Raw genomic sequence first — 115,343 nt, 5'->3', positions numbered from 1 at the left:
GGATCGCGAGATCGAGATTGGCCTCGGTAAAGTCGATGGCCGCACCGGCCCCCGCGACGTCGGCCGAGATGAGCACGAACCGCAGTTCGGGATCGGCGCGCGCGATATCCGCGAGGCGGGGCATCAGCCATTTTTCGGTCAGATCGCGGGGCGCAGCAATGGTCAGCGACTTGCTCGTCTGCCCCGCCTGCATCGCGCGGACGGCTTCCTCGAACTGGAGGAAGCCATGCCGGAGCGCAGCGAGGCCCCCCTCGCCCTCCGGGGTCAGTTCGAGACCCTTGGTGGTGCGGCGGAACAGCACGACCCCGAGCGTATCCTCGAGCGCGCGGATCTGCTGCCCGACCGCTGCCGGCGTGACGGCGAGTTCGTCGGCGGCGCGAGTGAAGCTCAGGTGGCGCGCGGCGGCATCGAGCACGCGCAGGCCGTTCAAGGGCAGGTGAGTGCGCTTCATGTCGCCCCCGTCACCCGGCCAAGGCCGCGGCCGCCCTGTCAGGACGGACCAGCCGACCTTGCGCGGCCAACGTGGCGGCCCCGCCCCGCGCCGGGGTGGCGGACGTGGCGTTCATACCCCGACCGCCGGAGCGATCAGCGAGAAGCGCGGGATGTCGACGTCGAACCCGGCGCCATCCTCCCCTAGCATGTGATAGCTGCCGACCATCGCGCCACTGGGCGTCGACAGCGGGCAACCGGAGACATAATCGAAGCTTTCGCCCGGCTCGATCATCGGCTGTTCGCCGATCACGCCTTCGCCCTCGACCGAATGCCGCGCGCCGCGGCCATCGGTGATGATCCAGTGGCGGGTGAGCAGCTGTACAGCCCCGTCCGAGTCGTTTTCGATCCGGATGTGATAGGCCCAGAACCACCGGCCGCGGTCCGGTTCGGACTGTTCGGGCAGGAAGCTGACCGACACGCGCACGATGACGCCGCGCGTTTCGGCGACATGGGGGAAGAGGGCTTTCACGCGGCGACCCCTTGTTGGTCCCGTGCGCCGGCGAGAGCAGGCGTCCAAGACCGCAGCCCGCTCACAACCCCACCGCCGTCAACGCGCGGTCGATGTCCTCGATCACGTCGTCGGCATCCTCGAGCCCGACGTTGAGCCGCAGCAACCCCTCGGTCACGCCCATTTCGAGCCGTTTGTCCTCGGCGACGCTTGCATGCGTGGTCGACGCCGGATGCGTCATCAGCGAGCGCGAGTCGCCGATGTTGTTCGAGATGTCGACCAGCTGGAGCGCATCGAGCAACCCGTGCGCCTGCGTGCGATCCGCGACCTCGAACGCGAAAATCGGTCCGCACGCTTCCATCTGGCGCATCGCGAGATCGTGTTGCGGATGGCTCGGCAGCCCGGGATGGAGGATCCGCGGCACCCGCCCCTCGATCAGGCGCCCGACCTTGAGCGCATTCTCCGACTGGCGGCGGATCCGCAGGTCGAGCGTCTCCAGTCCCTTGAGCACGACCCAGGCGTTGAACGCGCTGAGCGTCGGCCCCGTGTTGCGGGTGAAGGGCAGCAGCGTGTCGTTGATGAACGCCTCGGTCCCGCACACCGCGCCCGCGAGCACGCGCCCCTGCCCGTCCATCATCTTGGTCGCGCTATAGGCGGTGACGTCCGCGCCGAACTCCATCGGGCGCTGGAGCGCGGGCGTGGCGAACGCATTGTCGACCACCGACGTGATCCCGCGCGCGCGCGCGATGTCGCACACCGCCTTCAGGTCGACCACGTCCATCGTCGGGTTGGCGGGCGTCTCGAAGAAGAACACCTTGGTGTTGGGGCGGCACGCATCCTCGAACTGCTGCGGGTCACGCGCGTCGATCGTCGTCGTCTCGATCCCGAACTTCGGCAGCAGCGTATCGACCAGCCAGCGGCACGATCCGAACGCCGCGCGGCCTGCGACGACATGGTCGCCCGCCTGGAGCTGGCACAGCAGCACCGCGGTCATCGCTGCCATGCCGGTCGCCATCGTGCGGCACGCTTCCGCCCCCTCGAGCAACGCGATGCGATGCTCGAGCATCTCGACCGTCGGGTTCTGCAGCCGCGAATAGGTCATGCCGGTCTGTTCGCCGGCAAAGCGCGCGGCGGCGTCGGCCGCGCAATCATAGGCATAGCCCGAGGTGAGGAAGAGTGCTTCCGACGTCTCCCCCCATTCGCTGCGCGCGGTGCCGCCGCGCACGGCTTGGGTCGCGGGGCGCCACTGGCGGGTGATGCTCTGGTCTTGTCCGGTCCGGCGTTTCATGGCGTACGCTTTGCCGGGTGGCGGCGGGGCGCGTCAATGCCTCATGCCCGCAAGGCCGCTTGAAAGCCGCGCGGATCGGCTGGATAGAGGCGAGCGTGAGCGAGGCCCGACCCCATCCGTATCGCGCCGCCGCCGCGCTTGGCGTGCTCGCGCAACTGCTGTTCAGCTATCGCCTGACGATCCCGACCAAGCTGATGTTCGACGAGACGCATTACGTCCCCGCCGCGCGCACGCTGATCGCGCTCACCGGGCCGACCAATATCGAGCATCCCCTGCTCGCCAAGGAGATCATCGCCGGCGGGATCCTGCTGTTCGGGGATAACAGCCTGGGCTGGCGGTTCTTCTCGACGCTGGCGGGAACGGCGACTGTGCTGGGCGTGTTCGCGATCGTCCTGTTGATGGTTGGACGGGTGCGCCCGGCGGTGTTCGGCGCGCTGTTCACGCTCTTCAACTTCACCGTTTTCGTCCAGGCACGGATCGGGATGCTCGACGGGTTCATGGCGGCGTTCGTCGTCACCGGGCTTGCCGCGTTGCTGTGGGCGATGCGCGCGCCAGAGGGTCGGCACGCATGGGCGCGCTGGATCGGCGGTGCCGTGCTGCTCGGGCTCGCGGTTGCGGCGAAGTGGATCGCGGCCCCGCTGATCGCGTTCGCCGCGCTGGGTTTCATCCTGCTCCGTCTGCACGACGCCCGCCTGCGCGGACGATCGGTGTTCGCGGCGCTCAACGCCGGCACGAACCGCCATTGGCCCGGGATGGCGGCCATTCCGGCGGTGCTGGTCCTCGGTGCGGTCAGCATCGCGACGTATCTGGCGACCTTTGCCCCGGCCTTCTTCTACCTGCACGATCCGATGACGCTGGGGACGCTGCTGCCGTTCCAGAAGCACATGTACGACCGCCAGACGATGCCGCTGCCGAAGCATCCGTATCAATCGGGCTGGTGGTCCTGGCCGATCATGGTGCGCCCCATCTGGTACCTCTACGAACGGGTCGACGGCGCGCAGCGCGGGGTGCTGCTGATCGGCAATGTCGCCATTCTGTGGGGCGGGCTGATCGCGGTCGCGGCGTGCCTCGTGGAGGGTGTCCGCGCGCGGTCGCCGCGGCTGCTGGCGGCTGCCGGTCTGTGGCTGGGCAGCTACGCGATCTGGGTGGTGATCCCCAAGAAGATCGGGTTCTTTTATTACTATTATCTCCCCAGCATCGCACTGTGCGTCGCGCTGGCGCTGGCGTTCGACCATTTTCCGGCGGCACGGCGGAGGGATACGGCGTTTCTCGCAGGGGTGATCGCGCTGTTCGCGATATTCTATCCGGTGTTGTCGGCGGCGCCGCTGCCCGGGCCGGGCGCGTTTCGGTACTGGACGTGGTCGTCGACCTGGGTGTGAGACCCTCTTCCCGGTCCCTGCCGTCCGCTCGCAACGAACGGCTGGCGATGTGCCTGGTCCCCCGCCAAAAGAAAAGGGCGCGCGGGTTGCCCCGGGCGCCCTTCCAGTTCGAACCGTGCTTGGGAACGGCCCGATCTGTCGCTTACATGCCGTTCGCGAGGTTGGTGTCGGGATCGTTGGTGCGCATGTCGGTCGCCTGGTTCTGGCCGACGGCGCGAACCGAGTCCGCCTTGTTATCGAGCATGTCCTTGCCCGCGACGGTCGAGGCGTTGTCCGCTGCGTCCTCGAGGTTGTCGGCGACCGCCTCGGTGTTGGCTTCGATATTGTCAGCAGCCTGCTCGCGCGGGGTGGAGTTGCACGCGGCCAGCGAAACGAGGCCGGCTGCGGCTGCAAAAACAATCATCTTCTTCATTATGCGTCACCCTATAGCGATCGGCTCGAGGCCGAAGGGTCCCAATTCCCCGCAGGCGGATTTGTTCCCTTCGGCGCGGCGGCGCACCGGGCCGAGCGGGTCGCCGCTCAGTCCAGCGTCAGCACGATCTTGCCGACATGGTCGCCCGCCTCCATCCGGCGATGCGCCGCGGGTGCCTCGGCCAGCGGGAAGGTGCGATCGAGCACGGGCTTCAGCCGGCCAGCCTCGACATGCGGCCACACGGTGCGGTGGAGTTCGTCCGCGACCAGTGCCTTGAACGCCTCGTCGCGTGCGCGCAAAGTCGACCCGGTCAGCGTGAGCCGGCGGCGCATGATCTCGAAGATCGGGATCGTCGCCATCGCGCCGCCCTGCACCGCGATCGATACGTGCCTGCCGTCCTCGGCCAGGCACTTCAGGTTGCGCGCGACGTAATCGCCGCCGACCATGTCGAGCACCACCGCGCAGCCGGCACCCTCGGTGATGGCCTTGACCCGCTCGACGAAGTCCTCGGTCTTGTAGTTGATGGCATGAGCCGCGCCGAGCGCCTTGGCGGAGGCGCATTTGTCATCCGACCCGGCCGTCACGATCACGGTCAGCCCGAAGATCGCGCCCAGCGCGATCGCCATCGTCCCGATCCCGCTCGTGCCGCCATGCACCAGCACGGTATCGCCCTCGGTGGCATAGCCGCGCTCGAACAGATTGGTCCACACGGTGAACAGCGTCTCGGGCAAGGCCGCTGCCTCGACCATCGACAGCGCGTTCGGCACGGGCAGCACCTGCCCCGCCGCCACCGCGACATATTCGGCATAGCCACCGCCGGCGACCAGTGCGCAGACCGGCTGTCCGATGAAAGTGCCCGACACGTCGTCACCCTGCGCGACCACGGTACCCGCGATCTCGAGCCCGAGGATCGACGGTGCGCCCGGCGGCGGCGGATAGCCGCCCATGCGCTGCAACACGTCGGGCCGGTTGACGCCCGCGGCGACGACCCGGATCAGTAGCTCATGGGGTTGCAGAGTCGGCACGGGCCGTTCGACGACCGTCAGGACCTCCGGCCCTCCGGCAGTATCGGGATCGATCGCACGCATCGTCGCTGGCAAGTTTTGCATCAATCTCAGGCCCTGTCCCTGCCAACGGTCTCGGCCAGTCCCGTTTCGTCGGCGCGCCTTATTGACATCCCCTGCGCGCGGGTCAACGATCCTCGGCATGGACATCGACGAGATTCTCCCGGGCAAGGCGGGCGATCCGCTCGCTGCGGTCATCGCACAGGACCTCGATCCGCTCTCGGTCAAGGAGCTCGACGATCGTATTGCCGCGCTAGAACGCGAGATCGCGCGGACCAGGGGAAAACGGGAGGCCGCGGTCAACCATCGCGCAACGGCAGATATGCTCTTTAAGTCGTAAAGATACGTATCCCGGAACACAGGTACAGCCTGAGTCGTTTTCAAGAGGTTGTTGCAAGCGTCCTGCCTACCAACATAGCGCTCACGGGCAGTGCGTCTTTCGTGGCCCGCATGGAGTAAAGTACAGATGCCATCCTTCGCCTCCGCGCTGGAAACCACGTTGCACAAGGCCCTCGAGGCTGCGTCTTCGCGCCGGCACGAATATGCTACGCTCGAGCACCTGCTGCTCGCGCTGATTGATGACGATCATGCGTCGAAAGTGATGCAGTCGTGCGGTGTCGACACCGCCGAGCTGACCGCGACGGTCAAACATTATCTGGATACCGAGCTCGAGGCGTTGAAGGTCGACGCCGCGACCGACCCCTCGCCCACCTCGGGCTTCCAGCGCGTCGTCCAGCGCGCGATTCTCCACGTCCAGTCCTCGGGCCGCGACGAAGTGACCGGCGCGAACGTGCTCGTCGCCTTGTTCAGCGAGCGCGAGAGCTATGCCGTCTATTTCCTGCAACAGCAGGACATGAGCCGGCTCGATGCGGTGAGCTTTATCAGCCACGGCGTCGGCAAGGGCGGTTCCGCGCCCGAAGCCTCTACCCCCAAGGGTGCCGAGGAAGAGAAGCCGCAGAAGCCCGGCGAGAAGGGCAAGGAAAGCGCGCTCAAGCAGTTCTGCGTCGATCTCAACGAGAAGGCCAAGAAGGGCAAGGTCGATCCGCTGATCGGTCGCGGCCCCGAGGTCGATCGTACCGTCCAGATCCTGTGCCGCCGCTCGAAGAACAACCCGCTCTATGTGGGTGATCCCGGCGTCGGCAAGACCGCGATCGCCGAGGGTCTCGCGCGCAAGATCGTCGAGGGCGACGTGCCGGAAGTGCTGCTTCCTGCCGTCATCTACTCGCTCGACATGGGCGCGTTGCTCGCGGGCACGCGCTATCGCGGCGACTTCGAGGAGCGTTTGAAGGCGGTCGTGACCGAGCTCGAGAAGATGCCCGATGCGATCCTGTTCATCGACGAGATCCACACCGTGATCGGTGCCGGTGCGACCAGCGGCGGCGCGATGGATGCGTCCAACCTGCTCAAGCCGGCGCTGTCGGGCGGCACGATCCGCTGCATCGGCTCGACCACCTACAAGGAGTTCCGCAACCACTTCGAGAAGGACCGCGCCTTGCTGCGGCGCTTCCAGAAGATCGACGTCAACGAGCCGACGATCGAGGATACCGTCAAGATCCTGGCAGGTCTCCGCTCGGCGTTCGAGGAGCACCACAACGTCAAATACACCCCCGACGCGATCAAGTCGGCGGTGGAATTGTCGGCGCGCTACATCAACGACCGCAAGCTGCCGGACAAGGCGATCGACGTGATCGACGAAGTCGGGGCGATGCAGATGCTGGTGCCGCTCGCCAAGCGCAAGAAGACGATCACCAGCCGCGAGATCGAGCAGGTCATCGCGACGATGGCGCGCATCCCGCCGAAGTCGGTTTCGACCGACGACACCAAGGCTTTGGAATCGCTCGAGACCGATCTCAAGCGCGTGGTGTTCGGTCAGAATGCCGCGATCGAGAAGCTCGCCTCGGCGATCAAGCTCAGCCGTGCCGGCCTGCGCGATCCCGAGAAGCCGATCGGCAACTACCTGTTCACCGGCCCCACCGGCGTCGGCAAGACTGAGGTCGCCAAGCAGCTCGCGACGATCATGGGGATTCCGCTCCAGCGGTTCGACATGTCCGAATATATGGAACGCCACTCGGTCTCGCGGCTGATCGGTGCCCCTCCGGGCTATGTCGGGTTCGACCAGGGCGGCCTGCTCACCGACGCGATCGACCAGCAGCCGCACTCGGTGCTGTTGCTCGACGAGATCGAGAAGGCGCATCCCGACCTGTTCAACATCTTGCTGCAAGTGATGGATAACGGGCGACTGACTGACCAGCACGGCAAGACGGTCGACTTCCGCAACGTCATCCTGATCATGACGACCAATGCGGGTGCGAGCGACATGGCGCGCGAGACGTTGGGCTTCGGCAACCTCACCCGCGAGGGCGAGGACGAGCAGGCAGTCCAGAAGATGTTCACGCCCGAGTTCCGCAACCGTCTCGATGCGATCGTGCCGTTCGGCTATCTGCCGACCGAGGTTGTGGCACGCGTGGTGGACAAGTTCATCCTCCAGCTCGAGTTGCAGCTGGCCGACCGCAACGTCCACATCAACCTCGACGACGAGGCGAAGACGTGGCTCACCACCAAGGGCTATGACAAGCTGTACGGTGCCCGCCCGATGGGCCGTTTGATCCAGGAAAAGATCAAGCAGCCGCTCGCCGAGGAACTGCTGTTCGGCAAGCTGGTTCACGGCGGCGAGGTGACGGTGAAGATGAAGGACAACGCGCTGTCGTTCGAAATCACCTCGGCCCCACCGAAGAAGCCACGCCGCAAGGCCGCGGGCAAGGTCGACACGACCGCCAAATAGGCGACACCGTCGAAAGAACGAAAGCGCGGGTCCGGTCATGCCGGGCCCGCGCTTTCGCGTGGACGATCAGCGCGTCGGAACCGGGCCGGCGGACGCCAGAACCGTCGATCGCCGCCCGCGCGCGGCTTCCGCCGCCGCGAGAATTTGCGGCTCGGCATCCTGCCGCGCCTTTACCCGACATTCGCGCTGGTGTTGCACCATCTTCAGATCGGCAAAACCACCGCTGTCGCAGACATTGCTGATCGCAGTCGAAACCCTGCGCGCAAGCGTACGCTGGCCCGCGGCGGACGAGAGGTCGAGATCGGCCACGGCAACACGCGCCGTCCGAACGTCCCGATCCTGCGCATGACCGGAAACCGAAGACAAGCAGACAATAGCGGCAATGATCGGCGAGCACGTCGCCACATAGGTGCGTGACATGAGTAGTCTCCTGCAGACTATTGGAAATATCATAATGAATGTTTGTTTTTATAGCTTGTATGTCGGCGCGTTTGATTGAAGGCCTATTTTCGTCACGGCCCATTGTTATTGCCGACGGGCGGTCGACTAGCAGCAAACGGTGACAGACATGTGTCGTTTCGCCCCAGAATCGTTCCCGATGACTCTGCCCCTTGAAATCGGGCACAAAATTCGATCTTTACTTCCCCTTTCCCATCACTGGCCTAGGGAGCGGCCATGCGTGTCGCGCTTCTGTCCTGCTGTGCCCTGATTCTGGCGGTGATCGGCTCGATCCTGCTGGCGGCGGCCCCGGCGGCGGCGCAGGCCGGGGTGACGGGCCAGCCGATCCAGACCTGCGTCCTGCGCGACCAGCCGGGCGTCACGCCAGCCGCGATGCTCGCTGGCCGGGTCCATTTCGATTGTCCCCAGGATCAGCGGGTGCTGGGCCGCGGCACATATTGGGTGCTGTCGCTCCCGCTGCGCTGGTCGGGTCCGGTCGCGGTCCGCAGTGCCAGTCTCTGGCAGGGCCTGGTCACGCTCCACGCGCTCTATGCCGACGGACACGTGGTCTCGGTCAACATCGACCAACGCGGCGCGTCGCGGCGCATGCAGCTTGGCGCAATCCTGGAAGTGCCGTTGCCCCCGCACGACGCGCCACTGGTGCGGCTGCTCTGGCATGTCGACCAGGCGGCCAATCTGCGCGGGATCGTCCGCGACGCGACACTTGCGCGTCCCCGCGAAAGCATTGCCTCCAACCTGTTGATGGGCGGAATGTACGCCGCGTTCGCCGGCCTGTGCATCGCGCTCCTGTGCTATAACTTCGCCTTGTGGGTCGCGCTGCGGCATCCGTTCCAGCTCGCCTATTGCGCGATGGTTCTCGGCCTGCTCGCCTATGCCGTCTCATCCTCGGGGTGGCTTGCCTGGCTCGTCCCGGATATCGCCAATAACGACCGGATCCGGATCAACTATCTGCTGCTGGGCCTGTCGACGATCGCCGCCTTCGCGTTCGCGCGCACCTTCTTCGAAGCGCGGGTGTTCGCCGGGGGAATCGGACGCCTGGTCATGCTGACCTGTGCCATCACCGCCGCGGCATCGCTGGCTTTCTGCCTGTTCGCGCCGCTCGACATCTGGCTGTTCGATCGGATCTACTCGCTCGCCTTCGCAGCGCAGATGGCGATGGTCATCCCCTTGCTGTGGCGCGCCTGGGTGCGGCGCAGCAATTACCTCTGGGTGTTCACGATCGCCTGGGGCTCGCCGATCATCATGGCGGCGTTTCGCATCGCCAGCTCGCTCGGGATGATCGGCTGGAACTTCTGGCTCGACAATTCGACGATCCTGACGATGACGATCGAGGCGCTGCTGTCGAGCATTGCGATCGCCTATCGCATGCGCCTGCTGAGCATCGAACGCGACGAAGCGCGCGAACGCGAGATTGCGGCACGGCTGCTGGCGGATATCGATCCGCTGACAGGGCTGCTCAACCGCCGCGCCTTCCTCCACCAGGCGATCGGCCGCGAGGGCGCGCAGATCCTGATGATCGCGGACCTGGACCATTTCAAGCAAGTGAACGAGACCATCGGCCATGACGGCGGCGACGAAGTGCTGCGTGTCTTCGCGCGGACGCTGCGGCAATCGGTGCCGGCCGAGGCGCTGGTCGCGCGGATCGGCGGCGAGGAATTCGCAATCGTCATCGGCGCGGAGACGGCCGTCGATCCCGACGACATCCTCGCGCGCCTCCGCGCCGGACGCATGCCATATGACGTCACGGTGACGGCCAGCATCGGCATGTGTGTCGGATCGCTGCAGCGCGAGACCGACTGGAAGGCGCTCTACGCCTGCTCGGATCGCGCGCTGTTCGACGCAAAGTCGGCCGGTCGCGACCGGGCCCGGTCGCGTGCGCTCGATCCCAACTGTGCCGCCCCCGCAACGACTCCGCTTGTCGCTATCCGGAATTAACGGTATATCGGCGGGACAAGGAGACCAGCGGTGCGCGATCGTCGAGTGATGCTGGGGTTTTGCGCGCTGCTCGCAATATCGGCCTTGGCGCACCATCCGACCGCCGACATCCGCGTCCTCACGCATCAGGCTGCCGACCCGATGCCCCATCAGGTCAAGGCTGCTCTTGACCTGGGGGTGCTGGGCATCTCCATCCTCTACACCTGGACCGCCCACCCGGTCAGCTGAGCGACGCGCCGCGCGCGGTGCGCAAGGCGGCAGCGTGCGCATGGCCTTGCGGGTCGGAAGCGGCTTGCTTACACCTGTGTCAATGAACAGACCCGAAGCGCTCTGGCGCGAATCGTATCTTCATCCCACGGCTTGGGAGAGCGCCTTTCCGTCGATGTCGATGGCGGATTTCCTCGACGCGGCCGTCGCCCGCGCGGGGAATGCGCCGCTGATCGATTTCCTCGGCCGCCATTACAGTTTCTCCGAAACGCTCGACGGCGCGAATCGCGTCGCCGCCGGGCTGAAGGCGCTGGGGTACGGGCCCGGCGACCGGATCGGGTTGTTCCTGCCCAACGTGCCGCATTACGTCGCTGCCTATTACGGCATCCTCAAGCTCGGCGCGACGGTGGTCAATTTCTCGCCGCTCTATACCGCGGCCGAGCTGGCGCATCAGGTCGAGGATTCGGGTACGCGCCTGTTGTTCACCCTGTCCGCCAGCCAGTTGCTGCCGACGGCCCTGGCCGTGCTCGAACGGAGCGGGCTGGAGCGACTGGTGGTCGGTTCGATCGCCGGCGCATTGCCGCCCGCCAAATCGCTCCTGTACCGCATGTTCAAGGGCAGCGAGGTGACCAGGCGTCCCGCCGACGCGCGCATCATCGCCTTCTCGCAATTGATCGCCAATGACGGGAAGCATCCGCGGGCGACGATCGATCCCGAAAGCGACGTCGCGCTGATCCAATATACCGGCGGCACCACCGGCACCCCCAAGGGCGCGATGCTGACGCACCAGAACCTCTCCGCCAATGCGCGGCAGGTGATGGCGATCGATCCGCACCCGGAGGCGCCCGACCGGATCCTCGGCGTGCTGCCGATGTTCCACGTCTTCGCCAACACCTGCGTGCTCAACCGCACCGTGCTCAACGGCGGCTGCATCGTGATGCTCCCGCGGTTCGAGGCGGGCGCGGTGCTCGCCGCGATCACGCGGACCAAGGCGACCGCCCTCCCCGGCGTGCCGACCATGTACCAGGCGCTGCTCGACCATCCCAAGATCGGCACGACCGATTTCGCGTCGCTGCGGATCTGCATCTCGGGCGGCGCACCACTCGCGCCCGAACTGAAGGCCAAGTTCGAGGCCACCACGGGCGCGACGGTGGTCGAGGGCTATGGCCTGTCCGAAAGCTCGGGCGTGCTGTCCGCCAACCCGTATGAAGCCGCCGGCAAGACTGGGACGATCGGCCAGCCGATCCCCGCGACGTCCCTCCGCCTCGTCGACAAGGGCGATCCCGCGCTGGAGGCGCCGGAAGGCGAACCGGGCGAGATCGTCGCGCGCGGGCCGCAGATCATGAAGGGCTATTGGAACCGGCCCGATGCCGATGAGGAGGTCTTCCTCACCACCGCCGAGGGCAAATGGTTGCGCACGGGCGACGTGGGGACGATCGACGCGGACGGCTTCGTCAAGATCGTCGACCGGCTCAAGGACATGATTTCCGTCTCGGGGTTCAAGGTGTTCCCGAGCCAGATCGAGGCGGTGCTGTACCATCACCCCGCGATCAAGGAAGCGCTCGTCGTGGGTCTGCCCGATCCGTATCGGGGCGAGCATCCCCGCGCCTATGTCACGCTCAACGAGGATGCGGACGTCACGGGCGAGGCTTTGCGCGACTGGCTCAATCCGCAGGTCGGGCGACACGAGCGCGTCGACGACGTGGTGGTGCGGCTGACCATGCCCAAGACGATGATCGGCAAGCTCAGCCGCAAGGATCTGATCACCGAGGTGATGGCGGAACAGGGATAAGACGGACGCTTCTGGCGGGGACCTGCCCGTGCCCCTGCAGAGGCAGACGCCAGGACCGAGCAAAACAACACTTCTGCTTCGAGCAACGCCTGGACTCCCGCTTTCGCGGGAGAACAGATCGGCTTTCGCCAAGGTTATGCCCTCCCCAGAACGTGCCTCGTGGAGTGACGTTTCGGGAAATTTGGACTAAACTCTCCTCACCATTCTCCGGGGGGAGCACCGCATGTCTGATCTGATCCTGCATGAATATGCCGCGTCCGGCAATTGCTACAAGATTCGCCTGACCGCGGCGCATGTCGGCATCCCGCTCGAACGCCGCGAATATGACATTGTCGCGGGCGATACGCGGACCCCTGCCTTCCTCGAGCGGATCAATGCCAACGGACGGATCCCGGTGCTCCAGGTCGGCGACGACTTCCTGCCCGAAAGCGCGGCCGCCTGCCTCTACCTTGCGGACGGGACACCACTGATCCCGCACGACCGGTTCGATCGCGCCGACATGCTCCACTGGATGTTCTGGGAGCAATATAGCCAAGAGCCCAATATCGCGACGCTCCGCTTCTGGATGACGACGATCGGCGAAGCGGGACTGGACGACCTGCAGCGCGCCCAACTGCCCGGGAAGCGCGCGGCGGGCGCGGCGGCTCTGGCGCTGATGGACGCGCATCTCGCGCGGACCCCGTTCTTCGTGGCGGGACGCTTCACGCTCGCCGATATCGCGCTTTTTGCCTATACCCATGTCGCCGCCGACGGGGGGTTCCGGCTGGAGTCCTATCCGGCAGTATCGGACTGGCTCGCACGCGTTGCGGGACAGCCGCGGCACATTGCCATGTGACAATTGCATGAAGGCCGACACCTGCGATTGTAACAATAGCTTGTCATAGACCGAGGTCATCCAGAGGCTTTTCCGGGACGCCAAACGATGGACGCAGTTACGAAGATCGCCCTCGATGGTCTGGCCGGGCACGGAACGATCGCCGACTTCGCCGATTTCGCCAATTCGCACCCCGCGATTCCCGAACGCCCGATCGACGAGCGCCGCAAGTATCGCACGATCTGGATCTCCGACATTCATCTCGGCACGCGGGGCTGCAACGCCGAGATGCTGATCGACTTCCTCGACCACGTCGACAGCGAGCGGATGTATCTGGTCGGCGACATCATCGACGGGTGGCGCCTCAAAAAGAAATTCTACTGGCCCGCCGCGCACAACGACGTGGTGTGGCGCCTGCTCAAGCGCGCCAAGCGCGGGACCGAGGTGATCTATATCCCCGGCAACCACGACGAGGTGATGCGCCAGTTCACCGGTCTCGACTTCGGCGGCGTGGCGATCCGGCGCAAGGCGATCCACGAAACCGCCGATGGCCGCCGCCTGCTGGTCCTCCACGGCGACGAGTTCGACGCGATCACGCTCGCACACCGCTGGCTGGCGCATGTCGGGGACGTCGCCTACAACGTGCTGATGGCGCTCAACCGCTGGGTCAATGCGTATCGACGCTACTTCAACATGCCCTATTGGTCACTCTCCAAGCATGCGAAGGCGAAAGTGAAAAACGCGGTCGAGTTCATTTCGAATTATGAGGAAGTGATCGCGCAGGCGGCGGGGTCGCGCGGGGTCGATGGGGTCGTCTGCGGTCACATCCACACCGCCGAATTTCGCGATATCAACGGAATCGCTTATTATAACGATGGCGACTGGGTGGAAGGCTGCACCGCCTTGGTCGAACATTTCGACGGCCGCATGGAATTGCTGCATTGGGCGGACGAGATTGCTGCACGGGAGAAGGCCCGCCCCACTGCGAAGATCGCGCAGCTGGCGGCCTGACGCCCGTGCGGATCGCCATCGTCACCGACGCCTGGAGCCCGCAGGTGAACGGCGTGGTCCGCACCCTGCAGGCGGTCCGCGCCGAGCTCGTCAAGCAGGGGCACGAAGTCCTGATCGTCTCGCCCGACCTGTTCTATTCGATGCCTTGCCCGACCTATCCCGAGATCCGCCTTGCCTTCGCGCGCACCGCCGCGGTCGGCAGGATGCTTGCCGAGTTCGCGCCCAATGCGATCCATCTCGCGACCGAGGGGCCCGTCTGCCTCGCCGCGCGGCGTTGGTGCCTGTCGCGCGGGTTTCCGTTCACCACCGCCTATCACACGCAGTTTCCCGATTACGTCTCGGCGCGCACGGGGGTGAATCCCGAATGGGTGTGGCGCTACATCCGCTGGTTCCACTGGCCCGCGCAATCGATCCTCGCGTCCACCCCGTCGATCGCCGCGACGCTCAAGGCGCATGACCTGACGCGCGTGCGGCACTGGGGCCGCGGGGTCGATCTTTCGACCTTCGGCAGCGACATCGTGCCCGATCCCGCGATCCGCGCGCTGGCCGAAGGCGGCCGGGGTCCGGTCCAGCTGTATGTCGGGCGCGTCGCGGTCGAGAAGAACATCGAGGCGTTCCTCACCGCCGCGCATCCGGGCGTGAAGGTGATCGTCGGCGACGGGCCGGCGCGCGGGAGCCTGGCCGCGAAATATCCGGACGCGCATTTCCTCGGCCCGCGCTTCGGGCACGACCTTGCCGCCGCTTATGCTGCCGCCGACGTGTTCGTCTTCCCGAGCAAGACCGACACCTTCGGGCTGGTGATGATCGAGGCGATGGCGTGCGGCGTGCCGATCGCCGCCTATCCGGTGACCGGGCCGATCGACGTGCTCAAGCCCGCGGTCGGTGCAATGGACGGCGACCTCGACGTCGCGATCGCCAGGGCGCTGACCCTGAGCCGGGCCGATTGCGCTGCCTACGGCCAGAGCTTCACCTGGGCGGCGAGCGCGCGGCAGTTCCTCGGCGCGCTGGTCCCGGTCAACCACCCCGAGGCGATCGCGGCTTGAGGCGAAACCCGCGATGGCGTAAATTCTCCCGGCGCTGATACCAGCGGGAAGGAAGACACGTGAACGTATCGATTGGCCCGCGTTGGGAATCGTTCATCGAATCGATCGTCGCGGAAGGGCGCTACGCCTCGCCCGACGCGGTCATGCGCGAGGGGCTTCGGTTGGTCGAGGAGCGGGAGCAGAACGTGAAGGCCTTGCGCGAGACGATCCAGGCTTCGATTGCTCGGGGCGGCTCGTATTCGGACGACGAGATCGGTGACTCGGTGGACGAAGCGTTGGAGGCATGGGAAGCACGGCGGCGCGCTTGATGTGCGACGGCTGATTTATCTGTTGGAGGCGCAGGCCGCCCTGCGAGATATCGCCGTTTACATCGCTCAGGAAACAGGTGACCGCGCCCTGGCGCGACGGTTCATCGACAATATTCGGGATCGATGCCGCAAACTCGCGGCATTGCCGGGACATTTGGGAAGTGCGCGCCCGGAACTCCATGAAGATGTCCGCAGCGTCGTACACCGCGGTTATATCATTTTCTTCCGGTACGAAGCGAACACGTTGCAGATCGTGACAGTTCTCAAAGCTGAACGCCATATCGAAAGCTACTTCACAAACACTCCCCCGCCGCATTGATTCGTACCCCGCAACCGCGCTTGCCACTCCCGCGCAACCGGCGTACATGCAACGTCAGCACAAGTGGCCGCTCCGAAAGGGGCGGCCCTTTCCGTTTCTGAAGGAGTTCGCCGCATGGCCCAGCCGCTCATGCCCCATGCCACCGCATCGTGGCTCGTCGACAATACCGCGCTCAGTTTCGAGCAGATCGCGGATTTCTGCGGTCTCCACATTCTCGAAATCCAGGCAATTGCGGACGATACCGCCGCGACCAAGCTGACCGGCCGCGACCCGATCCGCGCGCACGAACTGACCCAGGCCGAGATCGACAAGGGCCAGGCCAATGCCGATTACCGGCTGCAGATCCTTAAAGGGCCCGAGCAGGTCCGCCGTACGAAGGGCCCGCGCTACACGCCGGTGTCGAAGCGGTCGGACAAGCCCGACGGTATTTCGTGGATCATCCGCAACCATCCGGAGATCACCGACGGTGCGATCAGCGCGCTGATCGGCACGACCCGCACGACGATCGCGGCGATCCGCGACCGCAGCCACTGGAACATCGCCAACATCACCCCGAAGGATCCGGTCACGCTCGGCCTGACGACGCAGCGCGAGCTCGACGCCGCCGTCGGCAAAGCCGCCAAGGCCGCCGGGATCGAGGCGCCGGTCGACACGCGGCTGGAGGGGGATCGCGAAGCGCTCATCTCCGAACTCCGCGCCAACCGCGACCAGCTCGCGCGCGATACGGAGGCCGCCGAGCACGGCGAAGTCCCGACCCGCGCCGAGCCGACCGCCGAGACGCTGTTCAAGCGCTGAACCAGGACTGACGCCCTCCCCTCCCTCCCAAGGGAGGGGCCGGGGGTGGGTTGGTATGGGGCGGGTGCCGCGTTCGACAACGAACCGACCCACCCCCAGCCCCTCCCTTCCAGGGAGGGGAGCAAGACATGACAGACCGACCCCGTTTCGCCTTCACCATCGCCGCGACCGACGGCAAGGCGCGCACCGGCGAAATCGCGATGCGCCGCGGCACGATCCGCACCCCCGCCTTCATGCCAGTCGGCACCGCCGCGACCGTCAAGGCGGTCAAGCCCGCCGACGTCCGTGCGGCGGGCGCGGACATCATCCTCGGCAACACCTATCACCTGATGCTCCGCCCCGGCGCGGAACGCGTCGCGCGGCTCGGGGGCTTGCACGACTTCATGGGCTGGGACCGCCCGATCCTCACCGACAGCGGCGGCTATCAGGTGATGAGCCTCAGCGACCTCACCAAGCGCGACGAGAATGGCGTGACCTTCAAGTCGCACCTCGACGGCACGCGCCACACATTGAGCCCCGAACGCTCGATCGAGATCCAGCGCCTGCTCGGGTCGGACATCGTCATGGCGTTCGACGAGCTCGTCCCCACCACCTCGACCCCCGAAGTCCAGGCCGCCGCGATGGCGCGCTCGATGCGCTGGGCGAAGCGGTCGCGCGATGCGTTCGATGGCGGCGGCGCCCATGCCGAGGGTGCCGCGATCTTCGGCATTCAGCAAGGCGCGCTCGACCAGACGCTCCGCGCCGACAGCGCGGGCGCGCTGATCGACATCGGGTTCGACGGCTATGCGGTCGGCGGGCTCGCGGTCGGCGAAGGACAGGAAGCGATGTTCGGCTGCCTCGATTTCGCGCCCGACCAGTTGCCCGCCGACAAGCCGCGCTACCTGATGGGCGTCGGTAAGCCCGACGACATCGTCGGCGCGGTCGAGCGCGGGATCGACATGTTCGATTGCGTGATGCCGACGCGCTCCGGGCGCACCGGCCAGGCCTTTACGCGGCAGGGCCCGATCAACCTGCGCAACGCCAAGTTCGCCGAGGATCAGGGGCCGCTCGACCCCGTCTGCGGTTGCCCGGTGTGCGGGACGTGGTCGCGAGCGTACATCCATCATCTCGTCCGCTCGCAGGAGATCCTCGGCGCGATGCTGATGACGGAACATAATCTGTGGTTCTATCAGGGGTTGATGGCGGACCTTCGCGCGGCGATAGCGGAGCAGCGTCTTAAACATTTCGCCGATGCGTTCCGACAGGCGTACAAGGCGGGGAACGCGCAGACGTAAAGTCGAGAGGGAATCATGGCTGAAATCAACGAAATCGAAGCAGCAGCCCGCGACCACAAACGAGTCCGCGACGCCGCCGAGGCCGCCAAAGGCGCGGCCCGCGACAATTGGCCGCTCGTGCCGATCGCGATCGGCGTGGGAGTCGGCTCAGCCGCGCTGGCGGCGGTGCTGATGTACACCAACCGGGATCGCAGCAAGCCCTGATACGAGCGGTGGCGTAACGATCGCTTTTCAGTACACCGCTTCCCCGGCGAAGGCCGGGGCCCAGTAGTGAGACACGAGGTGTCAGGCGCTGTGCCCGTTACAAAAACCTCCGCTACTGGGCCCCGGCCTTCGCCGGGGAAGGGGTAGTACGGAGAAGGCGCTTAAGGCGCGGCCGTATCGCTGGATACCCTCCGTACGACTGATGCGCGCCATCCCCAGACAACAACGCGCATTGCCCCTTCCTTATCTTGCTTCCCCGGCGAAGGCCGGGGCCCAGTAGTGAGACATGAGGTGTCAGGCGCTGTGCCCGTTACAAAAACCTCCGCTACTGGGCCCCGGCCTTCGCCGGGGAAGGGGTCGTACGGAGAAGGCGCTAAAGGCGCAGCCGTATCGCTGGATACCCTCCCTACGATCGATGCACGCCATCTCCAGGCAACAACGCCCATTGCCGCTTCCTTATCTTGCTTCCCCGGCGAAGGCCGGGGCCCAGGAGTGAGAAATGAGGTGTCAGGCGCTGTGCCCGTTACAAAAACCTCCGCTACTGGGCCCCGGCCTTCGCCGGGGAAGCGGGAGACGGAGACGCGACGCGCGCCCGCGCGATTGACACACGGCACCCCCCGGCAACACAGTGGCGCATCGATCTGCTCGCCGGAGTTTCCCCGTATGCGTCTGTCCCGTGCCGCCCTCCTGCTGGGCGCCGCCCTGCTGCCCGCGACGCTCGCGCAGGCGCAACCAACCGCCCCCGCCCCCGCGGTCAAGCCGATCGCCTTTACCGAACGCACGCTCGCCAACGGCCTGCGCGTCTATGCGATCCGCGACACCAGCACGCCCAACGTGTCGGTCCAGATGTGGTATGATGTCGGCTCGAAGGACGATCCCGCCGGCCGCTCGGGCTTCGCGCACATGTTCGAACATCTGATGTTCAAGGCGACGCGCAACCTCGTGTCCGAACAGATGGACCGGCTGACCGAGGACGTCGGCGGCAACAACAACGCGTCCACCAACGACGACTACACCGAATATCACGAGACGATCCCCGCCAACCATCTCCGCCGCCTGCTTTTCGCCGAAGCCGACCGCATGGCGAGCCTGGTCGTTGAGCCCAAGAGCTTCGCCTCCGAACGCGACGTGGTGAAGGAGGAACTCCGCCAGAACACCAACGCGCGCCCGTACGGCAAGCTGTTCTCGCTGTATTTCCCGGCGATCAGCTACACGCGCCACCCCTACGCGCGCGGGACGATCGGCAGCATCGACAATCTCGACAGCGCGCAGATCGACGACGTGCGCGCGTTCCATGCGACCTTCTACCGGCCCGACAATGCGGTGCTGGTCGTCTCAGGCAATTTCGACCCAGCGCAACTCAACCAGTGGGTCGACCAGTATTTCGCGAAGATCAAACGCCCAGCCCGCCCGATCCCGCGTGTCACCACGACCGAGCCACCGCGCACCCAAGCCATCAGCCGCACCGTCTATGAAGCCAACACCCCGCTTCCCGCGGTCCTGATCAGCTACCCGATCCCCGCCGATCGCGACTTCGACAGCGCCCCGCTCGCGGTGCTCAACACGATCCTGTCGCAGGGCGAGAGCTCGCGGCTGTACCAGAGCCTGGTCTATCGCGACCAGCTCGCCCAGTCGGCGCAGACCTACCTCGACGTCAAGCAGGGCCCGGGCAACCTGGCCGTCATCGCGATCATGGCGAGCGGCAAGGACGTCGCGACCGGCGAGGCGGCACTCCACCGCGAGATCGCACGGATGCGCGACACCGTGGCCAGCCCGGCCGAGCTCGCCAAGGCGAAGAACCAGATCGTCACCGCCGAACTGCTCGGCCGCGAGACTGCCGAGGGCAAGGGCCGCACGATCGCGCAGGCGACGATCATCGACGGCGACCCGCACGCCGCCGACCGGCAGCTCGCCGAGATCGGCCGAGTCACCGCCGCCGACGTGCAGCGGGTCGCGCGCAAGTATCTGCAGGACGATCGTTCCGCGACGATCCGCTATCTCCCCGCCGAAAGTGCCAACGGCAGCAAGGGCGACACGATCGCGGTTGCGCCGAGCGTGGTCGCGCAACAGCTCGTCACCCCGCCCGACGTCGAGATCGTCACGCCGGCCAGCGCCGCCGAGCGGATCGCGCCGCCCGCCGCCGGTCCGACCATCGCCGCTGCCACCCCCAGGCCGGTCGAATTCGCGCTGTCGAACGGGATGCGCATCGTCGTCGTCGAGAAGCACGACCTGCCGCTGCTGACCGCGCTGCTCGTCGGGCGCGGGGGCGGCGCGAACGATCCCGCGCGGTTGCCCGGCGTCAACAGCCTCGCCGCCGACCTGCTGACCAAGGGCACCGCGACGCGCAGCGCGACCGACATCGCGCAGCAGATCGAGACGCTCGGCGGCGCGATTTCGAGCGATGCGAGCTGGGACGGCTCGACCATCGACATCACGGTCAAGGCGGACCAGGCCGCGCCCGCGCTCGATATCCTCGCCGACGTCGCGCGCAATCCGGCGTTCAAGCCCGATGAGATCGAACGCGCGCGCACGCAGGCGATCGACGGCGTGCAGGTCGCGATCAAGAACCCGAGCCAGCTCGCCGGGCTCGTCGCGTCGCGCACCGTGCTCGGCGACACCGCGTACGGGCATCCGCTGGAGGGGACGCCCGCGTCGCTCAAGGCGATTTCGGCAGGCGATCTGCGTGGCGCCTATACCGCGACCTGGGCGCCCGCGCAGACGACGCTGGTGATGGTCGGCGACGTCACCGTCGCGAAGGCGCGGCAACTCGCCGAGACCGCCTTCGCCAACTGGCGCGCAACCGCGACCGCCCCGGCGGCGGCGCCTGCGCCGGCCTATCCCAAGCCGCGCGTGGTGGTGGTAGACCTGCCGGGCGCCGGGCAAGCCGGGGTCGTCGTCGGGCGGCCGGGGCTGGCGCGCAACGACCCGCGTTTCTATCCGACTGCGGTCGCGAACACGATCCTCGGCGGCGGCTTCTCGTCGCGGCTGAACCAGGAAATCCGCATCAAGCGCGGGCTCGCCTATGGTGCGGGCAGTTCGTTGCAGGCCGGCCGGCAGCCCGGCCTGATCGCGGGGCGGACCTCGACCAAGAACCCGTCGGCACCCGAGACGGTGTCGATCATCCTCGCCGAGATGAAGCGGCTCGGCGCGGAAGCGGTGACGCCCGCCGAGCTCGAGACGCGCAAGGCGGTGCTGGTCGGCAATTTCGGCCGCGCGACCGAGACGACCGGCGGGATCGCCGGGACGGTCGGCGGCTATGTCGTGCAGGGCGTGCCGCTGAGCGAGCTCGGTGCCTATGTGTCGAAGGTCGCGGCGGTCGACCCGGCGGCGGTGCAGGCGGCGGCGGGCGCGCTGCTCGATCCGGCGGCGGCGAGCATCGTCGTGGTGGGCGACGCGAAGGACTTCCTCGCTCCGCTGCGCAAGGCCTATCCGCAGGTCGAGGTGATCCCGGCGGGGTCGCTCAAGCTGGAGACCGCGGCACTGCGCTGAGGTCCGGCACTCGCGCTGCCACCCCGGGCTGGGCCCGGGGGGCACCGGGGGGCGGATCCGGCGGTGGTATGGCGATCGGAGCTCCGGCCACCCGTGCTCCTGCGCAGGCAGGAGCCCAGGAGTCGCGAACGCATCGGCCGGTGCTCTACGGAACCCTGGGTTCCTGCCTGCGCAGGAACGCGGCGGGGCATGTGGCTCCCGCTGCGAAGCAATCCACCCGCCGCGCGCCCCGGGCAGAACAGCCGAACGTCAGCAACCTGGTAACCCAGTTGCGCTACCCGGGTTTCGATGCATTTCGCCTCCCCCCTGCGCCACGCCCGGCCGCGCACGCTCGCGGCCACCGCCTTGCTCCTCGCGCTCCTTCTGTGCGGGTATCCCGCCGTCCGCGCGATCGTCGACCAGGCGCGCAAGGCGGCGTTCTCCGACCCGGCGCCGAGCGGCTTCGACCGCGAGGATCATTTCCCCGGCGCCGCCTATTTTTACGCCGAGGACGGCGCGACACCCGCGAACACGGGCGCGACTGCGCTCCCCCTGCTCGCCCGTCTGCTCGGTCGGGACGCATCGGTCCACCCCGCCGCCCCGTTCTCCACCGCGCACGCCAGCGCGAGCGATCGCGGCCGTGCGGTGCAATGCCTCACCGCCGCGGTCTATTACGAAGCGGGTGGTGAGCCGGTCGCGGGGCAGCGTGCGGTCGCGCAGGTGATCCTCAACCGTGTCCGCCATCCCGCCTTTCCCGCGACCGTCTGCGGCGTCGTCTATCAGGGTTCGGCCGAGGCGCATTGCCAGTTCAGTTTCGCGTGCAACGGCGCGATGGCGCGCGGGATGCCCGACCAGGCGGCCTGGGCGCGCGCGGTGGGCGTGGCGGCGGCGGCGCTCGACGGGTTCGTTTCCCGCGATGTCGGTCTGGCGACGCATTATCATACGTTCGCGGTCACGCCCGAGTGGAACCGCAGCCTGGTGATGACGGCCGTGATCGGGCGGCACTTCTTCCATCGCTGGCAGGGCTATTGGGGAACGCCCGCCGCATTCCACCAGTCGTATCGGGGTGGCGAACCCGTGCCCGGACCGATGCATGCGTCGCTGCCGGTCGTTCCGGTTGCTCCGCCGCAACCGACCGCCGCCCCGACGGTCGTGGTCCACCGCGCGACCGCCGTGACGACGCCGGAGCCGACGCCCGCCCTGCCCGACGCATCCGCAGTCCTGGATAGATGGAAAGATTCGGGCAAACCCCTGCAATAGCCGTTACCCCCGGCACCGGCCGGGGTCGTACGGCAACAGGCGCCCGCCGGACCGACCCGGCGGTCCCGTGCTACGCCGGGAGAGACGGGCAGGCGCTTACTGCCCCGCCTTCAGATACCGGTCGAACCACGCCAGGGACCGCTTGCGCACATCGGCGGCATTGGCCGGTGCGCGGATGCCATGGCCTTCCTCGGGATAGATCACCAGCGACGTCGGCACGCCCTGGTCCTTCAATCCGTGCCAATATTCGATCGACTGGGTCGGCGGCACCTCGATGTCCCGCTCGCCGACGTAGATGAACGTCGGCGTCTTCGCGCGGCCGATGAAATTGACCGCCGAGACGTCCTCATACGCCTTGCGGTCCTGGTACAGCGTCTTGCCGAAGAACGGTAGCATCCACTGGTCGATCCCGTTGGTGCCATAATAGCTGACCCAGTTGGACAGCCCCGCCCCCGCGACGATCGCCTTGAAGCGGTTGGTCTGGGTGTTCGCCCACATCGCCATGAACCCGCCATAGCTCCCCCCGGTCAGGCCGAGCCGCGCGTCGTCGACCGGCGCGACCTTTTCCACCGCGTCGATCCCGGTGAGGATGTCGCGCAGATCACCCCCGCCGAAATCGCGCTTGTTGGCGGCGGTGAACGCCTCGCCCTGGCCGTAGCTGCCGCGCGGATTGGGCAGGAACACGTAATAGCCCGCGGATAGCAGATCGCCATACCCGCCACCGAAGCCGGGCGTGTTCGCGGCGGACGGGCCGCCGTGGACGATCGTGATCATCGGTGCCTTCTTCGCCGGGTCCGCCCCGAGCGGCGCGAGCAGCCAGCCCTGCGCGGTGAAGCCCTCGTTCTTCCAGCTGATCGAGCGCGCGGTCATCGTCGCGGGGACCGCATCGTTATCGTGCGTGATCTGCACCGGCGCCGCCACCGGCCCGGCAAAGATCGCGGGTGCATGCGTAAAATCCTGCGCGACCGTCGCGACGGTCAACCCATTCGTGCTCCACGCGGCCTTGGCGTCCCCCGCGCTGAGGCTGGCGGGGCGCGACCAGCCGAAGCCGTCGCCCTGGCCGCTCGATGCGGTGAACAACCCGGCCTGGTCACCGCGGAGCGCCGTCCCGCGGATCATCCGGTCGGTCCAAACCAGCGACGTGACCGTCAGGCGCGCACGCGGGGTGATGTTCTGCGGCGTGCCGCCCGCGAACGGCACGGTCCAGACATCCCCGCCGACCGAGCCGAAATCGCTCATCAAGCCGCCGATATAGGCGACCGTCTTGCCGTCCGGCGACACGCGCGGGAAATTGAGCTGCGTCGTCGGCTTGGCGATCGTGCGCACCGCACCCGTCGTCGCATCGACCGCATCCAGCGTCGCGACCCACCAATTGTTGTCGCCATTGCCGGGCGCCGAGGTCACCACGAACCCCGCCCCGTCCGGCGTCCAGTCATATTCGTAGATATAGCGATCCGCCGGCGACACCGGCTTGACCGCGTCCGCCGCCACCGGCGCGCCCGCGAGGTCGAACACCGCGAGCCGCTGCTCGTCGCTCTTCTCGCCGATTTCGCCGATCTGGCGGACGCCCGCCTGCGCCGCGCCAGCCTCCTTGGCGGCCCCGATCGTCACCAGCAGCGCGATCCGCTTGCCGTCGGGAGCGAAGCGCGGAGTCTGCGCGATGCCCTTGATCGTCGCGACGGTGCGCGGCTTGCCGGCGTCGTCGACCGCGAGCGTCACCGTCCCCGCGCTCCGGTCGCGCGCGAGCCATGCGAGCGTGCCATCGGGCGCAAAGGTCAGCCCCGACAGCGCGCAGGCGCCGCGACACGGATCGAAGCTGCGCAGCACCTTGCCGCCGCGCACGCTGCGGATCGTGATCATCGGCTTTGCCGCCGGCCCGGTGCTGTCGACCGTCGCGACCCGGTCACCCTGCGCCGAAATCGCCAGGCTGCCATAGCCATGGATCGTCGGCGGTGCGGCGAGTGCGGGCATGGCGGTGGTGGCAAGCAACAAGGCGAAGATCGGGCGCATCGGGCAACTCCAGGCGTGATGGAGTTGGATAGCACACTGAAGTCGCGACGCAATCCGTCACCCCGGCGCGGGCCGGGGTGACGCGGCGGGTTACTTGTCCGTGCCGCGCGCCTTCCCCCAGGATCGCGCCGCCGTATAGCCGAGATACCCCGTCCCGAAGAGCGCGTAGAGCGGCTCGGGAATGCCGGCGAGATAGGCGTTCATCCCGGCCGCGATATCCTTGGCCATCTGCGGCTGCACCGCCGCGATCAGCCCCATCGGGATCGCCCACAGCAACAAGGCGTACATGACGTACAGGAAGCTCGGCCGCGCGCGGCTGGTCCAGGGATCGCTCGATTGCGCTTCGGCGAGGATTGCCGCCATCTGCGTCTTGACCTGATCGAGGTCCTGGCTGCCCTGCAACGCGAGCAGCTTGAGCTTGGCGTCGTCGCGCGCTTTCGGATCGGGAATGATCTTGTCGATGATCGCCGCGATCGGGCCGATGATACCGTCCAGCATAGCCATCTCCTTCTCCGTGTCGTTAACCGATGCGGTTTGCCAACCATCCGTATAGAAACGCCTCGTCGGCCGGACGCCGCTCCGCCAGCGTGACGTAGCGTTCGCCGCGCAACGCCTCGATCGCCTTTGCCAGGACCGTTTCGCCCGCCGGTCCGCGATGGGCGAGATACCCGGCGAGCGCGGCGAGCGTCGCCGGGCCGATCCGTCCGTCGACCGCGCTGTCGGGATAGTCCCGCGCGCCGCGATTGAGCGCGTTGAGCGCGCGCTGGAGGAAGCCGATCGCGACCGCCAACCCCATGTTCACGCCGGTATCGAACAGGATCGCAGCCACGTCCGGCGCGCGCTCCGCGACCGCGTCGAGACGGGGGGCGGACCAATAGACCGTGCGGTAGATCGCCTGCGCGGTGGCCAGTGGCAGGTCGCGCATCGCGCCCCGATACCCCTGCGCCCGTGCCACGGCCGCGGTGATGCCGAAGCGCGTCTCCCCGCCTGCATCCGCGGGATCGTCCGAATAGCCGCCTTCGCGTTCGATCACGTCCTCGATCAGTTTCTCGATCATCAGCGCACCCTCCCGTCGCGACTCGATGTAACCGATATGGTTCGTGTAGGACAGCCCGGGTCATACGCCAATTGGGCCACGACAGCGCGCGGGGGATTTGCTATCAACGCCGCTTTAAACCACACCCTTCATCAAGGGACGATGACAGCTCCGCTTTCGCCAAATGCGCTGGAACAGCCGATGCCGTGGCCGGACAGGCTTGGCTGGGTAGCGGCGCGCTGCGCGATGGCAGTCGCGGTGTTCCTGCTCGCCTGGGTCGGCCTGAACCTGTCGCGCGCGGGCGGGACCGTCGCCGCGCTCTGGTTGCCCAATGCCGTGCTCGCCGCGGCGATCCTTCGCAGTGGATGGCACCGCTCGGCCGGATGGATCGTGGCGGCTCTGATCGGGTTCACCGCTGCCAATCTGGCATCGTTCGATCCGTCACGGTCGACGTTTTACCTGCCGCTGGTCAACGTCGGGGAAGCCATGCTCGGATGCTGGCTGCTGATGTCCCGACGCGGCCGACCGGACATGCACAGTCTCGGCGATGTCGTCTGGTTCGTGATCTACTGCGCGGTCCTCGCCCCGGCGACGTCCGGGCTGGCGGCGGCCGTGCGGTTCGCTCCCACCGGACCGTGGATCGACGGCTGGGCATGGCTCAGCTGGTTCTTCGCCGATGGTCTCGGCATGTTGATCACCGCCCCGGTCGCGATGATCGCGATCGATGCTTGGCCGCGCCGGCACGAGGTCGATCGCGCGCGGATCCCGGAGATCGTCGCCATCCTGCTGGGCTATGCCGCGCTGGCGTTCGTCGTGTTCGGTCAGACGCGCTATCCCCTGGCGTTTCTGAGCGTGCCGATGATGGTGGTGGTGGCCCTTCGCCTCGGCATCGTGGGGACGGCAGCGGCGATCTTGCTGGTTTCGATCATCGCGACGGCGGAGACGCTCCGCGGTTCCGGACCGATGTGGATGATCGAGGCGCCGTTCAGCGCGCGGATCCATGTCCTGCAGTTTCTGCTCGCTGCGGCGTTCGGCTGCGGCCTCCCATTCGCCTCGGTGCTCAGCGCGCGGGACCGCACCCGGGCCGAGCTGAAGCACGCCCGCGACTTTTCGGACACGCTGCTCGCGGCAATGCAGGAAGCGGTGTTCCGCACCGATGCCGACGGGCGCTGGATCTTCCTCAACCGCGCCTGGGAAAAGCTGACCGGCTATTCGGTCGAGGAAAGCCTCGGCTGGAGCACCGCGCGTCTGCTCCATCCGGAGGATCGGGTCCATGCCGTGACCCAATATCCCCGCATCGTGACCGGCGAGATCGAGGAAGCGACGCTGAAGCAACGCTTCTTCACCGCGACCGGCGAATGCCGCCACATCGAGGTGACGCTCCGCCGGCTCGCCGAACCCGACGGCAGCTTCGGGGGAACGATCGGCACGATCCGGGACATCACCGCTGCGGTCGCGACCCAGCGCGCGCTCGAGGACAGCGAGGCGCGTTTCCGGCGCCTTGCCGAAGCGTCGCCGGTCGGCATTTTCCGCGCCGCCCCCACCGGCGCACTGACCTACGTCAACAGCGCCTGGACCGACAAGGTCGGCATGACGGTCGAGGAATCGCTCGGTGATGGCTGGAAGGCGGCGCTGGTCGACCCCGAAGGCTATGTGCGGGAGACCAACGTCGATGCGTTCCATCCTGGCATGGTGCGGGTCCGCGACTTCGCCTTCTACGATCGCGACGGCGGCGAACTGTGGGTGCAGAGCGTCAACAGCGGCGAGTTCGACAGCGAGGGCAAGCTCACCGGTTTCATCGGGGCGATCATCGACATCACCGAACAACGCCGCGCGCGGATCGCGCTGGCGGAGAGCAAGCGGCTGTTCGAAACGCTGGCCGCGCTGTCGCCGGCGGGGATTTTCCGCACCAATGCGCAAGGCGAGATCACCTACGCCAATCGCGCCTGGCTGGACGTCGCGGGGCTTACCGCCGACGAGGCGTTCGGCTTTGGATGGGTTCCGGCGATCCATCCCGACGATCTCGCGCGGATCCGGGAGGAATGGCGCGATACGGTGGTGCACGCGCGTGAGCTGCGCACCGAATTCCGCTTCTGCCGCCCCGATGGATCGATCCGCTGGGTCGAATCGATCACGACCAACGAATTCGACGACGAGGGGCGACAGGTCGGCCTGATCGGCGTCAACCTCGACATTACCGAGCGAAAGGCCACCGAATCGGTCCTGCGCGAACGCACCGAGCAGCTGAAGCTGCTCGCGGAAAATGCCACCGATGCGGTGTTCCGCATGACCATCGATGGCGTGTGCCGGTATGTGTCGCCTTCGGTCGTGGACGTGATCGGTCTCAAGCCCGAACAGCTCGTCGGGCGCAACCTGATGCGCGGCTTTCATCCCGACGACGTCGAAAAGGTGTTTGGGACGCACCGCGACCTCGGCGCCGGGATCACCGAGCAGCGGGTCGTCGCCTATCGCATCGAACGGATCGATCGGCCGGGGACATGGACCTGGCTCGAATCCAACAGCGGACTGGTGCGCGATCCCGTCACCGGGGAACCCAGCGAGATCATCTCGTCGGTCCGCGACATTACCGAGCGCAAGCGGCTCGAGGTCGAGCTCGATTCCGCCCGCCGCCACGCCGAGGTCGCGGCGCAGGCCAAGTCCAGTTTCCTCGCCAACATGAGCCACGAGATCCGCACCCCGATGAACGGCGTGCTCGGCTTCACCGAATTGCTGCTGGCGGACAAGCCGCGCGCGGACCAGCGGCAGAAGCTGCAGATGATCGCCGATTCCGGCAAGGCGATGATGCGGCTGCTCAACGACATTCTGGATCTGTCGAAGATCGAGGCTGGCCATGTGACGCTCGCGCATGACCGCGTCGACTGGCGCCATCTGGCGCGCAGCTGCGCACGGCTGGTCATGCCGCTGACGACCACCGCGGGGCTCGCACTGGACGTCGACGTCGCCGACGACGTGCCCGATGCGGTGCTGGGAGACGGGCTCCGGCTCCGGCAGATCGTCCTCAACCTGCTGGGCAACGCCGCCAAGTTCACCGAGCACGGATCGATCCGGCTGAGCGTCGCACGCGACGATGACATGATCGTCGTCGCGATCGCGGATACCGGCGTGGGCATCGCGGCGGACCGACAGGGCGCGATCTTCCACGAATTCGTCCAGGAGGATGCCAGCACGTCGCGGCGGCATGGCGGCACCGGGCTCGGCCTCGCCATCTCGAACCAGCTTGCGCAATTGATGGACGGGTCGATCTCGCTGACCAGCCAGGTCGGCATCGGGACGACGGTGACGCTGCGCCTGCCCCTGATCGACGCCCCGGCGGCCGTGCCGCCAGTGCTGCAACCCGGCCCCGCGTCGGTCCTCCCCGCGGTGCCCGGCGCGCGCGTGCTGGTCGCCGAGGACCACGACGTCAACCAGACGCTGATTAAGGCTATGCTAACCCGCCTCGGCTATCGTCCGGCGATTGCCCGATCCGGCGTGGAAGCGATCGCGATGGTCGATCGCGCGCGCGCCGCGGGCACGCCCTTCGCGCTGATATTGATGGACATGCAAATGCCGGAACTCGACGGGATCGAAGCAACCAGACGAATCCGCGCCGATGGACTGTCCGCCGAAGCGCTGCCGATCGTCGCGCTGACCGCCAATGCCTATGCCAGCGACGTCGAAGCGTGCCTGGCGGCGGGGATGCAGGGCCATCTCGCCAAGCCCGTGCAGATGGCGGCGCTCGACGAGATCGTGCGGCGGTTTGCGGTCGGCACCCGTGCCCCCGCCATTGCCACGGCCCCCGCGACCAGTGCGGACGCGGACCTGCAGGCGCAATTCGACACGCGCGTGCAGAATCTGTTCACGCTGTACGACCAGACGATCGCGCTCGAAACCTGCGATGCCGGCGCGATCGATGCGCTGCGCCATGCGCTGCATCAGGTCGCGGGCACTGCCGCCTTTTTCGGCCAGGGCGAACTCGGGACGGTAGCCGGCAAGATCGACGACATGCTCGACATGCCCGCCGGGTCGGCGCGCGATGCGGCGCTGCAGTCGGGTCACGCACAGTTGCACCGCATAAAGTTGGCAGGATAGAAACATGGCGCGCATCGTAATCGTCGATGACGACGAACTGGTTTGCGCAATCGTCGCACGCACGCTGACGCCGCTTGGCCATGTCGTGCTGCCGGTCCGGGACGGCGAGGAGGCGCTGGACAGCCTGTGGGATACCGGGCCCGACCTCGTCATTCTCGACTGCGCCCTGCCCGGCAAGACCGGACTCGCCATCCTCGGCGAGATGCGCACGTCGGCGATGTTCCGCGACCTGCCCGTCCTGATCCTGACCGCGCGGCGGAGCGAATGGCACGTGAAGATGGCGCTGGAAGCGGGGGCGAATGCCTATGTTCGCAAACCCTTCGCGCCCGAGGAACTGATCGAGAAGGTCACGGCGCTGCTCTCGCGCCCACACGCCACCGCCGAAGCCACCGTCGCGCCCGATACGTTGCTCGACTGTGCCCGGCTTGCCGACCTGCGCGGCGCGGTCGGGGACGCGGATGCGAACCGCCTGCTCGAAATGATGCTGCGCGACATCGGCGCACGGACCGAGGCGATCGCGGGCGCGCTGGGCGAAGGCAATTTCGTCCGCGCCGAGCGCGAGGCGCATGCGCTGCGCGGCGCCTGCAACGGTGTCGGCGCGCTCGACCTGGCGCTGGCCTGCCTGGCGATCGAGCGCGGCGAGTGCCGGACGAGCGGCACGCTGGAGGGGCTGGCCATCCGCACGATGGCGGCGATCGAGGAGGCGCGTTCGCTCGCCGTTCGGTGACCCGGACGCCGGGTGTCGCCTAGGCCCGAGCGGCGTCTGCGGACGTCCGTCGGACACCGGCCTTCTCGCCGCGACGGCCAAACCCCGCCAACCGGCGCACGTGCTGCCGACGCAAGAGCGCAAGCGGACACGCGAGGACGCCTTGCACCCCCGGGGGAATGCTCCCCGGTCCGGCTCAAACGCTCGGCAGCCCGGTGGTCGACCGGACCAGCGCCGCCCCGGGCGGTGTCAGGCGGCTACGTCGAGCGCCTGCAACGCGAGGATCGCCTGGGTCCGGTTGGTGACCCCGAGCTTGCGGAAGATCTGCGCGAAATGGGTCTTCACGGTCGTTTCCGCGATGCCGAGTTCATAGGCGATCTGCTTGTTCTGGCTCCCATCCGCCGCGGCGCGCAGCACCCGGAACTGGGCGGGGGACAATTCGCCGATCCGCGACGGGGTCATGACGGCATCCGGTTCGGGCGTAGCCATTTCCGGCGGAAATGCGTTCCCGCCGGCCAGCAACGTGCGGATCGACGCGACCATGCCGCTCATCGGCGCGCTGTTGGGAATATAGCCGCTTGCCCCCTCGCGCGCGGCCCGGCGCATCACCGCCGGCTCGTCGGTGCTGCTGACGATGGCGATGGTCGCGCGCGGCTGCAGCCGCCGCAACATCAACAGGCCAGCAAACCCTTGCACATCGGGAAGCATCAGGTCGAGCAGGACAAGATCAAACCGGCGCTGCTCGGCAGCCGCGACAGCTTCCGCAATCGTGCCGACTTGAACCACTTCTGCCCCGGGCGCGACCTGTTCGGTCGCCATGCCGAGCGCCGCGGCACACATCGGATGGTCGTCTGCGATCAATATAGCCTGAGTCAAAACGATACTCCCCCGGGTCTATCCCAATCATAGTCGAACTTCGCGCAGAGAAATGCAATCCATCTCAATTCTTGCGTGACGACCGACGGGGCGGTCATGCTACCGCCAAATGATGCGAAGAGCTACACTTCCGATGCAGGTCGCGGCCCTGCTGATGATCCTCGGCCTAGCCATTGAAATCGCGGCATTCTGGCCCGGAATCATGACCTGGGACGCGATCCGCCAATATGGCCAGGCGGTGACCGGCCGGTATGACGACTGGCATCCGCCGGCGATGAACTGGCTGTGGCGGCAACTGCGGTTTTTCGCCGCCGGCCCAGCGCCGATGCTGATCCTGCAGAGCCTGCTCTATTGGGGCGGCAGCCTGTTGCTGGTCCTCGCCACGATGCGGCGCGGACGGCGCGGCGCGGCCGCCACGATCCTCCTGCTGACGCTGTCCCCGATTGCGATCGTGCTGGTGGCGACGATCCTCAAGGACAGTCTGTTCGCGGGTGCCCTGCTGATGGCCGCCGGGTTGCTGGCGGTGTCGTCGGTCAATTCGGGGGTCGGTTCGGAACGCGGATCGGCGCCACGTGCGGAGCCACGTGCGGAATTGGCCGCGCGATGGCTGCGGGTGGTTGCGGCGATGCTGCTGGTGGCGGCGGCGACCTTGCGGTTCAATGCGGTGCCGGCGTGCCTGCCGCTGCTGGTCGCGCTCGCCCCGGCGGCGTGGCGGCGGACACTGCCGCGGCTTGCCGCAACCTCCGTGCTCGCAGCGGTTCCGCTGGTGCTCGCGCTGCCGCTCGCCAATGCCGCGCTACGGGCGGAGCGCAGCGGCGTCGAACTCTCGCTGGTGATCTACGACCTGGGGGGCATCGGCCGGTTCAGCCATGCCGACGTGTTCCCGCCGACGGGTGCCCCGAATCCGGTGGCGATCAATCGCGACTGTTATTCGCCGATCTCGTGGGATCGCTATGCGTGGTGGGGCGAAGCGCCCTGCGCCATCGGATTCGCGACGTTGCGCGCGCCGCTGATGCAGGGGCATGGGCCCTATGGCTGGTGGGCCGCCGCCCTGGCGCAGCATCCTGTCGCTTATGGCCTGCACCGGCTGACGCACTTCGATCGCAACGTCCGGTTCTGGGTCCGCGATTCGGACCTGCCCGGCCTTTCGCTGGCGTCCGATCCGAATCGGTGGGGCTATATGGTCGAACCCAATGGCGTGCAGGCAACGATCGCGACGCTTGCCACGGCCAGCCTGGCGACGCCGCTGGGTTGGCCGGCGTGCTGGATCGCGCTCGCGTTCGGGCTGGTCGTGCTGCGGCCGTCGCTCGGCACCGGTGGCGACCGTACGACGGGGGCGCCGATGCTGGCCCCTGCCCTCGCCTGGTCTGCCCTGCTATATGCGCTCAGCTATCTGCCGCTCAGCGTGGCGTCGGAAGTGCGCTATCATTTCTGGACGATGGCAGCGACCGGGATCGCGGCAGCACTGTTGCTCGGTCAGCGCGAGACCTGGGCCGTGCCGCGCTGGCGGCGCGCCTTGGCGGTCGGGCCGTTCGCCGCGATCCTGCTGTGCAGCATCGCGGCGCGCATGGTCTAGGACGGCGAGCGTTACTTCTTGGCGGGTGCGGCGCTGCCCGCGGCCTGCTGGCTCTTGGCGATTCCCTGCATCATCTCCGCGGTGGAGATCTGCTTGGATTGCAGCCCGCGTGCGCAATTGGTCATCGTCTGCGCGATTTCCTTGCCGAGCGGCTCTTTGCCGACCGCCAGGATCGCGGTACGGAACTGCGTTGCCGACAGCCTGGCGTCGATCCGGCCGAGATAATAGGCCACCGAGATGATCGCGACCTGCTTCTTCTTGGGCTCGGTTTCCTTCTCGGCGAAGACGTTGCTGACCAGCAGGCAACGCACGTCGGCATCGGCGGTCGCCTGCGCGCGCGCGACGGCGGGCAGGAACGATAGGCCAAGGGCCAACGAAACAAGGGCAGTTTGGCGACGCAAGGGTATTCTCCGAACAAACACATGGAGCAAACGCCATGCGCGCCGGGCTGTAGCGCGGTTTGCGGCCGGGCGGCAATGGATGCTGACCCGTGCGGCACACGTCCTGGCGTTGCGCCGGACGGATCCGATGCAGTGAAGACTGCGCTGGGAGGGGAAATCTCTGGTCGGGGCGACAGGATTCGAACCTGCGACCCCCACACCCCCAGTGTGATGCGCTACCAGGCTGCGCTACGCCCCGACCGAGGGAGGCGCGTCTAGGCCGAGATTGCGGCGGATGCAAGTCACTTGAATTGCCCGAGCGGTAATAGTCGGTTGGCAAGCGCCTGGACCATGCGTGCGTCGCCGGTCTTGAGCGGTCCCAGCAGCTGTGCGGCGCGGCGCTGGAGGATTCGGTCGAGCGCGGTCGGGGTCGATCCGTGCGCCGCGGTTTCGGCGAGGTTGGCGCCGACCGGGTCCTTCGGGTCGAGCGCGAGGCGCAGCAGCGCGGCCAGCCCGGGGAACAGCGCGCGCTGGCCGCCGAGCGCCACCGCGCGATCGAGCGCTTCCAGCCCGGAGGCCTTGCGCGCGCCCAGCGCCCCGCGCGCCACGATCCCGCCGAGCGACTTGACCGCGCTGATATGCCAAGCACCCAGCGCCGCCTGTGCTTCCGCATCGCGGGGATTGTGGAGGGTGATCGCCTCGAACTGCCCCTTTGCCGACAATGCGTCGATCCGGCTGTTGGTCAGCTTGGCACGGTAGCTGGTCGCCATCGCGCGGGTCAGTTGTGCCTCGGTGTCACCGGGCGAATGCGACAGGGTGGCGACGGCTGCCACCTCGACATTGGCGATCTGCCGCAGCGCGGTCGGCTTGTCCTGCGCCACGAAGGCCGTCTGTGTCAGCGTCTCGCGGCTCGTCTCGGCGGGGGACAGCGCCGCGGGAAGCGGCGCCGCCGCGACGCAGGCGGCGATCGTCGACGCCGCCGCCAGACGCGCAACTTTCAGACGGGTAACAGACTGTCTTTTCATAGGCTTGACCATCATCCTTCGGCGACCATCGCTAGCCGATGATGGTGCAACGATCTACTCCCCGCTGAGGGTCCGCCAGAAGCTTCCGTCCCACGCCTTGACGCTCATCTCGCGCACGCCGAGATCGCGGATCGCGCGGCCGAACACCTTGCTGTGCTCTGCCGCGCCGTGCGCCGCGAGCGCTTCGGGCGAGGCCCAGCGTTCCGCAATGCGGATGATGTCGGGGTCCGCCACGTCGAAGGCGAAGCTGTAGAATTCGCAGCCGTCCTCTTCGTTGACCCGCGCGACATGCGCGGCGAGCAGGTCGGTGATGCGGGCAGCATCGCCGGGGGCGGTCTTGATTTGACCGAGGACGAGGATCGTCATGTTCGTGTCTCCAAAAGTCATGATCCGTTGCACCGGCGCGCCTGAGATGATAGCGCGCGCCGCTTGTAGCGGGACGTCTTCGTCTCGCCATCCCGCATGTCCCTTGTGTGCAGGCGGGTCCGCTTTACCAAGGTAGCCCATGTTCGCCACCCCAGCATTTGCCCAGACCACAGGCGCCGCGACCGGCCCTGACGGCTTTCTTTCGCTGCTCGTCAACTTCGGCCCGCTGTTGCTGGTCTTCGTTGCCTTCTACTTCATGATCCTGCGCCCGCAGCAATTGCGCGCACGCAACCAGGCGTCGGCGATCAACGCGGTCAAGAAGGGCGATTCGGTCGTCACCGCAGGCGGCATCGTCGGCAAGGTGACCAAGGTCGAGGATCGCTTCGTCGAGGTCGAGATCGCGCCGACCACGCGCGTCCGCGTCGTCAAGGCGACCCTCGCCGAAGTGACGCCGCTCGGCTCCAAGCCCGCGAACGACTGATCCGATGCTCGATTTCCCCCGCTGGAAGGTCATCTCGATCTTCGCTTTCCTCGCCGCGCTGATGGCGCTGGCGATCCCGAGCTTCCTGCCCGAGTCGGTCACCGACCGCTGGGGCGCGTTCCCGCATCCCCGGGTCAACAAGGGGCTCGATCTGGCGGGGGGCAGCTATCTGCTGCTCGAGGCGAACACCAACGAACTGGTCAAGAACCGGCTCGAGGCGATGCGCGAGCAGATCGTCTCGCAGATGGCGGTCGGCCCCGCGATCCCGATCGGCGACATCGCGACCGACGGTGGCAAGCTGAGCTTCATGCTCCGCAACGTGACCCAGCTCGATGCGGCGCGCGAGCGGCTCAACAAGCTGACCGGCGGCGTCGGCTTCACCGGCCAGCGCGACTGGGACCTGCAGGTGGTCGATTCGTCGCGGATCGTGATGACCCCGACCGAGGCGGGCATCAACGCCGCGATCAAGGAAGCGATGGCGACCGCGACCGACGTCGTGCGCACCCGCATCGACAAGCTCGGCACCAAGGAACCGACGATCGTCGGCCAGGGTACCAGCCGCATCGTCGTCCAGGTCCCGGGTCTGAAGGATCCGCAGGCGCTGCGCGAGCTGATCGGCAAGACCGCCAAGCTCGAGTTCAAGATGGTCGCGGACCAGCCCTATGTTCCGGGCGGAATCATCCCCGCGGGCACGCAGGCGCTGCCCTATCCCGAGGGCGGGCCCGGCGCGAAGATCCTGGTCAAGCGCCAGGCGATCATAACGGGCGACCAGTTGCTCAACGCCAAGCAGGCGTTCAAGCCCGAGGACAACAGCCCGATCGTCGATTTCAGCTTCAATGCCGACGGCGGCCGCAAGTTCGCGGAGATCACGCAGGCCAACACCGGCAAGCGCTTCGCGGTGATCGTCGATGACGCGGTCATCTCGGCCCCCCGGATCAACACCGCGATCCTCGGTGGTGCCGGCTATATCGAGGGGTCGTTCACGGTCGAATCGGCGAACAACCTCGCGATCGCACTCAGCTCGGGCAAGCTCCCGATCTCGCTCAAGATCGTCGAGGAGCGCACCGTCGGTCCCGACCTTGGGCAGGAATCGATCAACGCGGGCATCCGCGCCTCGGTCATCGCGGTGATCCTGGTGATCGTGTTCATGGTGGTCACCTACGGCCGCTTCGGTTTCTATGCCGACTATGCGGTGATCATCAACGTGGTGGTCATCATGGGCGTGCTGGCGGTCATCAACGGGACGCTGACGCTGCCGGGCATCGCCGGCTTCGTGCTGACGATCGGCACCGCGGTCGACGCGAACGTGCTGATCAACGAACGCATCCGCGAGGAACGTCGGCGGGGCCGCAGCGTGATCCAGTCGGTCGAGCTCGGCTACAAGGAAGCCAGCCGCACGATCTTTGAGGCGAACGCGACGCACGCGATTTCGGGCGTCATCATGCTGCTGCTCGGCTCGGGCCCGGTGAAGGGCTTCGCGGTCGTGCTGCTGATCGGTATCGCCACCTCGGTGTTCACCTCGGTGACGTTCACGCGGATGCTCGTGGTGTTGTGGATCCGCCGCAACCGCCCGACCGAAATCAACATTTGATCGGCCAGACACCATGCGCCTGCTGAAAATCGTTCCCGACAACACCAACCTCCCCTTCGTCTCCCTGCGCAAATGGGCGTTCGGGCTGACCCTGCTGCTGTCGATCGCCGCGCTCGCGCTGGTGTTCACGCGCGGGCTCAACCTCGGCGTCGACTTTGTCGGCGGCCTGATGATCGAGGAGAAGTTCGCAACGCCGCCATCGCTCGACAAGCTGCGCGCGACGATCGACCGGCTCGAGCTGGGCGAGGCCCGGCTCCAGACCGTCGGCAATGACAACACCATCTCGATCAAGCTGCCCCCACCCAGGAGCACCGACGAAGGCGCCGCCAACCGCATCGTCCAGCAGGTTCAGGTCGCCGTGACCCGCGCCTTCCCCGACGCACGCTTCTCGCGGCAGGATTCGGTCAGCGGCAAGGTCTCGGGCGAGCTGATCTGGAAGGGTATCCTCGCGGTCGTGCTCGCGGTCGTCGGGATCGGCCTGTTCGCGATATTCCGGTTCGAATGGCAGTTCGGCGTCTCGACCGTCGTCGCGATCGTCCACGACGTGCTGATGACGCTCGGCTTCTTCGCGCTCAGCGGGTTCGAGTTCGACCTCAACATCGTCGCCGCGGTGCTGACGATCATCGGCTATTCGATCAACGACAAGATCGTCATCGACGATCGTATCCGCGAGAACATGCGCCGCTATCGCAAGATGGACATGTCGGGGATCGTCGATCTGTCGGTCAACGAGACACTGCCGCGTACCGTGATGACCTCGGTCACGATCCTGCTCGCGCTGTTCGCGCTGCTGATCTTCGGTGGCCCGGTGCTCCGCGGCTTCACCGCGGCGATGATCCTCGGCATCTTCGTCGGGACCTATTCGTCGATCTACGTGTCGTCGTCGCTGCTGATCTCGCTCGGTCTGCGCCCCGATCCGAGCATCGCCGAGCCGGTCGCGCCTGCAAAGCCGGTCAAGCCGCGCTGATGCAGATCGACCGCGCGAGCGGCAGCGGGCCGGCGATCACCGGCTTCTCGCCCAATGGCTACAAGGTCGAGGCGGGGGCGTTCCGCGGCGTCTATCGCGCGCTGACCATCACGCCCGACAGCGTCGAGGAATGGGATGCGCCGGCGTTCGACACGCTGTCGCCCGAGTCGCTCGCCGACCTGCTCACGGGCGATCCGCGGCCCGAGTTCCTGCTGCTCGGCACCGGCGCGACGATGCGCCGCCCCGCCCCCGCCTTCGTCCGCGCGCTCGAGGCGCGCGGCATCGGCGTCGAGGCGATGGACAGCCGCGCGGCGGCCCGTGCCTGGGCCGTGCTGCGGGGAGAAGGCCGCTGGGTGGTCGGGGCACTCTATCCGCTTTGATCGGCTGACGCGCCGCGCTATTGGTTTGCAGGATACGCGCCTGCGTGCGCCGCGCGGAGCGGCTACGCCTGGGACGGCAGCGCAAACGGGTCGGGGACAAAATCGATGAAATCGCTTGCCGCCATTCTGCTGGCCACCGCCGCGCCGACCGTCGGCGCCGCGCAAGCGCCGGCCACCGCATCCGCCGACGCCAGCCCGAAATACGAAAGCGCCGACGCTTGGCTCTGCCGCCCCGGCCGGGTCGACGCCTGCGCGGCGAACCAGGACGCGACGATCATCCGCGCCGACGGATCGCGCTCGATCGAGCATTTCGCTCGCGACGAGTCGCCGAAGTTCGATTGCTTCTACGTCTATCCCACCGTCTCGCTCGACCCCACGCCCAACAGCGACCTGGTCGCGGGGCGCGAGGAGCAGGTCGTCGCCGCATTCCAGGCCGGGCGCTTCGCCAAGCATTGCCGGGTGTTCGCGCCGCTATATCGTCAGGTCACGCTGGGCGCGCTGCGCGAAGCCATGCTCGGCAAGCCGATGCGCGGCGACCGCGCCCTCGCCTACGCCGATGTGAAGGCGGCGTGGGACGAATATCTCGCCTATGACAACCATGGCCGTGGAGTCGTGCTGGTCGGGCACAGCCAGGGGTCGGGAATCCTCAAGGAGCTGGTCTCCAGGGCAATCGAGGGAACGCCGGTCCAGCGGCAGATCATCTCGGTCATCATCCCCGGCACCAACGTCGCGGTGCCCGCCGACCGCGACGTCGGTGGCGACCTCAAGTCTACGCCGCTGTGCCACAGCAACAAGGATACCGGTTGCTTCGTGAGCTACACCAGCTTCCGCGCCGAGGCCCCGCCGCCGTCCAACAGCCGCTTCGGGATCGTGCCGCAACCCGACATGGTCGCCGCCTGCGTCGACCCCGCCGCGCTCGACGGCAAGCCCAAGCCGACCGACGCCTATCTCGGCGCGCGCGGTGCCGGCCTCGCAAGCGCAGCCCAAGGTCCGTGGAGCAATGACGGCGCGGCGGTGACGACCACGTTCGTCAAGGTGCCGGGGCTCCTCAGCACGCGCTGCGCGAGCAGCGGGCGGTTCCGCTATCTGGCGGTGACGACCAATGCCAATCCCGCCGACAAGCGCACCGACCATATCGTCGGCGACGTCGTGGTTGGCGGCAAGATCCTCGCCGACTGGGGGCTGCATCTGGTCGACCTGCCGGTGGTGATGGGCGATCTGGTCGAGCTCAGCAACGATCAGGCGAAGGCGTGGCTCGCCAAGAACCCGCCGTTACCCGCGGGCTGAAACCACGCCCGCGAGATGCGCGTGCAGCGCCGCGGTGTTGGCGGCCCAGGTGAAGCGGGTCGCACCCCGCCGCGTCGCGACCGAATCATGCGGCGCGGCCAGCACCGCCGCGATCCCGTCGGCAAAGTCCTGCGGCGTGCGTTGGACGATGCGGCCATAGCTCGGGTCGGTCAGCACTTCGCGCGCGCCGCCCGCGTCCGCGATCACGACCGGCGTCCCGCACGCCAGCGCCTCGACCCAGGCATTGGCGAGCCCTTCCGATTCGGACGCCAGCGCCATCGCATCGGCGGCACCGAGCAGCGCGGTCAGATCGGCATGCGGCACCGACCCGAGCAGCCGCACGCGCGCCGCCACGCCGCGCGCGGCGGCAAGCGCGGTCAGCGCCGCGCGCTCCGGTCCCTCGCCCGCGATGATCAGCGTCGCATCGGGCAGCGCGGTGAGCGCCTCGATCACCACGTCGTGCCGCTTGCGCCGGATCAGCGCGCCCAGCGAGACCACCAGCGGCCCGTTGACGCCCAGCGCCTGTTTCGCGGCACCCCGGTCGCGCGGGGTGAAGCGGTCGAGGTCCACCCCGGTGTGGTGCACCCGGATCCGCTCCGCCGGCAGGCCGAGCGCGATCATGTCGTCGCGCATCGCGCCCGAGACCGCGAGCAGCCCGTCGGCGTGCTGCCCCGCCGCGAGCACGCGCGCACGCGTCGCGGGCGTGGCGCCCCAATGATGAATGTCGGCCCCGCGCGCCTTGATCGACACCGGGACGCCGAAATGCCGCCCGAGGGCCACCGCGGCGGGGCCATCGGGGAAGAAGAACTCCGCATCGATCACGTCGAACGCAAAGTCGCGCCGCACTTGGCTGAGGAGCGGCAGCAGCGCGCGGGTGAGCGCGGGGACGTGGAAACGGCCGCCGGTCCCCGGCACGGTCAGGAACCGCGGGCGACGGACGTCGAGGCCCTTCCACGTTTCCCCTCGCGGCACGGCGGCGAGCGGTGCGTAGTGCGTGGTGGAAGAGAGCGGCCAGGGTGGCAGGCCGACCGGCGCCACCACGCGCAGGTCGACGTCCGGGCGGGCGGCCAGTTCGAGCGTCTGGCGTTCGACGAACACGCCGAAATTGGGGCGCGTCGCGTCCGGAAACAGGCTGGACAGGGTGAGGACACGCAGCATCGATCCCCCGCTACCGGGTTTGTGCCATCGCGAAAAGCGGGTCGATCATGCCGGCGCGGTTCGGTGGAGGCTGGTGGGCGGTTGCGCCGAGACGTAGGGTTCGCGCCGTAACGTGGCGGCCCCGGCCTGCGCCGGGGTGGCGGAGCATGTCCCACACCCCGTCACCCCGGCGAAGGCGAGACCTCCGCGAAACCATATGTGTTCTCCCGCGAAGGCGGGAGTCCAGGAGTCGCAAGAACTGCAAGCCGTTGTCTTGCTCAACTCTGGATTCCCGCCTTCGCGGGAAAACACCAAACGAAACGTCCGTAAACCGACGTTCGCAGCGGTCTCGCGAAGGCGAGGGCCGCCAGGCGGTCGTCGCGACCACCGCCGCCATGCCCCCCCTCCCGCTACCGCAAGGCTCAGATCCGCTTCGTCGCCGGATACGCCAGCGCCAGATCGCTGCCTTCATCGGCATGGATCTCGCTCCGCCCGGTCAGCGTCAGGCATTCACCCGCCTTGAACGCAACGCCGTCGGCCACGCCCGCGCCCGTCAGCGGCACCAGCCACCCGGTCAGCCCCTCGGGCAGCTCCACCACGCGCGTACCGCCGGCAAAGCGCTCGATCACGAACTTCGGGCCTTCCGCGAGCACGGTGCGATCCTTGTCGTCCTGCGGCGGGGTCGGCAGCGGCACGAAGGGGACGGGATCGGAAACCTTGACCCCGGCATCGAGGTGCAGCTCGCGGTCGCTGCCATAATCGTACAGGCGATAGGTCAGGTCGACGTTCTGCTGGATCTCGACCAGCGTCAGCCCGGCGCCGATCGCATGGATCGTGCCCGCTTCGGAGTAGAAGAAATCGCCCGCCTTGACCGGCTTCCAGTCGAGCAGATGCTCGATCGACCCATCGAGCGAGGCCGCGCGCAACGCGTCCTTGGTCATCGGCTCGAGCGTGCCGAGCGCGATCGTCGAATCGGGTTCTGCGGCCAGGATGATCCACGCCTCGTCCTTGCCACGCGGATAGCCGGCCGCCTGGGCCGCCGCATCGTCGGGATGCACCTGCACCGACAATTTTTCGCTGGTGAAAAGATACTTCACGAGCAGGTCGGGTTCGCCGGCATGCGGCGTCTGGAACCATACCTCGCCGATCTTCTCGCCATCCGCGGGGGGATTGGCAAAGCCGGGCCACAAGGTGTGGCGACCCCAGGGCTTTTCGACGCGTTTGGTGGCGAGCAAGGTGGCGGTCACGGGATTGTTTCTCCTGAAGGGGATAAGGTCGCAAACGCAGCATTCGCGCGATGTGATCCGCGCGCGCAATGAAACGATCAAGTGAAAAGCGCCAGCCGGAACCGTGCTGGCGGGAAAGCGCAGTGAAAAGGATTGTTCGCGCCTCCACGCTTCGGCTAAGACCACCCCCGATGCGTACCCCCCATGCCCGCTCGCCCCTGTTTCGTGCCACAGCGCTCGCGCTGATCGCCGCTACCGCCTTCACCACCGCAGGCTGCGCGAAGCGTGGCAAATCCGACATTCCCTATGTCGCGCGCGATGTCGGCACGCTCTACACGGCGGCGCGCCAGCGGCTCGACCAGGGCGACTACAAGATCGCCGCCGCGCTGTTCGACGAGGTCGAGCGCCAGCATCCCTATTCGGTGTGGGCCCGCCGCGCGCAGTTGATGAGCGCGTTCAGCTATTATCTCGGGCACGACTATACCGCCTCGATCCAGTCGGCGCAGCGCTTCCTGTCGGTGCATCCGGGCAACCGCGACGCGCCTTATGCCTATTACCTCGTGTCGCTCGGCTATTACGAGCAGATCAGCGACGTGACGCGCGACCAGAAGATCACGCAGCAGGCGCTCGATTCGCTGGGCGAACTGACGCGCCGCTATCCCAACACCAAATATGCCGCCGATGCGCGGCTCAAGATCGATCTCGTGCGCGATCACCTGGCCGGCAAGGAAATGGAGATCGGCCGCTTCTACGAACGGCGCGGCCTGTGGCTCGCCGCCGACGGGCGGTTCCGCCGCGTGGTCGCCGATTACCAGACGACGACGCACGTCCCCGAGGCGCTGATGCGCCTGACCGAGACGTCGCTCGCGCTCGGCGTGCCGGACGAGGCGCGCAAGTCGGCGGCGGTGCTCGGCTCCAACTACCCGGGCACCACCTGGTACGAGCGCGCCTACAAGCTGTCGCAGGCGCATCCGCCAGTGACGGTCGCGGCGATTCCCGCAGGGCAGCCGATCGTCCCGCTCAACAGCGCGCCGAACATCCCGATCAAGACCAAGGAAATCAACCGCGATACGCGCGCCGCGCCGGTGACGGGCGGATCGTCGACCAACCCGGGCAACCCCAACCCGGGCCAGTAAGCGCGCGTGCGGTCGATCCCGTCGTCGCTGGTCGCAAAGAACAATTCCGGAACGGCGCGCGATAGGCTAGGGGCGACGGCACGATGCTGATCTCGCTGGCCATTCGCGACGTCGTCCTGATCGAAGCGCTCGATTTGCACTTCGTCGATGGGCTGGGCGTGCTCACCGGGGAAACCGGCGCGGGCAAGTCGATCCTGCTCGACGCGCTCGGGCTCGCGCTCGGCGGACGCGGCGAGGCGGGGCTGGTGCGGCAGGGCGCGGCGCAAGCCGTCGTCACCGCGACCTTCGATACCCCCGCCCCCGACGGCGCGATCGCGGCGTTGCTCGCCGAGAACGGCTTCGACACCGAACCCGGCGAACCGCTGATGATTCGCCGCATCGTCAAGGCCGATGGCGGCAGCCGCGCGTTCATCAACGACCAGCCCGCGTCGGCCGGACTGCTCCGCGAAATGGCGACGCATCTGGTCGAGATCCACGGACAGCATGACGACCGTGGCCTGCTCAACGCCCGCGGCCACCGCGCCTTGCTCGATTCGTTCGGCCGGGTCGACGCCGCGCCCGTCGCGACCGCCTATCGGGCATGGCGCACCGCCGAAACCGCGCTCGCGACCGCCCATGCGACGATCGAGAGCGCCGCGCGTGACCGCGAATGGCTCGAGCACAGCGTCGCCGAACTCCGCGCCTTGTCCCCCGAGCCGGGCGAAGAAGAGGCGCTCGCCGAGCGCCGCCGATCGATGCAGCGTTCCGAAAAGATCGCCGCCGATCTCGCCGCGATCGAGCAATGGCTCGAAGGATCGGACGGCGGGCTCGCGCAGTTGCGCCAGGCCGCGCGCGTGCTGGAGCGGGTTGCCGAGGATCACGAGGCGCTCGCCGAGGCGCTCGCCGCGATCGATCGTGCCGTGATCGAGGGGGCGGTCGCCGAGGAGCAGCTGCGGATCGCCAAGACCGACCTGTGGTTCGATCCGTCCGCGCTCGAGGACGACGAGACGCGGCTGTTCGAGCTGCGCGGGATGGCGCGCAAGCACCGCGTCCAGCCCGACGACCTTGCCGCCTTGGCCGCCGACCTCGAAGCCAGGCTTGCGGCACTCGATGCGGGTGAGGAGGGCCTTGCCGCACTCGAACGCAAGGTAGCGACCGCACGCACCGACTTCGACCGTGCCGCCACCGCGCTGACCAAGGCGCGGACCGCCGCCGCCGAGAAGCTCGATGCCGCGGTGCGCGGGGAGCTGGCGCCGCTGAAACTCGATGCCGCGCGGTTCCGCACGGTCGTCGCGCCGGCTGCACCCGATGCCTGGTCGTCGGCGGGCAAGGACCGGGTCGAGTTCGAGATTTCGACCAACCCCGGTGCGCCGTTCGCGCCTTTGGTCAAGATCGCCAGCGGCGGCGAATTGTCGCGCTTCATCCTGGCGCTCAAGGTCGCGCTGGCCGAACGCGGCAGTGCGGCGACGATGATCTTCGACGAGATCGACCGCGGGGTCGGCGGGGCGGTGGCAAGCGCGATCGGCGATCGCCTGGCGCGACTCGCGACCGGCACGCAGGTGCTCGTCGTCACGCACAGCCCGCAGGTTGCCGCGCGCGGGGCGCAACATCTGCTGATCGCCAAGCGCCACGACGGGATCGTGACGCGCACCGGCGTGACCGCGCTGGACGACGCCGACCGCCGCGAGGAGATCGCGCGAATGCTGTCGGGCGCGGAAATCACCCCCGAAGCGCGCGCGCAGGCGGACCGGTTGCTCGAGACGGTCTAACCGTTACCCCGGCGAACGACGGGGCCATCGTGGTGTTCTCGGGACGGCGGATGCGCATCCAACCCAGCGGCCCCGGCCTCCGCCGGGGTGACGGGAAAAGCCCCCGCCCCCGCCCCCGCCGACCACGTCAGAACGGGATCGTCACCGTCATCATCACGCGCTTGGCGTTCAGGCGCCCGGGGGTGGTGTACAGATTCCCCCGCACCCCCTTCCCCAGATCGACGCCGATCCCCGGGCCGCCCACCCCGGCATAGCGTTCGGGCAAGGGTCTCAGCCGGTCCTTGTCGGCGGCGTCGCGCTTCCCGCAGACCACGATGTCGCTGCCGGCTTCGCTCGCGGGACAGGAGGAGGGCCGCCACGGCGGTGGCAGGTCGACGGTCTTGCGCGCGTCCGCGGGTGGCCCGGACGGTATCGCCAGTTGCAGGACGGCAAGGATCGGCAGGATCATGAACCGTTCTCCGTGCGGCCAGTGGTGCAAAGGCTATGGCAGAACGCCGCGGTCCGCAATCGCGCGTGAAGCAAAAGTCGCGACAACCCCGTAATAACCTGCTACACCGACCAAATCGCGTGAGTCCGCTCACAAGCATCGCGCGGCTGAGAGACGTCCCGCGCTCCCGCTTGTTACTCCGGACGCGCTTCGTGTTTCTCGCATTTTCCCTTTCAGGTCAGACTGTTCGCTGCGGTTTTTCCGCGCGCGGCTGATCGAACGCCATCGGGTGCGCCGGCCGGGGCCGGACGACGCACTCGTCTTCGATCTCGGCCCCATCCGGATGCTGCCCAATCGGGGTACCGTCCGGGCTTAAGGAATACGTTATGGCTATCGGCACAGTTAAGTTCTTCAACGCCGACAAGGGTTATGGTTTCATCGCGCCTGAGGGCGGCGGTGGTGATGCGTTCGTCCACATCAGCGCAGTGGAAGCTGCCGGTATGGCAACGCTCGATCGCGACCAGCGCGTTTCGTACGAGCTGGAAGAAGATCGTCGCGGCAAGGTCTCGGCTGTAAAGCTCGCCCAGGCCTGATCGGTTTACGATCCGGGGGTGCCGCCGTCTCGGCGGCACCCTTGCTCGCTTCACGGTGGGCTCGTTCCTTTCATGCGTGGAGACCTCCGACGAACACTACAGCCCTGTTCTATCGCGATCGTGCCCGCCAGGCCGAAACCGATGCATCCGCCGCCACGCTCGACAACGTCCGCAGCCGCTGGTTGCGCGCCGCCAAGGCCTGGGACGAAATGGCGTCCCGCGCGGAAAAGACCGCCGAACGCCGCTCGACCAACGAAGAGGCCAAACACCTCGCCGAAATGGACTCGAGCGAAGACGATTGACTTGAAGTGCGCCGTGGCCCTCCGCTAGCGCAGGGGCCATGGTCGCCCCCCTTCCCCAATCCGACTCCGACGCCGCCACCGAACTCGCGCAGCTCGCCGACGAGATCGCGCGGCACAACCGCCTGTATCATACCGAAGACGCGCCCGAAATTTCGGATGCCGCCTATGACGCGCTGGTCCGCCGCAACGCCGCGCTCGAAGCCGCCTTCCCGCAGCTGATCCGCAGCGATTCGCCGAATACGCAGGTCGGTGCCGCGCCCGCCGCGCATCTCGCCAAGGTCGCGCATGCGCGACCGATGACCAGCCTCGACAATGCCTTCACCGACGAGGACGTTGCCGATTTCGTCGGCCGCGTCCGCCGCTTCCTCGCGCTCCCCGACGATGCGCCGGTAGAACTGACCGCCGAACCCAAGATCGACGGGCTTTCCTGCTCGCTGCGCTACGAGAAGGGCAAGCTGGTCCAGGCGCTGACGCGCGGCGACGGCCAGGTCGGCGAGGACGTCACCGCCAACGTCCGCCACATCCCCGACATTCCCGATACGCTGCCGGCGGGGTCGCCCGACGTCTTCGAGGTGCGCGGCGAAGTCTATATGGCGAAGGCGGATTTCGCGGCGCTCAACGCGCGGCTGCTCGCCGAAGCGACCGCGGCGGGCAAGGAGGCGCGCCAGTTCGCCAACCCGCGCAACGCCGCCGCGGGCTCGCTGCGCCAGAAGGACGCGGCGATCACCGCGACACGGCCCTTGCGCTTCTTCGCCTGGGGCTGGGGCGAGACCAGCGCGCTCCCCGGCGAGACGCAGGCGGCGATCGTCGAAGCGATCCGCGGCTGGGGCTTTCCCGTCGCCGAGGGTTTCGGACACGCCGCCACCACCGACGCCGCGCTCGCGGTGTACCGCGCGATCGAGCGCGCCCGCGCCGACCTGCCGTTCGACATCGACGGCGTCGTGTACAAGCTCGACCGGCTCGACTGGCAGGCGCGGCTCGGCACGGTCGGGCGCACCCCACGCTGGGCGATCGCGCACAAATTCCCCGCCGAACGCGCCGAGACCACCCTCACCGCGATCGACATCCAGGTCGGCCGCACCGGCGCGCTCACCCCGGTGGCGCGGCTCGAGCCCGTCACCGTCGGCGGCGTCGTCGTCACCAACGCGACGCTGCACAATGCCGACGAGATCGAGCGACTCGGCGCGCGCGTCGGCGACCGCGTCGTGCTGCAGCGCGCGGGCGACGTCATCCCGCAGATCGTCGCGGTGCTCACCCGCGACGCGGACCGTCCCGCCTTCGCCTTCCCGACCACCTGCCCCGAATGCGGTTCGCTTGCCGAGCGCGGCGAAGGCGAGGTCGTGGTGCGCTGCACCGGCGGGCTGATCTGCCCGGCGCAGCGGGTCGAGCGCCTGATCCACTTCGTGTCGCGCCATGCCTATGACATCAGCGGGCTCGGTCTCGTGCGGATCGAGGAGTTCTTCCGCGACGGCCTGATCGCTTCCCCCGCCGACATCTTCCGCCTTCACACGCACCGCGCGGCGCTGGTGACGCGCGAACGCATGTCCGAACTCGTGGTTGACAAATTGCTCGCCGCGATCGACCTGCGCCGCGAGATCGGGCTCGACCGCTTCCTGTTCGCACTCGGCATCCGCCATGTCGGCGAGATCACCGCGCGCGACCTCGCGCGGCGCTATGTCTCCGCGCGCGCCTTCGCCGCGATGGTGCGCAGCGTGCTGCGCGTCCGGCGCGCGATCACGCCGGCGCTCGGCGAGAGCGAGGCCAAGTTCATCGTCCGCCGCGGCAAGGCGCTTGCCGCCGCGATCGAGACCGCCGGGATCGGCCCGGAGGTCGCCGACGCGCTGATCGAATTCTTCGCCGAGGCGCACAATCGCGCGGTGGTCGCGGCGCTGCTGCGCGAAGTCCGCCCGCTCGACGTGGTCCACGAGACGCGCGATTCGCCGGTCACCGGCAAGACCGTGGTGTTTACCGGCAGCCTGGAAACGATGAGCCGGGACGAGGCCAAGGCGCAGGCCGAGTCGCTCGGCGCCCGAGTCGCCGGGTCGGTGTCAGCCAAGACCGATTTGGTCGTGGCCGGCCCCGGCGCCGGGTCCAAGCTGAAAAAGGCCGCCGATCTTGGCATTTCCGTCATCGACGAAACCGCCTGGGCACAGATCGTTGCCCAATCCAGGTGATGCTTTTTTGCAACGCACCATGAACGGATTGTAATCTTCCATTAAGTTCCCCCGAAATGTCATCCAACCGAAATATTTCCCGTGCAGGGGCTCGGGCAAGACGACGCGGACAGGGTCACAGGCCCGCCGGGATCGCTTGTATCGGATCCTGTAGGGGGAATTTATGCGACATAATCTGCTTCTTGGCGCGGCCGTAGCGGCGCTGATCATACCGGCTGCCGCCAGCGCGCAGGAAACCACCAGCCAGATCCGTGGCGTGGTAACCAGCAGCGGCAAGCCAGTGACCGGTGCCACCATCGCCGTGGTCGACGTGAACTCGGGTTCGAAGTCGCAGTCGACGACGGGTGCGGACGGTACGTTCAGCTTCTCCGGCCTGCGTTCGGGCGGTCCATACACCGTTACCGTGACCAGCACGGCGGGCAACAAGACCATCACCGACATTTACACCGTCGTGCAGCAGGTCTTCAACCTGCCGGTCGATCTGGACGCGACCGCGACGACGGCCGAGGGCGGCACCGAAGGCGCCGATATCGTCGTGACCGCTTCGCGCATCCGCGGCGCTGGCACGCGGACCGACGGTCCGCAGACGATCCTGACCCAGGCCGACATCGCCAAGGTCGCGTCGGTCAACCGCGACGTCCGCGACGTCGAGCGTCGCGACCCGTTCGCCAACATCGATCGCGCCAGCAGCGGTGACCGCGGTGGTGCTGTCGCCTTCGCCGGCGTGAACTCGCGCTACAACCGCTTCACCATCAACGGTGTGCAGGTCGGCGATACGTTCGGCCTCAACCAGGACGCCAGCCCGACCAACCGCGGCCCCGTCCCGTTCGACGCGCTCGGCCAGGTCTCGACCTCGGTTGCGCCGTACGACTTCCGCCAGAGCGGTTTCCAAGGGGGCGCGATCGACACGATCCTGCTCAAGGGCACCAACGACTATCACGTCACGGGCTTCTACTCGCAGAACACCGACGGCCTGTCGGGCGACCGGATCGGTTCGACCAAGATCGTGCTGCCGAAGTACAAGAGCGAGACCTATGGCGCGACCCTCAGCGGGCCGATCATCCGCGACAAGCTGTTCTTCATGGTTTCGGGCGAGCGCAACACCGACCCGCGGCCGTTCAGCACGCTCGTCGGGCAGATCCCCGGTCTCAACCAGGGCCTGATCGACCGCGTCAACGGGATCACGTCGACGAGCCGCTATTCCGCCGTGAAGCCGGGCGACGCGCTGGTGATCAATCCGCGCAAGGACGAAAAGTTCGTCGGCCAGATCGACTGGAACGTCACCGACGGCCAGAAGCTCTCGCTGTCGTACATCAACGCGTACGATTCGCTGGTCAGCCAGAACAACACGTCCAACAGCGCGTCGACGCCGAGCTACGGCCTGAGCTCGAACGCCTATGCGCTCACCGAGCTGTTGCGCGCCGGTATCGTTCAGCTGAACTCGGACTGGACCGACAAGTTCTCGACCGAAATCCGTGGTTTGTACAAGTACAACACGCGTGGCCAGGAGCCTCTGCTGGGCCGCGGCACGGGACAGTTCGGCGTCTGCGTCGACCCGACGTCGATTGCCAACCCGTCGGGCAACACCCCGACCAGCTGCGCCACGGGTGCGCCGCGCATCTTCTTCGGGCCGGATAACTCGCGCCAGACCAACCAGCTGTTCTTCGACACGTGGGAAGGATCGTTCCTCGGTCGCTACCGCGCCGGCAATCACGAAGTGAAGCTGCTGTTCGACGTGACCGAGAACCGCACCTTCAACAACTTCGTCCAGAACAGCCTTGGGTCGTGGTACTTCGACTCGCTCGCCGACTACAACGCCGGCCAGGCCAACCAGCTCGTCTACGCCGCTGAAATCAACGGCCCGGGCACCGCTGCCGCGAACTTCCACTACACGCAATATACGGGCGGCCTGCAGGACGATTGGCAGGTCACGCCGGATCTGACCCTCACCTACGGCGCGCGCTACAGCATGTACGCGATGGGCGAACGGCCGATCCTCAACCCGTATTTCACCTCGCGCTACGGTTTTTCGAACACCAAGACCTACAAGGGTCTCGACCAGTTCGAGCCGCGTATCAGCTTTGCCTACAATGCCGGCAGCCTGGTCCGCGGGCTGAAGGTCCGCGGCGGCGCGGGGATCTTCGGTGGCGGGTCGCCCGACATCTACCTGTCGAACAGCTTCTCGAACACGATCACCACCAACTCGATCACGGTCAATCGCTACCTGCCGAACGGCACGCTCGATCCGAGCTGCAACGTAGCGGGCAGCCTGTGCAACGTCGCGCTGAACAACGTCACGGGTGTCGTTCCGGCAGCACTGCTGTCGCAGGCCACGAACGTGTCGTCGAGCACGACGCTGCCGCGCACCAACACGGGCGCGATCGATCCGAACTTCCACTTGCCGCGGTCGCTCAAGGCAACGCTGTCGGGTGACATCACGCTGTTCGGCTTTAACTTCGGTGCCGACTATTATTACTCGAAGAACATCGACCAGGTTGTCTTCACCGATATCCGGTCGGTCGTGATCGGTACGTTGCCGGATGGCCGTCCGCGGTACGGCAACATTGCCGGGGCCGGCGGATTCAGCGACAACAATTACGACATCCTGACGACCAACGCGTCGGGGGGCCGTAGCCACATCGGCGTGATCCGCGTCGACAAGACGTTCAAGTTCGGCTTGTCGCTTTCGGGCAGCTTCACGTTGCAGGACGTCCGCGACGTCAGCAACGCGTCGTCCTCGACGATCAACTCCAACTACCGCTTCCAGGTCTTGGCCGATCCGAACCACGCCGCCCTCGGCACGTCCGATCAGCAGACGACGTGGCAGTATAAGTATGCGCTCGGTTACGACCACGCGTTCTTCCGCGACTATAAGACGACGTTCCAGCTGTTCGGCGAGACTCGCGCGGGCAAGCCGTACAGCTTCACGATGCTCGACAACACGGCCAACCGCTCGGCAGTGTTCGGCACCGTGCAGACCGCGAACCAGTCGACCAATCTGCTCTACGTGCCGACCGGTGCGAGCGACCCGATCGTGAGCTACGACTCCGCCGCGACCCAGACCTCGCTCGAGGCACTGATCAACGCGACGAAGCTCAAGAACTATCGCGGTCAGATCGCGGCCAAGAACATTGCCCGCAGCCGCGCGAACACCGTGATCGATCTTCACCTCGAGCAGGAACTGCCGACCTTCGTGGGCCGGTCGCGTGTGTCGGTGTTTGCTGACATCAACAACTTCACGAACCTGCTCAACAAGAACTGGGGTGGCCTGCGCCAGGTCAGCCCGACCTTCAACGACGCGGTCGCCGGCGTCGTGACGGTGCAGTGCCTGACCGTCGCAACCCCGACGGGCACGGCAACGACCGGTCGCGCTGCGACCACCTCGTCGCAGCCATGCGTCCAGTATCGCTACTCGGCCTATGTCCAGCCGAACGAGGTGCTGAACGTCACGCAGTCGCTCTACACGATCCGCATCGGCGCACGTTTCAAGTTCTGATCCGCGCTCCGAAGCTTCCTGGATGCCTGGCCGCCGTTCCCTTCGGGGAGCGGCGGTCTTTTTTTGTCCGGGAAGCGCGCATGCCACGTCCCGTTCGTCCTGAGCGAAGTGGAAGCGCTCGCGCTTCGAGCGGGGCTTCGTCTGCGCTCAGCCCGAACGGCGTTGGGAACGCCGGGCGGGTTACGCCCCCACCCCCGCCCCCGCCTCGGCCGCCGCCTTCGCATAGATCGAATTGATCGGCCGCGAGAACACCCGCCCGACCATCGGCTCGAAGAACGACAGCGGCGCGCTCTCGAACGCGGGGTCGAACGCCGCCTGATCGTATTTCTCGCAGAAATCCGCGCACGCCGCGAAATGCGGGTGCCCGCGATACGCCTCGCGCAGATCGCGATCCGCGCCGATGTAATGGAAGAAATAATAGCCCTGGAACACGCCGTGCGTGTTGGCGATCCAGTGCAGCTCCTCCGACACGAACGGCCGCAGCATGGCGGCGGCGATCTCGGGGTGGTTATACGTCCCCAGCGTATCGCCGATGTCGTGGAGCAACGCCATCACGACATACGCCTCGTCCCGCCCGTCCTGGTACGCGCGTGTGGCGGTCTGGAGCGAATGCTCCAGCCGGTCGACCGGGAACCCGCCATAGTCGCCGTCGAGCAGCTTCAGATGTGTCAGCACACGATCCGGCAGGGTCTTGGCGAAGGCGCCGAAATGCCCGCCGATGATCCGCCAGTCGGCCTGGGTGCCATGTTCCATCGCGGTGAACTGCGCGCGGTCGGGCATGTCGTTCATGACGATCCTCTCCAATGGTCGGGGCCGCATCGTGACGCGCGGCTCATGACGGGGATCATAGCGCGCTTTGCGCTTCCCGCCAGCCGGGCTAGAACGCGCGCCATGCCGCTCCCCACACAGCCCACCGTTTTCTCGCGGCCGTTCTTCGAGGACAAAAGCCGCGCCTTCTGGACGCTCCAGGCCGCCGGCTGGACCGGCTATCTGATCCTGCGCGGCGTCTCGAGCATATCGAACGCGAGCGAACTCTCGGTCATCATCCCGGTCGTGATCGAATCGATCGTCGGCTACAGCATCACGCTGCTGCTCTCGACGCTGTACCAGATGTACCGCCGCCAGCCGCGGCTCGCGATGGCGTTGCTGACGATCGCGACCCTGGCGGTCGCGACGTTGCTGTACGCGGTGCTCGACGCCTTCTCCTTCTCGTTCATCAAGTCCTCGACCCCGGGGCTGACGGTGAGCCTCGTGCTCGGCACGATCTTCCTCAACTTCACCGTGCTCGCCGGGTGGACCGCGCTGTATTTCGGCATCAATTTCTACCTGATCGTCGAGGAACAGATCGACCAGCTCGCCACGCTCGAGAGCACCGCCTCCTCCGCGCAACTTGCGATGCTGCGGTATCAACTCAACCCGCATTTCCTGTTCAACACGCTCAATTCCATTTCGACGCTGGTCCTGCTAAAGGAAACCGAGCGCGCCAATGCGATGCTCGGGCGGCTGTCCGCCTTCCTGCGCTACACGCTCGCCAACGAGCCGACCGCGCACGTCACCGTCCAGCAGGAATTCGAAACGCTGAAACTGTATCTCGAGATCGAGAAGATGCGCTTCGAGGAACGGCTGCGCCCGCATTTCGAGGTCGACCCGCGGGCGGCGCGCGCGCGACTGCCCTCGTTGCTGCTCCAGCCGCTGGTCGAAAACGCGATCAAATACGCGGTGACCCCGCAGGAAGATGGCGCGGATATCAGCGTCAGCGCGCGGCTCAACGGGGATCGGGTGCAGATCGTCGTATCCGACACCGGTCCCGGGTTGAACGAAGCCAAGGCTCGGACAAGCGTTTCAGCGAGCCAACCCCTTTCCACCGGGGTCGGGCTTGCCAATATCAGGGAGAGACTGGCCCAAGCGTTCGGGCCGGATCACAAGTTCGAGACACGATCGATCCCGGGGGGCGGATTCGGGGTCGAGATTGAAATCCCGTTCCAGCTCGAGGAACCGAAGAAAGAGGCCGCATGACGATCCGAACCATCCTCGTCGACGACGAGAAACTCGCCACCCAGGGGCTTCAGCTCCGGCTGGCGGCGCATGAAGACATCGAGATCATCGACACCTGCCAGAACGGCCGCGAGGCGATCCGCAGCATCAAGACGCACAAGCCCGACCTCGTTTTCCTCGACATCCAGATGCCGGGGTTCGACGGCTTTTCGGTGGTCCAGGGGCTGATGGAGGTCGAGCCGCCCTTGTTCGTCTTCGTGACCGCCTATAGCGACCACGCGCTCAAGGCGTTCGAGACCGATGCCGTGGATTATCTGATGAAGCCGGTCGAGGAGAGCCGCCTCGCCGATACGCTCGACCGCGTGCGCCAGCGCCTGTCCGAAAAGCGCGGCGCGGAGGAGGTCGACCGCCTCAAGGAAGTGATCGCCGAAATCGCCCCTGATTCGGTCGAGAACCTCACCGACGGCGGCGAGCAGGTTTCCGCCAACCGCTTCGAGAAGCTCATCAACATCAAGGATCGCGGACAGATCTTCCGGGTCGACGTCGACACGATCGAGCGGATCGACGCCGCGGGCGACTACATGTGCATCTATACCGGCGACAACACGCTGATCCTGCGCGAAACGATGAAGGATCTCGAAAAGCGCCTCGATCCGCGCCGGTTCCAGCGCGTGCATCGCTCGACCATCGTCAACCTCGACCTGGTCAAGGAAGTGAAGCCGCACACCAATGGCGAATGCTTCCTCGTGCTCCAGTCGAACGCACAGGTGAAGGTGTCGCGCTCTTACCGCGACGTCGTGGCGCGTTTCGTGCACTAACCACCACTTAGCCCCTCCCCTTCAGGGGAGGGGTTGGGGGTGGGGAAGTCCAGCAGAGCGCGCTCTTTGTGAGACACGTCCCCACCCCAACCCCTCCCCTAAAGGGGAGGGGCTAGGAAAACCGCCCTCTGCGGCGCCAGCACCCTCGGCCGGCCGCTCGAAACGCGGAGCTATCGCCATATCGTGGCGCGTTTCGTCCCCTGACGCATAGCTCCCCTCCCCTTCAGGGGAGGGGCTGGGGGTGGGGCAGTCCAGCAAACAGGCGGTCGGCAACCGGCACGGCCCCACCCCAACCCCTCCCCTGAAGGGGAGGGGCTAGGAAAACCGCCCCCCTGCGGCATCAGCACCCTCTGCCGGCCGCTCGAAACACGGAGCTATCGCGATATCGTGGCGGGTTTCGTCAAATGACCCATAACTCCCCTCCCCTTCAGGGGAGGGGCTGGGGGTGGGGCAGTCCAGCAGCGAGGCGGTCGGCAACCGGCACGGCCCCACCCCAACCCCTCCCCTGAAGGGGAGGGGCTAGGAAAACCGGCCCCCTGCGGCGCCAGCAACCTCGGCCGGCCGCTCGAAACGCGGCGCTATCGCGATGTGGTGGCGGGTTTCGTCCAATAACCCGTAACTCCCCTCCCCTTCAGGGGAGGGGCTGGGGGTGGGGCAGTCCAGCAGACAGGCGGTCGGCAACAGGCACGGCCCCACCCCAACCCCTCCCCTGAAGGGGAGGGGCTAGGAAAACCCGCCCCCTGCGGCGCCAGCACCCTCGGCCGGCCGCTCGAAACGCGGCGCTATCGTGATGTCGTGCCGCTTTTCGTCCGCTGACCCATAACTCCCCTCCCCTTCGGGAAAGGGGCCAAGAAAACTCAGCCCTCGGCGCCGTCGGCAGGCCGCTCGAACCACGCCTCGACCTCGCCCGACAGCTTGAGCGTCAGCGGTTGCCCGTGCCGGTCGACCTTCTTGCCCAGCGCGACACGGATCCACCCCTCGGAGCGGCAATATTCCTCGACGTCGGTGCGCTCGGCGCCCTTGAAGCGGATGCCGATGCCGCGGGCCAGCTTGTCCTCGTCGAAGAACGGGCTGCGCGGATTGGAGGAGAGGCGGTCGGGGGGGAGATCGGTGTCGGTCATGATGGTCGCGCTCATGACGCAAAACGCAGCAATAGGCCAGACACGAAAACGGCGCGGACCGAAGCCCGCGCCGTCATCATGCCGCCCGACCGGACGCTGCGATCAATCGCAGACGCGGACCCGGACGTAATCGTCGTAATAGCGATCGTAGCGCCGCTCGACCCAGCACCGGCCCCAGTCCCGCTGCGAGCGATAGGCGTAATAGCCGTCGTTCGGATAATAGCCGTGGCTGCGGTAATAGCCGTCGTCATAATACGGCTGGTACCCGCGCTGGCGGTAATAGTCGTCGCGATACCGGTCGTTGCGGTTGGACGTCAGCGCGGCACCGATTGCCAGCCCCGCGATTCCGGCGACGACCGCCGTCCCTGCGCCATTGTCGTAATGCCGATAGCCGCCATGGTAGCCGCCCCAGCCACCGCGGCCGTATCCGCCCCAGCGCTGCGCCTCGGCCGGCGCCGCCGCCGTCAACGCGCTTGCCGCAAGCGCCAGCCCGAGACCGGCCTTCTTCAAAAAGCTGTTCATGTCCAATCTCCTCAATCCAGCAGGCCCTCTGTCGGTCGATCAAACGCGTGGGGGGCTAGCGTGTTGCAGGATATGCCCGATTCGTTCTGAATAGCGGCGGAATGCTGCGTTTAGCAGGGGTTCAGCTAGGTGGCGGACCCAGGCCCGGCGGCCGCGCGGCACGGCAGACAGCCCCCTAAAGGACGATGGGAACCCACGGCGAACCCCGGGAGAAAAACGGGAACGCGGCTGGGCGGATCGCGTCTCTTCCTATACTATGGTCCGTGGAAGTGGAGTTTCGCGATGTTCGTCGATTTCCAGAACGGCTGGCCCCCGCCCGAGCCATGGGAACCGGAACCCCCGCGTCCACGCCTGAGCAAACGCGGCGAAACGCTGACCGCCTGGATCATCGGCTTCAACCTGCTGATGTTGCTGATCGGCCCGCTTGCGGGTGCGACCGTGTTCGACGCGGTGATGGTGTTCTTCCACCGCTGAACCGTGCGCGCGGCGTCCGGCCCGGCGTATCCCGGCCATAGCGGCGTGACCCGGCGCCCGCACGTCCGCGCATCCTCGAAGTCAGGCGGACGACCTACGTTCCCCCCGGCCCCGAGGGCCGCATTCGAAAAGGATCGCGGCGGGCGGCGGATCATGTTAACTAGTGCTCAATATCAAGATCTTAACCGGGAGGATGGTGCGCACGGAGACCTTTGTGGGGACTGACGACGAAATCGCTCGGCTCGATGCCTTGCGGCAGCTGAACCTGCTCGACACGCCGACCAGCGAAAGCTTCGATCGGATTACTCGCATGGCGGCGCAGATCTTCGATCTGCCGATCGCCGCGATCTCGCTGACCGACAGCGACCGGCAATGGTTCAAGTCCCGGATCGGAGTCGATCATCAGGAGCTCGGTCGCGCCGATGCGCCCTGCGCGCAGGTCGCCGAAACGACCAGCGCCCTGGTCATTCCCGATTTCTCCAAGGACGCGCGCTATGCCGACAGCACGCTCGGGCGGCAGGGCATCCTGTTCTATGCCGGTGCCCCGCTCGTCACCGACGATGGCCACGGACTCGGCGCCTTGTGCGTTCTGGGCACCGAACCGCGTAGCGTGACCCCACAGGAAATGGATGCGCTCCGCGATCTGGCGGCGATGGTCATGGCGCAGGTCGAACTGCAGCATGCGTTCGGCCGGATCGACCCGGTCAGCGGCCTGCCCAACCGGACGCAGTTTCAGGAGGATCTCGACGACCTCGCGCGCGAACACCCGGGTCAGGCGCGCTTTGCGGTACTGGTCGATCTTGCAAGGCCCGACCAGGTCGGCAGCCTGATCCGCGTCCTGGGCGCGAATTTCATCGACGAATTCGTCGCGATGGCCGGCCGCACCATCACCGGGCTGCTCGGCCCAAACCGGCGGGTCTATCACGTCGGGGTGACGCAGCTCGCCTTCCTGTCCGAGGCGGGACATTCGCAGGACGCCTATCGCGCGATCCTCGACGCGGGGATGAAGGCGACCACCAAGGCATCGACGATGCGCTTCGTGACCACGCTCACTGCCGGGCTGGTCCCCTTCACGCTCGGCCGGATGCGGTCGCGCGACGTGCTGCGCGCGGCGCATAGCGCGGCGCAGGATGCGCGTAACAGCGAGGGTGCGGTCGGGGTGTTCTCACCCGCCGGGGACGATCCGCATCTGCGCAATTACGATCTGCTGCGCGCCTTCGGCGAGGCAATCGAACAGGGCGACCAGCTGCGCCTCGCGTTCCAGCCGCGCATCAGCCTGGCGACCGGCAAATGCATCGGCGCGGAGGCGTTGCTGCGCTGGCTGCATCCCGAGCTCGGCGTGGTGTCGCCGGGGGAATTCATCCCGGTGATCGAGAACACCGGGCTGGCGCGCAGCACGACTCAATGGGTGCTCGACGCCGGACTGGCGCAGGTCCGTGCCTGGCAGCTTGCGGGGGTGCATGTTCCCCTGGCTATCAACATTTCGGCGTCCAACCTGGAAGAAGAGGATTTCGCCGCCAGCCTCGCGCTGCTGCTGCTCAAGCATCAGGTTCCCGCCGGAATGATCGAGCTCGAGCTGACCGAAAGCGCGCTGATGGAGGATAGCGGGCGCGCGATCCGGCGGCTGGAGGCGCTGCGCGCGATCGGGGTGCGGATCGCGATCGACGATTTCGGCACCGGGCAGAGCAGCCTCGCCTATCTCCAGCGCCTCCCCGCGCAGGTCGTCAAGATCGACCAGTCGTTCATCCGGGGGATGGCGGCGGGGAATGCGCGCGACCGGATCCTGGTGCGCACGATGATCTCGCTCGCGCACCAGCTCGAGCTGCAGGTCGTCGCCGAAGGGGTGGAGAGCGCCGAGGTCGACGCCGTGCTGGCGACGCTCGGATGCGACGAGGCGCAGGGCTATCACTATGCGCCGCCGCTCGAATCGGCGGCGTTTGCGTCGTGGTTTCACCGCTTCAACAGCCCCGCGGACGGCGCCGGTCACGCGGCGGGCACCGGCGCGTAAAATTCTTTCGGGACAGGCCTTTCCCGCCCCGGCAATTCGTGGTGATCTCTCGGGTGGCGCGGCCCGGGGGCGGTCGGCGACAGGGGGCAGGCAATGGTTCGGTGGTTGAACGGCAGGCGCGCCACGGGCGCTGCGGTCCTGCTCGGGGCGATGCTCGCGCCGACGCTGGCGCAGGCCGCGCCGACCCCGTGCAAGCTGGCCAAGTTCCTCGACATTCCGGTGACGATGGAGGGCCGCCGCCCGATGGTGACCGCGCAGATCGGCGGACGCGAGGCGCGGTTCATCCTCGACAGCGGCGCGTTCTTCAGCACGATCGCGCCCGCCAATGCCGCCGAGTTCGGGCTGACCGTGCTCGACGTCATGCCCGGCGCGCAGCTTCGCGGGATCGGCGGGAGCACGGCGCTGCGCCAGAGCACCGCGCGCGACTTCACGATCGGCGGGCAGACGCTGCCGCGCATGAACTTCGCGGTCGGCGGCACCGATACCGGGCGCGCCGGGTTGCTGGGGCAGAACATCCTGGGCCTCGGCGATGTCGAATATGACCTCCCGCACGGGGTCGTCCACCTGATGCAGGCGACCGGCTGCCGCACCGCCAACATGGCCTATTGGGCGGGCACCAGACCCGTCACCGTCGTCGAGCTGACGCCGATGGGCCCAGGGCAGCGCCACACCATCGGCACCATCACGATCAACGGCGTCAAGGTCCGCGCGATGTTCGACAGCGGCGCGCAAGGGTCGATGCTGACGCTGTCCGCCGCGCGGCGGATCGGCGTGACGCCGGACAGCCCGGGGGTGGTCGGCGCGGGCTTCGCCTACGGCCTCGGCACCGGCCGCAGCCGGGCGTGGCGCGCGCGCTTCGCCAGCATAGACATCGGCGGCGAGGCGATCCGCAACCCGTGGATCGATATCGCGGACGACAATCTGGTCGATGCCGACATGCTGATCGGGATCGACTTCTTCACGACGCACCACCTCTATGTCGATAACGCGCACCACCGCCTGTACGTCACCTATGAGGGCGGCCCGCTGTTCGGGCTCGACCCGAAGGGCGTGGTGGACGACACCGGCAAGGCGCTCGACCTGACCGACGCGACAACCGCGCCGACCGACGCGGCGGGGTTCAGCCGGCGCGGCGCGGTGTTCGCCTCGCATCGCAACTTCGACGCCGCGCTGGCGGATTTCGACAAGGCGGTCGCGCTCGCGCCCAAGGAGGCGCCCTATCTGCTCCAGCGCGGGATCGCGCATCTCGACAACCGGCAGCTGCTGCTCGGCGCGAGCGATATCGACGGCGCGATCCAGCTTGCCCCGCAGAACCCCGAGGCGCGGCTCGCCCGCGCGCGGCTGCGGATGGAGACGCGCGACCCCAAGGGCGCGCTCGAGGATCTGCTGGTCGCCGACACCACGCTCGCCCCCGCGTCCGACGCGCGGCTGATGCTCGGCGCGTTGCTGACCGAGGCGGGCGCGGCCGACCGCGCGGTGCCGAGCTTCGACGCCTGGCTCAAGTTCCACACCGAGGACAGCGGGCGCGCGCGCGCGTTCAACGGGCGGTGCTGGGCGCGCGGCCTCAGCAACCAGGCACTCGACAAGGCGCTGTCGGATTGCGACTCGGCGCTTCGGTTGCGCAGCGGCGACCCGAACTATCTCGACAGCCGCGCCCTGGTCTATTTCCGCCGCGGCGAAACCGCCAAGGCGCTCGCCGACTATGACCGTGCGGTGGCGGCGCAGCCGCGCAACGCCTGGCCGCGCTACATGCGCGGGCTGGTCTATGCGCACGCGGGCCAGGCCGACAAGGCCGCCGCCGACCGCACCGCCGCGCTCGCGCTCGACCCGCGCGTCGTGGAGCGCGCGAGACGCTATCACCTGGAGGGATAGACCCGCGCCCGGCCCGCACGTCCCTGTCGCGCGGTTCCGCATCGCGCGGGGGAGCGGTGCCTCAGCGCCCGTCCCCCGCCTCTCCCTCCGCCGCCCCCTCCGCTACCGGCGCGCCCGGCGCGGCGCCGGGCGGGTCGAGCATGTCCGTGCCCGACAGCGACCAGGGCAGTTCGTGGATGAAGCGCGGGTCCATCCCCGTCCCGTCCGAGCCGGCAACGCCGTCGAACAGCACGGCATCGCCGAACGCATCGGCCGGGTCGCCCGCGTGGAGCGGCTCGAGCTGCCCCCAATGCTGCTCGTCGCGCCAGCCGACCCTGACCAGCCCCGGCTGCCCGTCGTCGAGTTGCTGCGCGATGCCATCGTCCCCGCCCCGTTCGATCCGCGCATCCCCCGCGCGCCGCCGCCGGGCGCACGCCTCGAGCGCCGCCTCGATCGCGGCGGCGGCGGTCGCGTCGAGCGTCACCCCGCCGAAAGCGTGGAGCGCCTGCGCCAGCGCGTCCTGCCGCGCGGCCCCGTGCCGATCGTCGACGTCGCCGCGGTCGGTGTCGCCGTCCGCGTCGCCGCCGCCCGCCGGTCCCGGACGCGCCCAGCGGCCACCGCGCCCGCGCGTGACCGTCCGCACCGTGGCGGAGGCGCGCGCCACCGCGCGCCCCGCCCCCGCAACCGTTTCCGCAACCGCCCCCGCAACCGCCACCGCGTCTGTCCCCGCGCCAGCCGTAGCCGCCACCGTCGCCGACTCCCCCGCGATCGCCGTCGCGGCGGCCGCGCCGCCGGTCGTCGCGCCCGCCAACGCGGCGGCGCTGTAATAAGCGATGGTGCTGCGCCGCCCCTCGGCGTCATGGCCATAATGGCGCAGGCAGAACATCAGCAGCGCGTCATTGGTCTTGCGGCGATAGCCCATCAGCCGCCCGCCGACGAACACCGGCACCTGATACCCCTCGATCGCGCGTTCGAACGCAATGTCCTTCAGCCGCTGCAACCCGAAGTCGAGCGCTGCATCCCACGCGCGGCGGAACTCCTCCGCACTGGGCGCGCGGCGCAGCGTGTAGCAATTGGCCTGCGCCATATTGACCATCGCGGCGGCGCGGCTGACGCAGCCGGTATCAGCGAGCGCCTCGATGAACGCCTTCTGCCGCTCGGGCGTCCAGCCATCATGCCGGTATTTGCGCGGCACGGGCGCGAAATCGGGAAGATCCGGCCGATCGCTGCGCGCGACGGGGGTGCGGTTCTGCATGGCGCTGCCTCCTGTTGGGGTGGTGGCGTGCAGGGTAGGCAGGATTGGGGTGTGTAGGACAGGGGTTTGTGCTGGGTTTGTTCGATTTGTATATTGCTACACCGTACCGTGGCTTAGTCCTCAACTAGCGGGAGAGCAGTGATAATGTCACTTATCACCCTGCGCATCCATGGGAGTGAGTAGTCCAGTTCACGCAACGCATCTCGGTTCTTTAGATGGTAAAAAGTCGCTGCTGGACCAGAAGAAGGTCGGTTAAACCTTTCGACTAATAGCTCATGACGATTTAATATGCTCTTTAGTTCTTCCCAGTGTTCATCATCCAGAATTTTTCTAGCGGCTTTCTCTTCTCCGTCTTTCAGCCAAAACGGGCGATACCTTGCATACCGCGCTAGTAGTTTTACCAGCGGGTATGCCTCTAGAGCATCACGTAAAGACAGATCCCCGAACGGTGACTTCACTGACATATACTGCGCACCCAACCACGTCTCGATCGCGGAGGGGTCACTGACTGTCGATTCGGGCAATACCAACAAGCTCGGACTAGGTATAGTTCGCGAGGGAATGGTACCCTGGTCTGCCAACAGGGTAATTATATGACTGTCACTAAACGATACCTCCGACATATCCGACCCCCGCGCATCAAGCTGCGTGATGGTACAACGAGACAAATGTATTCTAGAAACAGTACCACTGAATAACGCTTCGTCTACGCTACAGTCGTTTAGCTCAGGAACAGATTTTACGTCTGAAATACTGCAGCATGCCATTACTAGAGCGGATATATTTCGTCTCGCTCGATCTTGGTCAGATAGACTGTCTAGCGTTATCAAACAAGAACTGACAAATTTTTCTATCATATCTTGGCTGAGATGGCGCGCGACCTCACAAAAGTTTTCGAGAAAGTCTAGACCAAATATGTTCCTTCTGACGTATTTTGGAATGTCACCAGTCGATAGAGCTTTTATAGTTACCTTACAAAGAAAGTAGTTTTGCACCTGCTCGTGAATAAAACGCTTATATCCTCTTCTTAAGTCGTCGGTTAGGAATGCAATTACTTGAACCCGGTTTCTTAATATTCCTCGCACCTCGTGAGTGATTGACTCAGATGCAACATCAGATAACCAGACAAGCGTATCGCCAGAAATGGAATCGGTTTGGTTTTCAGCAAGGTCGCGTGCCACCTCTTCCATTAGCGTATTGATAAACGTCAGGCGAGTTTCCTGTGACGTTACAGCGTCAACATCCTTACCGAATTTTGATTGCTCGCGAAGAGCCATAGATTCTACTAGGAAAGACAGGATATCATCGAACTCTCCCGTCATAACTTCCTGCGAAACTTCAGCAGAAGCAAGCTGACTTAAGAAGAATGGCCTCAGCGCGTAAGAGCCGACTTCAAATATTGGCTTTGCCGGATCCGATACAAGTGCCTGTTCGTTCCATCCATGCTTACTTAGCCATGTCTTTGCCACAGATGGCTGTATGGGAAAGATTGAATACGACTCGAGGGTGTCTTTACTTTCGTCAATCGAAGGAAGAGCTCGTGTAATTCGATCAGAGCTTATGAACGTTTCCCGACCAGACAGTAGGAAGCTGCCTTCTCCTCGAGCCGAAACGATTAGGTCGTTCAACTGAGCCCACGCTAAATCATACCCATTAGGGTCGCCAAGTTCGTCGAACCCGTCGATTGCTAGAGTTATCAGCCCATGACGCACCAACGCAGGTATCTGGTCATAAGTTACAGAAGCCCTAAGCGTCTGAAGGCTAAACGCCATCAAGTCCGTAATGTTTTGGAGCACCCTACCTCGGCTCTCAACATGCAATATTAATGGATATTGTTGAACACGATATTTCTCGGCTCTACGGTAGGCAAGCGCCCTTATTATACTTGTCTTACCGATACCGGCTGGGCCATCAATTAAGACGACAACATTTCTTCTTTTACCTCGAAATCCTTGCCGCATGAATTCGTCTAATTCAATGATACCACCCTCACCAAAGGAGCTTCCCTGGCCAAGCGCGGGAAGATCCTCGGATTTTACACGATCCTGTAGAAATAGCTTTTGACTATCAGCCCACTGACCAAGATTAGAAAATCCTGGGCTTGCTAATAATGATTTTAGACTTTTAAAGTTCTTTTTCTGACCATTTTTTTTCTCGGTGACACCTCCAGTGTCAAAGGTGAGATCTACATTCTCACCCTCCCGTACTAATCGTACCAATGTCTTTGATCCGGCAGTTACGGCACTGGGCGCTTCGCTGCCGAGATCGGAAAAGGGCGCGAGGTCAGCAATCAGTCCCACTAAATCGGCCGTCATGATGCTATCCTGATATCATCTATTTTAAAAAAGGGGCTGTCATTGCGGCTTCGAAAAAGCGCCACTCGACCGTCTTTCGGCCCTCTAATCCCGTCTGCTGAAATTAACGGGGGAATTAAATCGTCGTCTTCACCCACAATTATTATCCAACGGTCTTTATCTCGATATGCAAGGTCAACGACATCACAAGCAATCGACGTATCTACCATTTTCTCTTCGTCATCACCGGCTATCCGTATAGATTTACGAAGCGTATTGGGAACATGGCAATTTAGCCCTACGTGAAGCCGCCTCTCAGATCCTGCGATCAAACGATCTCCAAACTCGATATCTGGCCGCACGTGGATGTGAGATTTATTAGAAAGGCCAGTTGCATGCGCCGCAACCGTGAGGAGAGCTTTCCGACGTGGTGTGACTTGAAAACCTCTATGCCAACCATGATAGACGCGCAAAGTAACATCAAACCGTTGCGCCGGCGTCATCGTAGTAAGACCGTTTGCAACTCGCCTACCTACGTACTGAAGCGTACGAGTGGCCTGCTCAACTTCACTAACTCCGCGAGGTCCAGCCACCGCGTGGATTTGTGAATTCCAGTCGATAAATGCTGTAACGGATACAATTCGAGAACTCGTTGGTAAAATCAACATTCCGCTCCGATCAAGCAGGATGTAACCGCACTTCAACCAATTCCCAAGGTGGTTTTGGTGCAGCTATGCCCCCCTCCCGCCGCTAAGCAAAAAAAGGCCGGGTGCTTTCGCACCCGGCCTCCCTCCTAGCCCCTAAAGACCCGCAACCTCACCCCGCCTGCTTCGCCCGGCTCGCGCGCTTGCGCTCGTTCGCATCGAGGAACCGCTTGCGCAGCCGGATCGACTTGGGCGTCACTTCGACCATCTCGTCGTCGTCGATATACGCGATCGCCTGCTCCAGCGTCGCGCGCTTCGGCGGGGTCAGGCGGACCTGGTCGTCCTTGCCGCCGCTCGCGCGGAAGTTGGTCAGCGCCTTGGTCTTCATCGGGTTGACCTCGAGGTCGTCCGGCTTGGCGTTCTCGCCGACGATCATGCCCTCGTACAGCGCCTCGCCGTGGCCGACGAACAGGATGCCGCGCTCCTCGAGCGGACCCAGCGCGTAGTTATTGGCTTCGCCCGAGCCGTTCGAGATGAGCACGCCGTTCTTGCGGCCCTCGATATTACCCTTGAACGGGCCGTACCGCTCGAACAGGCGGTTCATGATGCCGGTGCCGCGCGTGTCCGACAGGAACTCGCCGTGATAGCCGATCATCCCGCGCGACGGTGCGGAGAAGGTGATCCGCGTCTTGCCGCCGGTCGAGGGCCGCATGTCGGTCATCTCGGCCTTGCGCAGGTTCATCTTCTCGACGACCGTGCCCGAATATTCCTCGTCGACGTCGATGATGACGGTCTCGTACGGCTCGGTCTTCTTGCCCTCTTCGTCCTCGCCGAACAGCACGCGCGGGCGGCTGATGCCGAGCTCGAAGCCCTCGCGGCGCATGGTCTCGATCAGCACGCCGAGCTGGAGCTCGCCGCGCCCGGCGACTTCGAAGCTGTCCTTGTCGGAGGCTTCGGTCACCTTGACCGCGACGTTGCTCTCGGCTTCGCGGAACAGGCGCTCGCGGATCATGCGGCTGGTCACCTTGCTGCCCTCGCGGCCCGCCATTGGCGAATCGTTGACGGCAAAGCGCATCGACAGCGTCGGCGGATCGATCGGCTGGGCGTGGAGCGGCTCGGTCACGGTGATGTCGGCGATCGTGTCGGCAACCGTTGCCACCGAAAGCCCCGCGAGGCTGATGATGTCACCCGCCTTCGCTTCGTCGACCGGGACGCGGTCGAGCCCGCGGAACGACAGGATCTTGGACGCGCGGCCGGTCTCGATGATCTTGCCGTCGTTGTCGAGCGCGTGGATCGCCTGGTTGAGCTTGATCACGCCCGAGTTGACGCGACCGGTCAGGATGCGGCCGAGGAACGGATCGCGATCGAGCAGCGTGACGAGGAAGGTGAACGGCACGCCCGCGACTTCGACCTTGGGCGGGGGCACGTGCTGGACGATCGTCTCGAACATCGGGATCAGCGTGCCTTCGCGCGCATCCATGTCGGTCGAGGCATAGCCGTTGCGGCCCGATGCGTAGAGCACGGGGAAATCGAGCTGTTCGTCGTTCGCGTCGAGCGACACGAACAGGTCGAACACTTCGTCGAGCACTTCCTGGATGCGCGCGTCGTTACGATCGACCTTGTTGACGACGACGATCGGCTTCAGGCCGAGCGCGAGCGCCTTGCCGGTGACGAACTTGGTCTGCGGCATCGCGCCTTCCGACGAATCGACCAGCAGGACGACGCCGTCGACCATGCTGAGGATGCGCTCGACTTCGCCGCCGAAATCGGCGTGGCCGGGCGTGTCGACGATGTTGATGCGGATGCTCTCGGATTCCCCAGGCGGCGTCCAGTCGACCGAGGTCGGCTTGGCGAGAATGGTGATGCCACGCTCTTTTTCCAAGTCATTGGAATCCATGGCTCTTTCTTCAATCCGCTGGTTGTCGCGGAAGGTGCCGGACTGGCGGAAGAGCTGGTCGACCAGGGTCGTTTTGCCATGATCGACGTGTGCGATGATGGCCACATTGCGGAGGCTCATGGGTGTCTCGTTACAAAATCGGGAAAAGGATCGCGTGCCCCTAGCGGAAACCGTGCACTGCAACAAGGGCGGGGGCGAAACGAGCGCGCGCGGCGCGCGTCCGGGCGGCGCGGCGCCGTCCGGACGGGAGCGCGATCGAGGCGGGCGCCGGCGTCAGATCCGCCTGATCCGCCGCCGCACGATCAGTGGCGGGGCTCCAGGTCGCAAACAACCGGAAGCCCCGCCATGGGCTTAGAACCGTCCGCCAACTTCGATCCCGTACACGCGCGGCTCTCCGCGGATGTAGGTCGGGATGCCGAAGCCGGCGCCAGTGTTGCCGGCATCGATCAGATATTGCCGGTTCAGCAGGTTTCGCGCGAAGCCGCCGATGTGATATTTCCCATCGGCCAGCTCGACGCCCGCCCGCAGGTTGACCAGGGCATAGGCCCCTTCGCTGATCGCTGCGGAATTGGGCAGTTCGAAGAACTGGCTGCTCTGGTAGGTGGCCGACGGCGTGGCGTAGAGGGTGATGGTCTTCACCGGCACCCGGATCGTCGCCCCGCCCGACGCGGTATATTGCGGCTGCAACCGGAAGCGCGCGCCCGAATAGACGCCGTAGCTGGCGTTGGTGGCAATCTTGCCATCGACATAGGCGAAGGTGCCGAACAGCTGGACGAAGCGGCCGAGCTTGAGGTTGCCCTCCGCCTCGACGCCCGGGCTGCGCGCCTTGCCGGCGCTTTGCGTGGTGGTGACGCCGTTGTTGACGACCGATACCTGGAAGCCGTTATAGTCCTGGTAGAACACCCCGAGCGAGCCGGTGAACGGGCCGACCTTACCCTTGATCCCGGCTTCATAGTTCCACACCACTTCGTCTGGAACGACCTGCAGGCTCGGCACCACCACCCCCGCTGCACTCGCCGCCGCCAGCTGAACCACCGGCGAACGGCGTCCCTTGCTGATGGTCGCGTACAGGTTGATCGCATCCGTCATCCGGTACAGCAGGTTCGCGCGGGGGAGGATCGCGGCGAAGCTTCGTTCCGCGGTAAAGATCGTGCCGTTGGTATTGGCCGTCCCCAGCAGGCTGGTCCGCACGCCGAGCGCCGCCAGGATCACCGAATTGGGCTGAACCGAACTATAGCCCGACTTGCGCCGTTCGATCAGCACCCGCGCGCCCGCCGTGATCTCGAGCTTGGGAGTCGCGATCCAGGTCCCGTCGGCGAACACCGAATAAGTGTCGTTGGTGCCGTAGTTGGTGAACACCGACTGATAGGGGATCTGCGTCGCCGCGCCGCGCGTCAGCACCGCGGTGGCCCGGGCTGCGGTGACGGTGCCATTCGGTGCGACACAGCCCGAAACCCCGTTCGCCGCCAGCGCCGCGCGAACCCCGGCATAGGCCGCCGCGACCGAGCACCCGAGATAGGTGCCTTCCTCGGTCGAGAAGGGGACACGCTGCAGATTGTTTTCCAGCAGCGCGTTCCACCCGAACGAGGCGTGGTAGCGATCCCCGGTGAAGTTGAAGCGCCCTTCGTGGCTCCACTGGTCACCGCGCGCGTCCTCGGCGAATTCGAGATACCAGGCGGGACCGCCATCGGCATCGAACACCTCGTTGCTGTTGAACTTGCGATAGCCGTTGACCGTGGTGAAGGTGACGCCCGGGGAGAGCGCATAGGTCGCGGTCAGATTGGCATCGTAGACGTCGCGCTTGAGCCCCAGCTTGGCCGCGCCCAGCACCGCGGCGCTGTACGGCGAGCCCGACAGTTCCGCATAGCTGTAGTCACCGCCATTTCCGCCGGTCGGCGCCAAGGCGCGCGAACGGAAGGCGGTACCGGGATTGCGCTGCCCGTCATAGGTCAGCACCAGGCTGGCGGTCAGCCGGTCGGTCGGTGCCCAGCGCAGCGATCCGCGAATGCCGCGCTGGTCCTGACCATTGAGATCGTCCTGGTCGATTTTGCCCTGGTTCTGGTTGGCGACCTTGGGGTCTCCCGCGATGTTGCGCACGAACCCGTCGTGATATTTGTATGCGAACGCCAGTCGCGCCGCGAGCGTGTCGTTGCCGACGTTGACGAAGCCCGAAACCTGGCCGCGACGGTAGTTGCCATACGAGCCGTTGAGCTCCGCCGAAGTCCCCGCGTGCGCTGGCGCCGAGATCAGGTTGACCGCGCCGACCGCGGAGGCCGTGCCGAACAGTGTCGCCTGCGGCCCCTTGACGACCTCGATCCGTTCCAGATCGTACAGATCCTGATAGGCCCCCCGGGTCCGCGAAATATCGACGCCATTATAGTAAAGCGAAACGCGCGCACCCTGCTGCGCGGATCCGCTATCCGACGTGATCCCGCGAATGACGAAGCCCGGATTGTTGGCGCTTTGCTCCTGGATCCGCAGGCCGGGAATGTACAAGGCGACCTCGGCGAGCGAATTGACGCCGAGGTCTGCCATATGCGCGCCGGTCACCGCGGTGACCGTTATCGGAACGTCCTGGATGCGTTGCTCGCGCTTTTGCGCGGTAACGACGATATCGCCCCCCTCCCCCGCCTGGGTGTCGGACGGGACATCGGGTGCCACCAGGGTCTGGGCGATCGCCGCCGAGGAACAGCAGCCCATCAATGCCACCGTCGCAACCAACCCAAGATACTGACGCATGACTATATTACCCCCGAAATGTGCTGCGCTGCGGTATGCGCGACATGGGTCGTATCCGCGTCTATTCCGTTACATATCCGTTACGAGACGCGATATTCAGGTGTAATGTTGCCTTAATACACTTGAAGCGATCAAGGATCAGCGGCATTTATTGCAAGCGATTACCCGGGAGAGATATGATGGCGACCACTGCCCCCACCGACACGGACGCTGCAGCGGCCGCGCTGGTGCTGACTCCACCCGATCCTGTCCCGGTGCTGCCCCCGGAAAAGGCGACCGGGCTGGTTCCCGTTGACGACGGCGTGCGGTCAAAACTCCAGGAAAAAGTGGCCGGCTTCGTAGACGATCTGGTCGCACAGGACGTCAATTCGCCCGAATTCGGGAAGCGCGTCGATGCGATCGCGGCAATGGGTCAGAAGGAGATCCGCGCCGCGGCCGAGCAATCCAACCGTTTCCTCGATCGCCCCGTCAAGGCGATGGACGGCGAGACCGGCGTCGGCGCCGACCTGACCGAGCTTCGCCGCACGATCGAGAAGCTCGATCCGTCGACCAACAGCAAGCTGATCTCGAGCCGCGGGATCATGTCCAAGCTGTTCGGCGGCAGCATCAACACCTATTTCGACAAATATCGCTCCTCGCAGTCGCACATCTCGGCGATCCTCAAGACGCTCGCGCGCGGCAAGGACGAATTGCTGATGGACAATGCCGCGATCGATACCGAGCGCGGCAACCTGTGGACCGCCATGGGTCGGCTCGAACAGATGATCGTGCTTTCGAAGGAGATGGACGCGCGGCTCGAGGACAAGGCCAACGACCTCGACCATAGCGACCCCGCCAAGGCCAAGGCGCTTCGCGAGAGCGCGCTCTTCTACGTGCGCCAGCGGACCCAGGATCTGCTGACGCAGATGGCGGTGACGGTACAGGGATATCTCGCGCTCGACCTGGTCAAGAAGAACAACGTCGAACTGATCAAGGGGGTCGATCGCGCGTCCACCACGACCGTGTCCGCGCTGCGCACGGCAGTGACCGTCGCCCAGGCGCTCGCCAATCAGAAGCTCGTGCTCGACCAGATCACTGCGCTCAACACGACGACCGCGAATATCATCGACGCGACCGGTAAATTGCTGAAATCGCAAACCGCGACGATCCACGAGCAGGCAGCCGCCTCCACCATCCCGGTCGAAACCCTGCAGCGCGCGTTCCAGAACATCTACGATACGATGGACGCGATCGACTCGTTCAAGCTCAAGGCGCTCGATTCGATGAAGACGACGGTGGGCACGCTGTCGAACGAGGTCGAGAAGTCGAAGGGCTATATCGCCCGCGCCGAGGGCGCCGCGCAGAACCGGCTGTCGGGTCCGGGCGACACGTTCAAGCTGGAAGCGGAGTGATCCCATGACCGATGTCGATCGCCAGGTCGCGCGCGCCGGCGAAGTGCTCGACCGGACGCGGGCCACACGCGCGTTGCAGCGTGGACGTCGGCGTGCTGCAACCAGCATCGCGCGCCGGATCGGCTATGCCGCTGCGGCCGATCTCGCCATTCTGGTAGCGGCGATCACGATCGGCTGGTTCATGCCGCTGGGAATGGGTGGCGCGTTGATCGTCTTTGCGATCATGGCGATCGCGACGGCGACCCTGCTGCTCGCAAGCCTGACGCCGCAGGTGCGTGCCGAGCAGCTCAGCGCCGTGCCGCTCAAGGCGCTTCCATTGATGACCGAACAGTGGCTCGACACGCAACGCGCGCTGCTGCCGGCCCCCGCCCAGTCGCTGGTCGATGGTATCGGCGTCCGGCTCGAGGCGCTTGCGCCACAACTCGCAACGCTGGACGAGCAGCAACCCGCCGCAGCCGAAGTCCGCAAGCTCGTCGCTGAACAGCTCCCCGAACTCATCCGCGATTATGCCAAGGTCCCGGTCGGGCTTCGCTCGGTCGAACGCAACGGGCGTACGCCCGATGCGCAGCTGGCGGATGCCCTGAAGCTGATCGACCAGGAGATTTCGGAGATGTCGACGCAGATTGCCCAGGGCGATCTCGATCTGCTCGAGACCCGCGGGCGCTTTCTCGAAATCAAATACCGCGATTGAGCAGATCTGCTCGGGACAAAAAAATACCGCCGTCCCGAGGGACGGCGGTATCCTTACCCGAGGGTGGTACGCTTAGGCGTAGGTGACCTTGGTCGACTTGCGCTGGTACGAGCGCAGGCCGAAACCGATCATGCCGAAGCCCATGAGCATCATCGCCCAGGTTGCCGGCTCAGGAACTGCCTGCGACAGCTGGACCTGGAAAGCGCCGCTGTTGTCCGAGAACACGCCGTCGCTGACGCCGAAGAACAGCTTGCCAGCAGCGGTCTGTGCCAGGCCGGTGTTCAGCGTGAACGAGTACGTGTGATCGTCACGATAAGCGGGCAGGCCGCCAACGATGTAGTTCGCTGCGTTCTGCGACGGCGTTGCGTTTGCAAGCGGTGCCGTGCCGAAGGTCAGCTGGTAGTAGGACGAGTTGTACTTACCGGCAGGGTCCAGCGAGTAGAACGCGTCGTTGAAAATCGTGCCGTCCGACTGACCGGTGCCGGTGACGACAACGTTGACCAGACCGTAGTAATTGCCGACCGACTGGCCGCCGGTTGCGGGAGCAAACGCAACGTTGACGGTCTCTGCCGCGAACGCCGGAGCTGCCGTTGCGAGCAGCGCAACCGCTGCTGCTGCCAAAATCTTCTTCATACGCTGTACCCTTTTCCTCGTGATTGCCCAGGCGGACATGGAAGCCTGCTAACAAGAAGCGTGCCAACCGCGGAAAACCGCCAATGTCACTGCTGCACCGCAGCAGAATGTCAGCGTCGCGTCCAAATCGGCGGGAGTCCGGCGGCGGAGCTGCCGCTCCAACCAACGCAGCGCCGGCCGGCAAGTTAATCACCGGGTATTCCAATGGTTTCGATGTAAGCGCCAGCGACAGGCACTGTCTCGATACAGTCTCTCACCACTATAAAGGCGTACGGTTTCTGATGGTTGGTGTTCGGACTTGGTACGGACACGCCATGCTTTGGGAAGCCGACCCGCGCGCCGAATGGTTGTGCGCATGCTTTTGGGACGCCGGCAAAGACCAGCCCGCCGGCGCTGCCGGGCCAACCCCTGGCGTCCCCGGCCGACCACCCACATTGCATCATTCGCGCGTTTCGGCTATGCGCGCCGCTTCCAACGAGACATCGATGGAATCGCGGGAGGCGCCTTCGCAAGACGGCGTCGCTAGAACCGCTAAACTTGAACCGGGCACGGCACCCTCGCGGCGCCCGCGCCCCATGACAGAGTGAGACCGCCTTATGGCAAAGAAGATTACAGGCTACATCAAGCTTCAGGTGCCGGCCGGCAAGGCCAACCCGTCGCCCCCGATCGGTCCTGCGCTGGGTCAGCGCGGCGTCAACATCATGGAATTCTGCAAGGCGTTCAATGCGTCGACCGGTGACCAGGAAGTCGGCACGCCGCTCCCCACCGTCATCACCGTCTATGCCGACCGCAGCTTCTCGTTCGAGACCAAGACGCCGCCCGCGACGTTCCTGATCAAGAAGGCCGCTGGCCTCAAGTCGGGCTCGAAGGAGCCGGGCAAGACGGTTGCCGGCAAGATCAAGCGCTCGCAGCTTTCGGAAATCGCGACCGCGAAGATGAAGGATCTTAACGCCAACGACATCGACGCGGCAACCCGCATCATCGAAGGCTCCGCCCGCGCAATGGGCCTCGAAGTGGTGGAGGGCTGAGATCATGGCAAAGCTGACCAAGAAGGCAAAGACGCTCGGCACCGCGATCAACAGCGAGAAGCTGTACGGCGTCGATGAAGCGATCGCACTCGCCAAGACCCACGCAACGTCGAAGTTCGACGAGACGATCGAAGTTGCGATGAACCTCGGCGTCGATCCGCGTCACGCGGACCAGATGGTGCGCGGCGTCGTCACTCTGCCCAAGGGCACCGGCAAGACGGTTCGCGTCGGCGTGTTCGCCAAGGGTGCCAAGGCTGACGAAGCCCGCGCCGCCGGTGCAGACGTCGTCGGTGCGGAAGACCTGATGGAAATCGTCCAGGGTGGCACGATCGATTTCGATCGCTGCATCGCGACCCCGGACATGATGGGCGTCGTCGGCCGCCTCGGTAAGGTGCTCGGTCCCAAGGGCCTGATGCCGAACCCGAAGCTCGGCACGGTCACGATGAACGTCGCTGAAGCTGTCAAGGCAGCCAAGGGCGGCCAGATCGAATATCGCGTCGAGAAAGCCGGGATCATCCACTCGGGCATCGGCAAGGCATCGTTCACCAACGAGGACCTGCGCGCGAACTTCGACGCACTGGTCGACGCGGTGGTCAAGGCCAAGCCGTCGGGCGCCAAGGGCAAGTATGTCCGCAAGGTCGCCGTCAGCTCGACCATGGGCGCCGGCATCAAGGTCGACACCGCCGAGGTTTCGGCGGCGTAAGCCTGCGTTCGACGAACGGAATGCGAAAGGGCCGGGGGAAACCCCGGCCCTTTTTCGTTGCGGGGCGGGCCTGACACCCGATGCAACCGCCGCCGCTCCACCCACCCCGCCGCGACCAACATCGATCTCGATCAACCATAATGTACGGAACCTACCTGCCCCGCGTTCGTCGTCTGCCCGAACCCCCAAGAAGGCTCCCCCCATGGCAGATTTCGACACGGTCACCGGCAACGGTGGCGAGACGCACCAGCAGGCACAGGGCGATGCGCCCGTCCTGACGACCAACCACGGCGTGCCCGTTTCCGACAACCAGAACAGCCTCAAGAGCGGCTCGCGCGGCCCCACGCTGCTCGAGGACTTCGTCCTGCGCGAGAAGATCTTCCACTTCGACCACGAGCGGATCCCAGAGCGGATCGTCCACGCACGCGGTTCGGGCGCACATGGCTATTTCGAAGCGACCGACGACATTTCGGACCTGTCGCGCGCAGCCGTGTTCAAGAAGGGCGAGAAAACCGAAGTCTTCGTGCGCTTCTCCACCGTCGCCGGCGGTGCAGGCTCGGTCGACACCCCTCGCGACGTGCGCGGCTTTGCGGTCAAGTTCTACACGACCGAGGGCAATTGGGATCTCGTCGGCAACAACATCCCGGTGTTCTTCATCCAGGACGCGATCAAGTTCCCCGACCTGATCCATTCGGTGAAGATGGAAGCCGACCGTGCCTATCCGCAGGCCGGCAGCGCGCACGACACCTTCTGGGATTGGGCATCGCTGATGCCGGAAGCGACACACATGCTGATGTGGGCGATGTCGGACCGCACCCTCCCCCGCTCGCTGCGGATGATGGAAGGCTTCGGCGTCCACACCTTCCGCCTCGTCAACGCCGAGGGTAACAGCAGCTTCGTCAAGTTCCACTGGAAGCCAAAGCTCGGCCTCCAGTCGACGATCTGGGACGAGACGCTCAAGCTCCAGGCCGCCGACAACGACTATCACCGTCGCGATCTGTTCGAGGCGATCGACACTGGCGATTTCCCCGAGTGGGAACTCGGTATCCAGGTGTTCGACCAGGCATTCGCCGAAGCGCAGCCGTATGACGTGCTCGATTCGACCAAGCTGATCCCGGAAGAAGACGTGCCGGTCCGGATCATCGGGCGGATGGTGCTCGACCGCAACGTCGACAACTTCTTTGCCGAGACCGAGCAGGTCGCCTTCCTGCCGACCAACGTCGTGCCGGGGATCGATTTCTCGAACGATCCGCTGCTGCAGGGTCGCCTGTTCAGCTATCTCGACACGCAGAAGTCGCGTCTGGGGACGACCAACTTCCACCAGATCCCGATCAACAGCCCGCGCTCGCCCGCCGGCAACTTCCAGCGCGACGGGATGATGCAGACCAAGGTCCCCAAGGGCCGCGCGAACTACGAGCCCAACAGCCTTGCCGCGCACGGCGAGGATGGCGGGCCGCGCGAGAGCGCGACCAAGGGCTATGTGACGACCAACGCCGCGACCGGCGAAAACGAGACGGGCGACAAGCTCCGTGTCCGTTCGGAACTGTTCGCGGATCATTACAGCCAGGCACGGCTGTTCTTCCATTCGGCGACCGAAAACGAGCAGGCGCATATCGCGTCGTCGTTCGTGTTCGAGCTGTCGAAGGTCGGCCTGCTCGATCAGGTCCCGCCGCGGATGGTCGCCAATCTGCGCAACGTCGATGAGGGTCTCGCCCAGCGTGTCGCGGATGGCCTCAACATCGATTTGCCAGAGAAGGCGAAGGCCGCACGCGAGCCGGTCGACATGAAGCCTTCGGACGCACTGTCGATCCAGAAGAACATGAAGGAGACGCTGGAAGGCCGCGTCGTCGGCATCCTGATCGCGGACGGCACCGACGCCGCCGAGCTCGACGCGCTGGTCGCGTCGATCAAGGCCGCCAAGGGCAAGGCCGTGCTGGTCGCGCCCAAGGTCGGCGGCGCAACGCTGTCGGACGGCAGCAAGCGCAAGGCCGATGGCCAGCTCGCCGGCACGCCGTCGCAGATCTTCGACGCGGTCGCGATCGCGCTGTCGGCAGAGGGTTGCGCGATGCTGCTCAAGCAGGGCGCGGCGGTCCAGTTCGCGATGGACGCGTTCGGGCATCTCAAGGCGGTCGGCGCGAGCGCAGCGGCACAGCCGTTGCTCGACAAGGCCGGCGTCGAGAAGGACAAAGGCGTGACCGATCTGGGCGCGGACTTCGCCAAGGCAGCGGCGAAGCGCTTCTTCGCACGCGAGCCCAACGTACGCGATCTCGCCTGATTGCTGAGGCGATAGGGTAATGGGAAAGGCCCGGTGCGCATCGCACCGGGCCTTTTTTGTGTTTCGTTGTCATGCGGGGCTGCGGGTATTGGCGTAGGTCGCTGGCTTACGGAGGTATCGTTCCGCTCCCGCCGAAATTCGGAGAGGAGGCACCCTCTTCCTTAGGCACAGCGATGCGTTCGACGATGATCCGAATGGCTTCCCGGTCGAGCGGCGCGCGGTCGATCGAATTATGAATGCCGATCCCTTCGACCAAGGCGTCCAGCGCCCGTGCCGTGAGCGGGTCGAAAAAGCGTTCCAACGCGCTGCGGCTGGTGTCCATCCACTGTTGCATCACGGCGCTTACCGCAGGGTGCCGCGCTGCAAAGGCATAGAGTTCGTAGCTCAAGAGCAATGTGCGCGGCTTCGCCCAGATCGTGCCTGCGATGATATCGACCACCGCATCGATCGCTCCGGAACGGTCTTCAGCCGCTTCCAGACGGGCGCTGAACAGCGCGGACGACTGCGCCGCCAGTTGCAGGAAGGCAGCGCCTATCAGTGCTTCCAGAGACTCGAAATAATAGGTCACCGAGCCCAACGGCACGCCCGCCTCGCCAGCGATGCGGCGATGGGTCGTTGCTGCCACACCATAAGCGGCGATCACCTCCAACGTTGCGTCGACGATGCGCTGCCGCCGCGTCGGGTCGTTTTGCCTGCCCTTCCCGGTTGTCATCAATTCACCCGCTTGCGCCAATGTGTACGTATGTACATATAGGTCCGAACATAGATAGGCCTGTTGCACATGAGCGAGGATTTGGTGAACCGTAGAACAATCCTGGGGGGTGCGGCTGCACTGGTCGCTGCGAGTACGGCAGGCACGGCGCAGGCACAGCGTGCGGGCAAGTCGGCGCTGGGGCGTCGTGACGGTCGCTGGCTCAACGAGCCCCGGGTCTGGTCGGTCGATCCCGCAGGCGACCTGTCGATGATCACCGACAAAGGTACCGATTTCTGGCGAGAGACGCATTACGGCTTCACCCGCGACAGCGGTCATTTTCTCGGGTTCACCGCCCCCGCTGCGTTCACCGCGCAACTGCGTATCCGTGGCCAGTATCAAAAGTTATATGATCAGGCCGGGATCATGGTCCGGGTCGACGAACGGCGTTGGGTCAAGGCGGGAATCGAATTGTCGGATGGCCGTGCGATGCTGAGCAGCGTCCTTACGGACGGCAAATCCGACTGGGCGACCGGCCCCTATGAGCATGACGCACAGGATTTCTGGATGCGCGCGACCGTAGCAAAGGGCGTGCTGCGCCTTCAGGTTTCCGCCGATGGCAAGACATGGCCGCTGGTACGGCTCGCACCGTTCCCGGTTGCCGCATCTTACCAGGTCGGACCGATGGCCTGCACGCCTGAACGGGATGGCCTGGCGGTCCGCTTCTCGGACCTGCGGATCACCCCGCCGCTCGGCAAGGACCTGCACGACCTGAGCTGATGACGATGACCGAGAAGCAGAAGATGCTCGCCGGGGAGCTCTACACCTCGGACGATCCGGAGTTGGCCGCCGATGCGGCGCGGGCACGCGACTGGATGGCGCGGTTCAATGCGGCACCGGCGGCCTCTGCGGACGAGACCTATGCGCTGCTGGTCGAAGGACTAGGCCACGTCGGGGCGGGGGTTACCGTCCGCTCCCCGTTCCACTGCGATTACGGGTATAACGTCCATCTAGAAGACGGGGTGTTCCTCAATTACGGGTGCGTCGTTCTCGATGTCATGCCGGTGCGGATCGGCGCTGGCACCCAGGTCGGTCCCGGTGTGCAGATGGTCACGGCCGACCACCCGCGCGAAGCATCGGTCCGCGCCCAGATGCTCGAATTCGGCCTGCCGATTGTCATAGGGCGTAACGTCTGGATCGGCGGCGGTGCCATCATCCTGCCGGGCGTCACCATCGGTAACGATGCGATCATCGGTGCGGGCAGCGTCGTGACACGAGACATCCCCGTGGCAACGACGGTTGCCGGCAATCCTGCACGACGCCTGGTCTCGAGAGTGATCCAGAAGCCGCGGACCGTATGACTGGTCTGCTAGGAGACTGACATCGACAGCGGGTAAAACCGTCCCGCCCCGCCCCCACCCCTATCGCAGCGCCAACGCCACCGCCGCCGAGCAATTGACCGTCGTCGGCGGACGCCCCGCCGCCGAGGGCGGCGTCTTGGTGATCCCCAGCGCCTGCCCGATCGACCGCCCCAACACCCGCAGCACGCCGCCAGCGGTCGGCTTCTCCGACGCGCCGAGCCCCGCGACGGTCACCGTCGGCGACCCCAGCGTTCCGCGCACATGGATCGGGTCGGCGATCCGCAGCAGCGCATTGCTCTTGCTCGCCCCCGCCAGCGTCAACTCTAGCCGTTCGCCATCGAGCAAAATCCGACCCGACCCGCGCCCGACCGAAGCCCCCGTATCGATCGCCAGCGGATTGGGCGTCAGCACGCCGCCGGTCGCGCGGAAATTGGCGACGAGGCAGCGCAGCGGCACCGTCTCGCTCGGGCCGCCGATCGCATGCGCGACCGCGCCGCTGAGATTCTGCCCGAGCACGTCCGCGACCATCCGCTGGACATGCCCGTCGGTCGCGACGATCGCGGCCTTGCCGCTCGCATGCGCCATCGCCTCGCGCACCGTATCGCCCTGCCCGGTCAGCACGATATGCCCGCGCACCGGGCCCGAGATCATCTTCGGCTGGCCGACCAGCGCATCCAGCGTCAACCCGGCGAGCCGAAGGTCGATCGCCAGCTTGGGCGCGCCGCTGCGATGATCGACCTTGACCACGCCGGTCATCCGTCCGTTCGCCAGCGTCGCGACGATATCGCGCACCGTCACGACGCGGTGATCCAGCGTGAGCGAGCCCGACAGGCTCTTGAACACGGTCCCGCTGCTCGACAGCAGGCGATGCGCCACGAACACCAGCCGCCCGTCCGTCTTGCCCAGCTTCGACAGGTTGATCCGCGTCGGGGGTATCACGCGTGGACCGACCGCGGCGTTGCGCGCCGCCGATTCAGCGCGGCCTTCCGCATCTGCCAAATCGTCGAAATCGAACTGCCGCGCATCGACCTTCGCGTCGATGGTGGTGCGTCCGCCATCCTTATGGATCGTCGCAACGCCGCTGAACAAGGACCGGCCCATGCTCCCGCCGATCTTGTCGACATACCAGTCGCGTCCATCGTGCCGGATCTTGCCCGCGAGGTTGATCGGTTGAGATCCGAACAGCCCCGCCTCGATGATCCGGTCGAGGTTCTTGAGCGTCGGTGCCTGCGCGGTGACGTCCGCGCTGAAGTGGCGCGTGTCGAGCACCCCGCGCATGGTCCCCTTCACCGCCATCCGCAGCGCCGGAGACTCCAGCGTCGCGGCGAAGGGATAGGGCGCGGTCGGGTCGATGCCGGTGATCTTGCCGCCCGTCAGCTCGAGCCGGGCGGGCGTGTCCCGGAAGGTCCCGGTGGCGGCATAGCGCAACCCGTGCGCGGCATCGACGCTCAGCGGCCCATCGATCACGAGCCCGCGCCTGGCGTCGCGGATCACGACCTGGCTATGGGTGATCGTCAGGTCGGACAGGCTCGGCCGGTCGTCCCCGCCGCTTTTCGATTTCGGGTGATCGGGCTTCCAGTTTTCCTTCCCCGAGGCATCCCGAACCAGCGCGATGCGGGCGCCGTCGATGCTGATGCGATCGGGGCGGAAATGCCCGAACAGCAGCGAGAACATCGGTACGCGGACCTGCGCGGTCTCCACCCGGACGAAATCGCCGGGGCCGACCCAGGCCGGCTGCGCGATCCGTACGTCGCGGACCGATACGACTGGGTTGTACGAAAACAGCGTGTCGCGCGTGACCGCGCCGACGTGCACCTTCGTGTCGAGCGCGGCGGACAAGCGGCTTTCGACCGTGCTGCGCATCACCCCGACCGGAAATGCGCCCAACGCGACGAAGCCGACGACCACCACGGCCGCACCGACGACCGAGGTCGCCAGCAACCGCGATCGCCAGCGCGATCGTGGCCGAAATTCAATGGGAGTGGAGGGCTGCTCGGACAGGGCCGGATCGGATGCTTGGGTCACGCGCCATCAACCCAACACCCGACCGATGGTTTCACTCGCGTATCATTATGTGCCGACGGCGTGAGCGGCCGCCGACACGAACTGGTTTTGGGTCAGGCGATGACCTTGTCGAGCGCGGTGCAGAAGCTTTTCATCTCCTCCGCCGACCCGACCGTCACGCGGCTGACGGTCGGCCAGATCGGCCAGGACCGCCCGATCTCGACGCTTTCCTTGCGGAACGCGGCCTGCATGTCCTTGGCCTGCCTGGTCTTCCAGTCGATCATGAACATGTTGGCGTGGGTCGGCTTGACGGTGATGCCCTTGCTCCGGAGATGATCGAGCGTGAGGCCGCGCGCGGTTTCCATCTGCGCGCGTCGTGCCGCGATCATCGGCGCGGCGGTCAGGCTCGCGGTTGCGCAGGCGATGCTCGTGACGGGCAAGGCCCCCGATTGCATCCCACCGTCATACCGCATCATCTTGGTGATATTCGCCGGGTTGGTGATGATATAGCCGACCCGGAGCCCCGCCATGCCGAACAATTTGGAGAAGGTCCGCATCACGATTACGTCGGGATGCTTCACCGCCAGGTAGGATGCCACCGGCACCCCTGCGAAGTGGGTATAGGCCTCGTCGATCAGCACCATCGACCCGGCGGGCTTGTTCGCGATCAGCCATTCGATGTCGGCGAGCGGCGTGATCGTCCCGGTCGGATTGTTGGGCGTGCAGATATAATAGAGACCGGCATCCGGATTGGCCGCGAGCATCGCCTTGACGTCATGCGTATAGTCGGCGGTGAGTGGCACCGCCTTGACCGGTGCACCGAGCCACGCCGCCGTGCGGCCGGCGAGCTCGAACGTCGGGTCGGCCGTCACGAGGCCCCTGGTCGGCGAACAATAGGTCACCACCGCCCGACACAGCGGATCGCTCGATCCCGGCCAGGGCGCGACATGGTCGAACGGAACCTGCTCGACCGTCATCACCGCCTTGATGAAATCGCCGCGCTGGTCTTGCGGCGAATACCGGTTGCCCTGCCCGATCATCTTCGCTGCGGCTGTCGCGCCGGGGGCGAGCGGGCCGGTCCAGCATTCGTTCGCGCCGATCCGTACCTTCGCGCTCGGCGCAGGATCGGGGACGCCGCCCGACGCCCAGGCGGGCCGCCCGACGGTGGCGGCAACCGCGCCTGCGCCGAACACCGCCGCGATTCGCGCGAGGTCGCGGCGTGCGAACCCACGGGTCAGCAGGTCGTCGTCGGCTTCTGGATTCAAATGCGTTTGATGTGTCATCGGTCGGCCCCTGTTGGAGGAAGTCCGTCCACTCCTGCACGGGCTCGCCGGCCCTTGGCGACAGAGTGTTCCGTAAAACCGATGAAAAGGGAAGGTGGCAAATCGCGGCGGTCTCGAAAACGCAACATTGTTGCTCCGGTCGCCGCTCACACCAGTTCCGTCATTCCCGCGGAGGCGGGGATCCATACTGGCTGACCTCGACCAGCGAGCGTAACGCTACTGGCTTGCCGCCTCCGCGGGAATGACGGTGGTGGGGACGGCGCAACGCCCCCCGTTGACTTTTCCCCGCATCCAGCTATCAGCGCCGCTCTCCCGACCCGGGTTCGCTTGGGGAAGGACCGTCCGAGACAGCAGGTGGCCGAATTCCGTCGGTCTTAATGCCCTGCCGAGACGGGGACAGGATTTCCGCCGACACCGGGTTCGCCCGCGTTCCGGCTTGCCGCCTCCCTTATCGCCCCTGCGGCGAATAAGCGGGCGTCGCTCCCATTCCCCATCGCTGGACACTTCCGGAGTGCATCTGCGCTCTGGTTCGTAACCGGTCGTGCCGTTCGCGGCATGGCCAAAAAAGTGGAGAATGGCATGGATCGTGCTCAAAAGACCGAGCTCGTTGCAGAGCTGAACCGCACTTTTGCCGAAGTCGGCGTGGTGGTCGTCACCCGCAACCTCGGCATGACCGTTGCCCAGTCGACAAAGCTGCGTAACGCGATGCGGGATGCTGGCGCGAGCTACAAGGTCTCGAAGAACAAGCTTGCCAAGATCGCTCTGGACGGCACCGACTACACCCCGTTGGGCGACATGCTCACCGGTCCGGTCGGTCTCGCCAGTTCCATCGACCCCGTCGCGGCCGCCAAGGTGGCCGTGGAATTCGCGAAGACGAACGACAAGTTCGAAATCGTCGGTGGTGCGATGGGTGCGACCGTCCTCGACGTGGACGGCGTGAAGGCACTCGCGACGATGCCGTCGCTGGACGAACTGCGCGCGAAGATCGTGGGCCTCCTGGTTGCACCCGCAACCAAGCTCGCGACGATCGCCCAGGCGCCTGCGGCTCAGCTCGCTCGTGTGCTTTCGGCCTATGCCGAGAAGGACGCCGAACAGGAAACGGCGGACGCCTGACACCCGTCGGGTATTCGAGATCTTTTGAACTGAAACCATGGGGCGATGCCCCTGTTACTGGAGACTACACATGGCAGACCTCAACGCGCTGGTTGACCAGCTTTCGGCCCTCACCGTCATCGAAGCAGCAGACCTGTCGAAGATGCTCGAAGAGAAGTGGGGCGTTTCGGCCGCTGCAGCAGTCGCAGCAGCACCGGCAGCAGCCGGCGGCGCAGCAGCTCCGGCTGCTGAAGAGCAGACCGAATTCGACGTCATCCTCACCGGCGACGGTGGCAAGAAGATCAACGTCATCAAGGAAGTCCGCGCGATCACCTCGCTCGGCCTGACCGAAGCGAAGACGCTGGTCGAGTCGGCTCCCAAGGCCGTCAAGGAAGGCGTTTCGAAGGACGAAGCAGCCAAGATCAAGGCCCAGCTCGAAGCAGCTGGCGCGACCGTCGAAGTCAAGTAAGGCAAGCGAAGGGCGGCGGGCAACCGGCGCCCTTCCCTTCCGGACCTCGGTTCGAAACGAAAAGGGCGGCCCCTCGCAAGGGGGTCGCCCTTTTCGTGTCCGGCTTGAATGCGGAACGACGGATACCGACCGTCATCAGGCCGTCGGCCCTGGCGGCAAGCCTCGCGATATCAGCCCGTAACGCCGCCCGGATAGGCGATCACCGCCACCGTGTCCGCCATCCGCGCGCTATCGAGACGGAACGGCTGCAATTTGCCACCCGCGCCGCGGTCCTGTCCGATGACGAACGCCGCGGCGGTCTGGCCCGCGCCCGCGTCCCCCAAGCCATAGCGGAGGTTGATCGCAAGCAGCGGCACGACCATCGCCCGCCCGCCCAGATCGACCGTCTCGATCGTCTCTTTCGGATGCATCGCCATTCCACCGAGGTCGACCGCAGTCCCCGGCAGCAAATCGAACGGCGCGGCGATCGACGTGTCGAGCGGCATCGCGAAGAGCGCGGCCAGCAGCGCATCGTGCTGGACGCCCATGCCCAGCAGTCGCACGTCTAGCCGGATCGCGTGCGCGATCGCATCGCCGACGTTGCGGACAATGATCCGATACTCGACGGCCGCGCTCAAAAGGTTGGTCCCGGCACGCGTGGCGATGCATTCGATCTCGATGCGCGGACGCGCGACGGGTATCGTGATTCGCGGAGCGACTGCGCGCGCGGCTGCTGCCGGCGTGCTTGCTGGCTCTGGTTCGGCGGGAGGAGCCTGCTCGAACGACGCCTCGTCCGGGATCACCGCTGACGGGTTGCCAGCGCGCCGACGCCAGAGGATCCACCCCGCCACCGCAAGCGCGATGATCACGCCGCCGGCTACCAGCGCCCAGATGGAGGATCGTGGCGGCGATACGGAGTCCGCTGGCGCCGTGGGCGTTGGCGTCTGGCGCACCGCGACGGGCGGGGCAGTCGGTACGGCGACCGGATCGGGCTTCCGCACTGGCGCCGGCACGGCGATCGTCGGCGGCCCCGCCGGGGTCGGCGCCACGACCGGAACCGGGCGCTCGGGCGGACCGGCGCGTGGGACGGGCGTCGGGCGCGGTACGGGCGTAGTCCGGACGGTCGGAACGACGCGCGGCGGTACCGATGGGACCGCTACGACCGGAGTGGACGGCGTCGGGGCCGGAGCCGGCCGCTGCACGCTCACGCCAGTAGTCGGCTCGGCGTCAGGCGCGACGCGCGGCGTCGGCCGGGACGATGGCAGACTGTAGCCGTCGAGATCCGGCAGCGGCGTTGCCGGCGCGGAGGTCTGTGCCGCGACCGGCGTCGCCAGCAGCAACGTCCCTGCGAGCCAGAGCGATGAAGGGAGGATTTTCACGGCCCGGCCATAGCCGCAATCGTGCAACCACCAAAGCAATCCGACGTCGAACGGGATCCCCTCGTCGCGCCGACCGTTCCGTTCGCCGGATCAGGGCCTTCGCGATCCGCGATTTGACACCCCGGCGCACCGTCCCTATATGGCGCACTCCACCACAGTCTTCGGGAAATGACGTGCCGTCGCGCAGCATGTCGATCGTATTGGGATTGTGGTTTCACGAGACGCATGAAAGCTGCTGTCGTTCCACCCCGGTGGAGGACATGCGGCTTTTTGCGTTTTCGGCGTGCCCGCCCGGGCGTTTCCGGGCACGAAATTAGAGCTTGAGGGCAAAAACTCCATGGCGACCAAGGCAACCAACGAGGGCACGGCCAAGCCGCGCGCAGCAGAAAGCGGCACCGCCAAGCGCCGCATCCGCAAGGTTTTCGGCAACATCCACGAAGTCGTGCAGATGCCGAACCTGATCGAGGTCCAGCGCGAGAGCTACGAGCAGTTCCTGCGTTCCGACCCCGCGATCGGTTATGTCTCGGGTCTCGAGAAGACGCTGCGCAGCGTGTTCCCGATCCGCGATTTCGCCGGCACCGCCGAACTCGACTTCGTCAATTACGAGCTCGAGCCCCCCAAGTTCGACACCGACGAATGCCGCCAGCGCGGCATCACCTATGCGGCGCCGATGCGCGTCACGCTGCGCCTGATCGTGTTCGAGGTGGACGCCGACACGGATTCGCGTTCGGTCCTCGATATCAAGGAGCAGGACGTCTACATGGGCGACATGCCCCTGATGACGGGCAACGGCACCTTCATCATCAACGGCACCGAGCGTGTCATCGTCTCGCAGATGCACCGTTCGCCGGGCGTCCTGTTCGACCATGACCGCGGCAAGACCCACGCATCGGGCAAGTATCTGTTCGCCGCGCGCGTCATTCCGTATCGCGGTTCGTGGCTCGACTTCGAGTTCGACGCCAAGGACATCGTCAACGTCCGCATCGATCGCAAGCGCAAGCTGCCGGTGACGGCGCTGCTGTACGCGCTCGGGATGACCGGCGAGGAGATCCTCAACCACTTCTACAACCGCGTGACCTTCGTCCGTGGTCAGGGCGGCTGGATCATCCCGTTCCAGCCCGAGAACTGGCGTGGCCAGAAGCCGATGTACGACATCATCGACGCCAAGACCGGCGAGATCGTGTTTGCCAACGGCCAGAAGATCAGCCCGCGCGCAGCCAACAAGGCGGCCAAGGACGGCCTGACCGACCTGCTGATCCCGACCGAGGAAATCTTCGGTCGCTACAGCGCCTATGACCTGATCAACGACAATACTGGCCAGATCTACATCGAGGCGGGCGACGAAGTGTCGGCCGAGAACCTCGAACTGCTCGACCAGGCCGGGATCGACCGGATCGAACTGCTCGACATCGATCACGTCGCGACGGGTCCGTGGATCCGCAACACGCTCAAGGTCGACAAGGCCGAGGAGCGCGAGCAGGCACTGTCCGACATCTACCGCGTCATGCGCCCGGGCGAGCCGCCCACGCTCGAGACCGCAGAGTCGCTGTTCAGCGGCCTGTTCTTTGATCCCGACCGGTACGACCTGTCGGCGGTTGGTCGTGTGAAGCTCAACATGCGTCTCGACCTCGACGTCGAGGACACCGTGACCACGCTCCGCACCGAGGACATTCTCGAAGTCGTCAAGACGCTCGTGAACCTCAAGGACGGCAAGGGCGACATCGACGATATCGACAACCTCGGTAACCGTCGTGTGCGCTCGGTCGGCGAGCTGCTCGAGAATCAGTATCGCGTCGGCCTGCTCCGCATGGAGCGCGCCGTGAAGGAGCGTATGTCGTCGGTCGACGTGTCGACCGTGATGCCGAACGACCTGATCAACGCGAAGCCCGCGGTTGCCGCGGTCCGCGAATTCTTCGGCTCTTCGCAGCTGTCGCAGTTCATGGATCAGACCAACCCGCTGTCGGAAGTCACCCACAAACGTCGCGTGTCGGCCCTCGGACCGGGTGGTCTTACGCGTGAGCGCGCCGGCTTCGAAGTCCGCGACGTTCACCCGACGCATTACGGCCGCATCTGCCCGATCGAGACGCCGGAAGGCCCGAACATCGGTCTGATCAACTCGCTGGCGTCGTTCAGCCGCGTCAACAAGTATGGCTTCATCGAGACGCCGTACCGCAAGGTCGTAGACCACAAGGTCACCGACGACGTCGTCTATCTGTCGGCGATGGAAGAGGCCAAGCACACGATCGCGCAGGCCAACGCCGAGCTCGATTCGTCGAACGGCTTCGTCGAGGAACTGGTGTCGTCGCGTCAGGCGGGCGAATTCCTGATGGCGATCCCGAACAACATCACGCTGATGGACGTCAGCCCCAAGCAGCTCGTCTCGGTCGCCGCATCGCTCATTCCGTTCCTGGAAAACGATGACGCCAACCGCGCACTGATGGGCTCGAACATGCAGCGTCAGGCGGTTCCGCTCGTCCAGGCCGAAGCGCCGTTCGTCGGCACCGGCATGGAAGAGACCGTGGCACGCGATTCGGGTGCAGCGATCTCGGCCAAGCGGGCGGGCATCGTCGACCAGGTCGACGCGGCGCGTATCGTCATCCGCGCAACCGGCGAAATCGATGCCGGCCAGTCGGGCGTCGACATCTACACGCTGATGAAGTTCCAGCGCTCGAACCAGAACACCTGCATCAACCAGCGTCCGCTGGTGAAGGTGGGCGACGTGATCCATGCCGGCGACGTCATCGCCGACGGTCCGTCGACCGAGTTCGGTGAGCTCGCGTTGGGGCGCAACGCGCTCGTCGCGTTCATGCCGTGGAACGGGTATAACTATGAGGATTCGATCCTCATCTCCGAGCGCATCGTCAAGGACGACGTCTTCACCTCGATCCACATCGAGGAATTCGAAGTCATGGCGCGCGACACCAAGCTCGGGCCGGAAGACATCACGCGCGATATCCCCAACGTCGGTGAGGAAGCGCTCCGCAACCTCGACGAGGCTGGCATCGTGTACATCGGCGCAGAGGTCGAGCCGGGCGATATTCTCGCGGGCAAGATCACGCCGAAGGGCGAGAGCCCGATGACGCCGGAAGAAAAGCTGCTCCGTGCGATCTTCGGTGAAAAGGCGTCGGACGTGCGCGACACGTCGCTTCGCCTGCCGCCGGGTGTTGCCGGGACGGTCGTCGAGGTCCGGGTGTTCAACCGCCACGGCATCGACAAGGACGAGCGCGCGATGGCGATCGAGCGCGAAGAGATCGAGCGCCTCAAGAAAGACTCGGACGACGAGCGCAGCATCCTTAACCGCGCGACCTGGTCGCGTCTGCGCGAGATGCTGATCGGCCAGACGGCAACCGCCGTCCCCAAGAACGGGCCGAAGAAGGGCGTGGTCATCGACCAGGACGTCCTCGACAGCGTCGATCGTCACGAGTGGTGGAAGTTCGCGGTTGCCGATGACAAGACCCAGAGCGATCTGGAAGCGGTCAAGACGCAGTATGACGATGCCGCCAAGCTGATCCTCGACAAGTTCCACGATCGTCGCGACAAGCTCGAGCGTGGTGACGAGCTGCCGCCAGGCGTGCTCAAGATGGTCAAGGTGTTCGTCGCGGTGAAGCGCAAGCTGCAGCCGGGCGACAAGATGGCCGGCCGTCACGGGAACAAGGGCGTCATCTCGCGGATCCTGCCGGCGGAGGACATGCCGTTCCTCGCCGACGGTACGCCGGTCGATCTCGTGCTCAACCCGCTGGGCGTGCCGTCGCGCATGAACGTCGGTCAGATCTTCGAGACGCATCTCGGCTGGGCTGCCCGTAACCTCGGTCAGCAGGTCCATCGTGCGCTCGAGGATTGGCGCGAAGCCAACCCCGAACCCAAGCCGGGCGACATGCCCGACGCGGTCAAGGCACGGCTGCTCGAAGTGTACGGCGATCACTATGCCGCGGACATCGAGGCGCGGACCGCCGAGCAGATCATCGAGCTGACCGACAACCTGCGCACCGGTATCCCGATGGGAACGCCCGTGTTCGACGGTGCCCGCGAAGCCGACGTCTCTGCGATGCTGGAACTGGCGGGTCTCGATACGTCGGGTCAGTCGGATCTGTTCGACGGGCGCACCGGGGATCAGTTCGACCGCAAGGTGACCGTGGGCATCATCTACATGCTCAAGCTCCACCATCTGGTCGACGACAAGATCCACGCCCGGTCGATCGGGCCGTACTCGCTCGTCACGCAGCAGCCGCTGGGTGGTAAGGCGCAGTTCGGTGGCCAGCGCTTCGGCGAGATGGAGGTCTGGGCGCTTCAGGCATATGGTGCTGCGTACACCTTGCAGGAAATGCTCACGGTCAAGTCGGACGACGTCGTCGGGCGCACCAAGGTCTATGAGGCGATCGTCAAGGGTGACGACACGTTCGAGGCCGGGATTCCGGAGAGCTTCAACGTTCTCGTCAAGGAAATGCGTTCGCTCGGCCTCAACATCGAGCTGACCACGACCGAGCATTTCGACAGCGACGGCGTCGCGATCGCGGCCGAGTAACAAGAGCCTCCCCTCCCGCTTGCGGGAGGGGATTGAGGGGTGGGCTCCCGGCCCGCGGCGGACCGCACGGCCGCTACCGGGTGCCCACCCCCTCCCAGCCTGAAGAGGCTGGGCCCCTCCCCCTCCCGCAAGCGGGCGGGGGGTAAGATTTCGAGGAAAGGTTCATCTCCATGAACGAACTGACCAATTTCGCGAACCCGGTCGTCAAGGCCGAGACCTTCGACCAGATCCAGATCGGCATCGCCAGCCCGGACAAGATCCGCAGCTGGTCGTTCGGTGAGATCAAGAAGCCCGAAACCATCAACTATCGCACGTTCAAGCCCGAGCGTGACGGCCTGTTCTGCGCGCGCATCTTCGGTCCGATCAAGGATTACGAGTGCCTGTGCGGCAAGTACAAGCGCATGAAGTACAAGGGCATCGTCTGCGAGAAGTGCGGCGTCGAAGTCACCGTCTCGAAGGTCCGGCGTGAGCGCATGGGCCATATCGAGCTGGCCGCCCCGGTCGCGCACATCTGGTTCCTCAAGTCGCTGCCGTCGCGCATCGGCCTGCTGCTCGACATGCAGCTCAAGCAGCTCGAGCGCGTTCTGTACTTCGAGGCGTATATCGTAATCGAGCCGGGCCTGACCCCGCTCGAAAAGTACCAGCTGATGACCGAGGACGAGCTCCTCGACGCGCAGGACGAGTATGGCGAAGACGCCTTCTCGGCCGGCATCGGCGCGGAAGCCGTCCGCATCATGCTGCAGGACCTCGATCTCGAGGGCGAGCGCAAGGAGCTCCTCGAGGAGCTCGCGGTCACCAAGTCCGAGCTCAAGCCCAAGAAGATCATCAAGCGCCTCAAGGTTGTCGAGAGCTTCATCGATTCGGGCAACCGCCCGGAGTGGATGATCCTCGAGGTCGTGCCAGTCATCCCGCCCGAGCTGCGCCCGCTGGTGCCGCTGGACGGTGGTCGTTTCGCGACGTCGGATCTGAACGATCTGTATCGCCGCGTGATCAACCGTAACAACCGCTTGAAGCGCCTGATGGAGCTCCGCGCGCCGGACATCATCGTCCGCAACGAGAAGCGCATGTTGCAGGAGGCCGTCGACGCACTGTTCGATAACGGTCGCCGCGGTCGCACGATCACGGGCGCCAACAAGCGTCCGCTCAAGTCGCTGTCGGACATGCTCAAGGGCAAGCAGGGCCGCTTCCGCCAGAACCTTCTGGGCAAGCGCGTCGACTATTCGGGTCGTTCGGTCATCGTGACCGGGCCTGAGCTGAAGCTGCACCAGTGCGGCCTGCCGAAGAAGATGGCGCTCGAGCTGTTCAAGCCGTTCATCTACGCACGTCTCGATGCCAAGGGTCTCTCCATGACCCTGAAGCAGGCGAAGAAGTGGGTCGAGAAGGAGCGCAAGGAAGTCTGGGATATCCTGGACGAGGTGATCCGCGAGCATCCGGTCATGCTGAACCGTGCGCCGACGCTTCACCGTCTCGGCATCCAGGCGTTCGAGCCGGTGCTGATCGAGGGCAAGGCGATCCAGCTGCACCCGCTGGTCTGCTCCGCGTTCAACGCCGATTTCGATGGCGATCAGATGGCCGTCCACGTCCCGCTGTCGCTCGAAGCGCAGCTAGAGGCGCGCGTCCTGATGATGTCGACGAACAACATCCTGTCGCCCGCCAACGGCAAGCCGATCATCGTCCCGTCGCAGGATATGGTGCTGGGCCTGTATTATCTGTCGATGCTCAAGGAAGGCGAGCCCGGCGAGGGCATGATGATCTCCGACATGCAGGAGGTTCATCACGCGATCGAGGCTGGCGCGGTCACGCTCCACACCAAGATCATCAGCCGCGTCCCGCAGACCGACGAGGACGGCAAGCAGTATCTCAAGCGCTATGAGACCACCCCCGGTCGCATGCTGCTCGGCGAGTGCCTGCCGCAGAACCACAAGGTGCCGTTCGACATCGTCAACCGCCTTCTGACCAAGAAGGACGTCGGCGACGTGATCGACGAGGTCTATCGTCACGCCGGCCAGAAGGACACGGTGCTGTTCGCCGATGCGATCATGTCGCTGGGCTTCAAGCACGCGTTCAAGGCGGGCATCTCGTTCGGCAAGGACGACATGATCATTCCGGACGCCAAGATCGCATTGGTCGACGAGACCAAGGGTCTGGTGAAGGACTTCGAGCAGCAATATCAGGACGGTCTGATCACGCAGCAGGAGAAGTACAACAAGGTGATCGACGCCTGGAGCCGTTGCGGCGATCAGGTCGCGAACGCGATGATGAACGAGATCAAGGCGGTCAAGCATTACGAAGACGGCCCGAACAAGGGTCGCGAGAAGCCGATCAACTCGATCTACATGATGGCCCACTCGGGTGCGCGTGGTTCGCAGGCGCAGATCAAGCAGCTTGCCGGTATGCGCGGCCTGATGGCCAAGCCGTCGGGCGAGATCATCGAAACGCCGATCATCTCGAACTTCAAGGAAGGCCTGACCGTCCTCGAGTACTTCAACTCCACCCACGGTGCCCGTAAGGGTCTCGCGGATACGGCATTGAAGACCGCCAACTCGGGCTACCTCACCCGCCGTCTCGTCGACGTGTCGCAGGATTGCGTCATCATCGAGGAGGATTGCGGGACGACCCGTGCGCTCGAAATGCGCGCGATCGTTCAGGGCGGTTCGACCATCGCGTCGCTCGGTGAGCGAATCCTCGGTCGTACGACCGCGGAAGACATCGTGGACAGCAAGACCGGCGAGATCGTGATCCCGTCGGGCACGCTGCTCGACGAGCCGATGGTCGCGAAGATCGAGGCGATCGGGACGCAGTCGTGCAAGATCCGCTCGCCGCTGGTCTGCGAGACCAAGATCGGTGTCTGCGGCAAGTGCTACGGGCGCGATCTCGCCCGCGGTACGCCGGTGAACATCGGTGAAGCGGTCGGCGTCATCGCGGCGCAGTCGATCGGTGAGCCGGGCACGCAGCTGACCATGCGTACCTTCCACATCGGTGGTGCGGCGCAGCTCAACGAGCAGTCCAACCTGGAGGCAGTGGCCGACGGCACGATGGAATATCGTGATCTTCGCACCATCACCGACCAGCGTGGCCGCCGCGTCGTGCTCAGCCGCTCGGGTGAAATCGCGATCGTCGATATGGACGGCCGCGAGCGCGCGGTGCACCGCATTCCGTACGGCGCGTACGTGCTGTTCGACGATGGCCACATCGTCGAAAAGGGCGATCGTCTGGCGGAGTGGGATCCCTTCACCATGCCGGTGATCACCGAGAACCCCGGCGTCGTGAAGTATCAGGATCTGATCGAGGGCAAGACGCTCACCGAGCAGGCCGACGAAGCGACCGGTATCTCGCAGCGTGTCGTGATCGAGTACCGTGCCACGACCAAGGCCAAGGAAGATCTTCGTCCGCGCCTCACCCTGACGGGTGCGAGCGCAGAGGAAGCCGGCCGCTACATGCTGGTGCCGGGCGCGACGCTCTCGGTCGAGGATGGGGCGACGGTTTCGGGCGGTGACGTCCTGGCCCGTGTCAGCCGCGAGAGCGCCAAGACGCGCGACATCACCGGCGGTCTGCCGCGTGTTGCCGAGCTGTTCGAGGCGCGCAAGCCGAAGGAGAATGCGATCATCGCAAAGGTCTCCGGCCGCGTGGTGTTCGGCAAGGATTACAAGGCGAAGCGCAAGATCGGCATCCAGCCCGAGGATGGCGGCGAGGTCGTCGAGTATCTGGTGCCCAAGTCGAAGGTCATCGACGTGCAGGAAGGCGATTACGTCAAGCGCGGCGACAACCTCATCGGCGGCAGCCCCGATCCGCACGACATTCTCGAAGTGCTCGGCATCGAGCCCCTGGCGGAATATCTCGTGTCGGAAATCCAGGAGGTCTATCGTCTCCAGGGCGTGAAGATCAACGACAAGCACATCGAGACGATCGTTCGCCAGATGCTGCAGAAGGTCGAGATCACCGACGGCGGCGACACCACGCTGCTGGCGGGCGAGCAGGTCGATCGCGACGAGATGGACGAGATCAACTCGAAGATCGACAAGAAGGAGCGTCCGGCACAGGGCAAGCCCGTCCTGCTCGGCATCACCAAGGCGTCGTTGCAGACCCGCAGCTTCATCTCGGCGGCGTCGTTCCAGGAGACCACCCGAGTCCTCACCGAGGCATCGGTGCAGGGCAAGAAGGACACGCTGACCGGTCTCAAGGAGAACGTCATCGTTGGTCGCCTGATCCCGGCGGGTACGGGTGCGGGGATGAACCGTCTGCGTGTCACCGCTTCGTCGCGCGATGCGGCGCTGCGGGTCCAGCAGCGGCGTCTCGCCGAGGTTGCGATCGTCGCGCCGAACTCGGCCAAGGAAGAGCATGACGCCGAGCTCGCACGCTCCGCGCGCGACTCGGGCGGTATGGGTAGCGATCCGCTCGCGGTCGTCACCACCAGCGGGACCGGCACCGATGCCGATGCAGGCGAGTATCTGAACAAGGAGTGATCTCCGCGTTTGGCCACTCTGCCGAGACTGATCAAATGGCCGCCGTCCGGGTTTCCGGGCGGCGGCTTTTTTGTGGCCGATCCGCCGGGGCGCGTGCCGCGCGGGCCCCCGAAGGGCGTGCTGCATACGCACCACTTGCAACCTGTCGGACCCGACCGGACCGGTCGTTACCTTACCAATTTGAAATGTCGGGCATCATCCTTAAGATGCACAGCCGCCCCGAACGCGCCGCTCCGGCGCGGTAATACGCAGTTAGATCGCTGCTTTTGTTAGAATCTTTCCCGTTCGATGGGCATCGCGCAAAATGTGGACGCTACCCTTTTTCCGATGGATTTATTATTTCTGCTTAGTTACAAAAATAATGCCGGTACGGTCCAAAAATAAGACCAATATGTGACCATGCCCGGCGAGACCAGTCGTCCTCGCGTTGCTGCGGGGTTTCAGGCCTCGAGCGGAAACGATCTGCCGGGGCCTCTGTAAGGGGTGGATTATATGCGACTTCATACCGTGCTGTTGACCTCCAGCGTTCTCGCCGGGTTGAGCATCCTGCCCGCATCGGCACAGACCGCTTCCGCCGACGGACAGACCCAGGCTCCGGGCGCGGTCACCGAAGCCCCATCCGCCGCCGCCACCCCGGATGGCGACATCGTCGTCACCGGCATCCGCGAGAGCCTGCGCAGCGCGATTTCGGTCAAGCGCAAGGCCAACGCCGTGGTCGACGTCATCACGTCCGAGGCGATCGGCAAGTTCCCGGACCGCAACGTCGCCGAATCGCTGTCGCACATCCCCGGCGTCAGCATCGACCGCCGCTTCGGCGAGGGTGAGAAGGTCGCGATCCTGGGCACCGACCCCGCGCTCAACCGCATGCTGCTCGATGGCCATGCGCTCGCCTCGGCCGATTGGGGCGGCAACGACAACGATCCGTCCAGCCGTACCTTCAACTATTCGCTGCTCGCCCCCGAGCTCGTCGAGCGGCTGGAAGTCTACAAGTCGCCGGAACCGCGGATCGAGGAAGGCAGCCTCGGCGGTACGGTCATCGTCCGCACGCGCCGTCCGCTCGATACCCCGGCCAATTCGATCTTCGCGTCGGGCGGCTACACGTACAATGATCGGTCCGACAAGGGGAACGTCCGTGGCTCCGGGCTCTACAGCTGGAAGAACACGTCCGACACGTTCGGCGTCCTCGTCGCGGCGACCTATGACAAGCAGAGCCTCACGCGCGCGGGTGTCGAGTTCTTCGGCTATGACAACGTCGCGGCCAACGCCGACGGCACGTACAGCAGCCCGTTCGTCAACCGTGCCGCCGATGGCACGCTGAGCCTGAAGAGCCCCGGCGCGACGATCAACGGCGGGACGATTTCGGACCTCTACAAGGCCGCCTCGCCGTTCGGGATCAACTACGCCTATTTCCAGCAGACGCGCGAGCGCAAGAGCGTGTCGGGCACCGTCCAGTATCGTCCGGTGCAGAACCTGACGCTGACGCTCAACGGCCTGCACATCGACGGCAATTACAACAATTACAGCCAGTCGATGTATACGATCCCCGGCGCGTGGACCGGTGACGTGCTGACCTCGGCGACGGTCAGCAACGGCGTGGTGACGGCCGCCTCGTTCGCGGGCGCCAAGAACCAGAGCGCGCAGCTCGATACGCTGGTACGCCGCACGAAGCTCAAGACCGACAACATCAACCTGTTCGCCGATTGGGAAGGTTCGGGCGGTGCGAAGGTTTCGTTCGCCGGCGGCTGGAGCAAGGCGACCGGGGGTCGGAACCCGGAATATCTCTTCAACGTCCAGACCAAGCTGCCGTACAGCTATGCCTTCACGCCGAATTCGGCGACCGTGAACTTCGTCGGTGATCCGACCAACGCCGCAAACTATTTCACCAACCCGAACAACAACCCCGCGCAGATCGAGGGCAATCCGGTCGTCGTCAACGGGCGGCAGCTGATCGGCGCGCAGATCGGCGGGCAGGATTTCAGCGTCACGACCGATCGCGACATCTTCGGCGGCTATGATGCGACCATCCCGGTTTCGTTCGGGCCGTTCACCGAAGTGCTGCTCGGCTCGCGCGTCACGGACCACATCAACCGGATCGACGGTCGCGGCATCAACACCTATCTGACGACCTCCCTGCTGGCGTCGCAGCTCAACGTCCACACGCTGTCCACGCCGGGGGGCTCGTTCAGCGGCAGCGGCGGCAACGGCAATGCCACGCAATATCTGAACCTGCCGGAACAGTCGGTGATCGACATCCTGGCGAATGCGATCAACAGCCCGCTGATCGACAAGATCGGCGCGACCACCAAGGTCAAGGAAACGGTCGTCGGTTCCTATCTGCAGGCGAACTTCAACCAGGCCGGGTTCCGCGGCAACATCGGTGGGCGGCTGGTCTATACGCGGGACGTATCGGACTATGCGCTGACGCTCGCCACGGCGGCCAATCCGACGCCTGCCCCCACGCCGACCAGTTCGACGACCGATTATCTGAAGTTCCTGCCCAGCTTCAACATCGCGTACGAAGCCAGCAAGCAGCTGATCTTCCGTGGTGCAGTCGCCAAGGTGATCTCGCGGCCCCGCTACCAGGATCTCGCGGCGTCGATCTCGCAGAACGACACCACCTTCGACGCAAGCGGCGGCAATCCCGATCTGAAGCCGTATGAATCGGTCAATTACGAACTGACCGCGGAATTCTACCCCCGCGCCGGGTCGCTGTTGGCCGTCGAGCTGTTCCGTCGCGAAATCTCGAACTACATCATCAACTTCCGCCAGCAGGGCGTGACGCTGTTCAATTCGCTGACGGGTCAGCTGGACAATCGCTACACCGTCTCGCGTCCGGTCAACGGCGGCAAGGCGAAGGTCAACGGCGTGCTGGTGTCGGGCCAGGCCGAGATCTGGGGCGGGTTCGGCCTCCAGGCGAACTATTCGTATCAGGACAGCAGCACCTCGTCGGTCGACGTGACGGGGACCGCGCTCAACCTGCCGTACCTGTCGCGGCATACCGTCAACGTGATCCCCTATTTCGAAAAGGGGCCGTTCCAGGCGCGCCTGAGCTACAATTATCGCTCGTCCTACTTCCGCACGATCGGCCGCCTGGGGTCGCGCGAGATGGTCGCGCCGTACAATCAGGTCGATCTTTCGGCGAGCCTCAAGCTCAACGAGGCGATCACCTTCTCGGTCAACGCCCAGAACCTGCTCGACGAGACGTACCTGCAGTATAACGGCACGCCGGATCGTCCGACGGCCTTCTACAAGAACGGCCGCACCTTCGTCGGATCGGTGTCGTTCCGCATGTGACGCAGCGCCTGGCGCCGACTGCGACCGCCACCCGCGACCGCCGTCCGGACCCTGTCCGGGCGGCGGTTCCGTTATCGGCGCGATGCGCGTAAGGCGCGGCGATGGCGCGCCTGATCCTGCTCAACAAACCCTATGACGTCCTGTCGCAATTCACCGACGCGAAGTCCCCTACCCCGCGTGCGACGCTCTCCGATTATGTCGCGGTCCCCGGCGTCTATCCGGCGGGGCGGCTCGACCGCGACAGCGAGGGGTTGATGCTGCTGACCGACGATGGCCGGCTGCAGGCACGGATCGCGGACCCGAAGTTCAAGCTGCCCAAGACCTATCTGATCCAGGTCGAGGGCGATCCCGACGACGCGGCGCTCGCGCCGTTGCGCCAGGGGGTGCGTCTCAAGGACGGGATGACGCTGCCCGCCGAGGTAGAGCGGATCGACGACCCGGCGCTCTGGCCGCGCGATCCGCCGGTGCGGTTCCGCAAGAGCGTGCCCGACGGCTGGATCACGCTGACGATCCGCGAGGGCCGCAACCGGCAGGTGCGGCGAATGACCGCGGCGATCGGGTTTCCGACGCTGCGGCTGGTGCGCTGGCGGATCGGGGAATGGACGATCGAGGGACTGGCCCCGGGGGCGATGCGCGAGGTGCTGGTGTAGCGGGCCTCGGGCTCGGTGAGACACTGCCCCAGCCCCGACCCCTCCCCTGAAGGGGAGGGGAGAACTTCTTTTCCGTCGCCCTTCCCCTGCAGCGAACGGAGTCATTCTTCTTCTTAGCCCCTCCCCTTCAGGGGAGGGGTTGGGGTGGGGCCGTCCAGCACGCCCGACCCCAATCATCCGCCCCGACTCACCCCCTCGACAAAGCCGTCGCGCGTTCGCGCAACCGCTCGATCGCGGCCGCGTGGATCCCCGGCACCGACGTCACCACGCCGAACGCCTGCGCACGCGGCGTATTGAAGGTCAGCGCCTGTCCCAGAGCATCGGTCACGCGCGCGCCGGCCTCGGCCGCGATCAGCACCGCCGCCGCCACGTCCCATTCCCAGCCCCAGCGCAGGGTCGCGACCAGATCCGCCTCGTCCGCCGCCACCATCGCGATCCTGAGCGCAATCGAATTGGGCTTGGCCACCGCCACCAGGTCGCGATCGACCTTGGGCAAGGCGTCGGTCGGCACGCGCGCCCCGCCGAACACGCGCCGGTCGCCGACCGCGAGGCGGACGCCATTGGCCCACGCCCCCTGGCCCAGCTCCGCGCGAAACACCTGTCCCCGCGCCGCCGCGTCCAGCACACCGATCACCGGCTGGCCGCGCTCCACCAGCGCAACCGAAACGGCCCAGCCATCGCGCCCGCGGATGTAATCGCGCGTCCCGTCGATCGGGTCGACCACCCACAGCCGCGAACGGGCCAGACGATCCGCATTGTCCGCCGTCTCCTCGGACAGCCATCCCGCATCGGGCAGCAATGCCGACAGCCGCTCCCGCAACAGCGCGTTCACCTCGAGGTCGACCGCGCACACCGGGTCGCCCGGCGCCTTTTCCCAGCGCGCGAAGTCGGTCCGCCACTGGCGCAGCGCCAGCGCGCCCGCTTCCGCCACGATGGCGGCGACCGCATCCGTCAGACCGGGTTCAACCACTGGCGACGGTCATCCCCTCGACCCGCAGCGTCGGCACGTTGGTGCCGTAACGGAACTCGAGATCGTTCGCGGGCGTCAGGTTGCGGTACATGTCGCGCAGGTTGCCCGCGATGGTGAATTCGGCGACCGGCCCGGCAATCTGCCCGTCGACGATCCGGAATCCCGCGGCGCCACGCGAATAGTCCCCGGTCACGCCATTAACGCCCATGCCGATCAGCTCGGTCACGAACACGCCGTTCGCAATGTCGGCGATCAGCGTTGACACCGGCACCTTGCCCGCGACCATATGGACGTTGCTCGGCGACACTCCGGGCGATCCGCCGACGCCGCGCGAGGCGTGGCCGGTCGGCTCCAGCCCCAATTGCCGCGCCGAGGCGCTGTCGAGCAACCACGCCTCGAGCATGCCGTGCTCGATGATCGCGGACGGGCTGACCGGCAGCCCCTCCCCGTCGAACGGGCGCGAGCGCAGGCCGTGCGGGCGATGCGGATCGTCCAGCACGGTCACGCCGGCCGAGAACACCTGCGTCCCCAGCGCATCGAGCAGGAAGCTCGTCTTGCGCGTGATCGCCGATCCCGAGATCGCGCCCATCAGATGGCCGAGCAGGCTCGATCCGACGCGCGGATCATACACGACCGACATCGGACCGCTCGCCAGCCGCCCGGGGTTGACGCGCGCGACGGCGCGCTCGCCCGCCTTGGTACCGATCGCCTCGGGTGCCTCGAGCGCATGGCGGTGGCGTGCCGAACTATAGGCATAATCGCGCACCATCTCGCCACCGCCCTCGGTCGCGCCGGCGAGCACGCTTGCGGAAAGGCCGTAGCCGGTTGCGGCGTAGGCGGCCGCAAAGCCGTGGCTCGTCGCGAGCGCCCAGATCGAGCGCGACGCGCTCGCCGAGCCGCCCTCGCTGTTGGTCACGCCGGGCACCGCCCGCGCGGCGTCCTCGGCGGCGAGCGCGACTTCACGCAGGCTTTCGGGCGAGGCGCCGCCGCCATCGTCAAGGTCGAGCAGCGGCGGCGCGCCGCGCATCAGGCGTTCCTGTGGCGCGAGCCCGGCCCAGGCGTCCTCGGGCGCCTCGCGCGCCATCGCGACCGCGCGCTCGACCAGGGCGGCGATCGAATCGTCCGACAGGTCGGAGGTGGACACGCTCGCCGAGCGCTTGCCGACGAACACGCGCAAGCCAAGGTCGGCACTCTCCGAGCGCCCGACGTCCTCGAGCGCCCCGAGCCGGACGGAGATGTCGAGCGACATGTCGGCGGCATAGACGGCATCGGCGGCGTCGGCTCCGGCGGCGGTGGCTCGGGCGACGATGGCGGCGGCGCGGTCCTGCGCCTGATCGGGGGTCAACATGGGTTGGACTTAAGGTGTCGCACCGCGCGATGCTAGAGCGGTTTCGTCCGTGTTCCCCGCTCAGAGCGTCGTGCCCACCACCACGCAGGCGAGAAACATCAGCAACCCCGCGAACCGGTTCGACCGAAACCGCGCCAGCGCGCCTGCGCCGTCATCGGGGCGCAGCGTCGCGACCTGCCAGAAGAAGTGCAGGGCGACCGGCAGCAACGCCGCGACCGCCAGCCAATCCGGCCGCAGCACCCAGATCGCGCCCGCCCACAAGGCCAGCGCCGCGGCATAGAAGGCGGCGACGCCCGCGCGCACCCTGTTTCCCATCCTCAGCGCGGACGACCGCACGCCGATCAGCGCATCGTCCTCCCGGTCCTGCAGCGCGTAGATCGTATCATAGCCCACCACCCAGCAAATCGACCCCGCGTACAGCAGCAGCCCCGGCCACGAGAGCGTCCGCGTGATCTCCGCCCATCCCACCAGCGCGGCCCAGGAGAACACCAGCCCGAGCCATATCTGCGGCCACCAGGTGATCCGCTTCATGAAGGGGTAAGCCGCGACCGGCGCCAGGCTGCACAGCGCGACCACCGCCGCGAACCCGTGCAGTTGCAACAGCACCGCCAGCCCGACCAGGCACAGCAATACCAGCCACACCGCCGCCGCCCTGACCGAAACCGCGCCGCTCGCGAGCGGACGGCTGCGGGTGCGCGCGACCTGCCGGTCGAGATCGCGGTCGATGATGTCGTTGAACACGCACCCCGCGCCGCGCATCGCGATGCTGCCGAGCAGCAGCCACAGGATCAGGTCCCAGCGATCGATCGTCCCGCCGGCCAGCGCCACGCTCCACGCGCCGGGCCAGAACAGCAGCCACCAGCCGATCGGCCGATCGAACCGGGCGAGCAGCGCGAACGGCCGCGCGGGCGCGGGCAACAGCGCGACCATCCCGCGATGCTCGGTATCGGGGGTGAGAAGCGGCGCGGAGGAGGGAGAGCGGGACATGCCCCCGCCGTAGCGCAAGAGGACATGCCGGGGAAACATTGCGCCTCGCTTTTGCCATCCGGGCTCGGCACAGAGAACGGGACACCCGCCCGCGGCGGCCGCCATTCCGTTCGGTCCTGTCGCCCGACGCCCGGAGAACCCTGCCTTTGGTCCATCTTTCCGTCGCGATCGGGCGCTTTTTCGAAGCCTTGCTCTGGGCGGTCGCGCGCAGCGTCGGGATGGTCACCGCCTGGGTCGTGCTGGGTGCGATCGCGGTCGGGCTGCTCGCCGTGCTGGTGCGCGCGGGGTTCCGGCGACGCTAGGATCAGATAGGCGCGCCGATGCCCCCCGCCGCCAAAGTCCCGGGATCGGACGCGAGACGTTGCGTGGCGATCGTCTCCGCGGCCGTCACGACGCTCAAGAAAACCAGGTGTTCGGCTGATCGGTAAAGCCGAAGAAGCCGACGTTCCATCCGCTCGGGGTTCGCACCAGGTCGAATTCCCACCGTGTCACCATGTCCCGATGTTGCACGAGATAATATTCCCGCGTCGCCATCGTACCGACGTTGGTCGTGGACACGCGTTCGTACGATATGACCGGCCCATACGCCTTGACCGCCGCGTCGATCTGGCCGGTCATTTGTTCGCTGAAGCCCGCATGCTTTGCCCACAGGGGCGACGCTGCCATCAGCTCTTCCACCGCCTGGCCCCCTTTGCCAGCCTTGAGCGTCGCAAGAAACAGCTGGACCTGGCCATCGGCGGCCGTCGCTTCTTTCTGCACGGCCGGGGCGGCCGCCACCGGCAAGGGTCCAGCCAGTGCCAAGCCCGCCAGCGCGAAGATCATCGTTCGGCGCATTGGTATCTCCCCGTTCGTATCGAAATGGCGTGACGCGCCGACGGTGAATGATCGCCAGCGTTCGATCAAGCAATCTCCGGTGGGGACCGCCGGGTACTGCGCCAGCGCCCCTGTCCTACAGGCCCCTGTCCTACAGGCCCCCTGTCCTGCTATACCGCACGGTGCTCTTTGACAGGATCCCAACTCCCATTCGCTGCGCGGAACACTGGCGATCCGCACGGCGATTCCGCCTAACTTTCCCCTAACTTTCCGCCCCCGACCCGACCCCAATCACCGCGCGGGCGCGGGATGGCTCCGCCGGCCCGAGCAACCCAGCATAGATCGCCAGCACGACCGCCGCGCCCGCGGCGCCCCAGATGCTGGCGGTGCCGAAGCTCCGGTACATCAGGCTTCCCACCACCGCGCCGCCGACCAATCCGAGCCACAGCGCGAGATACGGCGCCCATGCCCAGCGCGCCCCGCCCAGCATTGCATCGGCCAGGCGCTGCCCGAACTTGACGAGCGTACCGGTCATGTACGTGACCCCGATGCTCACTTCGCCCGCGCGCTGGAAGGTGGTGTTCACGCACCCCATCGCCGCCGCCATCAGCGGCGTCGCCCAGCCGCCCGCGCCCGCCAAGTCGAGCCAGCCCGCCACCGCAAGCAGCGCGCCGACCACCAGCAGGATCACGGGCTTGCGCCACACCCCCGCCGCCGCCGCGATCAGCGTGCCGAGCACGACGCCGCCGACGAACGCGCCGAGCAGCCCGATCGCGACCCGCGCGACATAGGGGTCGACGACCAGGCCGACCGCAAGCCGGGTCGAATTGCCGCTCATGAACGACACGAACAGCCCTCCGAGCTTGAGGAAGCCGACCGCGTCGACATAGCCCGCCATACTCGACGTTCCCGCCGCGAGCAGCCAGACGCGCGTGCTGTATCGTGTCATGGTCGAATCCTCAGCGTCTTCCCCGGCGAAGCAGGGTTCGCATGCGCACGATTGTGCAGCGGCGGCAATCCGCCCTAGGAAGCCCCATGCCCGCAACCCCCGCATGGCCCCCGCAATCCACCCCGCGCCTGTTCGTCGAGCACCCGCTCGCGCCCGGCCCGCTGCGCGTCGAGGGCACGCAGGCGCATTATCTCGCGACCGTGATGCGGATGAAGCCGGGGGACCCGGTCAAGCTGTTCGATGGCCAGTCGGGCGAATGGCTCGGCGTCGCCGCGAGCGTCGGCAAGCGCGACCTGATGCTCGACGTCACCGAGCGCTTGCGCGAACGCGAGCATGTCCCCGACCTGTGGCTGTGCGCCGCGCCGATCAAGAAGGGGCGGATCGACTGGGTCGCGGAAAAGGCATGTGAGCTCGGCGTTGCGCGGCTCGTGCCCGTACTGACCCGCCGGACGATCGTCGACCGGCTGAACGGCGAACGGCTCCGCGCGCACATGGTCGAGGCGGCCGAGCAATGCGGCCGGACCGCGGTTCCCGAGCTTGCCGAACCCGTGAAGCTGACCGCGCTGCTGCGCGACTGGCCTACCGGCCGCGCGCTGTATTTCGCGGATGAAACGGGCGGCACGCCCGCCGCCGCCGCAATGCGCGACGGCCCGGCGAGCGCCGCGATCCTCGTCGGTCCCGAAGGGGGATTCGACGATGCCGAACGCGAAGCGATCCGCGCGGTGCCGGGCGCGACTGCGATCACGCTCGGCCCGCGCATCCTCCGCGCGGACACCGCCGCGGCGGCGGCAACGGCGCTGTGGATGGCCGCGCGCGGCGATTGGTAGGTAGCGGATCGAAACCCGCTGGCGGGCGACGCAACGCGGCGCTAAGGCGCGACGATGACGACCCGCTCCGACACCATCAAGACCTCCCCCCTGATCGAGTCGCGCGACCAGCTCGTCGCCAGTTTCGCGAGCGGGGAAAAGCCCCCGGAACGCTGGCGGATCGGTACCGAGCATGAGAAGTTCGTCTACGCCGACAGCGACCACCATGCGCCGAGCTACACCGAGAAGGGCGGCATCCGCGACCTGCTCGATGCGCTCCAGGCCTATGGATGGACGCCGGTCGAGGAGAATGGCAACGTCATCGCCATGACGGGGAGCGACGGCTCGATCAGCCTGGAGCCCGCCGGCCAGTTCGAACTGTCGGGCGCACCGCTCGAGACCCTTCACCAGACCTGCGCCGAGACCGGCCGGCATCTGGAACAGGTCAAGGCGATCGGCGAGAAGTTCGGGATCGGCTTCCTCGGCCTGGGCATGTGGCCGGACAAGACCCGCGCCGAACTGCCGATCATGCCCAAGGGCCGCTATGCGATCATGCTGCGGCACATGCCGCGCGTGGGCACGATGGGTCTCGACATGATGCTGCGCACCTGCACGATTCAGGTGAACCTCGACTACCAGTCCGAGGCGGACATGGTGCGCAAGTTCCGCGTCGGGCTCGCGCTGCAACCCCTCGCGACCGCGCTGTTCGCCAATTCGCCGTTCACCGAGGGCAAGCCCAACGGGATGCTCTCGTACCGCAGTCATATCTGGTCGGACACGGATCCGGCACGCACGGGGATGCTGCCGTTCGTGTTCGAGGATGGCTTCGGTTACGATCGCTACACGGAGTACGCGCTCGATGTGCCGATGTACTTCGTCTACCGCGAGGGCCGCTATATCGACGCAGCGGGGCTGTCGTTCCGCGATTTCCTCGAGGGCAAGCTATCGGTGCTGCCCGGCGAGACGCCGACGCTCGACGACTGGAACGACCATCTGTCGACCGCCTTCCCCGAGGTACGACTCAAGACCTTCCTCGAGATGCGCGGGGCGGACGGGGGTCCGTGGGGGCGGATCTGTGCGCTGCCGGCCTTGTGGGTCGGGCTGCTCTACGATGCTCAGGCGCTCGATGCCGCGTGGGATCTCGTCAAGCACTGGACGATCGAGGAGCGCCAGGCGTTGCGCGATTCGGTCCCCAAGCTTGGCCTCGATTCGCCGATCGCGGGCGGCCGCAAACTGCGCGACATCGCGGGCGAAGTGCTCGACATCGCGCACGCAGGCCTCGCCACGCGCGCGCGGCTCGATACGAGCGGCAATAACGAGACCGGGTTCCTGGATCCGCTCCGCGAAGTCGTGCGCAGCGGCAAAGTGCCTGCCGAAGTGCTCTTGGAAAAATATCACGGCGTCTGGGGTGGCGACGTTTCCAAGGTCTATGACGCGCTACGCTTCTAGGTTTACCGCGATGTCTCGGGGGGTGCCGCCAGGCGCGCCCCGATCAGCCCGACGATCTGCTGCCAGGTTTCGGCAACGGACGGTTGGTCGGGCGTAGCGGCCTCGACCTGCGCCTGGGCTACACCGAGCGCCCGTGCGCCGAACGTCTCGACCATGACGTTCGCCATGGCTTCGATCTTGTCGGATGTCCCGGACACGGCAGTGGTCATGGCACGACGCTCCCAACACAGGGTTCACTGCCGGATACCCGCCGGGTCGACAGCGCACCATAGCGCAATATGCTCTATTATGGCATTGATTCTGCACCGGGGATTTATGGAAGTGCGGATTCTGCAAAGCTTTTTCGATCCCGATGTGCCGGTGGCCCACGTTCTCACCGACTTGGCCGGCACGTATCTGTCGGTCGACGACGCCTATTGCGAGATCCTCGGTCGCGAGCGAACCGAGTTGATCGGCCGGGTCGCCGTTCAGTTTACCAACCCGGTCGAACAGGCCCGCCACACCCGTGCAATCGCGCAATTGCGCGACTCCGGCGCCCCGCTCACGATCAGCAAAAGCTACGTCCGTTCGGACGGCAAGCTCATGCGGGTCCAGAACCGGGCTTCGGTCGTGTCGGACGGGATCGGACCGCAGCGCTTGGTCGCGACCGTCCGCCCGCTCGCCGACGCGATGCCGATCGGTACGCTCGAAAGCAACTTCATCACCGTAACGCGGATGTTGCGCGCTCGCCGGGGCCGTAGCGATGCGTTCGGCGCCGAGCGCTTTGCCGGCGCGAAATGGGACATCGCGCTGGCGTGCTTCAAGCTGGAATGTGTTGGCCCGCGGCTGTCGATCGGCGACATCTGTCGGGAAATCGGGCTCGATCCGACGTCCGGGGCGCTCGACGTGCTGGACATGGTCGCGCGGGGCGACCTCGAAATCGAAAATGCCGGATGCGGTCTGGAGGATTCATCCGTTCGAACCTCGACCGCGCTGCAAGCCGAGCTCGCCCGCTATCTGTCGCAATATGGCGGCCCGCCGCCCGGCAAGGTCTGATACGCGCCGCAATTGGGGCATCAGCCTTGCCGCTCGATCCAGACGCGGGCGGGCCGCGCGACCATCGGCATGCGTCGAGGCCAGACACCCCGCCAGCCCGCATTCGGCACTTACCGCCGACAAAGGCCGGGCGTGGGCGGGACCGGCCGAAGGGGCAAGGGCGGCGTCGGGAAACATCGCCCCCGGGCGTGTCCGAAACGGGTTGGCGCAGCGTAAGGCATGCGGTGGCGTGTGCGGACGCTACCCTCGCAGCATCTTGATGATCGCGGAAAAGTCCAGTCCGCCCTGTCCGTCGTCAGCGAACCTCTGATACAGTTCGGCCGCCTTCGTCCCCATCGGCGTGTCCGCCCTTGCGCCGCTGGCCGCTTCGGCGGCGAGCTTGAGGTCCTTCAGCATCAGCGCGGTCGCAAATCCCCCTTGATACTCGTGGTCGGCGGGGGTGTCGGGCCCAACCCCCGGCACCGGGCAATAGCGCGTCATCGACCAGCTTTGCCCCGAGGAGACGCTCGAGATATCGTAGAAGGTCTGGGCGTCCAGCCCGAGCTTTTCCGCCAGCAGGAACGCCTCGCACGTCGCCACCATCGTCGCGCCGAGCAGCATGTTGTTGGCGATCTTCGCGGCCTGGCCGGTGCCGTTGCCGCCCGCGTGAATTACGGCCTGCCCCATCGCCGCGAGGATCGGCTTGGCCTCGGCGAAGCCCGCGTCGGTACCGCCGACCATGAAGGTCAGCGTGCCCGCATTGGCTGCACCGATTCCGCCAGAAACAGGCGCGTCGACCGCAGTGATACCGTTGGCGAGCGCGGTCTCGGCGACCCGCTTGGCGGTGGCGACGTCGATCGTCGAGCAATCGATCAGAAGCGTTGTCGGCAGGATGTTGGCCGCGAACAGGTCTGCATAGACCGCTTCGACGTGACGACCGGCTGGGAGCATGGTGACGATCGCTTCGGCATCCTCGGCCGCCTCCGCAGCAGACTCCACGGGCAGGCAGCCAGCCGTTCTGGCGCGTTCAAGGGCTTCGGACGACAGATCGAACGCGCGGACGTCATGCCCCGCCTTCGCAAGATTCGCGGCCATTCCGCCGCCCATGTTGCCCAGGCCGATGAATGCGATGCGTGCCATTGTTTCTCTCCTTATTCTTATTCCCCACTCCCGCTAGCGGGAGGGGTCGGGGGAGGGCAGTGCCGCAGCGCGCGCGGCTTGAAGCACGCCCCTCCCCTAGCCCCTCCCGCACGCGGGAGGGGATTTTGCGTCACTTCCCCGTCCACACCCCTTGGCGCTTCTCGACGAAGGCGGTCATGCCTTCGCTCTGGTCCTCGGTCCCGAACAATGCGTGGAACAGGCGGCGTTCGAACTGGACGCCCATGCCGAGCGACGTCTCGAACGCGGCGTTGACCATTTCCTTGTTCGCCAGCACCGCGAGCGGGGCCATGCCCGCGATCGTCGCGGCGACCTTGACCGCTTCCTCGACCAGATCGGCGGCGGGGATCACGCGCGAGGCGAGCCCGGCGCGCTCGGCTTCGTCCGCATCCATCATGCGTCCGGTGAGGCACATCTCCATCGCCTTGGCCTTGCCGACCGCGCGGGTCAGCCGCTGCGACCCGCCCATGCCGGGCGAGACCGCAAGCTTGATCTCGGGCTGGCCGAACTTCGCGCTATCGGCGGCGAGGATGAAATCGCACATCATCGCCAGCTCGCACCCGCCGCCGAGCGCATAGCCCGCGACCGCTGCGATGATCGGCTTGCGCGTGCGGGTGAAGCGGTCCCAGCCCGCGAAGAAGTCATGCGCGTACATGTCGGCGAAGCCCTGCGCCTGCATCTCCTTGATGTCCGCGCCCGCCGCGAACGCCTTCTCGCTGCCGGTGATGACCGCGCAGCCCTGCGACGGATCCGCATCGAACGCCGCCATTGCCGCGAGCAGGTCGGCGAGGATCTGGCTGTTGAGCGCGTTGAGCGCCTTCGGCCGGTTGAGCGTGATCAGCGTGACGCGCTCGCGCTGCTCGACGAGGATGGTTTCGTAGGTCATGCCGGGGTCCATTCATCGGCTGGAGAGAGAGGCGCGAAGATCTGGTCGATCACGTGGTCGGTCACCCCCTCGGGGGTCGCCGGGTCCCAGCGCGGGGTATTGTCCTTGTCGACGATCACCGCGCGGACACCTTCGAGGAAATCATGCCGCTGCACGACGCGCGAGCCGATCGCATATTCCTGCCGCATCTCGTCCTCGAAGGTCGCCATCATCTGGCCTTCGTGGAGCAGGCGGAGCGACACCTTCATCGTCTGTGGCGACTTGGTGCGGAGCGTGGCGAGCTGTTGCGTCGCCCATTCCCCGCCATCGGCTTCGAGCGCCGCGTAGATGTCCTCGAGCACGTCGGAGGCGAACAGCCGGTCGATCGCCTCGCGTTGTGCGAGGATCTTCGCTTCGGGCGGCGTCTCGCCGATCGCGTCGAGCGTCGCTGCGATCGCCTGCGGGTCGGCGGCGATCCGTACCTTGGCATCGTCGAGCGCCGCGCTCGGCACGTAATGCGTTGCCAGACCCAGCGCGAGGCACTCCGCCCCATCGAGCCGGTGCCCGGTCAGCGCGAGATATTGCCCGATCCGCCCGGGCAGCCGCGACAGATACCAGCCGCCACCGACGTCGGGGAACAGGCCGATCCCGGTCTCGGGCATCGCGAACTTGGTGTTCTCGGTGGCGATGCGGAAATCACACGGGCAGGCGATCCCCACGCCGCCGCCCATCGTGATCCCGTCCATGAAGGCGACGGTGGGCTTGGCGTAAGTGAACAGCCGGTGGTTGAGCCGATATTCGGTGTGGAAGAACGATCGCGCCGCAACGCCATCCGCCGCGCCGCTTTCCGCGAGCATCCGGATGTCGCCGCCAGCGCAGAAGCCCCTGCCCTCGGCGTGGTCGAGCAGCACCGCCTCGACCGCAGGGTCGGCGCGCCACGCGTCCAGCGCATCGAGCATCGCGGTGCACATGTCGGTCGTCAGCGCATGAAGCGCCTTCGGACGGTTGAGCCTGATCCGGCCGACAGGCCCTTCAATCGAGGTCAGAACGTCGCTGGTCATGCAAGGTCTCTCATCACTGTCTTCGTGTCTTTGTGGCTTCGTGCGAGACAAGTTCTTTTGCGCACAAAGCCACAAAGCCACGAAGAAGAAGGGGGGCTTGGCTCCGCCGGGTTATTGTCGCGTCAGTTCGCGCCCGATGATCATCCGCATCACCTGATTGGTCCCCTCTAAGATCGAATGCACCCTGAGGTCGCGCCAGAAGCGTTCGATCGGGTAATCCATCAGATAGCCGTAGCCGCCATGCAGCTGAAGCGCGCGGTCGGCGACGAGCGAGCCGGTGTCGGTCGACAGCCGCTTCGCCATCGCCGCGAATTTGGTCTTGTCGGGCGCGTTCGCGGTGACCTTCGCCGCCGCCATGTAGAGCAGCGCGCGCGCCGCCTCGAGGTCGGTCGCCATGTCCGCGAGCATGAACTGGGTGTTCTGGAAATCCGCGATCGCGGTGCCGAACTGCTTGCGATCCTTGGTGTAGGTCACGGATTCATCGAGGCACCGCTGCGCCCCCCCGAGCGAGCACGCGCCGATATTGAGCCGCCCGCCGTCGAGCCCCATCATCGCGATGCGGAACCCCTCGCCCTCGCCGCCCACAAGGTTATCCACAGGGACATGCACATCCTCGAACACCACCTGCGCGGTCGGTTGCGAGTGCCAACCGAGCTTGCGCTCGTTCGCGCCGAAGCTGACGCCGGGCATGTCCTTCTCGATCACCAGGCACGAGATGCCCTTGGGGCCGTCCTCACCGGTGCGGACCATCGTGACATAGACTTCGTTCTCGCCGCCGCCCGAGATGAACTGCTTTGTGCCGTTGACGACATAATGATCGCCGTCCCGGACTGCGCGGGTCTTGAGCGCGGCGGCGTCCGAGCCCGAGCCCGGCTCGGTCAGGCAATAGCTCGCAATCCGGTCCATCGTGACGAGCGACGGCAGATACTTGTCCTTCACCCCTTGCCCGCCGAACCGGTCGATCATCCAGCTCGCCATATTGTGGATCGAGATGAACGCCGAGGTCGACGGGCAGCCATAGGCCATCGCCTCCATGATCAGCGCCGCTTCGAGCCGTCCGAGATTGATCCCGCCCGATTCCTCCGAAACGTAGATCGCCGCGAACCCCAGTTCCGCCGCCGCCTTGATCGTGTCGCGCGGGAAGATGTGTTTCTCGTCCCACTCCGCCGCGAACGGCGTGATTTGGTCGGCGGTGAAGCGGCGCGCGAGCTCCTGGATCTCGCGCTGATCGTCGGTTAGGTCGAACTGGTCGGTCATGCAAAGCTCTCTTGTCGTATCAGGGGCAGGCAGAGCGCCTCACCCCATCGTCGGAATCACGAACGCATCCTGGATCCGGCTGGGTCCACCGTCCTCGCTGCCGCCCGGCAAAGCCGAGCCGTCGGGCCAGCGCTGCGTCACGGTCTTGACCTTGGTCCAGAACTTGACGCCTTCCATGCCGTGCTGGTTGGTATCGCCGAACGCGCTGCGCTTCCACCCGCCGAACGTGTGATAGGCGACCGGCACCGGGATCGGCACGTTGATCCCGACCATCCCGACATTGACCCGCGCCGCGAATTCGCGCGCCGCATGGCCGTTGCGCGTGAAGATCGCGACGCCGTTGCCGTACTGATGCTCGCTGGGAAGCCGGACGGCATGGTCGAAATCGTCCGCGCGGACGATCTGGAGGACCGGCCCGAAGATCTCCTCCTTGTACGATTCCATCTGCGGCGTGACATGGTCGAACAGCGACGGCCCGATGAAGAACCCCGTCTCATGCCCCTGCAATTCGAACCCGCGCCCGTCGACGACGAGCTCCGCGCCCTCGTCGACCCCGGTCTGGATCCACTGCTCGATGCGGCTACGGTGCGCGGCATTCACGACCGGACCGTAATGCGCGTCCTTGTCGGTCGAGACCCCGACCCGCAGCGCGGCAATCGCCGGGATCAGCTTCTCGCGCAGCGCGATCGCGGTCTTCTCGCCGACCGGGACCACGACCGGCAGCGCCATGCAGCGCTCGCCCGCCGAGCCGAACGCCGCGCCCGACAGATCCGCGACGACCTGGTCGAGATCGGCGTCGGGCATGACGATGCCGTGGTTCTTCGCCCCGCCCATCGCCTGGACGCGCTTCCCCGCCGCGACGCCGCGCTTGTAGACGTAATGCGCGATGTCGGACGAGCCGACGAAGCTGACCGCGCTGATCGCGGGATGATCGAGGATCGCGTCGACCATTTCCTTGTCGCCGTGGACGACCTGAAGGATGCCCTCGGGCAACCCCGCCTCGCGGAACAGCTCGGCAAGCCGGACCGGAACCGACGGGTCACGCTCGGACGGTTTCAGGATGAACGCATTGCCCGTCGCGATCGCGACGCCGGACATCCACAGCGGGATCATCGCCGGAAAATTGAACGGGGTGATACCAGCCCCGATGCCGAGCGGCTGGCGCATCGAATAGACGTCGATTCCGGGCCCCGCGCCTTGGGTATATTCGCCCTTGAGCACATGCGGGATGCCGCAGCAGAATTCGATCACCTCGAGCCCGCGCTGGATGTCGCCCTTCGAGTCGGCGATCACCTTGCCATGCTCGGACGAGAGCAGCGCGGCGAGCTCGTCCATATTGGCTTCGACCAGCCGCTTGAACTCGAACATCACGCGCGCACGGCGCTGCGGGTTGGTCGCGGCCCAGCCCGGCTGCGCTTTTTGCGCGGCGGCGATCGCGGTATCGAGGTCGGCTTGCGTGCCGAGCGTCACCGTCGCCTGGACCTGCCCGGTGTTGGGGTCGAACACGTCGCCGCTGCGCGCCGCGCCGCCCTGGGTGCCGTTCGCCGACAGGCCGGCGATATGATGGTCGATGATCCGCATGGCATCCTCTTCGCTTGTTTGGCGCGTCTTTCGCCCATTCTGGAACGCGCGCCAAGCGCGAATGGCTATCAAAGTGGTTGCGCAGGAAACTTTTCCGACGGAACGGCCTGCTCAGCAGGCGGGTTGCACCGAAGAAAGACGCACGCTATCGGACGTGCAGCGACGCGTCGGCACCGCCTGGTGCGCGGGTATAGTACAATGGTAGTACAGCAGCCTTCCAAGCTGAATACACGGGTTCGATTCCCGTTACCCGCTCCAGCCACCGGTTCCCTTGACGATCTTCCGCATACGCCGTTCACCGCACGTTCATCGCATTGGGTCGCACACGCAGCGCAGGCCAGAGTTCCGGCCACGCGTTAGGACCAGCAGTGACAATATTCGGATTTGGCCGATCAGCAGTAGCGTTCGGCCTTGCACTGGCATGCGCAACGCCCGCCTTCTCGGCGCAGTCGGTGTTCGCGGCCAGTGTCTACGCAACGAACGGTGCCCACATCGCGGGTGGATCGTACGGCGCGATCGTAGCGGGCGCGTTCAGCGATTCCGACGGGGCGAACGCGAGCAACTTTACGAGTCTTTCGCGTTCAACCAGCGCCGCCGACAGCGTCGCCCGTACGCTTTCGCAAACCTACGCGGCCCGCACCGCGACCGGTACCCTGACGACGGGGCAATATACGCCCGGCGATGCTACACTGCAGGGAACGTCGAGCGGGACGAATATCTTCTACATCGACGGATCGACTTACAGCCGGCTTTACGCGCTGACATTTTCCGGCATCGGCAGCGGCGCAGTCGTCAATGTGAGCGGCGGATCGCTGACGAACTTTCTCAACATTTCCTACGGGTCGCTGTTGCCGAGCCAGGTCCTGTTCAATTTCTACGAAGCAACGACGGTGTCGATGGGCGGAATGACGATCGCCGGTTCGCTGCTCGCGCCGGACGCCCGCGTGCAGATCCAGGGCGGATCGGTCGCCGGATCGGTGGTTGCCAACAGCTTCTATTCCGAGGGTGCGACGATCGGCGGCCAGGGCTTCGTCGACAACAGCGCGACGACGGTCACGGCCATTCCCGAGCCAGCGACCTGGACCATGCTGCTGCTAGGGTTTTGCGCGATCGGCTTCGTTTTGCGCCGCAAACGCACGATTACCGTTGCTCAACCGTGCGTGACCGCGGTGGCGGCAGGGTCTTCGCGATTGGCATATGCCGCACCAGCCGTCAGGGGCTGATTCCGGCCCCGGGGCAGCGGCTCGTCCAGCAGGCGCGCCATTACCCTCGTGTATAACGCATCCCCGGTTACGAGCTTGTGATAGAACGGATTGTTTGCATCCCCGGCAACCCCGTCCCCGGGGAAATACCCGATCCGGTCGGTAACGACATTCGCCCCCTCGCCCCGGTAGAACGCAACGAGCTGTTCGATCACGAGCTTGGCCCGGCCGTAAGCGGTATCGGTGCCGATATGCAGCGAGGAGGGAATAAAAATCCCGGCCAATCGGCGCCACTCCGCCAGATGCCGGACCGCGCGTTCGACGTGCCCGGCGGGATCTTCGTGCTGATACGCACAATCGAAGAGATACGCGCGCGCGTCCATCATCGGCCATTCAAGCCGCGCAATGGCCTCGCCGGTCACGACCTCGAAGCCATCCTCCACCAGCCGCGATGCGAACGCCTGTCCTACCCGCCCTTGATGCCCGTGAACGATCGCGAGGCGGCGCATGCAAAATCCTTAGGTTTTGGTCGCTCGACCGGGGACAAGGGTACGAAAAGGCGCCAAGCAACGCTGGCGCCTTTCGAGAATCGGTTCATTGAAGATGGCTCGCGGACTTACGCCCGCACGCTATCCGTAAGAATACGCAGATGCTCGCGCCGACCGCAAGGGTGGCGAACCGTCATTTCATCCCAACGCCGGCACCGTACGGCGGTGCTCCCTCGCCGGGCATATGCGGGAAACCATAGTTGGTCCGACAAGTCGGCTGCCATGCCGCAGGAATGAACCTGCGCCGGCGTCCCGGGGCTTGCACGTGCCCGCTACGTGACGAGCCGTCGCAACCAGGAAACCTGAACAACCACGAACGCCGCAGCCGTCGAACCCGCCGCGACTATGCCCGCAATATACAAATAATATCCAAACCCGGCGTCGAAATGCGTTCGGATCATCCAGATGAACAGTGGGTGGATGAGATATACCGCCAAACTGATCCGCCCCAGCCGGCTCAGACGATCCAGTGGCCCGTCGCCATTCAAAGACCGGGCGAGATTGAAGACGGAAGCTCCAAAGGGGAATACCGCCAGCAGGCTCTCCGCGTTGCCGACATCCCGGTTTCCGAGAACAAGGGTAACGCTATAGCGCTCGGCAAACATCGCGACCAGCGACAGCCCGCATAGGGCGAAGGCAAAGGACGGACGCTGTACCTTCGAGCCCTTGAGCAGATACCCGATCACCACGAACGCCGGCGCGCCCAGTTGACGCTTGAAGTCGTTCAAATGGGCAGGATAGGTCTCCATCCCGATCAGCACATGATAATCCGCCAGCGCCGGTCCAGCCGCAGCAAGCACCATCGCAACGAGGATCGCCAAAACCTTCCCCCCTGCCGCAAGACTGATCGTAAGTATGATCAGCCCCATCAGGAGTGCCGGCAGGAACCATAGATGGAACGCTGGACCGCCATCGAGGAACGCCAGGATTCTCCAATGGCTTGGCAGCTTTTCCGGCAATGCCGCGGCCACCGCCAGATACAAACAATACCAAGCGCCGTATATGGGTGCGATCCGCGCGATCGCGCGCTTCAGGTTGGCAACCACACCGCGTTCCGGTTTGAAATAATAGCCGCTGGCAATGAAGAAGAACGGCACGGCGCACCGGCAGAGCACGTCCATCGCAACTGCCCAGTCTGGCAGCCCCAAGGGTTGCGCAGAATTGACGGCGACGGGCGGCAGTACGTGGATACCGATGACCAGCAGTGCCATGACGTATCGAAAGAGTTCGATGCCTCCGTCCCGGTGGGTCGAGGGGCCGTTGCAAGGCCGCGGTATCCGTTCCGGAGTATGTGACGCGGCCCGCCATGTCCCTTTCCCGAATGATCCGAGCATTGCCAACGCCCTTCCTCGCTGCAAGCCGCCGACGGACGGTCCGCGCGAGGTTCAGCGAGACAGGAGGGGAAAAGCAATCATACTCATTGAGGGCATGGGGCAGGTCCGACCACCCAACGTCGTGCGCAAGCGGTGCAGTTCGGATGACCGTGGCGACAGGGACGACCGGCGCGGCCCGCGCTTGGCGGACGGGGGTAGCTTCTTCTGATTTTTGCGATCGTCGCGCCCGCGTGGAGCGATGGTGGACAGGGCTTCCGACGCATCATCTCGCATTAATGGCGCAATTGCGTGGTTCCTGACCACCTGCCTTACGCCGCTACCCCCAACGATACCCCCTTTTTATTTTCCGGGCATGATTCGAGCCATGCGATGATGTCGCGCTCATACCACGCTGACACCCCGCCCCCCAGACTGAATGATGCCGGGAACGTGCCTTCGGCCATCCGCTCGTAGATGGTCGACCGACTGAGAGGCACCACCTCCATCACCTGCTTGAGCCGGATCATCCGGCGGCTGCTGAGCGGCAGGTCCTGCCGACGGTCCGTTGCGATTGCTGCGGTGGTCATGATGCTTTCCAAGGTTGGGGAATGATGTCGTGTCCGACGTAGAGCGGGTGCTTCGGCGTTCCGTCCGCGTTGATTTGGAAGGCGGTGACGCGCGCGCCGACGGCGGCGAGTAGCCCCAACACGGCGCGCTCGCGGTCGAGGTGCCG

At 65.9% G+C, this 115,343-nt stretch carries 97 protein-coding genes and 2 tRNA genes (2 of these 99 running past the window's edge); 54 read left to right on the top strand and 45 right to left on the bottom strand.

Annotated features, from left to right (window positions below; genetic code table 11):
- The 3 genes from L8G49_RS06675 to metZ all read right to left on the bottom strand — a co-directional run.
- On the bottom strand, positions 1-451 hold the 5' portion of the coding sequence (locus L8G49_RS06675; protein ID WP_242183420.1) for a LysR family transcriptional regulator. Its footprint begins 356 nt before the window's first position; the window shows 451 of its 807 coding nt (coding positions 1-451); it begins with the start codon at positions 449-451; its stop codon lies off the left edge, out of view.
- A gap of 111 nt (positions 452-562) precedes the next feature.
- Positions 563-961, bottom strand: a complete 399-nt coding sequence (apaG, locus tag L8G49_RS06670) for a Co2+/Mg2+ efflux protein ApaG (RefSeq protein WP_242139510.1) — start codon at positions 959-961, stop codon at positions 563-565.
- Between the two features lie 61 nt (positions 962-1,022).
- Entirely contained in the window at positions 1,023-2,228 is a 1,206-nt protein-coding gene (gene metZ / locus L8G49_RS06665) for an O-succinylhomoserine sulfhydrylase (RefSeq protein WP_242183419.1), read from the bottom strand.
- A 95-nt stretch (positions 2,229-2,323) separates the two neighbouring features.
- Here metZ and L8G49_RS06660 point away from each other — a divergent pair, with 95 nt between their 5' ends.
- A complete protein-coding gene (locus L8G49_RS06660) occupies positions 2,324-3,607 on the top strand; it encodes a phospholipid carrier-dependent glycosyltransferase (RefSeq protein WP_242183418.1) in 1,284 nt (427 codons plus the stop codon).
- 142 nt (positions 3,608-3,749) lie between these two features.
- On the opposite strand, the gene L8G49_RS06655 is transcribed toward L8G49_RS06660, so the two are convergent.
- The gene (locus L8G49_RS06655) at positions 3,750-4,019 is read right to left on the bottom strand and encodes a hypothetical protein (RefSeq protein WP_242139507.1); all 270 of its coding nucleotides are present in this window, start codon (positions 4,017-4,019) and stop codon (positions 3,750-3,752) included.
- Between the two features lie 107 nt (positions 4,020-4,126).
- A complete protein-coding gene (locus L8G49_RS06650; RefSeq protein WP_242139506.1) occupies positions 4,127-5,128 on the bottom strand; it encodes an NAD(P)H-quinone oxidoreductase in 1,002 nt (333 codons plus the stop codon).
- A gap of 97 nt (positions 5,129-5,225) precedes the next feature.
- Between L8G49_RS06650 and L8G49_RS06645 the strand changes: the two genes are divergently transcribed.
- Positions 5,226-5,423, top strand: a complete 198-nt coding sequence (locus L8G49_RS06645; RefSeq protein ID WP_242139505.1) for a DUF1192 domain-containing protein — start codon at positions 5,226-5,228, stop codon at positions 5,421-5,423.
- Between the two features lie 126 nt (positions 5,424-5,549).
- Entirely contained in the window at positions 5,550-7,865 is a 2,316-nt protein-coding gene (gene clpA, locus L8G49_RS06640; protein WP_242139504.1) for an ATP-dependent Clp protease ATP-binding subunit ClpA, read from the top strand.
- Positions 7,866-7,931: 66 nt separating this feature from the next.
- On the opposite strand, the gene L8G49_RS06635 is transcribed toward clpA, so the two are convergent.
- Complete coding sequence (locus L8G49_RS06635; protein ID WP_242183417.1) at positions 7,932-8,285, bottom strand: UrcA family protein; 354 nt, start codon at positions 8,283-8,285, stop codon at positions 7,932-7,934.
- 255 nt (positions 8,286-8,540) lie between these two features.
- Between L8G49_RS06635 and L8G49_RS06630 the strand changes: the two genes are divergently transcribed.
- The 13 genes from L8G49_RS06630 (at position 8,541) to L8G49_RS06570 (ending at position 22,754) form a co-directional block, all read left to right on the top strand.
- Complete coding sequence (locus tag L8G49_RS06630; RefSeq protein ID WP_242183416.1) at positions 8,541-10,259, top strand: diguanylate cyclase; 1,719 nt, start codon at positions 8,541-8,543, stop codon at positions 10,257-10,259.
- A 30-nt stretch (positions 10,260-10,289) separates the two neighbouring features.
- On the top strand, positions 10,290-10,487 hold the full coding sequence (locus tag L8G49_RS06625; protein WP_242183415.1) for a hypothetical protein: 198 nt from the start codon (positions 10,290-10,292) through the stop codon (positions 10,485-10,487).
- An 82-nt stretch (positions 10,488-10,569) separates the two neighbouring features.
- Entirely contained in the window at positions 10,570-12,258 is a 1,689-nt protein-coding gene (locus tag L8G49_RS06620) for an AMP-binding protein (RefSeq protein WP_242183414.1), read from the top strand.
- Positions 12,259-12,481: 223 nt separating this feature from the next.
- A complete protein-coding gene (locus L8G49_RS06615; protein ID WP_242183413.1) occupies positions 12,482-13,093 on the top strand; it encodes a glutathione S-transferase family protein in 612 nt (203 codons plus the stop codon).
- Positions 13,094-13,180: 87 nt separating this feature from the next.
- Positions 13,181-14,083, top strand: a complete 903-nt coding sequence (locus L8G49_RS06610) for a UDP-2,3-diacylglucosamine diphosphatase (protein WP_242139498.1) — start codon at positions 13,181-13,183, stop codon at positions 14,081-14,083.
- A 5-nt stretch (positions 14,084-14,088) separates the two neighbouring features.
- Entirely contained in the window at positions 14,089-15,126 is a 1,038-nt protein-coding gene (locus tag L8G49_RS06605; RefSeq protein ID WP_242183412.1) for a glycosyltransferase family 1 protein, read from the top strand.
- A 59-nt stretch (positions 15,127-15,185) separates the two neighbouring features.
- Positions 15,186-15,434 carry a type II toxin-antitoxin system ParD family antitoxin gene (locus tag L8G49_RS06600; protein ID WP_242183411.1) on the top strand — a complete coding sequence of 83 codons (249 nt, stop codon included), beginning with the start codon at positions 15,186-15,188 and terminating at the stop codon, positions 15,432-15,434.
- 1 nt (position 15,435) lies between these two features.
- Positions 15,436-15,753: a type II toxin-antitoxin system RelE/ParE family toxin gene (locus L8G49_RS06595; protein ID WP_242183410.1), complete on the top strand. Its 318-nt coding sequence runs from the start codon at positions 15,436-15,438 to the stop codon at positions 15,751-15,753.
- A 114-nt stretch (positions 15,754-15,867) separates the two neighbouring features.
- The gene (locus tag L8G49_RS06590) at positions 15,868-16,548 is read left to right on the top strand and encodes a DUF1013 domain-containing protein (RefSeq protein WP_242139494.1); all 681 of its coding nucleotides are present in this window, start codon (positions 15,868-15,870) and stop codon (positions 16,546-16,548) included.
- A 128-nt stretch (positions 16,549-16,676) separates the two neighbouring features.
- Positions 16,677-17,822 carry a tRNA guanosine(34) transglycosylase Tgt gene (gene tgt, locus L8G49_RS06585; RefSeq protein ID WP_242183409.1) on the top strand — a complete coding sequence of 382 codons (1,146 nt, stop codon included), beginning with the start codon at positions 16,677-16,679 and terminating at the stop codon, positions 17,820-17,822.
- A gap of 15 nt (positions 17,823-17,837) precedes the next feature.
- On the top strand, positions 17,838-18,026 hold the full coding sequence (locus L8G49_RS06580; protein WP_242139492.1) for a hypothetical protein: 189 nt from the start codon (positions 17,838-17,840) through the stop codon (positions 18,024-18,026).
- A gap of 663 nt (positions 18,027-18,689) precedes the next feature.
- Positions 18,690-21,515 carry a pitrilysin family protein gene (locus tag L8G49_RS06575; RefSeq protein ID WP_242183408.1) on the top strand — a complete coding sequence of 942 codons (2,826 nt, stop codon included), beginning with the start codon at positions 18,690-18,692 and terminating at the stop codon, positions 21,513-21,515.
- 288 nt (positions 21,516-21,803) lie between these two features.
- Complete coding sequence (locus L8G49_RS06570) at positions 21,804-22,754, top strand: cell wall hydrolase (RefSeq protein WP_242183407.1); 951 nt, start codon at positions 21,804-21,806, stop codon at positions 22,752-22,754.
- A gap of 96 nt (positions 22,755-22,850) precedes the next feature.
- Here the strand turns inward: L8G49_RS06570 and L8G49_RS06565 are convergent, their stop codons facing one another.
- From L8G49_RS06565 to L8G49_RS06555, 3 genes are all read right to left on the bottom strand, one after another.
- Positions 22,851-24,764, bottom strand: coding sequence for a S9 family peptidase (locus tag L8G49_RS06565; RefSeq protein ID WP_242183406.1), 1,914 nt, complete (start codon positions 24,762-24,764; stop codon positions 22,851-22,853).
- Positions 24,765-24,854: 90 nt separating this feature from the next.
- Positions 24,855-25,268 carry a holin family protein gene (locus L8G49_RS06560; protein WP_242139488.1) on the bottom strand — a complete coding sequence of 138 codons (414 nt, stop codon included), beginning with the start codon at positions 25,266-25,268 and terminating at the stop codon, positions 24,855-24,857.
- A 16-nt stretch (positions 25,269-25,284) separates the two neighbouring features.
- Entirely contained in the window at positions 25,285-25,824 is a 540-nt protein-coding gene (locus tag L8G49_RS06555; protein WP_242183761.1) for an N-acetylmuramidase, read from the bottom strand.
- Positions 25,825-25,962: 138 nt separating this feature from the next.
- On the opposite strand from L8G49_RS06555, the gene L8G49_RS06550 reads away from it, so the two are divergent.
- Complete coding sequence (locus L8G49_RS06550) at positions 25,963-29,889, top strand: PAS domain S-box protein (RefSeq protein ID WP_242183405.1); 3,927 nt, start codon at positions 25,963-25,965, stop codon at positions 29,887-29,889.
- 4 nt (positions 29,890-29,893) lie between these two features.
- Positions 29,894-30,616, top strand: a complete 723-nt coding sequence (locus tag L8G49_RS06545; RefSeq protein WP_242183404.1) for a response regulator transcription factor — start codon at positions 29,894-29,896, stop codon at positions 30,614-30,616.
- Between the two features lie 228 nt (positions 30,617-30,844).
- On the opposite strand, the gene L8G49_RS06540 is transcribed toward L8G49_RS06545, so the two are convergent.
- Positions 30,845-31,456 carry a response regulator transcription factor gene (locus L8G49_RS06540; protein WP_242183403.1) on the bottom strand — a complete coding sequence of 204 codons (612 nt, stop codon included), beginning with the start codon at positions 31,454-31,456 and terminating at the stop codon, positions 30,845-30,847.
- A 148-nt stretch (positions 31,457-31,604) separates the two neighbouring features.
- On the opposite strand from L8G49_RS06540, the gene L8G49_RS06535 reads away from it, so the two are divergent.
- Positions 31,605-33,047 carry a hypothetical protein gene (locus L8G49_RS06535; protein WP_242183402.1) on the top strand — a complete coding sequence of 481 codons (1,443 nt, stop codon included), beginning with the start codon at positions 31,605-31,607 and terminating at the stop codon, positions 33,045-33,047.
- A gap of 11 nt (positions 33,048-33,058) precedes the next feature.
- Here L8G49_RS06535 and L8G49_RS06530 read toward each other — a convergent pair whose 3' ends face one another.
- The 4 genes from L8G49_RS06530 to L8G49_RS06515 form a co-directional block, all read right to left on the bottom strand.
- Positions 33,059-33,421: a hypothetical protein gene (locus L8G49_RS06530; protein ID WP_242183401.1), complete on the bottom strand. Its 363-nt coding sequence runs from the start codon at positions 33,419-33,421 to the stop codon at positions 33,059-33,061.
- A 188-nt stretch (positions 33,422-33,609) separates the two neighbouring features.
- Positions 33,610-33,686 (bottom strand) — tRNA-Pro (locus L8G49_RS06525).
- A gap of 43 nt (positions 33,687-33,729) precedes the next feature.
- Positions 33,730-34,452 (bottom strand): hypothetical protein, encoded by a 723-nt coding sequence (locus L8G49_RS06520; protein WP_242183400.1) that lies wholly within the window; start codon positions 34,450-34,452, stop codon positions 33,730-33,732.
- Positions 34,453-34,506: 54 nt separating this feature from the next.
- Positions 34,507-34,818: a putative quinol monooxygenase gene (locus L8G49_RS06515; RefSeq protein ID WP_242183399.1), complete on the bottom strand. Its 312-nt coding sequence runs from the start codon at positions 34,816-34,818 to the stop codon at positions 34,507-34,509.
- A 139-nt stretch (positions 34,819-34,957) separates the two neighbouring features.
- Between L8G49_RS06515 and yajC the strand changes: the two genes are divergently transcribed.
- The 5 genes from yajC to L8G49_RS06490 all read left to right on the top strand — a co-directional run bounded on the left by yajC (position 34,958) and on the right by L8G49_RS06490 (position 39,524).
- The gene (yajC, locus tag L8G49_RS06510; RefSeq protein ID WP_242139480.1) at positions 34,958-35,299 is read left to right on the top strand and encodes a preprotein translocase subunit YajC; all 342 of its coding nucleotides are present in this window, start codon (positions 34,958-34,960) and stop codon (positions 35,297-35,299) included.
- A 4-nt stretch (positions 35,300-35,303) separates the two neighbouring features.
- Positions 35,304-36,890, top strand: coding sequence for a protein translocase subunit SecD (gene secD / locus L8G49_RS06505; RefSeq protein WP_242183398.1), 1,587 nt, complete (start codon positions 35,304-35,306; stop codon positions 36,888-36,890).
- 13 nt (positions 36,891-36,903) lie between these two features.
- On the top strand, positions 36,904-37,857 hold the full coding sequence (gene secF / locus L8G49_RS06500) for a protein translocase subunit SecF (RefSeq protein ID WP_242139478.1): 954 nt from the start codon (positions 36,904-36,906) through the stop codon (positions 37,855-37,857).
- Positions 37,857-38,237, top strand: coding sequence for an Mth938-like domain-containing protein (locus L8G49_RS06495; RefSeq protein WP_242183397.1), 381 nt, complete (start codon positions 37,857-37,859; stop codon positions 38,235-38,237). Before secF ends, L8G49_RS06495 begins: the two co-directional genes overlap by 1 nt.
- Positions 38,238-38,342: 105 nt before the next feature.
- A complete protein-coding gene (locus L8G49_RS06490) occupies positions 38,343-39,524 on the top strand; it encodes a DUF3089 domain-containing protein (protein ID WP_242183396.1) in 1,182 nt (393 codons plus the stop codon).
- Here the strand turns inward: L8G49_RS06490 and L8G49_RS06485 are convergent.
- Both L8G49_RS06485 and L8G49_RS06480 read right to left on the bottom strand, forming a co-directional pair.
- Positions 39,510-40,682, bottom strand: coding sequence for a glycosyltransferase (locus L8G49_RS06485; protein ID WP_242183395.1), 1,173 nt, complete (start codon positions 40,680-40,682; stop codon positions 39,510-39,512). The genes L8G49_RS06490 and L8G49_RS06485 overlap by 15 nt on opposite strands.
- A 401-nt stretch (positions 40,683-41,083) precedes the next feature.
- The gene (locus L8G49_RS06480; protein WP_242139474.1) at positions 41,084-41,908 is read right to left on the bottom strand and encodes a class I mannose-6-phosphate isomerase; all 825 of its coding nucleotides are present in this window, start codon (positions 41,906-41,908) and stop codon (positions 41,084-41,086) included.
- 170 nt (positions 41,909-42,078) lie between these two features.
- Here L8G49_RS06480 and L8G49_RS06475 point away from each other — a divergent pair, with 170 nt between their 5' ends.
- Both L8G49_RS06475 and recN read left to right on the top strand, forming a co-directional pair.
- Entirely contained in the window at positions 42,079-43,023 is a 945-nt protein-coding gene (locus tag L8G49_RS06475) for an outer membrane protein assembly factor BamD (protein ID WP_242139473.1), read from the top strand.
- Between the two features lie 83 nt (positions 43,024-43,106).
- A complete protein-coding gene (recN, locus tag L8G49_RS06470; protein WP_242183394.1) occupies positions 43,107-44,771 on the top strand; it encodes a DNA repair protein RecN in 1,665 nt (554 codons plus the stop codon).
- A 127-nt stretch (positions 44,772-44,898) separates the two neighbouring features.
- On the opposite strand, the gene L8G49_RS06465 is transcribed toward recN, so the two are convergent.
- On the bottom strand, positions 44,899-45,219 hold the full coding sequence (locus L8G49_RS06465; protein ID WP_242183393.1) for a hypothetical protein: 321 nt from the start codon (positions 45,217-45,219) through the stop codon (positions 44,899-44,901).
- Positions 45,220-45,584: 365 nt separating this feature from the next.
- Between L8G49_RS06465 and L8G49_RS06460 the strand changes: the two genes are divergently transcribed.
- The 4 genes from L8G49_RS06460 to L8G49_RS06445 all read left to right on the top strand — a co-directional run bounded on the left by L8G49_RS06460 (position 45,585) and on the right by L8G49_RS06445 (position 51,763).
- Positions 45,585-45,791 (top strand): cold-shock protein, encoded by a 207-nt coding sequence (locus tag L8G49_RS06460; protein ID WP_010164742.1) that lies wholly within the window; start codon positions 45,585-45,587, stop codon positions 45,789-45,791.
- 41 nt (positions 45,792-45,832) lie between these two features.
- A complete protein-coding gene (locus tag L8G49_RS06455; RefSeq protein WP_242139470.1) occupies positions 45,833-46,093 on the top strand; it encodes a hypothetical protein in 261 nt (86 codons plus the stop codon).
- 38 nt (positions 46,094-46,131) lie between these two features.
- Positions 46,132-48,267 carry an NAD-dependent DNA ligase LigA gene (gene ligA / locus L8G49_RS06450; protein ID WP_242183392.1) on the top strand — a complete coding sequence of 712 codons (2,136 nt, stop codon included), beginning with the start codon at positions 46,132-46,134 and terminating at the stop codon, positions 48,265-48,267.
- A gap of 163 nt (positions 48,268-48,430) precedes the next feature.
- The gene (locus L8G49_RS06445) at positions 48,431-51,763 is read left to right on the top strand and encodes a TonB-dependent receptor (protein WP_242183391.1); all 3,333 of its coding nucleotides are present in this window, start codon (positions 48,431-48,433) and stop codon (positions 51,761-51,763) included.
- 180 nt (positions 51,764-51,943) lie between these two features.
- On the opposite strand, the gene L8G49_RS06440 is transcribed toward L8G49_RS06445, so the two are convergent.
- Entirely contained in the window at positions 51,944-52,552 is a 609-nt protein-coding gene (locus tag L8G49_RS06440) for an HD domain-containing protein (protein ID WP_242183390.1), read from the bottom strand.
- 102 nt (positions 52,553-52,654) lie between these two features.
- Between L8G49_RS06440 and L8G49_RS06435 the strand changes: the two genes are divergently transcribed.
- Both L8G49_RS06435 and L8G49_RS06430 read left to right on the top strand, forming a co-directional pair.
- On the top strand, positions 52,655-53,779 hold the full coding sequence (locus L8G49_RS06435) for a sensor histidine kinase (RefSeq protein ID WP_242139466.1): 1,125 nt from the start codon (positions 52,655-52,657) through the stop codon (positions 53,777-53,779).
- Positions 53,776-54,576: a LytTR family DNA-binding domain-containing protein gene (locus L8G49_RS06430; protein WP_242139465.1), complete on the top strand. Its 801-nt coding sequence runs from the start codon at positions 53,776-53,778 to the stop codon at positions 54,574-54,576. Before L8G49_RS06435 ends, L8G49_RS06430 begins: the two co-directional genes overlap by 4 nt.
- A gap of 857 nt (positions 54,577-55,433) precedes the next feature.
- Here the strand turns inward: L8G49_RS06430 and L8G49_RS06425 are convergent.
- Both L8G49_RS06425 and L8G49_RS06420 read right to left on the bottom strand, forming a co-directional pair.
- Positions 55,434-55,697 (bottom strand): DUF3297 family protein, encoded by a 264-nt coding sequence (locus tag L8G49_RS06425; RefSeq protein ID WP_242139464.1) that lies wholly within the window; start codon positions 55,695-55,697, stop codon positions 55,434-55,436.
- Positions 55,698-55,799: 102 nt separating this feature from the next.
- On the bottom strand, positions 55,800-56,219 hold the full coding sequence (locus tag L8G49_RS06420; protein ID WP_242183388.1) for a hypothetical protein: 420 nt from the start codon (positions 56,217-56,219) through the stop codon (positions 55,800-55,802).
- Between the two features lie 282 nt (positions 56,220-56,501).
- Between L8G49_RS06420 and L8G49_RS06415 the strand changes: the two genes are divergently transcribed.
- The 3 genes from L8G49_RS06415 to L8G49_RS06405 all read left to right on the top strand — a co-directional run bounded on the left by L8G49_RS06415 (position 56,502) and on the right by L8G49_RS06405 (position 60,573).
- Complete coding sequence (locus L8G49_RS06415; protein WP_242139462.1) at positions 56,502-56,693, top strand: hypothetical protein; 192 nt, start codon at positions 56,502-56,504, stop codon at positions 56,691-56,693.
- Positions 56,694-56,907: 214 nt separating this feature from the next.
- Positions 56,908-58,701 (top strand): EAL domain-containing protein, encoded by a 1,794-nt coding sequence (locus L8G49_RS06410; RefSeq protein WP_242183386.1) that lies wholly within the window; start codon positions 56,908-56,910, stop codon positions 58,699-58,701.
- 93 nt (positions 58,702-58,794) lie between these two features.
- Positions 58,795-60,573 (top strand): retropepsin-like aspartic protease, encoded by a 1,779-nt coding sequence (locus L8G49_RS06405; RefSeq protein WP_242183384.1) that lies wholly within the window; start codon positions 58,795-58,797, stop codon positions 60,571-60,573.
- Positions 60,574-60,634: 61 nt separating this feature from the next.
- On the opposite strand, the gene L8G49_RS06400 is transcribed toward L8G49_RS06405, so the two are convergent.
- The 5 genes from L8G49_RS06400 to L8G49_RS06380 all read right to left on the bottom strand — a co-directional run bounded on the left by L8G49_RS06400 (position 60,635) and on the right by L8G49_RS06380 (position 69,381).
- Complete coding sequence (locus L8G49_RS06400; RefSeq protein ID WP_242183382.1) at positions 60,635-61,807, bottom strand: hypothetical protein; 1,173 nt, start codon at positions 61,805-61,807, stop codon at positions 60,635-60,637.
- A gap of 113 nt (positions 61,808-61,920) precedes the next feature.
- Positions 61,921-64,122 carry a hypothetical protein gene (locus tag L8G49_RS06395; RefSeq protein ID WP_242183380.1) on the bottom strand — a complete coding sequence of 734 codons (2,202 nt, stop codon included), beginning with the start codon at positions 64,120-64,122 and terminating at the stop codon, positions 61,921-61,923.
- Positions 64,119-64,769 (bottom strand): hypothetical protein, encoded by a 651-nt coding sequence (locus tag L8G49_RS06390; protein WP_242183378.1) that lies wholly within the window; start codon positions 64,767-64,769, stop codon positions 64,119-64,121. Before L8G49_RS06390 ends, L8G49_RS06395 begins: the two co-directional genes overlap by 4 nt.
- A gap of 148 nt (positions 64,770-64,917) precedes the next feature.
- Positions 64,918-66,762, bottom strand: coding sequence for a translational GTPase TypA (typA, locus tag L8G49_RS06385; RefSeq protein ID WP_242183376.1), 1,845 nt, complete (start codon positions 66,760-66,762; stop codon positions 64,918-64,920).
- Positions 66,763-66,993: 231 nt separating this feature from the next.
- Positions 66,994-69,381 carry a TonB-dependent receptor gene (locus L8G49_RS06380; RefSeq protein WP_242183374.1) on the bottom strand — a complete coding sequence of 796 codons (2,388 nt, stop codon included), beginning with the start codon at positions 69,379-69,381 and terminating at the stop codon, positions 66,994-66,996.
- Positions 69,382-69,560: 179 nt separating this feature from the next.
- Between L8G49_RS06380 and L8G49_RS06375 the strand changes: the two genes are divergently transcribed.
- Together L8G49_RS06375 and L8G49_RS06370 are read left to right on the top strand one after the other, a co-directional pair.
- Positions 69,561-70,772 (top strand): toxic anion resistance protein, encoded by a 1,212-nt coding sequence (locus tag L8G49_RS06375; RefSeq protein ID WP_242139614.1) that lies wholly within the window; start codon positions 69,561-69,563, stop codon positions 70,770-70,772.
- A gap of 4 nt (positions 70,773-70,776) precedes the next feature.
- On the top strand, positions 70,777-71,463 hold the full coding sequence (locus tag L8G49_RS06370) for a hypothetical protein (RefSeq protein WP_242183372.1): 687 nt from the start codon (positions 70,777-70,779) through the stop codon (positions 71,461-71,463).
- Between the two features lie 72 nt (positions 71,464-71,535).
- Here L8G49_RS06370 and L8G49_RS06365 read toward each other — a convergent pair whose 3' ends face one another.
- Positions 71,536-72,096: a PEPxxWA-CTERM sorting domain-containing protein gene (locus L8G49_RS06365; RefSeq protein ID WP_242139453.1), complete on the bottom strand. Its 561-nt coding sequence runs from the start codon at positions 72,094-72,096 to the stop codon at positions 71,536-71,538.
- 596 nt (positions 72,097-72,692) lie between these two features.
- Here L8G49_RS06365 and rplK point away from each other — a divergent pair.
- The 3 genes from rplK to L8G49_RS06350 all read left to right on the top strand — a co-directional run bounded on the left by rplK (position 72,693) and on the right by L8G49_RS06350 (position 76,102).
- Positions 72,693-73,124 (top strand): 50S ribosomal protein L11, encoded by a 432-nt coding sequence (rplK, locus tag L8G49_RS06360; protein WP_010160412.1) that lies wholly within the window; start codon positions 72,693-72,695, stop codon positions 73,122-73,124.
- A gap of 4 nt (positions 73,125-73,128) precedes the next feature.
- Positions 73,129-73,827 (top strand): 50S ribosomal protein L1, encoded by a 699-nt coding sequence (gene rplA, locus L8G49_RS06355; RefSeq protein WP_242183371.1) that lies wholly within the window; start codon positions 73,129-73,131, stop codon positions 73,825-73,827.
- Between the two features lie 202 nt (positions 73,828-74,029).
- A complete protein-coding gene (locus L8G49_RS06350; RefSeq protein WP_242183370.1) occupies positions 74,030-76,102 on the top strand; it encodes a catalase in 2,073 nt (690 codons plus the stop codon).
- A gap of 106 nt (positions 76,103-76,208) precedes the next feature.
- Here the strand turns inward: L8G49_RS06350 and L8G49_RS06345 are convergent, their stop codons facing one another.
- Positions 76,209-76,814, bottom strand: a complete 606-nt coding sequence (locus tag L8G49_RS06345; protein WP_242183368.1) for a TetR family transcriptional regulator — start codon at positions 76,812-76,814, stop codon at positions 76,209-76,211.
- 69 nt (positions 76,815-76,883) lie between these two features.
- Here L8G49_RS06345 and L8G49_RS06340 point away from each other — a divergent pair, with 69 nt between their 5' ends.
- Together L8G49_RS06340 and L8G49_RS06335 are read left to right on the top strand one after the other, a co-directional pair.
- Positions 76,884-77,573: a DUF1349 domain-containing protein gene (locus L8G49_RS06340; RefSeq protein WP_242183367.1), complete on the top strand. Its 690-nt coding sequence runs from the start codon at positions 76,884-76,886 to the stop codon at positions 77,571-77,573.
- On the top strand, positions 77,573-78,154 hold the full coding sequence (locus L8G49_RS06335; protein ID WP_242183365.1) for a sugar O-acetyltransferase: 582 nt from the start codon (positions 77,573-77,575) through the stop codon (positions 78,152-78,154). Before L8G49_RS06340 ends, L8G49_RS06335 begins: the two co-directional genes overlap by 1 nt.
- A gap of 60 nt (positions 78,155-78,214) precedes the next feature.
- Here L8G49_RS06335 and L8G49_RS06330 read toward each other — a convergent pair whose 3' ends face one another.
- A complete protein-coding gene (locus tag L8G49_RS06330; protein WP_242183364.1) occupies positions 78,215-80,179 on the bottom strand; it encodes an AsmA family protein in 1,965 nt (654 codons plus the stop codon).
- A 92-nt stretch (positions 80,180-80,271) separates the two neighbouring features.
- Entirely contained in the window at positions 80,272-81,441 is a 1,170-nt protein-coding gene (locus L8G49_RS06325) for a pyridoxal phosphate-dependent aminotransferase (RefSeq protein WP_242183361.1), read from the bottom strand.
- 579 nt (positions 81,442-82,020) lie between these two features.
- Between L8G49_RS06325 and rplJ the strand changes: the two genes are divergently transcribed.
- Both rplJ and rplL read left to right on the top strand, forming a co-directional pair.
- Complete coding sequence (gene rplJ / locus L8G49_RS06320) at positions 82,021-82,554, top strand: 50S ribosomal protein L10 (RefSeq protein ID WP_010160422.1); 534 nt, start codon at positions 82,021-82,023, stop codon at positions 82,552-82,554.
- 70 nt (positions 82,555-82,624) lie between these two features.
- Positions 82,625-83,002 (top strand): 50S ribosomal protein L7/L12, encoded by a 378-nt coding sequence (gene rplL, locus L8G49_RS06315; RefSeq protein ID WP_242139444.1) that lies wholly within the window; start codon positions 82,625-82,627, stop codon positions 83,000-83,002.
- 170 nt (positions 83,003-83,172) lie between these two features.
- Here rplL and L8G49_RS06310 read toward each other — a convergent pair whose 3' ends face one another.
- Entirely contained in the window at positions 83,173-84,360 is a 1,188-nt protein-coding gene (locus L8G49_RS06310) for a hypothetical protein (protein ID WP_242183359.1), read from the bottom strand.
- A 337-nt stretch (positions 84,361-84,697) separates the two neighbouring features.
- On the opposite strand from L8G49_RS06310, the gene rpoB reads away from it, so the two are divergent.
- The 4 genes from rpoB (at position 84,698) to L8G49_RS06290 (ending at position 97,289) form a co-directional block, all read left to right on the top strand.
- Positions 84,698-88,882: a DNA-directed RNA polymerase subunit beta gene (gene rpoB / locus L8G49_RS06305; RefSeq protein ID WP_242139442.1), complete on the top strand. Its 4,185-nt coding sequence runs from the start codon at positions 84,698-84,700 to the stop codon at positions 88,880-88,882.
- 170 nt (positions 88,883-89,052) lie between these two features.
- A complete protein-coding gene (rpoC, locus tag L8G49_RS06300) occupies positions 89,053-93,345 on the top strand; it encodes a DNA-directed RNA polymerase subunit beta' (protein WP_242139441.1) in 4,293 nt (1,430 codons plus the stop codon).
- Positions 93,346-93,837: 492 nt separating this feature from the next.
- Entirely contained in the window at positions 93,838-96,639 is a 2,802-nt protein-coding gene (locus tag L8G49_RS06295) for a TonB-dependent receptor (RefSeq protein WP_242183358.1), read from the top strand.
- A gap of 101 nt (positions 96,640-96,740) precedes the next feature.
- Positions 96,741-97,289 carry a pseudouridine synthase gene (locus L8G49_RS06290; protein ID WP_242139439.1) on the top strand — a complete coding sequence of 183 codons (549 nt, stop codon included), beginning with the start codon at positions 96,741-96,743 and terminating at the stop codon, positions 97,287-97,289.
- A 187-nt stretch (positions 97,290-97,476) separates the two neighbouring features.
- Here L8G49_RS06290 and L8G49_RS06285 read toward each other — a convergent pair whose 3' ends face one another.
- Genes L8G49_RS06285 through ubiA form a run of 3 tightly spaced genes read right to left on the bottom strand, consistent with a single transcriptional unit; the run spans position 97,477 to position 100,594 of the window.
- Positions 97,477-98,259 carry a 3'(2'),5'-bisphosphate nucleotidase CysQ gene (locus L8G49_RS06285; protein ID WP_242183356.1) on the bottom strand — a complete coding sequence of 261 codons (783 nt, stop codon included), beginning with the start codon at positions 98,257-98,259 and terminating at the stop codon, positions 97,477-97,479.
- Positions 98,252-99,607, bottom strand: a complete 1,356-nt coding sequence (locus L8G49_RS06280) for a metallopeptidase TldD-related protein (RefSeq protein ID WP_242183354.1) — start codon at positions 99,605-99,607, stop codon at positions 98,252-98,254. The genes L8G49_RS06285 and L8G49_RS06280 overlap by 8 nt, the downstream gene beginning before the upstream one ends.
- Before the next feature lie 60 nt (positions 99,608-99,667).
- Positions 99,668-100,594, bottom strand: coding sequence for a 4-hydroxybenzoate octaprenyltransferase (gene ubiA / locus L8G49_RS06275; RefSeq protein ID WP_242183351.1), 927 nt, complete (start codon positions 100,592-100,594; stop codon positions 99,668-99,670).
- A 146-nt stretch (positions 100,595-100,740) separates the two neighbouring features.
- Here ubiA and L8G49_RS06270 point away from each other — a divergent pair, with 146 nt between their 5' ends.
- Positions 100,741-100,896, top strand: a complete 156-nt coding sequence (locus tag L8G49_RS06270) for a hypothetical protein (protein ID WP_242139435.1) — start codon at positions 100,741-100,743, stop codon at positions 100,894-100,896.
- A gap of 94 nt (positions 100,897-100,990) precedes the next feature.
- On the opposite strand, the gene L8G49_RS06265 is transcribed toward L8G49_RS06270, so the two are convergent.
- Both L8G49_RS06265 and L8G49_RS06260 read right to left on the bottom strand, forming a co-directional pair.
- The gene (locus L8G49_RS06265; protein ID WP_242183349.1) at positions 100,991-101,428 is read right to left on the bottom strand and encodes a hypothetical protein; all 438 of its coding nucleotides are present in this window, start codon (positions 101,426-101,428) and stop codon (positions 100,991-100,993) included.
- 241 nt (positions 101,429-101,669) lie between these two features.
- Complete coding sequence (locus L8G49_RS06260) at positions 101,670-102,356, bottom strand: YoaK family protein (protein WP_242183347.1); 687 nt, start codon at positions 102,354-102,356, stop codon at positions 101,670-101,672.
- Positions 102,357-102,442: 86 nt separating this feature from the next.
- On the opposite strand from L8G49_RS06260, the gene L8G49_RS06255 reads away from it, so the two are divergent.
- Both L8G49_RS06255 and L8G49_RS06250 read left to right on the top strand, forming a co-directional pair.
- Entirely contained in the window at positions 102,443-103,183 is a 741-nt protein-coding gene (locus L8G49_RS06255) for a 16S rRNA (uracil(1498)-N(3))-methyltransferase (protein ID WP_242183345.1), read from the top strand.
- A gap of 54 nt (positions 103,184-103,237) precedes the next feature.
- Entirely contained in the window at positions 103,238-104,611 is a 1,374-nt protein-coding gene (locus L8G49_RS06250) for a glutamate--cysteine ligase (RefSeq protein WP_242183343.1), read from the top strand.
- A gap of 2 nt (positions 104,612-104,613) precedes the next feature.
- Here L8G49_RS06250 and L8G49_RS06245 read toward each other — a convergent pair whose 3' ends face one another.
- Positions 104,614-104,820, bottom strand: a complete 207-nt coding sequence (locus L8G49_RS06245) for a hypothetical protein (RefSeq protein ID WP_242139430.1) — start codon at positions 104,818-104,820, stop codon at positions 104,614-104,616.
- Between the two features lie 106 nt (positions 104,821-104,926).
- Between L8G49_RS06245 and L8G49_RS06240 the strand changes: the two genes are divergently transcribed.
- On the top strand, positions 104,927-105,646 hold the full coding sequence (locus L8G49_RS06240; RefSeq protein WP_242183341.1) for a PAS domain-containing protein: 720 nt from the start codon (positions 104,927-104,929) through the stop codon (positions 105,644-105,646).
- A gap of 240 nt (positions 105,647-105,886) precedes the next feature.
- Here the strand turns inward: L8G49_RS06240 and mmsB are convergent, their stop codons facing one another.
- The 5 genes from mmsB to L8G49_RS06215 all read right to left on the bottom strand — a co-directional run bounded on the left by mmsB (position 105,887) and on the right by L8G49_RS06215 (position 111,547).
- Positions 105,887-106,765 (bottom strand): 3-hydroxyisobutyrate dehydrogenase, encoded by an 879-nt coding sequence (gene mmsB, locus L8G49_RS06235; RefSeq protein ID WP_242183339.1) that lies wholly within the window; start codon positions 106,763-106,765, stop codon positions 105,887-105,889.
- Positions 106,766-106,895: 130 nt separating this feature from the next.
- On the bottom strand, positions 106,896-107,669 hold the full coding sequence (locus tag L8G49_RS06230) for an enoyl-CoA hydratase (RefSeq protein ID WP_242183337.1): 774 nt from the start codon (positions 107,667-107,669) through the stop codon (positions 106,896-106,898).
- Positions 107,666-108,709: an enoyl-CoA hydratase/isomerase family protein gene (locus L8G49_RS06225; RefSeq protein ID WP_242183335.1), complete on the bottom strand. Its 1,044-nt coding sequence runs from the start codon at positions 108,707-108,709 to the stop codon at positions 107,666-107,668. Before L8G49_RS06225 ends, L8G49_RS06230 begins: the two co-directional genes overlap by 4 nt.
- A 111-nt stretch (positions 108,710-108,820) precedes the next feature.
- On the bottom strand, positions 108,821-109,966 hold the full coding sequence (locus L8G49_RS06220) for an acyl-CoA dehydrogenase family protein (RefSeq protein WP_242183333.1): 1,146 nt from the start codon (positions 109,964-109,966) through the stop codon (positions 108,821-108,823).
- Positions 109,967-110,005: 39 nt separating this feature from the next.
- Entirely contained in the window at positions 110,006-111,547 is a 1,542-nt protein-coding gene (locus L8G49_RS06215) for a CoA-acylating methylmalonate-semialdehyde dehydrogenase (RefSeq protein ID WP_242183331.1), read from the bottom strand.
- Between the two features lie 184 nt (positions 111,548-111,731).
- On the opposite strand from L8G49_RS06215, the gene L8G49_RS06210 reads away from it, so the two are divergent.
- Both L8G49_RS06210 and L8G49_RS06205 read left to right on the top strand, forming a co-directional pair.
- Positions 111,732-111,805 (top strand) — tRNA-Gly (locus L8G49_RS06210).
- Between the two features lie 110 nt (positions 111,806-111,915).
- Positions 111,916-112,770 (top strand): choice-of-anchor A family protein, encoded by an 855-nt coding sequence (locus L8G49_RS06205; protein WP_242183329.1) that lies wholly within the window; start codon positions 111,916-111,918, stop codon positions 112,768-112,770.
- On the opposite strand, the gene L8G49_RS06200 is transcribed toward L8G49_RS06205, so the two are convergent.
- The 4 genes from L8G49_RS06200 to L8G49_RS06185 form a co-directional block, all read right to left on the bottom strand.
- The gene (locus tag L8G49_RS06200; RefSeq protein WP_242183327.1) at positions 112,698-113,258 is read right to left on the bottom strand and encodes a hypothetical protein; all 561 of its coding nucleotides are present in this window, start codon (positions 113,256-113,258) and stop codon (positions 112,698-112,700) included. The two genes, L8G49_RS06205 and L8G49_RS06200, sit on opposite strands and share 73 nt — an antisense overlap.
- Positions 113,259-113,569: 311 nt before the next feature.
- Positions 113,570-114,631: an acyltransferase gene (locus L8G49_RS06195; RefSeq protein ID WP_277923148.1), complete on the bottom strand. Its 1,062-nt coding sequence runs from the start codon at positions 114,629-114,631 to the stop codon at positions 113,570-113,572.
- Positions 114,632-114,939: 308 nt separating this feature from the next.
- Entirely contained in the window at positions 114,940-115,197 is a 258-nt protein-coding gene (locus L8G49_RS06190; RefSeq protein WP_242183323.1) for an AlpA family transcriptional regulator, read from the bottom strand.
- Positions 115,194-115,343: the final stretch of a DUF1643 domain-containing protein gene (locus L8G49_RS06185; protein ID WP_242183321.1), read on the bottom strand. It continues 378 nt past the right edge of the window; 150 of the gene's 528 nt are visible here — the last part of the coding sequence; its start codon lies off the right edge, out of view; its stop codon occupies positions 115,194-115,196. Before L8G49_RS06185 ends, L8G49_RS06190 begins: the two co-directional genes overlap by 4 nt.

This window comes from Sphingomonas sp. CARO-RG-8B-R24-01 (assembly GCF_022662295.1).
In the GTDB taxonomy this organism is placed as follows: domain Bacteria; phylum Pseudomonadota; class Alphaproteobacteria; order Sphingomonadales; family Sphingomonadaceae; genus Sphingomonas.
Note: the sequence above shows the minus strand (reverse complement) of the source record. Positions and strands in the feature narration are given on the sequence as shown.

Excerpts from the sequence above, each read along its gene's own strand:
- metZ (WP_242183419.1), bottom strand. The coding sequence starts at position 2,228 with ATGAAACGCCGGACCGGACAAGACCAGAGCATCACCCGCCAGTGGCGC.
- L8G49_RS06655 (WP_242139507.1), bottom strand. The coding sequence starts at position 4,019 with ATGAAGAAGATGATTGTTTTTGCAGCCGCAGCCGGCCTCGTTTCGCTG.
- L8G49_RS06650 (WP_242139506.1), bottom strand. The coding sequence starts at position 5,128 with ATGCAAAACTTGCCAGCGACGATGCGTGCGATCGATCCCGATACTGCC.
- L8G49_RS06645 (WP_242139505.1), top strand. The coding sequence starts at position 5,226 with ATGGACATCGACGAGATTCTCCCGGGCAAGGCGGGCGATCCGCTCGCT.
- clpA (WP_242139504.1), top strand. The coding sequence starts at position 5,550 with ATGCCATCCTTCGCCTCCGCGCTGGAAACCACGTTGCACAAGGCCCTC.
- L8G49_RS06635 (WP_242183417.1), bottom strand. The coding sequence starts at position 8,285 with ATGTCACGCACCTATGTGGCGACGTGCTCGCCGATCATTGCCGCTATT.
- L8G49_RS06630 (WP_242183416.1), top strand. The coding sequence starts at position 8,541 with ATGCGTGTCGCGCTTCTGTCCTGCTGTGCCCTGATTCTGGCGGTGATC.
- L8G49_RS06620 (WP_242183414.1), top strand. The coding sequence starts at position 10,570 with ATGAACAGACCCGAAGCGCTCTGGCGCGAATCGTATCTTCATCCCACG.
- L8G49_RS06615 (WP_242183413.1), top strand. The coding sequence starts at position 12,482 with ATGTCTGATCTGATCCTGCATGAATATGCCGCGTCCGGCAATTGCTAC.
- L8G49_RS06610 (WP_242139498.1), top strand. The coding sequence starts at position 13,181 with ATGGACGCAGTTACGAAGATCGCCCTCGATGGTCTGGCCGGGCACGGA.
- L8G49_RS06590 (WP_242139494.1), top strand. The coding sequence starts at position 15,868 with ATGGCCCAGCCGCTCATGCCCCATGCCACCGCATCGTGGCTCGTCGAC.
- tgt (WP_242183409.1), top strand. The coding sequence starts at position 16,677 with ATGACAGACCGACCCCGTTTCGCCTTCACCATCGCCGCGACCGACGGC.
- L8G49_RS06580 (WP_242139492.1), top strand. The coding sequence starts at position 17,838 with ATGGCTGAAATCAACGAAATCGAAGCAGCAGCCCGCGACCACAAACGA.
- L8G49_RS06575 (WP_242183408.1), top strand. The coding sequence starts at position 18,690 with ATGCGTCTGTCCCGTGCCGCCCTCCTGCTGGGCGCCGCCCTGCTGCCC.
- L8G49_RS06570 (WP_242183407.1), top strand. The coding sequence starts at position 21,804 with ATGCATTTCGCCTCCCCCCTGCGCCACGCCCGGCCGCGCACGCTCGCG.
- L8G49_RS06565 (WP_242183406.1), bottom strand. The coding sequence starts at position 24,764 with ATGCGCCCGATCTTCGCCTTGTTGCTTGCCACCACCGCCATGCCCGCA.
- L8G49_RS06560 (WP_242139488.1), bottom strand. The coding sequence starts at position 25,268 with ATGGCTATGCTGGACGGTATCATCGGCCCGATCGCGGCGATCATCGAC.
- L8G49_RS06550 (WP_242183405.1), top strand. The coding sequence starts at position 25,963 with ATGACAGCTCCGCTTTCGCCAAATGCGCTGGAACAGCCGATGCCGTGG.
- L8G49_RS06545 (WP_242183404.1), top strand. The coding sequence starts at position 29,894 with ATGGCGCGCATCGTAATCGTCGATGACGACGAACTGGTTTGCGCAATC.
- L8G49_RS06535 (WP_242183402.1), top strand. The coding sequence starts at position 31,605 with ATGCAGGTCGCGGCCCTGCTGATGATCCTCGGCCTAGCCATTGAAATC.
- L8G49_RS06520 (WP_242183400.1), bottom strand. The coding sequence starts at position 34,452 with ATGAAAAGACAGTCTGTTACCCGTCTGAAAGTTGCGCGTCTGGCGGCG.
- L8G49_RS06515 (WP_242183399.1), bottom strand. The coding sequence starts at position 34,818 with ATGACGATCCTCGTCCTCGGTCAAATCAAGACCGCCCCCGGCGATGCT.
- yajC (WP_242139480.1), top strand. The coding sequence starts at position 34,958 with ATGTTCGCCACCCCAGCATTTGCCCAGACCACAGGCGCCGCGACCGGC.
- secD (WP_242183398.1), top strand. The coding sequence starts at position 35,304 with ATGCTCGATTTCCCCCGCTGGAAGGTCATCTCGATCTTCGCTTTCCTC.
- secF (WP_242139478.1), top strand. The coding sequence starts at position 36,904 with ATGCGCCTGCTGAAAATCGTTCCCGACAACACCAACCTCCCCTTCGTC.
- L8G49_RS06495 (WP_242183397.1), top strand. The coding sequence starts at position 37,857 with ATGCAGATCGACCGCGCGAGCGGCAGCGGGCCGGCGATCACCGGCTTC.
- L8G49_RS06490 (WP_242183396.1), top strand. The coding sequence starts at position 38,343 with ATGAAATCGCTTGCCGCCATTCTGCTGGCCACCGCCGCGCCGACCGTC.
- L8G49_RS06485 (WP_242183395.1), bottom strand. The coding sequence starts at position 40,682 with ATGCTGCGTGTCCTCACCCTGTCCAGCCTGTTTCCGGACGCGACGCGC.
- L8G49_RS06475 (WP_242139473.1), top strand. The coding sequence starts at position 42,079 with ATGCGTACCCCCCATGCCCGCTCGCCCCTGTTTCGTGCCACAGCGCTC.
- recN (WP_242183394.1), top strand. The coding sequence starts at position 43,107 with ATGCTGATCTCGCTGGCCATTCGCGACGTCGTCCTGATCGAAGCGCTC.
- L8G49_RS06465 (WP_242183393.1), bottom strand. The coding sequence starts at position 45,219 with ATGATCCTGCCGATCCTTGCCGTCCTGCAACTGGCGATACCGTCCGGG.
- L8G49_RS06460 (WP_010164742.1), top strand. The coding sequence starts at position 45,585 with ATGGCTATCGGCACAGTTAAGTTCTTCAACGCCGACAAGGGTTATGGT.
- ligA (WP_242183392.1), top strand. The coding sequence starts at position 46,132 with ATGGTCGCCCCCCTTCCCCAATCCGACTCCGACGCCGCCACCGAACTC.
- L8G49_RS06445 (WP_242183391.1), top strand. The coding sequence starts at position 48,431 with ATGCGACATAATCTGCTTCTTGGCGCGGCCGTAGCGGCGCTGATCATA.
- L8G49_RS06440 (WP_242183390.1), bottom strand. The coding sequence starts at position 52,552 with ATGAACGACATGCCCGACCGCGCGCAGTTCACCGCGATGGAACATGGC.
- L8G49_RS06435 (WP_242139466.1), top strand. The coding sequence starts at position 52,655 with ATGCCGCTCCCCACACAGCCCACCGTTTTCTCGCGGCCGTTCTTCGAG.
- L8G49_RS06430 (WP_242139465.1), top strand. The coding sequence starts at position 53,776 with ATGACGATCCGAACCATCCTCGTCGACGACGAGAAACTCGCCACCCAG.
- L8G49_RS06425 (WP_242139464.1), bottom strand. The coding sequence starts at position 55,697 with ATGACCGACACCGATCTCCCCCCCGACCGCCTCTCCTCCAATCCGCGC.
- L8G49_RS06420 (WP_242183388.1), bottom strand. The coding sequence starts at position 56,219 with ATGAACAGCTTTTTGAAGAAGGCCGGTCTCGGGCTGGCGCTTGCGGCA.
- L8G49_RS06415 (WP_242139462.1), top strand. The coding sequence starts at position 56,502 with ATGTTCGTCGATTTCCAGAACGGCTGGCCCCCGCCCGAGCCATGGGAA.
- L8G49_RS06405 (WP_242183384.1), top strand. The coding sequence starts at position 58,795 with ATGGTTCGGTGGTTGAACGGCAGGCGCGCCACGGGCGCTGCGGTCCTG.
- L8G49_RS06400 (WP_242183382.1), bottom strand. The coding sequence starts at position 61,807 with ATGCAGAACCGCACCCCCGTCGCGCGCAGCGATCGGCCGGATCTTCCC.
- L8G49_RS06395 (WP_242183380.1), bottom strand. The coding sequence starts at position 64,122 with ATGACGGCCGATTTAGTGGGACTGATTGCTGACCTCGCGCCCTTTTCC.
- L8G49_RS06390 (WP_242183378.1), bottom strand. The coding sequence starts at position 64,769 with ATGTTGATTTTACCAACGAGTTCTCGAATTGTATCCGTTACAGCATTT.
- typA (WP_242183376.1), bottom strand. The coding sequence starts at position 66,762 with ATGAGCCTCCGCAATGTGGCCATCATCGCACACGTCGATCATGGCAAA.
- L8G49_RS06380 (WP_242183374.1), bottom strand. The coding sequence starts at position 69,381 with ATGCGTCAGTATCTTGGGTTGGTTGCGACGGTGGCATTGATGGGCTGC.
- L8G49_RS06375 (WP_242139614.1), top strand. The coding sequence starts at position 69,561 with ATGGCGACCACTGCCCCCACCGACACGGACGCTGCAGCGGCCGCGCTG.
- L8G49_RS06370 (WP_242183372.1), top strand. The coding sequence starts at position 70,777 with ATGACCGATGTCGATCGCCAGGTCGCGCGCGCCGGCGAAGTGCTCGAC.
- L8G49_RS06365 (WP_242139453.1), bottom strand. The coding sequence starts at position 72,096 with ATGAAGAAGATTTTGGCAGCAGCAGCGGTTGCGCTGCTCGCAACGGCA.
- rplK (WP_010160412.1), top strand. The coding sequence starts at position 72,693 with ATGGCAAAGAAGATTACAGGCTACATCAAGCTTCAGGTGCCGGCCGGC.
- rplA (WP_242183371.1), top strand. The coding sequence starts at position 73,129 with ATGGCAAAGCTGACCAAGAAGGCAAAGACGCTCGGCACCGCGATCAAC.
- L8G49_RS06350 (WP_242183370.1), top strand. The coding sequence starts at position 74,030 with ATGGCAGATTTCGACACGGTCACCGGCAACGGTGGCGAGACGCACCAG.
- L8G49_RS06345 (WP_242183368.1), bottom strand. The coding sequence starts at position 76,814 with ATGACAACCGGGAAGGGCAGGCAAAACGACCCGACGCGGCGGCAGCGC.
- L8G49_RS06340 (WP_242183367.1), top strand. The coding sequence starts at position 76,884 with ATGAGCGAGGATTTGGTGAACCGTAGAACAATCCTGGGGGGTGCGGCT.
- L8G49_RS06335 (WP_242183365.1), top strand. The coding sequence starts at position 77,573 with ATGACGATGACCGAGAAGCAGAAGATGCTCGCCGGGGAGCTCTACACC.
- L8G49_RS06325 (WP_242183361.1), bottom strand. The coding sequence starts at position 81,441 with ATGACACATCAAACGCATTTGAATCCAGAAGCCGACGACGACCTGCTG.
- rplJ (WP_010160422.1), top strand. The coding sequence starts at position 82,021 with ATGGATCGTGCTCAAAAGACCGAGCTCGTTGCAGAGCTGAACCGCACT.
- rplL (WP_242139444.1), top strand. The coding sequence starts at position 82,625 with ATGGCAGACCTCAACGCGCTGGTTGACCAGCTTTCGGCCCTCACCGTC.
- rpoB (WP_242139442.1), top strand. The coding sequence starts at position 84,698 with ATGGCGACCAAGGCAACCAACGAGGGCACGGCCAAGCCGCGCGCAGCA.
- rpoC (WP_242139441.1), top strand. The coding sequence starts at position 89,053 with ATGAACGAACTGACCAATTTCGCGAACCCGGTCGTCAAGGCCGAGACC.
- L8G49_RS06295 (WP_242183358.1), top strand. The coding sequence starts at position 93,838 with ATGCGACTTCATACCGTGCTGTTGACCTCCAGCGTTCTCGCCGGGTTG.
- L8G49_RS06290 (WP_242139439.1), top strand. The coding sequence starts at position 96,741 with ATGGCGCGCCTGATCCTGCTCAACAAACCCTATGACGTCCTGTCGCAA.
- L8G49_RS06280 (WP_242183354.1), bottom strand. The coding sequence starts at position 99,607 with ATGTTGACCCCCGATCAGGCGCAGGACCGCGCCGCCGCCATCGTCGCC.
- ubiA (WP_242183351.1), bottom strand. The coding sequence starts at position 100,594 with ATGTCCCGCTCTCCCTCCTCCGCGCCGCTTCTCACCCCCGATACCGAG.
- L8G49_RS06265 (WP_242183349.1), bottom strand. The coding sequence starts at position 101,428 with ATGCGCCGAACGATGATCTTCGCGCTGGCGGGCTTGGCACTGGCTGGA.
- L8G49_RS06260 (WP_242183347.1), bottom strand. The coding sequence starts at position 102,356 with ATGACACGATACAGCACGCGCGTCTGGCTGCTCGCGGCGGGAACGTCG.
- L8G49_RS06255 (WP_242183345.1), top strand. The coding sequence starts at position 102,443 with ATGCCCGCAACCCCCGCATGGCCCCCGCAATCCACCCCGCGCCTGTTC.
- L8G49_RS06250 (WP_242183343.1), top strand. The coding sequence starts at position 103,238 with ATGACGACCCGCTCCGACACCATCAAGACCTCCCCCCTGATCGAGTCG.
- L8G49_RS06245 (WP_242139430.1), bottom strand. The coding sequence starts at position 104,820 with ATGACCACTGCCGTGTCCGGGACATCCGACAAGATCGAAGCCATGGCG.
- L8G49_RS06240 (WP_242183341.1), top strand. The coding sequence starts at position 104,927 with ATGGAAGTGCGGATTCTGCAAAGCTTTTTCGATCCCGATGTGCCGGTG.
- mmsB (WP_242183339.1), bottom strand. The coding sequence starts at position 106,765 with ATGGCACGCATCGCATTCATCGGCCTGGGCAACATGGGCGGCGGAATG.
- L8G49_RS06230 (WP_242183337.1), bottom strand. The coding sequence starts at position 107,669 with ATGACCTACGAAACCATCCTCGTCGAGCAGCGCGAGCGCGTCACGCTG.
- L8G49_RS06225 (WP_242183335.1), bottom strand. The coding sequence starts at position 108,709 with ATGACCAGCGACGTTCTGACCTCGATTGAAGGGCCTGTCGGCCGGATC.
- L8G49_RS06220 (WP_242183333.1), bottom strand. The coding sequence starts at position 109,966 with ATGACCGACCAGTTCGACCTAACCGACGATCAGCGCGAGATCCAGGAG.
- L8G49_RS06215 (WP_242183331.1), bottom strand. The coding sequence starts at position 111,547 with ATGCGGATCATCGACCATCATATCGCCGGCCTGTCGGCGAACGGCACC.
- L8G49_RS06200 (WP_242183327.1), bottom strand. The coding sequence starts at position 113,258 with ATGCGCCGCCTCGCGATCGTTCACGGGCATCAAGGGCGGGTAGGACAG.
- L8G49_RS06195 (WP_277923148.1), bottom strand. The coding sequence starts at position 114,631 with ATGCTCGGATCATTCGGGAAAGGGACATGGCGGGCCGCGTCACATACT.
- L8G49_RS06190 (WP_242183323.1), bottom strand. The coding sequence starts at position 115,197 with ATGACCACCGCAGCAATCGCAACGGACCGTCGGCAGGACCTGCCGCTC.